This is a genomic window from Serratia sp. JSRIV006, from assembly GCF_019968685.1.
GTDB classification, from domain to species: domain Bacteria; phylum Pseudomonadota; class Gammaproteobacteria; order Enterobacterales; family Enterobacteriaceae; genus Chania; species Chania fonticola_B.
In genome coordinates this window covers 1-115343 of sequence record NZ_CP074137.1, presented here as the reverse complement: position 1 = coordinate 115343, position 115343 = coordinate 1, and the positions used below count along the sequence as shown (strand labels likewise).

98 protein-coding genes, 1 tRNA gene and 2 pseudogenes (1 of these 101 running past the window's edge) are annotated in these 115343 nt (G+C 53.3%); 55 read left to right on the top strand and 46 right to left on the bottom strand.

Translation table 11 applies throughout. The features are described from left to right. On the top strand, positions 1 to 1552 hold the 3' portion of the coding sequence (locus KGP16_RS00510; RefSeq protein WP_223500617.1) for an ATP-binding protein. Its footprint begins 296 nt before the window's first position; only the last 1552 of its 1848 coding nucleotides appear in the window; the start codon falls outside the window, past its left edge; the stop codon is at positions 1550 to 1552. A 636-nt stretch (positions 1553 to 2188) separates the two neighbouring features. Beyond that, a complete protein-coding gene (locus tag KGP16_RS00500; RefSeq protein WP_223500616.1) occupies positions 2189 to 3358 on the top strand; it encodes a hypothetical protein in 1170 nt (389 codons plus the stop codon). A 1007-nt stretch (positions 3359 to 4365) separates the two neighbouring features. On the opposite strand, the gene KGP16_RS00495 is transcribed toward KGP16_RS00500, so the two are convergent. Next, positions 4366 to 4935, bottom strand: a complete 570-nt coding sequence (locus KGP16_RS00495) for a hypothetical protein (protein WP_223500615.1) — start codon at positions 4933 to 4935, stop codon at positions 4366 to 4368. An 846-nt stretch (positions 4936 to 5781) separates the two neighbouring features. Continuing rightward, positions 5782 to 5991, bottom strand: a pseudogene (locus KGP16_RS00490) (DUF4942 domain-containing protein); the annotation flags it as partial. Between the two features lie 65 nt (positions 5992 to 6056). Between KGP16_RS00490 and KGP16_RS00485 the strand changes: the two are divergent. The 3 genes and pseudogenes from KGP16_RS00485 to KGP16_RS00475 all read left to right on the top strand — a co-directional run bounded on the left by KGP16_RS00485 (position 6057) and on the right by KGP16_RS00475 (position 8173). After that, positions 6057 to 7204 (top strand): IS3 family transposase gene (locus KGP16_RS00485; protein WP_223500153.1). Its coding sequence is split into 2 segments (ribosomal slippage): positions 6057 to 6294 and positions 6294 to 7204, totalling 1149 coding nucleotides; the frame shifts between segments, so codons are not numbered across the junction. An 18-nt stretch (positions 7205 to 7222) separates the two neighbouring features. Continuing rightward, positions 7223 to 7549 (top strand): annotated as a pseudogene (locus KGP16_RS00480) (type II restriction endonuclease); the annotation flags it as partial. A 321-nt stretch (positions 7550 to 7870) separates the two neighbouring features. Continuing rightward, positions 7871 to 8173, top strand: a complete 303-nt coding sequence (locus tag KGP16_RS00475; protein ID WP_218520036.1) for a contact-dependent growth inhibition system immunity protein — start codon at positions 7871 to 7873, stop codon at positions 8171 to 8173. A 143-nt stretch (positions 8174 to 8316) separates the two neighbouring features. On the opposite strand, the gene KGP16_RS00470 is transcribed toward KGP16_RS00475, so the two are convergent. The 6 genes from KGP16_RS00470 to KGP16_RS00445 form a co-directional block, all read right to left on the bottom strand. Beyond that, the gene (locus KGP16_RS00470; RefSeq protein WP_218520037.1) at positions 8317 to 8877 is read right to left on the bottom strand and encodes a hypothetical protein; all 561 of its coding nucleotides are present in this window, start codon (positions 8875 to 8877) and stop codon (positions 8317 to 8319) included. 404 nt (positions 8878 to 9281) lie between these two features. After that, complete coding sequence (locus tag KGP16_RS00465) at positions 9282 to 10382, bottom strand: hypothetical protein (protein WP_223500614.1); 1101 nt, start codon at positions 10380 to 10382, stop codon at positions 9282 to 9284. A 2-nt stretch (positions 10383 to 10384) separates the two neighbouring features. Then, positions 10385 to 11965: an AAA family ATPase gene (locus KGP16_RS00460; protein ID WP_223500612.1), complete on the bottom strand. Its 1581-nt coding sequence runs from the start codon at positions 11963 to 11965 to the stop codon at positions 10385 to 10387. Between the two features lie 353 nt (positions 11966 to 12318). Then, positions 12319 to 13533: an integrase arm-type DNA-binding domain-containing protein gene (locus KGP16_RS00455; RefSeq protein WP_223500610.1), complete on the bottom strand. Its 1215-nt coding sequence runs from the start codon at positions 13531 to 13533 to the stop codon at positions 12319 to 12321. Next, the gene (locus KGP16_RS00450) at positions 13520 to 13972 is read right to left on the bottom strand and encodes an Arm DNA-binding domain-containing protein (RefSeq protein WP_051346228.1); all 453 of its coding nucleotides are present in this window, start codon (positions 13970 to 13972) and stop codon (positions 13520 to 13522) included. The genes KGP16_RS00455 and KGP16_RS00450 overlap by 14 nt, the downstream gene beginning before the upstream one ends. 156 nt (positions 13973 to 14128) lie before the next feature. After that, a tRNA-Sec gene (locus KGP16_RS00445) sits at positions 14129 to 14223 on the bottom strand. A 174-nt stretch (positions 14224 to 14397) separates the two neighbouring features. Here KGP16_RS00445 and KGP16_RS00440 point away from each other — a divergent pair. The 3 genes from KGP16_RS00440 (at position 14398) to KGP16_RS00430 (ending at position 16608) form a co-directional block, all read left to right on the top strand. Further along, on the top strand, positions 14398 to 14982 hold the full coding sequence (locus KGP16_RS00440; RefSeq protein WP_223500608.1) for a DJ-1/PfpI family protein: 585 nt from the start codon (positions 14398 to 14400) through the stop codon (positions 14980 to 14982). Positions 14983 to 15488: 506 nt separating this feature from the next. Beyond that, positions 15489 to 15653 (top strand): hypothetical protein, encoded by a 165-nt coding sequence (locus tag KGP16_RS00435; RefSeq protein WP_155621689.1) that lies wholly within the window; start codon positions 15489 to 15491, stop codon positions 15651 to 15653. Positions 15654 to 15663: 10 nt separating this feature from the next. Beyond that, complete coding sequence (locus KGP16_RS00430; protein ID WP_223500607.1) at positions 15664 to 16608, top strand: Rpn family recombination-promoting nuclease/putative transposase; 945 nt, start codon at positions 15664 to 15666, stop codon at positions 16606 to 16608. A gap of 369 nt (positions 16609 to 16977) precedes the next feature. Here the strand turns inward: KGP16_RS00430 and KGP16_RS00425 are convergent, their stop codons facing one another. From KGP16_RS00425 to xylF, 8 genes are all read right to left on the bottom strand, one after another. Beyond that, the gene (locus KGP16_RS00425) at positions 16978 to 18330 is read right to left on the bottom strand and encodes an amino acid permease (protein ID WP_115160115.1); all 1353 of its coding nucleotides are present in this window, start codon (positions 18328 to 18330) and stop codon (positions 16978 to 16980) included. 80 nt (positions 18331 to 18410) lie between these two features. Continuing rightward, positions 18411 to 20729 (bottom strand): Orn/Lys/Arg decarboxylase N-terminal domain-containing protein, encoded by a 2319-nt coding sequence (locus KGP16_RS00420; RefSeq protein WP_223500606.1) that lies wholly within the window; start codon positions 20727 to 20729, stop codon positions 18411 to 18413. A 123-nt stretch (positions 20730 to 20852) separates the two neighbouring features. Next, on the bottom strand, positions 20853 to 21542 hold the full coding sequence (locus tag KGP16_RS00415; protein WP_179248595.1) for a helix-turn-helix transcriptional regulator: 690 nt from the start codon (positions 21540 to 21542) through the stop codon (positions 20853 to 20855). Between the two features lie 260 nt (positions 21543 to 21802). Then, positions 21803 to 23149, bottom strand: coding sequence for an esterase-like activity of phytase family protein (locus KGP16_RS00410; protein ID WP_223500605.1), 1347 nt, complete (start codon positions 23147 to 23149; stop codon positions 21803 to 21805). A 115-nt stretch (positions 23150 to 23264) separates the two neighbouring features. Next, a complete protein-coding gene (gene xylR / locus KGP16_RS00405; protein ID WP_223500604.1) occupies positions 23265 to 24443 on the bottom strand; it encodes a D-xylose utilization transcriptional activator XylR in 1179 nt (392 codons plus the stop codon). Between the two features lie 51 nt (positions 24444 to 24494). Further along, positions 24495 to 25679, bottom strand: a complete 1185-nt coding sequence (gene xylH, locus KGP16_RS00400) for a xylose ABC transporter permease XylH (RefSeq protein WP_021807306.1) — start codon at positions 25677 to 25679, stop codon at positions 24495 to 24497. Next, a complete protein-coding gene (locus KGP16_RS00395; protein WP_115160111.1) occupies positions 25657 to 27198 on the bottom strand; it encodes a xylose ABC transporter ATP-binding protein in 1542 nt (513 codons plus the stop codon). Before KGP16_RS00395 ends, xylH begins: the two co-directional genes overlap by 23 nt. 28 nt (positions 27199 to 27226) lie before the next feature. Further along, positions 27227 to 28222 (bottom strand): D-xylose ABC transporter substrate-binding protein, encoded by a 996-nt coding sequence (gene xylF, locus KGP16_RS00390; protein ID WP_021807304.1) that lies wholly within the window; start codon positions 28220 to 28222, stop codon positions 27227 to 27229. A gap of 375 nt (positions 28223 to 28597) precedes the next feature. Here xylF and xylA point away from each other — a divergent pair, with 375 nt between their 5' ends. Both xylA and xylB read left to right on the top strand, forming a co-directional pair. Then, positions 28598 to 29917, top strand: a complete 1320-nt coding sequence (gene xylA / locus KGP16_RS00385) for a xylose isomerase (RefSeq protein WP_024483256.1) — start codon at positions 28598 to 28600, stop codon at positions 29915 to 29917. A gap of 51 nt (positions 29918 to 29968) precedes the next feature. Then, complete coding sequence (gene xylB / locus KGP16_RS00380) at positions 29969 to 31420, top strand: xylulokinase (RefSeq protein ID WP_223500603.1); 1452 nt, start codon at positions 29969 to 29971, stop codon at positions 31418 to 31420. Between the two features lie 99 nt (positions 31421 to 31519). Here xylB and KGP16_RS00375 read toward each other — a convergent pair whose 3' ends face one another. Further along, positions 31520 to 32062, bottom strand: coding sequence for a CS1 type fimbrial major subunit (locus tag KGP16_RS00375; RefSeq protein WP_223498669.1), 543 nt, complete (start codon positions 32060 to 32062; stop codon positions 31520 to 31522). 333 nt (positions 32063 to 32395) lie between these two features. Here KGP16_RS00375 and KGP16_RS00370 point away from each other — a divergent pair, with 333 nt between their 5' ends. Beyond that, positions 32396 to 32947, top strand: a complete 552-nt coding sequence (locus tag KGP16_RS00370; protein ID WP_115160108.1) for a cysteine hydrolase family protein — start codon at positions 32396 to 32398, stop codon at positions 32945 to 32947. Positions 32948 to 32949: 2 nt separating this feature from the next. Then, positions 32950 to 33867, top strand: a complete 918-nt coding sequence (locus tag KGP16_RS00365; protein WP_223500602.1) for a GlxA family transcriptional regulator — start codon at positions 32950 to 32952, stop codon at positions 33865 to 33867. Here KGP16_RS00365 and KGP16_RS00360 read toward each other — a convergent pair. Beyond that, complete coding sequence (locus KGP16_RS00360) at positions 33864 to 34856, bottom strand: acyltransferase (protein ID WP_223500600.1); 993 nt, start codon at positions 34854 to 34856, stop codon at positions 33864 to 33866. The genes KGP16_RS00365 and KGP16_RS00360 overlap by 4 nt on opposite strands. A 229-nt stretch (positions 34857 to 35085) precedes the next feature. On the opposite strand from KGP16_RS00360, the gene KGP16_RS00355 reads away from it, so the two are divergent. After that, positions 35086 to 36330 (top strand): MFS transporter, encoded by a 1245-nt coding sequence (locus KGP16_RS00355; RefSeq protein WP_223500599.1) that lies wholly within the window; start codon positions 35086 to 35088, stop codon positions 36328 to 36330. Between the two features lie 45 nt (positions 36331 to 36375). Here the strand turns inward: KGP16_RS00355 and KGP16_RS00350 are convergent, their stop codons facing one another. The 4 genes from KGP16_RS00350 to KGP16_RS00335 form a co-directional block, all read right to left on the bottom strand. Further along, on the bottom strand, positions 36376 to 37914 hold the full coding sequence (locus tag KGP16_RS00350) for an aldehyde dehydrogenase family protein (RefSeq protein WP_021807296.1): 1539 nt from the start codon (positions 37912 to 37914) through the stop codon (positions 36376 to 36378). 219 nt (positions 37915 to 38133) lie between these two features. Beyond that, positions 38134 to 39978 carry a selenocysteine-specific translation elongation factor gene (selB, locus tag KGP16_RS00345; protein WP_223500597.1) on the bottom strand — a complete coding sequence of 615 codons (1845 nt, stop codon included), beginning with the start codon at positions 39976 to 39978 and terminating at the stop codon, positions 38134 to 38136. Continuing rightward, complete coding sequence (selA, locus tag KGP16_RS00340) at positions 39975 to 41366, bottom strand: L-seryl-tRNA(Sec) selenium transferase (RefSeq protein ID WP_223500595.1); 1392 nt, start codon at positions 41364 to 41366, stop codon at positions 39975 to 39977. Before selA ends, selB begins: the two co-directional genes overlap by 4 nt. Positions 41367 to 41436: 70 nt before the next feature. Next, the gene (locus KGP16_RS00335; RefSeq protein WP_223501585.1) at positions 41437 to 42087 is read right to left on the bottom strand and encodes a DcrB-related protein; all 651 of its coding nucleotides are present in this window, start codon (positions 42085 to 42087) and stop codon (positions 41437 to 41439) included. A gap of 239 nt (positions 42088 to 42326) precedes the next feature. Here KGP16_RS00335 and KGP16_RS00330 point away from each other — a divergent pair, with 239 nt between their 5' ends. The 19 genes from KGP16_RS00330 to KGP16_RS00240 all read left to right on the top strand — a co-directional run bounded on the left by KGP16_RS00330 (position 42327) and on the right by KGP16_RS00240 (position 56755). After that, entirely contained in the window at positions 42327 to 43067 is a 741-nt protein-coding gene (locus KGP16_RS00330) for a helix-turn-helix transcriptional regulator (protein WP_223500593.1), read from the top strand. A gap of 449 nt (positions 43068 to 43516) precedes the next feature. Then, positions 43517 to 44059, top strand: coding sequence for a hypothetical protein (locus KGP16_RS00325; protein WP_223500591.1), 543 nt, complete (start codon positions 43517 to 43519; stop codon positions 44057 to 44059). Between the two features lie 3 nt (positions 44060 to 44062). Further along, complete coding sequence (locus KGP16_RS00320; protein WP_223500589.1) at positions 44063 to 45643, top strand: DUF3383 domain-containing protein; 1581 nt, start codon at positions 44063 to 44065, stop codon at positions 45641 to 45643. A 9-nt stretch (positions 45644 to 45652) separates the two neighbouring features. After that, positions 45653 to 46093, top strand: a complete 441-nt coding sequence (locus KGP16_RS00315; protein WP_094982507.1) for a DUF3277 family protein — start codon at positions 45653 to 45655, stop codon at positions 46091 to 46093. 2 nt (positions 46094 to 46095) lie between these two features. Beyond that, entirely contained in the window at positions 46096 to 46503 is a 408-nt protein-coding gene (locus KGP16_RS00310; protein ID WP_094982506.1) for a phage tail assembly chaperone, read from the top strand. 11 nt (positions 46504 to 46514) lie between these two features. Then, positions 46515 to 46691, top strand: a complete 177-nt coding sequence (locus KGP16_RS00305) for an NTP pyrophosphohydrolase (protein WP_094982505.1) — start codon at positions 46515 to 46517, stop codon at positions 46689 to 46691. Beyond that, positions 46681 to 48456: a hypothetical protein gene (locus KGP16_RS00300; protein WP_223500588.1), complete on the top strand. Its 1776-nt coding sequence runs from the start codon at positions 46681 to 46683 to the stop codon at positions 48454 to 48456. The genes KGP16_RS00305 and KGP16_RS00300 overlap by 11 nt, the downstream gene beginning before the upstream one ends. Beyond that, on the top strand, positions 48456 to 49064 hold the full coding sequence (locus KGP16_RS00295) for a phage baseplate protein (RefSeq protein WP_223500586.1): 609 nt from the start codon (positions 48456 to 48458) through the stop codon (positions 49062 to 49064). The genes KGP16_RS00300 and KGP16_RS00295 overlap by 1 nt, the downstream gene beginning before the upstream one ends. Beyond that, positions 49061 to 49372 carry a hypothetical protein gene (locus tag KGP16_RS00290; protein ID WP_161713249.1) on the top strand — a complete coding sequence of 104 codons (312 nt, stop codon included), beginning with the start codon at positions 49061 to 49063 and terminating at the stop codon, positions 49370 to 49372. The genes KGP16_RS00295 and KGP16_RS00290 overlap by 4 nt, the downstream gene beginning before the upstream one ends. Then, positions 49369 to 50457 carry a hypothetical protein gene (locus KGP16_RS00285; protein WP_223500585.1) on the top strand — a complete coding sequence of 363 codons (1089 nt, stop codon included), beginning with the start codon at positions 49369 to 49371 and terminating at the stop codon, positions 50455 to 50457. The genes KGP16_RS00290 and KGP16_RS00285 overlap by 4 nt, the downstream gene beginning before the upstream one ends. Then, positions 50457 to 50804, top strand: a complete 348-nt coding sequence (locus KGP16_RS00280) for a hypothetical protein (RefSeq protein WP_094982500.1) — start codon at positions 50457 to 50459, stop codon at positions 50802 to 50804. Before KGP16_RS00285 ends, KGP16_RS00280 begins: the two co-directional genes overlap by 1 nt. Before the next feature lie 132 nt (positions 50805 to 50936). After that, complete coding sequence (locus tag KGP16_RS00275) at positions 50937 to 51287, top strand: hypothetical protein (protein ID WP_094982499.1); 351 nt, start codon at positions 50937 to 50939, stop codon at positions 51285 to 51287. Positions 51288 to 51355: 68 nt separating this feature from the next. Then, entirely contained in the window at positions 51356 to 51718 is a 363-nt protein-coding gene (locus tag KGP16_RS00270) for a hypothetical protein (RefSeq protein WP_371822654.1), read from the top strand. Between the two features lie 100 nt (positions 51719 to 51818). After that, positions 51819 to 52433 (top strand): Gp138 family membrane-puncturing spike protein, encoded by a 615-nt coding sequence (locus KGP16_RS00265; RefSeq protein WP_223501577.1) that lies wholly within the window; start codon positions 51819 to 51821, stop codon positions 52431 to 52433. Then, positions 52430 to 52783 carry a hypothetical protein gene (locus KGP16_RS00260; protein WP_223500584.1) on the top strand — a complete coding sequence of 118 codons (354 nt, stop codon included), beginning with the start codon at positions 52430 to 52432 and terminating at the stop codon, positions 52781 to 52783. Before KGP16_RS00265 ends, KGP16_RS00260 begins: the two co-directional genes overlap by 4 nt. Continuing rightward, positions 52780 to 53973, top strand: coding sequence for a baseplate J/gp47 family protein (locus KGP16_RS00255; RefSeq protein WP_223501575.1), 1194 nt, complete (start codon positions 52780 to 52782; stop codon positions 53971 to 53973). Before KGP16_RS00260 ends, KGP16_RS00255 begins: the two co-directional genes overlap by 4 nt. Next, positions 53970 to 54572 (top strand): DUF2612 domain-containing protein, encoded by a 603-nt coding sequence (locus KGP16_RS00250; protein WP_094982494.1) that lies wholly within the window; start codon positions 53970 to 53972, stop codon positions 54570 to 54572. Before KGP16_RS00255 ends, KGP16_RS00250 begins: the two co-directional genes overlap by 4 nt. A gap of 1 nt (position 54573) precedes the next feature. Continuing rightward, positions 54574 to 55668: a hypothetical protein gene (locus KGP16_RS00245; protein WP_094982493.1), complete on the top strand. Its 1095-nt coding sequence runs from the start codon at positions 54574 to 54576 to the stop codon at positions 55666 to 55668. Between the two features lie 106 nt (positions 55669 to 55774). After that, positions 55775 to 56755, top strand: coding sequence for a hypothetical protein (locus KGP16_RS00240; protein WP_216359522.1), 981 nt, complete (start codon positions 55775 to 55777; stop codon positions 56753 to 56755). A 61-nt stretch (positions 56756 to 56816) separates the two neighbouring features. On the opposite strand, the gene fdhE is transcribed toward KGP16_RS00240, so the two are convergent. From fdhE to fdnG, 4 genes are read right to left on the bottom strand one after another with little or no spacing between them, the layout of a single operon-like run. Beyond that, positions 56817 to 57746, bottom strand: a complete 930-nt coding sequence (gene fdhE, locus KGP16_RS00235) for a formate dehydrogenase accessory protein FdhE (RefSeq protein WP_174333189.1) — start codon at positions 57744 to 57746, stop codon at positions 56817 to 56819. Beyond that, positions 57743 to 58381, bottom strand: coding sequence for a formate dehydrogenase cytochrome b556 subunit (gene fdoI, locus KGP16_RS00230; protein ID WP_021181336.1), 639 nt, complete (start codon positions 58379 to 58381; stop codon positions 57743 to 57745). Before fdoI ends, fdhE begins: the two co-directional genes overlap by 4 nt. Then, positions 58378 to 59289: a formate dehydrogenase subunit beta gene (gene fdxH, locus KGP16_RS00225; protein WP_024483267.1), complete on the bottom strand. Its 912-nt coding sequence runs from the start codon at positions 59287 to 59289 to the stop codon at positions 58378 to 58380. The genes fdoI and fdxH overlap by 4 nt, the downstream gene beginning before the upstream one ends. 12 nt (positions 59290 to 59301) lie before the next feature. Further along, positions 59302 to 62349 (bottom strand): formate dehydrogenase-N subunit alpha, encoded by a 3048-nt coding sequence (gene fdnG / locus KGP16_RS00220; protein WP_080661084.1) that lies wholly within the window; start codon positions 62347 to 62349, stop codon positions 59302 to 59304. A 173-nt stretch (positions 62350 to 62522) separates the two neighbouring features. Between fdnG and fdhD the strand changes: the two genes are divergently transcribed. The 5 genes from fdhD (at position 62523) to KGP16_RS00195 (ending at position 67747) form a co-directional block, all read left to right on the top strand. Then, positions 62523 to 63350: a formate dehydrogenase accessory sulfurtransferase FdhD gene (gene fdhD / locus KGP16_RS00215; RefSeq protein WP_039996103.1), complete on the top strand. Its 828-nt coding sequence runs from the start codon at positions 62523 to 62525 to the stop codon at positions 63348 to 63350. Between the two features lie 128 nt (positions 63351 to 63478). After that, entirely contained in the window at positions 63479 to 64102 is a 624-nt protein-coding gene (gene sodA / locus KGP16_RS00210; protein ID WP_024483271.1) for a superoxide dismutase [Mn], read from the top strand. A gap of 121 nt (positions 64103 to 64223) precedes the next feature. Then, on the top strand, positions 64224 to 66146 hold the full coding sequence (locus KGP16_RS00205) for a methyl-accepting chemotaxis protein (protein WP_223500583.1): 1923 nt from the start codon (positions 64224 to 64226) through the stop codon (positions 66144 to 66146). A 100-nt stretch (positions 66147 to 66246) separates the two neighbouring features. Beyond that, positions 66247 to 66918 (top strand): 6-hydroxyaminopurine reductase, encoded by a 672-nt coding sequence (yiiM, locus tag KGP16_RS00200; RefSeq protein WP_218520061.1) that lies wholly within the window; start codon positions 66247 to 66249, stop codon positions 66916 to 66918. Between the two features lie 49 nt (positions 66919 to 66967). Then, complete coding sequence (locus tag KGP16_RS00195) at positions 66968 to 67747, top strand: class I SAM-dependent methyltransferase (protein WP_223500582.1); 780 nt, start codon at positions 66968 to 66970, stop codon at positions 67745 to 67747. Between the two features lie 86 nt (positions 67748 to 67833). On the opposite strand, the gene KGP16_RS00190 is transcribed toward KGP16_RS00195, so the two are convergent. Then, positions 67834 to 68196, bottom strand: a complete 363-nt coding sequence (locus KGP16_RS00190) for a YibL family ribosome-associated protein (protein WP_021181343.1) — start codon at positions 68194 to 68196, stop codon at positions 67834 to 67836. Positions 68197 to 68263: 67 nt separating this feature from the next. After that, on the bottom strand, positions 68264 to 69733 hold the full coding sequence (locus KGP16_RS00185) for a PLP-dependent aminotransferase family protein (RefSeq protein ID WP_115160317.1): 1470 nt from the start codon (positions 69731 to 69733) through the stop codon (positions 68264 to 68266). A 136-nt stretch (positions 69734 to 69869) separates the two neighbouring features. On the opposite strand from KGP16_RS00185, the gene KGP16_RS00180 reads away from it, so the two are divergent. Further along, positions 69870 to 70478 carry a LysE family translocator gene (locus KGP16_RS00180; RefSeq protein ID WP_021181345.1) on the top strand — a complete coding sequence of 203 codons (609 nt, stop codon included), beginning with the start codon at positions 69870 to 69872 and terminating at the stop codon, positions 70476 to 70478. Here KGP16_RS00180 and KGP16_RS00175 read toward each other — a convergent pair. The 8 genes from KGP16_RS00175 to KGP16_RS00140 form a co-directional block, all read right to left on the bottom strand. Next, the gene (locus tag KGP16_RS00175) at positions 70475 to 71032 is read right to left on the bottom strand and encodes an MltR family transcriptional regulator (RefSeq protein WP_021181346.1); all 558 of its coding nucleotides are present in this window, start codon (positions 71030 to 71032) and stop codon (positions 70475 to 70477) included. The genes KGP16_RS00180 and KGP16_RS00175 overlap by 4 nt on opposite strands. Before the next feature lie 164 nt (positions 71033 to 71196). Beyond that, a complete protein-coding gene (locus KGP16_RS00170) occupies positions 71197 to 72345 on the bottom strand; it encodes a mannitol-1-phosphate 5-dehydrogenase (protein ID WP_179252561.1) in 1149 nt (382 codons plus the stop codon). Between the two features lie 62 nt (positions 72346 to 72407). Beyond that, positions 72408 to 74324: a PTS mannitol transporter subunit IICBA gene (locus KGP16_RS00165; protein WP_065683438.1), complete on the bottom strand. Its 1917-nt coding sequence runs from the start codon at positions 74322 to 74324 to the stop codon at positions 72408 to 72410. A 547-nt stretch (positions 74325 to 74871) separates the two neighbouring features. Beyond that, positions 74872 to 75591: a DUF3053 domain-containing protein gene (locus tag KGP16_RS00160; protein ID WP_059199242.1), complete on the bottom strand. Its 720-nt coding sequence runs from the start codon at positions 75589 to 75591 to the stop codon at positions 74872 to 74874. Positions 75592 to 75789: 198 nt separating this feature from the next. Then, positions 75790 to 77859: a glycine--tRNA ligase subunit beta gene (glyS, locus tag KGP16_RS00155; RefSeq protein WP_059199243.1), complete on the bottom strand. Its 2070-nt coding sequence runs from the start codon at positions 77857 to 77859 to the stop codon at positions 75790 to 75792. Between the two features lie 8 nt (positions 77860 to 77867). After that, entirely contained in the window at positions 77868 to 78776 is a 909-nt protein-coding gene (gene glyQ / locus KGP16_RS00150; protein ID WP_021181351.1) for a glycine--tRNA ligase subunit alpha, read from the bottom strand. Positions 78777 to 79058: 282 nt separating this feature from the next. Continuing rightward, on the bottom strand, positions 79059 to 79802 hold the full coding sequence (locus KGP16_RS00145) for a LuxR family transcriptional regulator (protein ID WP_094982482.1): 744 nt from the start codon (positions 79800 to 79802) through the stop codon (positions 79059 to 79061). A gap of 791 nt (positions 79803 to 80593) precedes the next feature. Next, entirely contained in the window at positions 80594 to 82582 is a 1989-nt protein-coding gene (locus tag KGP16_RS00140) for an autotransporter outer membrane beta-barrel domain-containing protein (protein WP_223500581.1), read from the bottom strand. 193 nt (positions 82583 to 82775) lie between these two features. Here KGP16_RS00140 and KGP16_RS00135 point away from each other — a divergent pair, with 193 nt between their 5' ends. The 16 genes from KGP16_RS00135 (at position 82776) to KGP16_RS00060 (ending at position 102471) form a co-directional block, all read left to right on the top strand. After that, positions 82776 to 83348, top strand: a complete 573-nt coding sequence (locus KGP16_RS00135) for a DNA-3-methyladenine glycosylase I (RefSeq protein WP_223500580.1) — start codon at positions 82776 to 82778, stop codon at positions 83346 to 83348. Further along, positions 83345 to 83791, top strand: a complete 447-nt coding sequence (locus KGP16_RS00130; RefSeq protein ID WP_094982479.1) for an N-acetyltransferase — start codon at positions 83345 to 83347, stop codon at positions 83789 to 83791. Before KGP16_RS00135 ends, KGP16_RS00130 begins: the two co-directional genes overlap by 4 nt. A 76-nt stretch (positions 83792 to 83867) precedes the next feature. After that, a complete protein-coding gene (locus tag KGP16_RS00125; RefSeq protein ID WP_223500579.1) occupies positions 83868 to 84599 on the top strand; it encodes a MurR/RpiR family transcriptional regulator in 732 nt (243 codons plus the stop codon). Between the two features lie 176 nt (positions 84600 to 84775). Then, positions 84776 to 86284 carry a PTS transporter subunit EIIC gene (locus KGP16_RS00120; protein ID WP_115160324.1) on the top strand — a complete coding sequence of 503 codons (1509 nt, stop codon included), beginning with the start codon at positions 84776 to 84778 and terminating at the stop codon, positions 86282 to 86284. A gap of 26 nt (positions 86285 to 86310) precedes the next feature. Then, positions 86311 to 87747, top strand: a complete 1437-nt coding sequence (locus KGP16_RS00115) for a 6-phospho-beta-glucosidase (RefSeq protein ID WP_223500578.1) — start codon at positions 86311 to 86313, stop codon at positions 87745 to 87747. 279 nt (positions 87748 to 88026) lie between these two features. Further along, complete coding sequence (locus KGP16_RS00110; RefSeq protein ID WP_223500576.1) at positions 88027 to 88686, top strand: OmpA family lipoprotein; 660 nt, start codon at positions 88027 to 88029, stop codon at positions 88684 to 88686. Between the two features lie 118 nt (positions 88687 to 88804). After that, the gene (locus tag KGP16_RS00105; protein ID WP_059199253.1) at positions 88805 to 89812 is read left to right on the top strand and encodes a LacI family DNA-binding transcriptional regulator; all 1008 of its coding nucleotides are present in this window, start codon (positions 88805 to 88807) and stop codon (positions 89810 to 89812) included. A 129-nt stretch (positions 89813 to 89941) separates the two neighbouring features. Beyond that, a complete protein-coding gene (locus KGP16_RS00100; RefSeq protein WP_223498655.1) occupies positions 89942 to 92068 on the top strand; it encodes an alpha-galactosidase in 2127 nt (708 codons plus the stop codon). A gap of 82 nt (positions 92069 to 92150) precedes the next feature. Beyond that, on the top strand, positions 92151 to 93422 hold the full coding sequence (locus tag KGP16_RS00095; RefSeq protein WP_223498654.1) for an MFS transporter: 1272 nt from the start codon (positions 92151 to 92153) through the stop codon (positions 93420 to 93422). Positions 93423 to 93492: 70 nt separating this feature from the next. Beyond that, a complete protein-coding gene (locus KGP16_RS00090) occupies positions 93493 to 94527 on the top strand; it encodes a LacI family DNA-binding transcriptional regulator (protein WP_179248620.1) in 1035 nt (344 codons plus the stop codon). A gap of 156 nt (positions 94528 to 94683) precedes the next feature. Then, positions 94684 to 95442, top strand: a complete 759-nt coding sequence (locus KGP16_RS00085; protein ID WP_179248621.1) for a sugar phosphate isomerase/epimerase — start codon at positions 94684 to 94686, stop codon at positions 95440 to 95442. Further along, positions 95439 to 96386 carry a sugar kinase gene (locus KGP16_RS00080; RefSeq protein WP_172413971.1) on the top strand — a complete coding sequence of 316 codons (948 nt, stop codon included), beginning with the start codon at positions 95439 to 95441 and terminating at the stop codon, positions 96384 to 96386. The genes KGP16_RS00085 and KGP16_RS00080 overlap by 4 nt, the downstream gene beginning before the upstream one ends. A gap of 122 nt (positions 96387 to 96508) precedes the next feature. Further along, positions 96509 to 97777 carry an MFS transporter gene (locus KGP16_RS00075; RefSeq protein ID WP_024483300.1) on the top strand — a complete coding sequence of 423 codons (1269 nt, stop codon included), beginning with the start codon at positions 96509 to 96511 and terminating at the stop codon, positions 97775 to 97777. An 81-nt stretch (positions 97778 to 97858) separates the two neighbouring features. Continuing rightward, the gene (gene ghrB / locus KGP16_RS00070; RefSeq protein ID WP_223500575.1) at positions 97859 to 98833 is read left to right on the top strand and encodes a glyoxylate/hydroxypyruvate reductase GhrB; all 975 of its coding nucleotides are present in this window, start codon (positions 97859 to 97861) and stop codon (positions 98831 to 98833) included. A gap of 186 nt (positions 98834 to 99019) precedes the next feature. After that, on the top strand, positions 99020 to 101086 hold the full coding sequence (locus KGP16_RS00065) for an alpha-amylase (protein ID WP_223500574.1): 2067 nt from the start codon (positions 99020 to 99022) through the stop codon (positions 101084 to 101086). A gap of 134 nt (positions 101087 to 101220) precedes the next feature. After that, a complete protein-coding gene (locus KGP16_RS00060) occupies positions 101221 to 102471 on the top strand; it encodes a valine--pyruvate transaminase (RefSeq protein WP_059199262.1) in 1251 nt (416 codons plus the stop codon). Positions 102472 to 102531: 60 nt separating this feature from the next. Here the strand turns inward: KGP16_RS00060 and KGP16_RS00055 are convergent, their stop codons facing one another. From KGP16_RS00055 to ibpA, 3 genes are all read right to left on the bottom strand, one after another. Then, a complete protein-coding gene (locus KGP16_RS00055) occupies positions 102532 to 104190 on the bottom strand; it encodes a putative transporter (protein ID WP_071682676.1) in 1659 nt (552 codons plus the stop codon). A gap of 167 nt (positions 104191 to 104357) precedes the next feature. Continuing rightward, positions 104358 to 104786 (bottom strand): small heat shock chaperone IbpB, encoded by a 429-nt coding sequence (gene ibpB, locus KGP16_RS00050; protein ID WP_021181373.1) that lies wholly within the window; start codon positions 104784 to 104786, stop codon positions 104358 to 104360. Between the two features lie 70 nt (positions 104787 to 104856). Continuing rightward, complete coding sequence (ibpA, locus tag KGP16_RS00045; RefSeq protein WP_021181374.1) at positions 104857 to 105270, bottom strand: small heat shock chaperone IbpA; 414 nt, start codon at positions 105268 to 105270, stop codon at positions 104857 to 104859. Between the two features lie 304 nt (positions 105271 to 105574). Between ibpA and KGP16_RS00040 the strand changes: the two genes are divergently transcribed. Then, a complete protein-coding gene (locus KGP16_RS00040; RefSeq protein ID WP_021181375.1) occupies positions 105575 to 105934 on the top strand; it encodes a YceK/YidQ family lipoprotein in 360 nt (119 codons plus the stop codon). Here KGP16_RS00040 and KGP16_RS00035 read toward each other — a convergent pair whose 3' ends face one another. The 7 genes from KGP16_RS00035 to dnaA all read right to left on the bottom strand — a co-directional run bounded on the left by KGP16_RS00035 (position 105935) and on the right by dnaA (position 115343). Further along, positions 105935 to 107215, bottom strand: a complete 1281-nt coding sequence (locus tag KGP16_RS00035; RefSeq protein ID WP_094982470.1) for a DUF3748 domain-containing protein — start codon at positions 107213 to 107215, stop codon at positions 105935 to 105937. A gap of 75 nt (positions 107216 to 107290) precedes the next feature. Next, positions 107291 to 108031 (bottom strand): phosphatase PAP2 family protein, encoded by a 741-nt coding sequence (locus KGP16_RS00030; RefSeq protein WP_223500573.1) that lies wholly within the window; start codon positions 108029 to 108031, stop codon positions 107291 to 107293. Positions 108032 to 108350: 319 nt separating this feature from the next. After that, on the bottom strand, positions 108351 to 109166 hold the full coding sequence (yidA, locus tag KGP16_RS00025; protein ID WP_179248626.1) for a sugar-phosphatase: 816 nt from the start codon (positions 109164 to 109166) through the stop codon (positions 108351 to 108353). A 125-nt stretch (positions 109167 to 109291) separates the two neighbouring features. After that, on the bottom strand, positions 109292 to 111706 hold the full coding sequence (gene gyrB, locus KGP16_RS00020) for a DNA topoisomerase (ATP-hydrolyzing) subunit B (protein ID WP_059199267.1): 2415 nt from the start codon (positions 111704 to 111706) through the stop codon (positions 109292 to 109294). An 18-nt stretch (positions 111707 to 111724) separates the two neighbouring features. Next, the gene (gene recF, locus KGP16_RS00015) at positions 111725 to 112810 is read right to left on the bottom strand and encodes a DNA replication/repair protein RecF (RefSeq protein ID WP_021181392.1); all 1086 of its coding nucleotides are present in this window, start codon (positions 112808 to 112810) and stop codon (positions 111725 to 111727) included. Positions 112811 to 112842: 32 nt separating this feature from the next. After that, positions 112843 to 113943: a DNA polymerase III subunit beta gene (dnaN, locus tag KGP16_RS00010; RefSeq protein WP_021181393.1), complete on the bottom strand. Its 1101-nt coding sequence runs from the start codon at positions 113941 to 113943 to the stop codon at positions 112843 to 112845. A gap of 5 nt (positions 113944 to 113948) precedes the next feature. Continuing rightward, on the bottom strand, positions 113949 to 115343 hold the full coding sequence (gene dnaA, locus KGP16_RS00005) for a chromosomal replication initiator protein DnaA (RefSeq protein ID WP_021181394.1): 1395 nt from the start codon (positions 115341 to 115343) through the stop codon (positions 113949 to 113951).

Below are 115343 nucleotides of genomic sequence, written 5' to 3'. Positions count from 1 at the left end.
TATTGATCGCACAGGGTGCTTCATTGGTGGCTCACGTGAACTGCCCCTCATTGGTAACGAAGCTTTCGTGGTGACTGAAGAGATGATACAAACGGTTCATCAAATAGCTGATGCAGGCGAAACAGTAATGAGGTTTACCCGTACAGATCTTGAAAATATCGAAATTGCACTGCCGGTTAATGGCCTCATTAATTCGCATATTGCCATTTTTGGCAATACTGGTAGTGGGAAGTCAAACACCCTGGCCGCGCTATACAAAGCAGGTACTGCCCAAGTAAAACGCATGCTCGGCGAGCATTTCAGAGAAAGATGCAAATTTATTCTATTCGACTTTAACGGGGAATATACCGGCCCACACTGCATTACTGATGAGAAGACGGTTTATAACCTCAACACGCATCATACAAATGGCGATAAACTTCCTCTACCCAGAGAGGTTCTGCTTGAGCATGACATGCTCTCCGTTTTGACCGATGCAACAGACAAAACACAGAAACCATTTCTGAAACGAGTACTTGAGTTTCGCATGAGAGTGATGGCTGTTGACGATCCTCTTGAGTTTATGCGTAATATCCTAAAGAAAAAAGTCAGGCAAAATTTGTTTAGTGGTGATAAGCCTAAATGTGATGCTGTTAATCAGCTTTTTAGTCCGATTTTTAAAGATGACCCGGAGCTGATATCTGATCTTGAGTTCCATTCAGTTGCATACAAATGGAAGCTGAGAACGGGTAATGTTTTCAATGCTGAGGCTGATACTGAGCGTTCCTATCTCTTCAGTCTCGCAAGTAATTTTGTTTTTAAAGCAGATATGATTGAAGAACTGTTAGATTTCATGTATCTACAGTTAATTCAGGAATATTTATCTAACAAGTCCAATCCTGAACATATCTCACCAGTTATAAACAGAATGAATGCTAATCGTAAAGATATTTCCAAAATTTTTGATACTTCTGGACAACTGGATTTCTGGGGTGAATATAACTTCACAGTAGTAAATCTTAACATGGTTAATATAACCATGAAAAAGACACTTCCTCTTCTGATAGCCAAGTGGGCTTACAACATGAAGAAGATATCTACCGAGCCATCAACACTGCATATAATCATAGATGAAGCTCACAATATTTTGTCTAATACTTCTTTTCGGGAGACAGAAAGCTGGAAGGATTATCGTTTGGAAACCTTTGAGGAAATTATAAAGGAGGGAAGAAAGTTTGGCGTTTTTATCACTATTTCCAGCCAACGCCCTAATGATATATCTTCAACAATCATATCCCAGGCACACAATTATTTTATTCATCGCCTGATTAATCAAAATGATCTTTACGTAATCGAAAAATCGGTATCATATATAGATCGACTGACGGAAGAGTCTATTCCGACTTTATCTATAGGAACCTGTATATTTAGTGGTGTTGTTAGTCCCATACCGTTAAAATTAAGGGTGACTGAACTCTCATTGGGAGAAAAACCCAAAAGTAATACTATTTCCTTCAGCGATTTAATATCTGAGAAGCAGGGAGATGATGACCAGAGCGACTTCGTTTTTTAATTGCTAACAACCAGTCCCCCGCTAATTAAACTTGGCAACGACCGATTCTGCTACTTAACGGGCAAGCACGAAGGTTTGAAATGAGCGAGAAGCGGATATGCTGATTTTACTAAAAAGCTTTGAAACGCCACGGATCGCAATATATATGCTCTTAGAAATAATTAAAGGGGACAGCTAATGGACATTACAATTACAAATATTACCTCTGATGGCTTAGGATTTCAGAGTTTGAAATCGGAGAGTATATCAATGTTATTAAACATGCTGCACAGACTGGAAGAAAACTGGCTGAACGAGCAAAATCGTTTGATAAGTCGGGCGAAAAACTGTTAGGGGCTTATACTGATAACCTGCTCAATTTAATTCTGAAATGGTCAAGTCATTGGTTTTATTTGATTTACACAAATGCGCCACTATCGGCATTCACATTTTATAAACAGGCTGGTTTTACTCCGTTATCAGATATCGATAATGTTACCTACCGTCTATATCTGAAAAGCATATTGAGTTAATATTCTCTTTTGCTGAGCGGAACGTCTAGTCCACTTTAGTAATGTTTTACTTTGTACATCTCATCAATGAAAAGAGTTATACTAAGTAATGTTAATTCATGACAGAGTTTCAACAGGATATATTATGGCAGTTAAAACTAAAACAATTAAGATGATATGGGGTAAAGCAGCAGCACGATGTTCGATATGCAAGCAGATACTTATTGAAGAAAAAGATAAAAATAGTAGCCATCTCATTCCAATTGGCGAAGTTGCTCATATTGTTGCTGAAAAAAATGATGGGCCTAGAGGAAAAAGTAATTTAACCACTGTGGAAAGGGATGATATTGAAAATCTGCTCTTACTTTGCCAAAAACACCATACCATAGTAGATAATGATACTAATTTATATACTGTTGATAAATTAAAGGAAATTAAAAAGCTTCATGAGCAATGGGTTGAAAATAAATTAAACACTAGCCCATCCTGGGAAGTGAAAATAGAACAAGCTTATTATTTAAACATCCCAAGACTATCAATGTTATCATCTGATTTAAATGAAGAAGCCAATAAATATGACCTTGAAAAAATAGATACACTCTTTGATTTTGGTATGAATCTTTTTTATATTATGGAAAACTTTAAGAGTACAATTAATAAAATTGACTTAAAATCAATTCCATTAAATGAAGCCATATCATACCCTGATGATATTATTGGGTGTTATGTGAGCTTTACCGATAGATTTAGAACAAAAGATATAATAATTCCGGGCTCGTATGGAATAAAAACCACACCTCAAGAAAAATTAAATCCTCACATCTATACTAATATAGGTGGTTACAAAATAGTTTTATCAATTAATTACAAATGGATAACAACTTCAACAGCTTACGGTTTCTTTAGACCAAGCGGTGGTCATAGCAAATTTTCAGGATTTGGCATAGTAAATGATATTAATACTACTGCTAAAGTTATTTATATAACCCCATACATTATTGGTTTAAAGAAAAATACACCACATCCAATTTTATTAAAAAGAGCTCATGATGATGAAAAAAAATTAGAGATATCAATAAGTAACCATAATAAGAATCAAGAACTTTTAGATATGTATTGGAATGGAGATATCGATGAATGTAATTTTTGCAACTTTGATTTTTCATGTTTGAATTATATGGTGGATGCAATAGTAAATGGTTGTGGTTATAATATATGCGCCACCTGTTTTTTAAAAGAACACAAAAAACTTGGCATAGGCTATGGACAAGCATATATAAAAGAAGGGAACAAGTGGAGATACATTGCCGGTTGAGACTGTCCTAATTTTAGTGTAAGTACCCTTTTTATCGGGAGCAACTCCAATAAGATTGCCCCCTATTACGATACCAACTTGGTGGTGACTCTGGTTTTCCTAGATACTTTAACCCTTTTTTTTCTTATGATATTTCACAAATAACATACCATCCATATTTATTTTTTAATTCAAAAAGTTATTGTTAACCCACATTTAGACCCATCTAGAGTTAAAATATCTTAAATCAAAAGATTAAACTAAAATTACTTTGAAAACATTACCAATGTCTGCTCTTGGCACCAAACTACCGTAGGTAAGGCCCAAGGGGCAGCTACGAGCGAATTGCGGACTTAACACCGTGCTCTATCGATAGCAGCCCCTTGTTATGAGATTTCTAGCTTTCTGCTCGATTTTAGAAAAATACCAGCTTTATATGTAAAACCAGTTCCTAACTACCGCCCACATTAATGCACACAGTGAAAGACCGTGAACCGAGCCACATTTTCAAAACGATACAAAATCAAAAATATTCATCTGGCTAATGAGACTCATAACGCTTTGCTCACCGGTAAATTGCGAGCGCAGCGAGTAATTTATCCGCGTGCAGCAACTTGTTAGAAACCGTTAGCTTAGCTGCTTTCTCAATGACCATAATTTCCAAACCAACACCCACATGTAGCTGGCAAGCAATATAGATAATATAGTTACGAAGCAATACGCTGTTCGGACGGCATCATACCTATAGAGATCATAATCACTCGAAGAATAAATCAAGAATGATTCTTTGGTGATTTTAATAGCGTCCGGCAGAAAGATAAGCGCCACTGAAAGTGCCATTATTGCCACCGGTAAGGCTTTACTGAAAATCGTGGTAGTTACTGATTGTTTGGCCGCTACGTTATCCACACTATGGCTCTTAGGAGATATTTCGAGGGACTTCGAAATATCTCCATACCAAAGACTAAATAGAATTGCCGAAATGGCCATGAGTAAGCTTGATGCTGAAAGTAAATCGCTCATAGGAATCAGGGATTAGGCTGGACGTTAAACTTGGTACAAAGGTTATTATAGGAAGAAGGTGATATTTCATATGTAGATACGCTCCCCCTCTTCTTTCCAACAGGCGCAAGGCTTCCATCAATATCAGCAAGAGCCTTATTCAATTCATCGACTACGTTTTGGCTATTAATAACTACAGTATAATCTTGAGTGTTGTTCTGTCGGTTAGCCGCCATTAGTGATGAGCTGAGAGTTCTTTCGATGTGCGACTTCAATTGATACTGATATTTTGAAATCACCGATCGAATAAGCGATCTACTTTCTGTCAATGTTGTTTGAAACAGGCTGCTGACTGTACGCTCGTCGGGGATTGCGCCATTGAATGCTGTTTCGATGAGCAGCAACAGCCGATACTCAAGCAAATCGCTCCCACGTTTAAATACCTTCTGCCCACGAAACATGGCCAAGTACTCTTGGATAGAGGCAGCAAGGCACGAATTAAGACGAGTATTTAGATCGGGAACGTCACAACCTAATATCGCAGATATTTCGGCTTCCTCTGCAGCTGTAAGAGTGAGTGTAGTGGTTATTTGCATATTTTTCTCCCTGTGGTTTCTAACATTTAATTCATGCGTGTGCGCGTTTATCATGTTAGTCCAGTGAAAATACACATAGTTACCCATATGTATGCAAAGAACTTATCAGCTTTCTATCAAATACACAATATGGAAAAACGCGCATGCGTGTTTTCCAAACCTATTAACTAAAAGTCAGCTACTATAGTCACCTGATTTTATAGAGTTTTTTGATTGCCGATGGAGTTAATTCGCACTGCTATTGTCTTAAAATCATCCCAAAATATCTAAATTTAAATACGACTGTATGCCCATACATTGTTAGTCGCTTTACGGTAGGGCCAAGCATAGGCAAATAGATGAGAATTTATATGGCAACAGGAGTGGGAGCTAACGAGCCAAAACACGGAATGGGGCAATAATGAGCTGGCAGAGCCTTCAGGCAATGACCGCTTTTGGCACAGGCTGTGTGAAAACTCTGACGAAAAAACTTAAGTGCACAATGCTATGCAAAATCTGAAATCGATCGGCTGGTTAGCAGAGTCAAATTTTACGTAGGGACGCGGTTTTCAGCTCTGTTTTTGGCAGCTTATGCGATCAAAAACGTTTTCACACAGCCTGGGCACTGAGCGGGCGGTCTCCCCCAGCAAAGCGCAGATACCGTCGCCCACTTAAAGTCGTTAGTCTTCGTTCAACAGTCCATATAGTGCTCAGTCAGCTTGAACGCAATCAACAAGCCCCTTAAAATCAATCACGAATGAAAGTGTAACGTCTTAAACATATAAGCTTGGAATGAATGCGGGCTTTCATGTCATGCCATTTCTCCTTTAGCTATGCTTTCACCGTAGCAAACATACTACACTCAACCTATTTTTCGGCTAACATTCCTAGGTAATGCTTAGCGACAATATCATTCATCCTATCAATCAATTCGGGCTTTCTGAATACGATATGCGCCGATCCTTTCATAAAGTACCGAATGCTCAGGTAATCATCTTGGTAATCCTTAGCCACCAGCCTATTTGCGCAGATATGTTCATATAACCGACTGGTGATATCCCCTCGATTATCAGGCAACGTGAATCGCCACGGGTTTAACAGACACCTCAGAGTCATTTAAAATGGCCTAAAGAGAGGTGCACATGAGCAGTAAGCGTTATCCTGAAGAGTTTAAAATTGAAGCGGTCAAACAGGTTGTTGATCGTGGCCATTCTGTTTCCAGCGTTGCAACACGTCTCGACATCACCACCCACAGCCTTTACGCCTGGATAAAGAAGTACGGGCCTGACTCTTCCACCAACAAAGAACAGTCAGATGCTCAGGCCGAGATCCGCCGACTCCAAAAAGAGCTGAAACGAGTTACTGACGAACGGGACATATTAAAAAAAGCCGCGGCGTACTTCGCAAAGCTGTCCGACTGAGGTACGCCTTTATCCGTGATAACACCTGTTGTTGGCCTGTTCGTCTGCTCTGTCGGGTGCTGGATGTTCATCCAAGTGGGTTTTACACCTGGCTTCAGCAGCCACATTCACCACGGCATCAGACAGATATGAGGCTGACAGGACAAATCAAACAGTTCTGGTTGGAGTCCGGTTGCGTTTATGGCTATCGTAAGATCCATCTCGACCTGCGAGATAGCGGGCAACAGTGCGGGATTAACCGGGTCTGGCGGCTGATGAAGCGTGCCGGGATAAAGGCTCAGGTCGGATACCGAAGCCCAAGAGCTCGTAAAGGGGAGGCCAGTATCGTGACACCCAACAGGCTCCAGCGGCAGTTCAACTCGGAAGCACCGGATGAACGTTGGGTAACGGACATAACTTACATCCGAACCCACGAGGGCTGGCTGTATCTGGCCGTGGTTGTTGACCTGTTTTCGCGCAAAGTTATCGGCTGGTCAATGCAACCCCGGATGACAAAAGATATTGTCCTGAATGCGCTTCTGATGGCCGTGTGGCGGCGTAATCCTCAAAAACAGGTGCTGGTTCATTCTGATCAAGGTAGTCAGTATACAAGCCATGAATGGCAGTCATTCCTGAAATCACATGGACTGGAGGGCAGTATGAGCCGTCGTGGTAACTGTCACGATAACGCAGTTGCAGAAAGTTTTTTCCAGCTACTGAAGCGTGAACGGATAAAGAAAAAGATCTACGGAACGCGGGAAGAAGCCCGCAGTGATATTTTTGATTACATCGAAATGTTTTATAACAGTAAGCGTCGGCATGGTTCGAGTGATCAGATGTCACCGACGGAATATGAAAATCAATATTATCAACGGCTCAGAAGTGTCTAGATTATCCGTGGCGATTCAGGGAATAAAAAACCTGATTTCCTGTTTCCTTCTGCACAAGCCTATCATGATGAAACGTGGCCCCAAAATAGGCTTCGCATGCTGGCAGTGAAAACAACATGTAAAGACCGCTGGCGCCAGATATTAAATGAGGCAGATAGAGTCGAAGATATTTATCTGTTTACATTGCAGGAAGGGGTTTCTGTAGCTCAGTTTCAGGAAATGCAACAGGAAAGAGTCAAGCTAGTTGTACCACTTGTACTTCATGATAAATATCCAAAAGTTATTCGTGAGCACCTCATGTCGTTAGAAACGTTTATCAATGATACTAAGAACTTAACCCAATAGCAGTTTTAAAAAGGGTATTGCCGCTATTTTTGAAGCCAGTTATTACAACTGGGAAGTGAAATATGGCGGCATGTTTATTTCGTCAAAATTCACAAAAAATAAGCTGTATCAGCTCAGACTTAAGCTGACAGGTTTCGTAGATAGAACACAATGTCTGCCTTGAGCGAAGTGCGGACGTTCAAAGTTTTGTGCACGCTTACATCACGATGTACCTGTCAACTGGTAGAATGTCAGCTGCTATAAGTTTCGCATGGCGTTCAAATTTGAATACTGAAACCATAAACCTTATCTCATCCTTGTTGCCTACCCGATGGCCTTACTATGAAAGATATCAACGTATCCGAGCTGGACAGCTTGATCGCAATTTATTTTGGCCAAGATTATGATCTGTTTGGTTCCGGTGAAAGCGTGGAAGCTCAAATTGATGCATGGATTGCTGATACATCACCTTCTTTACGGCAAAGCTTAATAGGCGAAATTGAGGAATTTACCCAAGAATGCGACGACCTTGAAAATGATTTTGAAAGCCGCTATGGCGCGGAGTTCTCAATAGAATTATGGGGTATGACCTCAGCAGATTTTCTCCGTTTGTTGAGGACAAAGGTTTTCGACTCACTTTCTTAATGTACATGCCAAGGCAAAATAACGCCCAACAACATATCCACTTTAGCCAAGGTATTGTCAATTCCGTTGGGCCGCTGAGTTGGCCCGGCTGTAACTTTTGAAGGTCTATTTCTGGCAATTACTGTGAGGATAACCCCTCTTCTTCAAATCGGGATACCCGTTTTGAGATCGAGCTTAAAAGGTTCCCAGCCTCCTGGCGGATCCCACTCTCCAAGGCCAAGCACCGTATCATTCTCTATTGATGTAATGATCACGCCATCAATGGCGCACTGACTGGATTTCCAGAGAATGCCAGCTAGAATATCAATCAGAAAAACGTGGCAGTAAGTGGTGACCATAACCCGATCATGTAGCCTGTCAGAATGGATTTCAGGAATTGAATAAATATGGGCAACATAATCACCTAATGGATGACTTCTGAACGAGTGTGTGGCCATGTCAAAAACATGAAAGTGGTCGCCACAAATGATTGCAACGTGGGATTCATTCAGGAGAAAATCAGAAAAGGCGCTGGAAATCAGCCAGCCATCCTCATCTGCACGTACATACAACTGTAAAATCAGAATGGGTTCAGCGTCCTTACTGATTAGCAGTAGCCGATCCTTTTCCCCATTTGGGCCAAAAGGATTGATGTCGATGATCGAAACACCTTCCATTTCATCACCGGGCGTAGGCTTTTCAAGATAGGCCGCTTGTAATGTCATTGAGTATCCAAGTTTGACAGAAGAAGAACTCATACTACTCTACAAGCTGATGTCATTACAGCAGCGTATGTTGCCATATTGCGCTGACCAGCCCCCGCAGATTAGCAACTTCCGCTGGCACAAAGCTGTCCGTTGGAAAAACCTCGGGCAGCTATGAGCGATAAGCGGAAGTACGAAATGGTTCTGACTACCGTGGACCTCTTTCAAAAATCGCCGTTTGTCAAGCAATAGGGAGCAGATCTTAGCCTGGCTCTGCTTTCAGGGGGACGGTCAGTCATATGAAACAAAACCTTTAAAAAACATTTTTCGAGTGAGAGAAACCAAAAAAAGTCACCTAGTAATTTAACCGATAAATGCCAACAGAGCGAAAAACCATATTGGCACCGAAATTTTCAATTTTTTAACTAAGATGTTCTTGCTTGCTTATTTGAAGCGCAACCCCAACTAAATATTTCCTTACCTATGGTAAACCAATCATCATATAGGTCATCTTCGATGAAACTACGCAATTTACGTGGGGAAGTTTCTTCTAATTCTTCAATAATATGAGATAATAGCCTATCGCCAAATCCTTCTACAACTTTACACGGCTCTCGACACTCACACTCTAACCGAGTTACGCATCTATTCTTGGGGATTCCATTAACTCTTGGAATTATATTTTTCCAGTATTCTATTCTTAGTTTTTCATCAATCTCTGTTGCTGCATTTACCTCCAATCCCTTTTTATGATCCAAATATTTTTTCGCAGTTGCATCAACATCAAATACTCTTAAAAATGAATCATAGACAGCCACATGAGCTCTGTTAATTTTACCACTTTCCAGAGCCTGATTTATTAATTCCATAGGGATGAGCGATTCAGCCTCATGCATTTCTAAAACGAAATGATGTGAGAAGTTTTTATCAGCAACACCATTGAATGCTAAACTTGTATCTCCTTTTGCTCCATATGGATGTTTTTTATCACTATCTAAAATGCATAAGCACATTTTATTGTTACGAATCAGTTCATCATAATTTCTTTTAGTGCCAGAACCACCGCCATTTCTGAATTCTAAATTTATCACCAAGCCATTAGCATCAACTTCATTTTTGTAAAAATCACCTATAAATTTATAGAAATTACAGTCCATTAAATCTTCACATAGAAAATTGGCTCTCTGTACCGATTCACTATCTATAAAAAAACCATAGCCTAATCTACGAGGCCTACCTTCCTGTTTGTTCAAGTCAGTCTGTTGTAAATTCAGATCGATCTCTATATAAGTACTAAGTTTTTCCGGAATTGTACGCAACTCTCGGTAATTAGTTAATAAATATTCAGCCAGATTCCTGACCCTTCTGGAAAATACATTCGAAGATACAACAGCCTGAAACAACTCTTTACTCGCCAAAATTATATGCTTTTTCTCTAAATGTGAATTAAAGAGATTGGTAAGAGCTATTTCTAGGTGCTCGTTATCTTCTAAATCATCCTGGAAATCTATTAATTTTAATAACATGATTATTTCCCTGAGAAAAAGCCTATTGGCCAATTGATGAAGTAACCCTCTTCATCAAATTCCGCTGTTTTGACTGTGGTTCCGTCAGATCCATTTTTCTCAAAGAAAACAATATTTACATCATCCTTACTAATTTCCCCACTTTCAATATAGTCACCAAAAGCGTCTATCATTGCTTGGCTATGTGTCTCGAAAATAATCTGTATATTATTGTTAGTTTTAGACGCTAACTTAATAGTATTTGCAAATAGATATGCCAATTGTGTCTGATATGCTGGATGAAGATGTAACTCAGGTTGCTCAATTACAAAAATAGAGGCTTTACCTTTGGATGAGCTATTATCCTTTGTCTCCAACCAGATAGACATTACAATTGGTAAAACCTGCGAAAAACCGAATCCCATATCACTGATATTATGTTCTTTGTCATCATTATCTGTTTTGATCTTGATGGCATAATGAGAGCCCACTTCTTGAACATAAACGATAAAGCCCAAATTTTCGTGAGTCCATTTCTGGAATAATCGTAACTCAGATTCACCAAATGAATTGAGTATCATTGCTACATTCGAACCTGTGTGGTCCATTTCCTCAACTTGCAGATCCTGAAAACGATAGTAACGTTCGGTAGTTGCTCTGATTGGGTAAAGATATTTAACAGATAGAAAGCTTTCTGCAAGATTACTATTTAGCATAACAGCTATTTCGTTGTAGCCTTTCAACAAAATAAATGGAAGGATTTCATCTAATATTTCTTCGCGTTTGTTTTCAAGGTTATTAATAAAAACAGAGTGCCCAGAGAAAGAATCTAGTAATGTATAATATAGTCTATCTTTAGCATAAGACTTAATATCCAACAAGCCTTTGATTATGTTTTTTTTGCTTGCTCTTGCACTAAAATACCCTCTAATAACATCTGCGGCTTTTTCACAAACACGCTGATTTAATTCTATTTCTGACTTATATCCAACTGATCTACTATACATTCTGCCGCTATTTTCTAAAAAATAGTAAGACGGCCAGCGTTCATTTATGTCCTTACGCTTCTTATCTACGCCTTCAAAATATACAGTTGGGAAGAACTTATCTTCTGAACTATAGATTGACAGGGGGATTTCATAAGAGATATTTTTAGATGTTAACTTCAAAACAACATTATCTTGCTCAGTGGGTAAAATAGAAACTTTAATCTCCCCAACAGAAAAACTTACCTCCCGCATAACAGTTTTTCTATCGACTGAATCAAGTTTCAAATCAACGACAAAATTTAGCATGGGAAAGTCTGGCAAGTGACTTTGCTTTCTATAATATAAATCTAGTGACAAACCGAAGCTTAGCTCAATATTGCCATCGACTTCATTCGTCAAAGCCTCATGATAGTCACCATAATCTGCATACTTCCCGTACCACAAAATTGGTCCTGTTGTATCTTCTTGAAATGACTGTCTTAGCAGAGGAAACAAACGAATCATCGAACTTTTACCGCTACTATTTCTTCCTAACAGCACTGTGATAGGTTTTAAGTCAATGGATGTTTTGTTTTTTATGCTTTTTAGATTCTTAACGCCGATCGAAGTTAGCATGCAAGTCCTTTAGCTCAAGAAATTTGGGTTAAATTTTCATAAAGGTTTTATTATAATAATATTAACTGATATATATTCAACAACTTTTTTGGCTTCTTCTCTTGAAGACTATTTCCTGAAAGGTAGGTCTGAAAATCTTGCAGTGTATACTTGACCTGCTCCCATTTGCTTCACACAGACTGCAGTTCGTTACTTAAGCTTTTGGCACAGAGCTGCCTGTCAGATTAGGTTTGGCTCTGTGCCATAAATGTGTCAGGTCACATCTGAGCCAATACAAATAAGCAGCAGAAAAAACCGGTAGCACCAGCATCACTGCTGGCGCTACCGGTCCCCTTCAGAAAAATCACCTCACCCTAAGCACGACGCCCAAACTCCCCATGCACCACATTCCCATCACGCTCCAGGTTATCCATATAGTCGGCATACCACTGCAACATCTCACGCCGTCCATCCAGATACTTCGCATGGTTGTAGGTGCCACGGATGCTGTTCTTATCCACATGAGCTAGCTGTGTCTCGATCCAGGCCGAGTTATAGCCTTGCTCATGCAGGATGGTACTCATAGTGTGGCGGAAGCCGTGGCCAGTCAGTCGCCCCTTGTAACCCAACAGCTCGATGACCTGATTGATGCTTTCCTTGCTGATTGGTTTACGCTGATCATTTCGGCCAATAAACACCAGGGGATAGCCGCCAGTAATCGGCTTGAGAGAGCTGAACAGTTCGATAACCTGAGTTGATAATGGAACGACATGCGGTCGCTTCATTTTCATCACTTCAGGCGGAATGCTCCATACGCCCTTATCTAAGTCTATATCCTGCCAACGCGCGAATCTCAGCTCCTGGGTTCTTACACCCGTCAGCATGATGATCTTGGTTGCGGTTTTAGTAATGACACTGCCAGTGTAACCAGATAGGTCTTTGAGAAAATATGGCAGTTCCTGAGCCGTCAGGAAGGGGAAGTGCTCCTTCTTCGGCGTCGCCAAAGCACTAGCGAGATCGGGAGCAGGGTTGTAGTTAGCTCTACCGGTGATAATGGCAAAACGAAACACTTCTCCGCAGCGTTGGCGAACCTTACGCATTTTCTCCAGCGCCCCGCGCTTCTCCATTTTGCGCAGCGCTTCCAGCAGCTCCATCGGCTTGAGATCGGCAATAGGCCGCTTGCCGATATAAGGGAAGATGTCTTTCTCGAAGGTATCAATGATTTCATCACGGTAGCGCAGCGACCAGCGATCGGCCTTAGTCTGATGCCACTCTCGGGCGATAGCCTCAAAGGTGTTTTCCGCATTCAGCTTCTGAGCAAGCTTCTCGGCCTTTTTGGTTTCACTAGGGTCACCGCCTGCCGCCAGGAGCTTTTTGGCCGCATCGCGCTTTTCACGAGCATCTGCCAGTGAGACATCGGGGTAAACGCCAAAGGCAAGACGCTTCTCTTTACCAGCAACGCGGTACTTCATACGCCAGTAACGCGATCCATTCGTAGCCACTTCAACGTATAGCCCTCCGGCATCACCTAAGCGGTACGGCTTATCTCTGGGCTTTAATGCCCGAACTTTTGCATCAGTTAATGGCATCGTTGTTTCCTCCTGAAAGCAAGAATGCTTTGACGGCCTGAGTTTGCTCTGGCGTAAGCGATAGGGTTTGTTTAGTTGTTTTGATAATCAGCCCACCAGGTTCGGTGAGCGAAAGCTGGAAAGCTTGTTTGGTGCGTTCCTGACGGCGTTGTTCTCTCTCTAGGGTTTTATCAATCGCGGGATCGTAACCATCTTTGATCTTCGCTCTGGCTTCTTCCCTTAGCATGATGGCTTCGCTAATCGTGACAGCAGGGTATGTCCCGAATGCCAAGCTCTTCTCCTTTCCGTCTATGCGGTACTTCAAACGCCAGTATTTTGAGCCTGTAGGCACTACCAGCAGATAGAGCCCCCTACCGATAGAAAACTTATAGGGTTTGCTACGGGTATCAAGTGACGCTATTGTTTGATTATTAATGGTTTTTATCTGTTTTGGTGGCATGTGATTTTACCCACAGTGGTCGGTTTGCCCAATAGTGCCCCCAGGGGCATATTGATACCAGTAGACTCCTGTTGACTTCGGAATACAAGGAAGGCTTGATACAAAAGGGTTTAACGGGGGTTTAGTTGACGTTGGGAGAGTTCAGTTGAGGTCGAATGGCGGAAGATCACAGGAGTCGAACCTGCCCAGGACCGCTGGCGGCCCCAACTGGATTTGAAGTCCAGCCGCCCCACCGGGGACGAGGATCTTCCTCTAGAGCTAGGAAGCAAGTCGCAGATTATAGCGCGAATCCCCCTAGCTGCTAAGAGGGAATTCAAGTTTCCGCGATCCCCTTCGTACACTTGCTCTCCCGCACAAAACTCCCGCCTTTTATCTGCTACCCTAGCCGAGCCCGGGTTATTAACCCGTACATTGCTGGAGATGCTATGACCAAGAAAGTTGCCGTCCTGCTGAGCGAAGGATTTGAAGAGGCCGAGGCGGTTATCGTGATCGACGTGTTACGTCGTATGGAGATAGAGGTAGAGCTGCTGTCCTGCCAGGATAGGCTGGAGCTGCGCAGCTATCACCAGATACGTATGTTTGCCGATGCTCTGTTGGAACGCCGCATGGACCAACTGTACGATGCCGTGGTGATCCCCGGTGGGCCGCAGGCTACTGCCGCAATGGCGGAAAACGAGCTGGTCGTGGAGTTTATCCGCCGCCACGATCGTGCCGCCAAGCTGATCTGCCCGCTGTGTTCTGCCGCCGCTCGCGTACTGGCTGCCAACAAACTGCTGCAAGGCCGCCGTTATGTCTGTTCTGGCGATCTGCATCAGGAGATCGAAGATGGTACCTACGTGGCTGAAAGGGTTGTGGAAGATGGCAATCTGATCAGTGGCCAAGGGTTGGGGGCCGCGTTTGATTTTGCCTTGACCGTGGCCTACCGCCTGACCGGCGATCGCACTACCACGCAAGAGCAAGCCGTACATATCTATCACGAAAACTGGCAAGCCCCACAGGCAGTGCATTAATCGCTACTGCTGCTAACTAGGCGCGGCACAGTTTACGTTTTCCGGCTCCGATGCCGAAAGCGAAAATTGTTACCGCGCTTTCTGTTTTTTACGGCTACTCCTCGCTATCCAGGTACAACGTTTTGATCCCGCTTTTGCTACGTTTAGCGGCAACCAACGCATAACAATGACCTGTAACTGTTTTGCCAGATTAGGCGAAGCCGTGGTCAGTAATACCACGGTCATTAGCACGCCAGTAACCCCCCCCTAACCGGCCCATCATTTTTGTTAACCACACAATAGAAGTGCGGGAATAAGCTGCACCTTTGGCAAAAATTATTCATATTGATAACAACGTGGCTATTCTTCTGAATTTTTCGGGGCAAATATATTCGACCGTAGGAGCATAGTTGGTTGAAATAACCGTGACATCACTAATACTTGTTCCCCTGTAGTGGTGGGTAGTCCATAATTACACCTTGCAATGCCTTCACGGGATCTATGCTAAAAAATAGAGGGAATTCTTTATGGGTATGCCACAAACAAAATCTGAATTAATTTCATATCTTAATAAAAACCTCGGTGAATTAATAAATATCCTGAATATAGGTTCGCCGGAGCTTGCCTCAGATAAATCAATGGAGGGATATGCGAAAAATAATAACGTCAGCTTAAAATCAGTATCGGAGTGAAATGATTATAATGAAAAAGAAAAACAACACGCCAACGCCCCACGATGCCACATTCAGACAGTTCCTGACCCAGCCAGAGGTTGCCCGTGATTTCATGGAACTACACCTCCCGGCAGAGCTGCGTGCCATCTGCGACCTTGACACCCTGAAACTGGAATCAGGCTCCTTTGTGGAAGATAACCTCCGCCAGTACTTCAGCGACGTGCTCTACAGCCTGAAAACCACTGCTGGGGATGACGGTTATGTCCACGTGCTCATCGAACACCAGTCCACCCCGGATCAGCACATGGCTTTCAGGCTCATCAGGTACGCAGTAGCGGCCATGCAGCGCCATCTGGAGGCGGGCCACAAAAAGCTGCCTTTGGTAATACCGATGCTATTCTATACCGGTAAGCGCAGCCCATACCCCTATTCCACCCGGTGGCTGGATGAGTTTGCTAACCCAGAGCTGGCCGGTAAACTTTACAGCGCTGCTTTTCCGCTTGTCGATGTCACCGTCATCCCTGATGACGAAATCGCAGGCCATCGCAGCATGGCGGCTCTGACACTACTGCAGAAGCACATTCATCATCGGGATCTGGCGGAACTGGTGGATAGGCTCGCTCCCATCCTACTGGCCGGATATCTCTCTTCATCACAGGTAGTATCGCTGGTACACTATATTGTACAGGCGGGCGAAACGTCAGACGCCGAAGCCTTTGTACGCCAACTGGCACAGCGAGTGCCGCAACATGGGGACACACTGATGACCATCGCACAACAGCTTGAACAGAAGGGCATTGAGAAGGGTATCGAGAAGGGCATTCAGCTTGGTCGGCAGGAAGGGCATTCAGAAGGCGAGCGCGATGCTACGCTGAAAATTGCCCGTACCATGCTGCAGAACGGTCTCGATCGCAACACCGTCATGAAAATGACCGGTCTGACTGAAGACGAGCTGGCACAGATCCGCCATTAATCTTATTAGAACAATGTTCTAGCCTTACTGTCGGACCTTGCCAGTAGTCTGAATAGTCGCAAAGGGACTATTTTAGGGTGGGACTATTACCTGATGATATAGCAAGGTTTGGCAAATAACGGCGAAATGTAGAATTGCCGTGTAGTCTCACCGCCAGGATATTACACAAAATTGAACGTAACGCGTTTAATTAAAATGAACAACTAATACTGGCAGGGTCTTATATCTCTCCGAAAAGGGGTGATTCGCTGTATTTTATTTTTCACCATCATAAAAAGCCTCCCCACCAAGGAGAAGGCTTTGAGATAAAAGAGCCATTCACTGTTGCAGTAACGCCTTCATTGTTACTGCGCTTTCTGTTTTTTACGGCTACTCCTCGCTATCCAGGTACAGTGTTTTGATCCCGCTTTTACTGCGCTTTGCGGCAACCAGTGCATATAGCGGGATGGTGAGCATCATCATCAATACCCCCCAGAACATGGCATTGCCTCCCGATCCGAACAGGGCAAACAGACTGTAGAGAATGCCAATCACCGCCAACGTGCAGTAGAAAATGAAGCCCCCGCCCTTATTCAAGGATTTGGCCACCATGATGATCGGTAGCGCGACCAGCGCATAGATATAGGGCAGTAAAGAGGCAAACACCGACATCAGCACAATCACCTGAAACTGTTTTGCCAGATTAGGCGAAGCCGTGGTCAGTAATACCACGGTCATCAGTACGCCGGTAAAAATCAGCCCCTTCATCGGTACATCGTTTTTGTTCACCACGGCAAAGAATTTCGGGAAGAGCCCCTGCTTCGCGCCAGCTTTTGGGGCTTCAGACTGCAAGATCAGCCAGCCAGAGATCGAACCGAAACAGGCGATAATGCTGAGGGCGGAAACCACTTCCCCGGCGAATTCACCAAACATATAACGGGCAGCATCGGCAAAGGGGGCGGCGGAATTCACCAGTTCGCTATGCGGTACTAACCCCATGATCACCGAACAGCTGGTGACATAGCACACGGCGGCAATCAGCAACCCCAATACCGTCGCCTTGGGCACCGTGGATTCGGGGTTTTCCACCTGTCCGCTGGACACCACTGCGGATTCCACTCCCAAAAAGCCCCATAAAGCCAAAGACGCGGCGGAGAGGATTGCCGAAACGTCACTACCCTTGGTGCCATTATAAACTTCGGTGAATAACGCGGGTTTGAACCAGAACCAGCCAATAAAACCGATCCCCAGCACTACAACCAGCATGCAGCAGGCGGTGAATGATTGGGAGCGCCCGGCCACCCTTGCCCCCAAAGAAGCCAGAGCGATAAATGCCCAGAGGATAACAATGGCGGTGATAGAGCTGACCAGCGGATCTTTGAGAATAGGGAAGAAATAACTCAGGTAACCCACACCCGCCACCAGCAGCGCCACGTTACCCACCCAAGCGCTGATCCAGTAACAGATGGTGGTCTGAAAGCCAATAAATGGCCCAAACGCGTCGCTGGCATAGGCAATAATGCCGCCATCACGCGGTGTCACCATGCTGTTTTTGGCAAACACCAGCGCCAGGGCAATCACACCCACAATGGTAATCACCCAGCCAAATAAAGAGATAGACCCGATGCCTGCCAGATTGGTTGGCAGCATAAAGACCCCGGATCCCATCATGTTAGAGGCGGTCACCAACGTCAGGGCGACCAACCCCATTTTTTTCACGGAGGCAGTATTAACAGAAGCCATGATATTTCCCATCATTATTGCATTGATACAAATCTTGAAGAGGGTGCGGATCGCACCCGTGGGGATAAAGCGCAGGCCGATTAACGTATGGAAGCGCTGGCAGGCGTTTCTTTTATGCACCGCACCCAATAAGTGCCGTTCTCATCCACTTCCACACCCTGCAGTTCATGTTCAAAGCCGGGGAAGCGCTGGCCGAAGGTCTGCAAGGCCACCAGGTAATCGACGATGGCCCGTGATTCTGACGTCACCTTTTCACCCGGCATGATGAGCGGAATGCCCGGTGGGTAAGGGGTTATCATCACGCCCAGCGTGCGGTTGCTTATGTCGGCAGCCTTGACCTGCTCGGTTTGGTCGGAGATCAGGCATTGGTAGGCCTGGGAGGGGGTAAGAACAGGGATGGCCTCTGCAGAACAGGCCAGCTCCAAAAGCTCGGCAATTTTCAGTTCGATATTGGCCTGATGGATCGACCGGCATAAATCGCCGATGCCCATGTTGCGATAGGCGGGGGAACTGGCCGCAACCTGCGGAAGCACCGAGGTCAGCGGGGTATTCTCGTCATAGTGATGTTTAAATATCATCAGCATGTCGATCAGGGTATTCCATTTACCCTGGGTAGAACCCAATGCAAATAACACCAGAATGGTGTAGTCGCCGTTGCGGGCCGGGATAATACGCTGGGTATCCAGGAATTTTGCCACTACCGGCGCGGGGATGCCGAAAACATTCATCTTTCCTTGCGCGTTCAGCCCAGGGCAGGTAATGGTGACCTTGATGGGATCCAACATCGCATAACCCTCCGGCAAGTCGCCGAAGCCGTGCCATGCCTCTCCGGCTCGCAACTGCCAGCAGGTGGGATCGTTGGCTAGCACCTCGTCGGCCACCTGGGTGAAAGGAACCTTTTTGCCCTCCTGCAGCAACGTGCTCGGCTGCCAGACATCGAAGAACCATCCCTTGTCACTTTTTTCCGCTTTGAGCTTGTCTGCGACGGTCACCAGCGTCTTGCGGAAGCTGATAGCATCGTGAATAGCTTCATCGACCAATGTCTTACCGGCTTGCCCCTCCATCATGGCGGTCGCCACATCCATTGAGGCAATGATCGGATAGAACGGTGACGTGGTGCCGTGCATCATAAAAGCCTGATTGAAAATGTCGTAATCCACCGGGGCACGTTTGGAATTGCGGATATGTATCATCGAGGACGAAGAAAAGGCCGCCAACATCTTGTGTGTCGATTGCACGGCATACAGCGTTGGGCCGTTGTCTTTATCTTCGGGCACATCCATGGCGAACCGCCCCTGATACAGGGGGTGGAATTTCGCATAGGCATACCAGGCTTCATCAAATTTGATCCGGGGTACCGACTTGGCCAGCTTTTGGGTGACGGCGGTGACGTCATAAATCAGACCGTCGTAAGTGCAGTTAGTGATGATGGCATAAGCGGGGCTGCGGTCTTCTGCCTGATAAGCCAGCACGCTGTCATCGATTTTTTGCTGGATCGCGCTGGCCTCAAACTGATCGGGAGAGATCAAGCCAATAATGCCGAGCCCATTACGCGCAGGCTGGAAATAGACGGGTTTAGCCTGGGTGATGGTCAGCTCATGGTTGACGGACTTGTGGCAATTGCGGTCTACCAGGATGATTTTATCTTTTAAATCAATTGAGTGGCCCACTATCTGGTTAGACTGGGAAGATCCGCCTGTCACATAGAAGGTTTTGTCCGCGCCAAAGAGTTTGGCGGCTCGCGTTTCCGATTCTCCCGGCGCTCCCTTATGTTCAAGCCAGTCCCCCATTTCCGGCGTAGAGATGCCGATGTCTGCCCGCATCAGGTTTTCGCCAAAATAATTGATAAACTCACGGCCTACCGGGTGCTTAAGGTAGGCAACGCCCCCTTGATGCCCCGGGCAATCCCAATAGTAAGGGCTGTCTAACGCGTAACTTTTTAGCGCGGCGAAGTAAGGCGGCAGCAGGTTCTCAATATACTGGCGTATCGCCAGATGAATGCGGCCAGCAATAAACTTGGGCGTATCTTCGCTGATGTTGATGTACTCATGGATCTCTTGAATCACCTCCGTCGATAAACGCCCTAACAAAGGTACACTTGACGAAAAGAAGATGGGCACCCGGCTGTTTTTAGCGCGGACCACGCGAATAATCTCCTTGATAATGGGAGAAGCCCCGCCCAAGTTAGCACCCTCGCACTCATTAATAATGATGCAGCCGATGCCCGCTTCTTTTCTGGCCATCGCCAGCGCCGTTTCATTGCTTTCCGCGTGGATAAAATGGTAGTTATTTAATGCCAGCACCTCCTTAATCGCATGATAGCCATCATCGACCTGTATTTTATTATCGCGTACAGAAACAATTAATATTGGAAAATCAAGATTGCTTGCGTAACTCATTGTATGACCTCTTCTCATCCATGTCATTGAGATATCAACTGGGATGCCAGATGATGAAAGTGAGCATACTCTTGAAGTACAAACAATAAACTGTACCAAAGGTACAGTTTTGTAGTGAGGTGATTAGCGGATGATATAACAGGGTTTAGAAAATAATGGTGGAATATAAAATTGCCATTGCTGCTTTCTGGCAAAAAATATAAATTCCCGGGTGGTTTCACAATGGACCTTCGCCAGAATATTACTTTTATGGAACTTTATCGTTCTCAACGTTCTGTTGAGAATACCGGCAATTTCTTTCTCCGCCATACCTTGTAACAGCAGAAAAGCCACGACCCACTCCTTAGCGGATAAAATCTCGGAGGGACAAGCAACGGTTAATTTACCGATATCATCACCAGAGACAAAAAAACGTGCGGTGATGGAGTGCAGCGGTTTGATATGGCTGATAATACCAGAGCAATGAGCCTGTTTGTCGTAGTAGGGCATGCGTTCACAATAAAACACGCTGAATATGCGTTTGCTATCGATAGGGAGGATCCCTACTGCCTCAATCTTCCTCATCTCATCAATAACGCGTTGGTCATGGATGGAGATAAAGGGCTTAAAAGGGGCTAGTGCAGAAGGCCTCCCATTTTCTTCCGGCTTCAGCAATAGGCCATATCTGGCATTGGCATACACGGGCTTTTTATGCACGTCCTTTAAACACCAGGCCTCATCACTTGACTCCCACGCAATCAGGATCTCCAAAGGAATAGCAATAGCTAACGAATTTAATTTCGCAATAATACTTTCGGTACTGACACGAGACATTTTCCCACCTTCAATCCTTGGTGCCATTATTCGCAATACAAATGGCGACATAGTGTAAAACGCCCAGAGCAGACTACCAGAAAGCCAACCTGAAGCGGCAAGATTGAAAGTAACGTTTTATTAATATACTTACCTGAAAGTGACCGTGCCCTATATCTACGATGCGCCCCCAAAAACGGGGTCACTTAACGTATTTCTTCATCAGCGGAATAAGAAAGCCTTCCCCCAATCAGGAGAAGGCTTGGCGATAAAGGAGAGTTTTACGGCTGTAGCAGGGCTTTCACATCCAGCAAAATAAACTCGTTATCATCTGCCACGTTGGGTTCGCGGCTGGAAGAGAACGGGAAATTATTGTCGTTCCCCACGATGATATGGTTGCCATCCACCACGTCGACATTCTCGATAGTAAAGAACGGGAAGGTCAGCACGCCGTTATTCAGCGGTTTACGCGCCAGCTTCTGTGGGTCCTGAATGTTCAGCAAATCGATATACGCCCGTTTTTCCACCGGTTTGCCGACGTTGGCGTCGGAAAACGCTATTTTGTACACCCGTTTGAATTTGGCGATCTGGCTGAAGCAGTTATCCATTGGCGCGCCTGCCGCACAGGCTTTATCGGCAGTACCTTCACCATTATCACGTTCGATCACCAGCCCGTGGGTGGCGTCGATCATATTGAAATCACCGATGGCATTCTGATTGTCTTCCAACACGTACTGCCAGCTGCGGCCAGTCCATACCTGCTGTTTGACGTCAAACTCCAGCACCCGCAGGTAGCGTTTGCCCGCCACGTTCTCAAACTGTTCGCCGTCCCACAGCGCCCCTTCCAGCAGGGGATACAGCTTGCCGCCATCCGGTGATACAGCCATTCCTTCAAAGCCCTTGGAGCGCGCGACCTGGAAGTTCTGCTTGCCGTCCGGCGCACCCGGCAGCGTCAGCGTCGGGTTATCCGGTGATTTCACTACTTTGCCGTCAACCTGGGTATCAAACACCGCCAGCACCTTGCCGTTCAGATCCGCTTTAATCAGGTAAGGGCCAAATTCATCGCCGATCCATAGGGCATCGTCGGCAAACTGGAAGCTTTCCGGGTCGAAATCGCTGCCGGTCAGGTAACGTTTGTCGGTGCTTTCATTGACGATATGGAACGGGACTTTTTTATCGGGATCGTGCAGGAACAGCGTTTTTAGCGGCGTTACCGTGCCTTCCTTGAAATCGATACGGTAATGGTTGAGATACAGCATGGCGTCCGGCGAGTTGGCTTTACTGCCAAATCCGTTATCGGTCAGCACCCAGTAGGTGCCATCCGGCATGTGTTTGATACCGGAATGCCCCTGCAACGGCTGACCATTGATGGGTAGCCCGATGCCGGTCAGCCGATCCGCAGATTTCCCCGCTACGCTACCCAGTTCGGTGATGCGTTTGCCGCTGGTGTATTTACCGCTCTGTTGCAGATCGGTTGGTGCATCCTGGGGGGCCGTGACGCTGGACTTCACCGGTAATACGGCGTGCCCGGCCAGCACGGCGGGGACTTCCTGAGCCTGCGCCCATAGCGTGGTGCTGAATGCCAAGCAACTGGCCAGCAGTGCCAGGCGGGAGGGTAATTTATGCATATAATGAATTCCCTGGTTATGGTTTTGCCCAAAGGTAAAAAGCAACGCCACTATAGGGAGCCGTAATGACAGAAATATTATCTGCCACGTAACAAACAATGCCCACGCTGCGGTTTCAATAGCCAGCCTCCCCAAAACGGTCGCGGCACTCTTTGGGCGTCATGTCATAGCCCTTCTTGAACACCGAATAGAAGTACTGCAACGATGGATAGCCACACATCTGGGAAATTTCGTTGATGGGTAACGAGGTCGCGGTGAGTAAGTTGCGGGCGCGATCGAGCTTCTCTTGGTGGATGGCGTTATGGATCGTCTGGCCGGTTTCATCCTTGAAGCGCTTTTCCAGATTGGAACGGGACATGCCCACCGCATCCAGTACCTGCTCCACCTTGATCCCCTTGCAGGCATGGTAACGGATATAGTGCATGGCCTGGATCACCGCCGGGTCACGCAGTGAACGGAAATCGGTAGACCGCCGTTCAATCACCTTCACCGGTGGCACCAGAATGCGCTGTAGCGGCAGCTCGCGCTGATCAAGCAGTTGATGCAACAGCTTGGCGGCACGATAGCCCATCTGGCGTGTCCCCTGCACCACCGACGACAACGCCACGCGCGACAGATAGCGCGTCAGCTCTTCGTTATCGATGCCAATCACACAGAGTTTTTCCGGCACAGGAATATCCAGGTGCTCGCACACTTGTAACAAGTGGCGCGCCCGCGCATCAGTAACGGCTATGATCCCGGTCTGCTGGGGCAAGGTCTGCACCCAGTCCGCCAGGCGATTCTGGGCGTATTGCCAGTTCTCCGGCGCGGTTTCCATCCCCTGATACACCACCCCCTGATACTGTTCCGCAGCCACCAACTGGCGGAAATCCTGTTCACGCTCCTGCGCCCAGCGCTTACCCCCCTCCACCGGCAGGCCATAGAATGCAAAGCGGTTCAGCCCTTTTTCTTTCAGGTGCATAAACGCCGCTTCCACCAGCGCATGGTTGTCGGTAGCGATGTAATGCACCGGCGGGTAATCCGCCTCCCGATGGTAAGAGCCCCCGACGCCAACCAGCGGCACCTGGACGTTACGCAACAGCTGCTCAATATTCCGGTCGTCGAAATCGGCGATCACGCCGTCCCCCAGCCAGTCCTTGATATTATCGATGCGGCAACGGAAATCCTCTTCGATAAAGATATCCCAATCGCTTTGCGACGCCTGTAAATACTCGCCAACGCCCTCCACCACCTGGCGGTCGTACACTTTATTGGCGTTGAACAGCAGCGTAATACGGTAGCGCTTCTTAAACATGGGGGCTCCCCAGCAATAAATACGGCTACAGCTACAAGTGTGAAGCCACGCCTACACCCGGCGTTTGGTCGCGGAATCCATCCACACCGCCAGCAGCAGGATCGCGCCTTTGACGATATATTGCCAGAACGTCGGCACGTCCAACATGCTCATGCCGTTATCCAATGAGGCCATGATAAACGCCCCCATCACCGCTCCCGCCACGCTACCGATCCCCCCGGCCAGGCTGGTGCCACCGATCACGCAGGCGGCGATAGCATCCAGCTCGGCAATGTTACCGGCAGAGGGCGAACCGGCCCCCAGGCGCGAACTAAGGATCAGCCCGGCAATCGCCACCATCAGGCCGTTGATGGCAAACACTGCCAGCTTGGTACGTTCAACGTTAACCCCGGAAAGCCGTGCGGCATCAATATTACCGCCGATGGCATAAATACGGCGGCCAAAGGCGGTACGCGACGCCATAAAGATCCCAGCCAGCATCAATGCGGTCAGGATCAGCACCGGCGTTGGCACCCCGCGATAGTCGTTCAGCAGGTAAATCGCCCCTAATACCAGGATGGCCATGATGCTCTGCCGGGTGATATCACCGCTCGCTGCCGCTACCGGCAAGCCCAGTTGTGTACGTCTACTGCGCCGCCGCCACTGCCAGGCCACAAACAGCATCAGGCCGACCGCGCCAATGCCAAAACCCACTCCGTTAGGCAGGTAGCTCTGGCCAATCTGCGACATGGCATTGCTGGTGGGTGACACGGTGGTGCCATTGGTAATGCCGATTAGAATGCCGCGAAACGCCAACATCCCCGCCAGGGTGACGATAAACGAAGGAACTTTACGATAGGCGACCCACCAGCCATTCCAGGCCCCCAGCAATAGCCCCGCCAACAGCGTGACCACGATGGTCAACGGCAACGGCCAGCCGAACCAGACGTCAAATATCGCCGCCGCGCCCCCCAATAGCCCCATCATTGAACCAACGGAAAGGTCGATCTCCGCCGAAATAATCACGAACACCATGCCCACCGCCAGAATGCCGGTGATCGCCGTCTGGCGCAGCAGGTTGGAGATGTTACGGGCGCTGAGATAGGCCCCTTCGGTGGTAAAGGTAAAGAACAGCATGATGACGGCGATCGCCGCCAACATCACGAACACCTGCAAGTTGACGGTTTTCAGCCCGAACAGCGGCTTTTTTGCCCCCACTGGCGGCAGGCTGGCTTCAGATTGCGTGCTTTTCAACATGTGTTTCACTCCTCAAGGCCGCTTCCATTACCTGTTCCTGGGTCAGATCGCGGTTCACCAGATCGGCTTTAATCTGCCCCTGGTGCATCACCAATACCCGATCGCTTAACCCCAGCACCTCCGGCAATTCGGAGGACACCACAATCACCGCGAGCCCCCGCTGTGCCAATTGATTGATTAACTTGTAAATCTCTTGCTTGGCACCGATATCAATGCCGCGCGTTGGCTCATCCAGAATGAGGATTTGCGGGTTCAGCAACAGGCACTTCGCCAGGATGGCTTTCTGCTGGTTACCCCCGCTGAGACGGGCAATAGCCAGCTCCGCAGAAGACGTTTTTACCCGTAGCCGTGCCAGCGATTGTTGGATAGTTGCCTGCTCCTGTGCATCATCCAGCACCGTCAATGCGCCACTGAAATCCCCCAGCGCCGCCAACGTCATATTGGCCCCCACGCCCATTACCGGCACGATGCCATCGCGCTTGCGGTCTTCTGGCACCATGGCGATGCCATATCGCATTGCCTCGCGGCAGTTGGTGATGGTGGCGGCCTGCCCTGCGATGGTGATCTTGCCCTGCCAACGCCCCGCATAGGCGCCAAACAGGCACTGCATGGTTTCGGTACGCCCGGAGCCAACCAGCCCGGCCACGCCGAGGATCTCCCCACGCCGTAGGGTAAAAGACACATTATCGGCCCGGCGGATATGGCGGTTGACCGGGTGCCAGGCAGTGAGGTTTTCCACCTGCAGGACCACCTCACCGATGGTATGGGGTTCCTGCGGATACAGCTCGGTCAGCTCACGGCCAACCATCATGGCGATGATATCGTCCTCGCTCATCTCCGCCGCAGGCCGGGTGCCAATGTGCTTGCCATCGCGGATCACACAGATAAAGTCCGAGATCGCTTTCACCTCGTTGAGCTTGTGCGAAATATAGATACAGGCGATCCCGTGATCGCGCAGATCCGCAATGATCGCCAGCAACGTGGCGGTTTCACTTTCGGTCAATGAGGCGGTGGGTTCATCGAGTACCAGCAGGCGCACCTGTTTGTTCAAGGCCTTGGCAATCTCCACCAACTGCTGTTGGCCCAACCCCAGTTCACCCACGCGGGTATTAGGGTCAACCTCCAGCTTGACCTGCGCCAGCATGCGCTGGCAGCGCAGGTACATGTTGTCGTAATCCATCACCCCATAGCGGCCCCACTCGTTGCCGAGAAACAGGTTCTCCAGCACCGTCATCTGCTTCACCAGGGCCAATTCCTGGTGAATGATGGCGATGCCTTTCTGCTCGGTATCGCGAATGGTTTTCGCCGTAACAATCTCACCCGAAAAATAAATATCGCCCTGATAACTGCCGTGCGGATATATTCCGCACAGCACTTTCATCAAGGTGGATTTTCCTGAGCCATTTTCACCGCACAAGGATAATACCTGCCCCGCTTCCAAGTGCAGGCTGACATTATCCACGGCTTTCACTGCGCCGAATTGTTTAGTGATATTTCGCATTTCTAACAGGCAGGGCATTATTCACTCCCCCCAGATGGCATTGCCATTAATTAAGATCGGATTGCTTATGGAAACCATCGGCAATAACCGTACTGTCGATATTCGTTTTATCCACCTGTACCGGGGTTAATAACCAGGCCGAAACCTCTTTACTGCCATTATTTAATTTGGCATTGGACTTGGGTTGTTCCCCTTTGCCCAGTTGCACGGCGATATCCGCCGCTTCGTCGGCCAGCTTGCTGATCGGTTTATAGACCGTCATAGTTTGGGTGCCCGCCACGATGCGTTTTACCGCCGCCAGATCGGCGTCCTGACCAGAGATCGCCACCTTCCCCGCCAGCCCTTGTGCAGCCAGTGCCTGAATGGCTCCACCGGCGGTGGCATCGTTGGAGGCCACGACCGCGTCGATATGGTTATTGTTGGCCGTCAGGGCGTTTTCCATGATCTTCAGCGCGTTTTCCGGCAGCCAGCCGTCGGCCCACTGATCGCCCACCACCTTGATCTTGCCGCTGTCGATCAGCGGTTGCAGCACGGTCATCTGCCCCTTGCGGAACAGCTTGGCGTTATTATCCACCGGCGAGCCGCCCATCAGGAAGTAGTTGCCCTGTGGCACGCGCTGCACCAGGCTTTCCGCCTGCATTTCACCCACTTTCTCATTATCAAACGAGATGTAGAAATCGATATCGGCATTGTTGATCATGCGGTCATAGGCCAGAACCTTGATACCTTCACGCTTCGCCTCGCTGATCACGTTGCTCAGCACCTGGCCGTTATAAGGGATGATCACCAGAACATCGACGCCGCGGTTGATCATATTCTCGATCTGCGCCATTTGGGTTTCTTCATTGCCGTTGGCCGACTGAACAAACACATCGGCCCCCAGGGCGTTGGCTTTCTTGACAAAAATATCGCGGTCTTTTTGCCAACGTTCCAGACGCAGGTCGTCGATAGCCATACCGATTTTAATCTGTTGGCTGTAGCCCGGTTGGCTGGCCAGTAGCAGCAGTGCGCAAGCTGAAAGCAAGAGTGGTTTGAATTTCATTTTATAACCCTTGAGTTGTGTAGGGAAATAGTTATCCGAGGCTTTCAAACGGCAAAATTGAAAGGTAACGAGATAAAACACGAAACTTCCAGTGGATTGTTGTCGCTTATGCGGTGTTCAGCAATTACAGATTTTCACCAGTGAATTACGGTTTTTGGTTTAATGTTGATTTTATGATGGCGGTCATGTTTTAAACCTGTGAAATAACCCGCGGCCAGTAAAACCGGCCCTTCGTTGAATTATGAGATCCCGCGCACATTTAATAATTCTGTGAATTTAAGTGTGAAATAACGTAATTGAGCATTCCGCCGCTTACTCCGAAGATGAGCGCATCCCGCATCCCTTACGCCGGGCACCGTTACCAAGGAGTCACTCATGCAATCCTATTTTGATCAGCTAGAACAGGTTCGTTACGAAGGCACCAGCAGCAATAACCCGTTGGCTTTCCGCCACTACAACCCCGATGAAATCATCCTCGGCAAACGTATGGCCGACCATCTGCGCTTCGCCGCCTGCTACTGGCACACCTTCTGCTGGAACGGGGCAGACATGTTCGGCATCGGGGCCTTCGATCGCCCTTGGCAACAGCCGGGCGAAGCGCTGGAGCTGGCCAAACGCAAGGCCGATGTGGCGTTCGAGTTTTTCCATAAGCTGAACGTGCCTTACTACTGCTTCCACGATATTGACGTGTCACCGGAAGGGGCCACGTTAAAAGAGTATCTGAACAATTTTGCGATCATGACCGATGTGCTGGCTGAGAAACAGCAAAGCAGCGGCGTGAAGCTGCTGTGGGGCACCGCCAACTGCTTCACCCATCCGCGTTACGGTGCCGGGGCGGCGACCAATCCGGATCCGGAAGTCTTCAGCTGGGCAGCCACTCAGGTGTTCACGGCCATGAATGCTACCCACAAACTGGGTGGTGAAAACTATGTGCTGTGGGGCGGGCGCGAAGGCTATGAAACCCTGCTCAATACCGATCTGCGCCAGGAGCGTGAACAGATTGGCCGCTTTATGCAGATGGTGGTTGAGCACAAACATAAGATCGGCTTCCAGGGAACGCTGCTGATCGAGCCCAAACCCCAGGAGCCGACCAAGCATCAGTACGATTACGACGTCGCCACCGTGTACGGTTTCCTTAAACAGTTCGGCCTGGAAAAAGAGATCAAGGTGAACATCGAGGCCAACCACGCCACGCTGGCCGGGCATTCGTTCCACCACGAGATCGCCACCGCCATCGCGCTGGGGATTTTCGGTTCGGTCGATGCCAACCGGGGCGATCCACAGCTAGGTTGGGATACCGATCAGTTCCCGAACAGCGTGGAAGAAAACGCGCTGGTGATGTTCGAAATCCTCAAGGCCGGCGGCTTCACTACCGGCGGGCTGAACTTTGACTCGAAGGTACGCCGCCAAAGTACCGACAAATATGATCTGTTCTACGGCCATATCGGCGCGATGGACACCATGGCGCTGGCGCTGAAAGTGGCCGCCCGCATGATCGAAGATGGTCAGCTACATCAGCAGGTTGCCAAACGCTATGCCGGTTGGAACGGTGAATTGGGCCAACAGATCCTGCAAGGGAAACTGTCGCTCGAAGCGCTGGCACAGCACGCCGAGCAACAGGTGCTGGCCCCACAACATGCCAGCGGGCATCAGGAAAAGCTGGAGAACCTGGTCAACCGCTACCTGTTCGGCTAACTCTCTACGGCGCGGTGGGTCCGCTCACCGCGCTTCAAAGGATCCGTGCTCATGTACATTGGAATCGATCTCGGTACTTCCGGCGTGAAAGTCATCCTGCTAGGCGAGCAAGGCCAACTGCTGGCCAGCCAGAGTGAACCACTGCCCATCTCACGCCCCCATCCCCTATGGTCTGAACAAGACCCGCAAGATTGGTGGCAGGCCACCGACCGCGCCATGTTGGCATTGGCTAAACAGCATAGCCTGCAACAGGTCAAAGCCATTGGCCTGACCGGCCAGATGCATGGCGCAACCTTACTGGATAAACAGCAGCGGGTATTACGCCCGGCCATCCTGTGGAACGATGGCCGCAGCTTTGCGCAATGCCAGGCACTAGAACAAACCGTACCCAACTCACGGGAAATCACCGGCAACCTGATGATGCCCGGCTTCACCGCCCCCAAGCTACTGTGGGTCAAGGAGCACGAGCCACAGATTTTCCAGCAGATCGATAGGGTGTTATTGCCGAAGGATTACCTGCGCTGGTGCATCACCGGCGAGTTTGCCAGCGATATGTCCGATGCCGCAGGGACAATGTGGCTGAACGTCGCCAAACGTGACTGGAGCGACGCCATGCTTGATGCCTGCGAGCTGACGCGTGAGCAGATGCCTGCGCTGTTTGAGGGTAACCAGATCACCGGGCAAGTGCATAGCGAACTGGCCCAACGTTGGGGGATGGCGCCGGTGCCGGTGGTAGCTGGCGGGGGTGACAATGCCGCCGGGGCGATCGGCGTTGGGCTGTATCAGGCCGGGCAGGCGATGCTGTCACTGGGTACCTCTGGCGTCTACTTCGCCGTCAGCGACGGTTTCCTCAGTAACCCGACCAGCGCGGTGCACAGCTTCTGCCATGCGCTGCCGCAGACCTGGCACCTGATGTCGGTGATGCTCAGCGCGGCGTCCTGCCTGGACTGGGCCTGCCAGTTAACCCATGTCGACAGCGTTGCCACCTTGCTGCGTAACGTTGAGCAGGCCGCTCCTGCTGAAACGCCGTTATGGTTCTTGCCCTATCTTTCCGGCGAGCGTACGCCACACAACAACCCGAACGCCAAAGGCGCCTTCTGGGGCTTCACTCATCAACATGGGCCGAACGATCTCGCACGGGCAGTGCTGGAAGGCGTGGGTTTTGCACTGGCGGATGGCATGGGCGTGCTGCATGCCAGCGGCCTGCAACCCACGGCTATCACCTTGATTGGCGGCGGCGCACGTAGCCCGTTCTGGCGCCAGATGCTGGCGGATATCAGCGGCCAACGGCTGGAATACCGCACCGGTGGTGACGTTGGCCCGGCATTAGGTGCCGCGCGTCTGGCACAGATTGCGCTGAACCCTGGGGTATCTTTGAGCACCCTACTGCCTGAATTGCCGTTAGAGCAGGTGCATGAGCCGGATGCTGAACGGCATCAATATTATGCAGCTCAACGCCGCACCTTCCGCGAGCTTTACCGCTGCTTGCAGCCGCTGATGTAATTCACCAACGCCTCTGCCAGGTACATACATATCCAACACCTATGTATGTACTTGGCTGCTCCCGTTGGCATTAGGCTTTAAATCGCTCAGTATTAAGGGCTAAATCGAGCCGGCCGCGATCTCAAACAGCATCACCATTTCCCCGGTATACAAACCTTGGGTGTCGGCATTGCCGTTGCTCTTAGGCGCATTAGCGTTCACCTTCAACTGATAAACGCTTTGATAGCCATTGCCCACCTGAACTTTCTGATCGAAGGTTTGCGCCGCGCCACTAGCACCAAGATCTTTGCCATTGCTGCCTTCACCGGCAAACTTAACCTTCACCCCATCCATTTTATAAGCCGAATCGGTGCGGGCGATCTCAAGTGGATGAACCAGCGACACGTTGAACTGCGGCGTAGTGCTCCAAACCTGTACCGGTATACTGCTGGCGAAAGATTGCTGTGTGCCATCGGTGGCCGCTAAATCCACCGTCTGATACCAATCCCCACCCTGCGGGCGAGAAACAAAAATACTGTCTCCGATAGTGGCGGTGATAGTGATGGTTTTGGTGACCGAAGCGTTGTGTTCTTGTGCCTGACTCATCCCTGAAAAAAACAGCAGTCCACCCGCGATAATTACTGCCAACTGACGTTTTTTCATGTTCGGTTGCCCATTCAGATAAGTTAATCGTTACCGATATGGCTGCCAACAATTCGGTTTCTTATTCCTTTGCTATTGCCCTCCAAAATCGACGATAAATGAAACCTGCACATCATTTGCAGACCAGCGGTTGGGGTCATTACCCTCCTCGTTCCAGTCAAAGGACGGTCAATCAATTATAGTAATCAATACCGCGTTCACCGGGATTATTATCGGTAACCGCCCGCAAACCTCATCCCGTCCGTTGTTGTCATCATGATGGCCGTTTTTGACCTTCTTTCTAGCCTACCGCAAGCGCAGTATGGTCTTACACCAAACTGAGGAGGGCCGAAAATGTCACGTAGCGCACTATTGATCATCGATGTTCAACAATCCTTTCAGCATCGTCCGTTCTGGCAGGAAGACGATCTGCCTGCGTTTCAACAGGCGCTGACACGCCTGATTGCGGGTTGTCAGCAGCAAGGGGTGCCGCTGGTCGACGTATTCCATGTCTCACCTGAGGGACCGTTCTCCTTGGCATCTGGCTACGTGAAACGCCTGCCGTTCCTGAACCATCAGGCTGACGTTACGGTGCAAAAGCGAGTACACAATGCGCTGACTGAATCTGGCCTGGATGCCTGGCTGCGTGAACGCCAGATCAACCATCTGATCATCAGCGGTATCCGCACCGAGCAATGCTGTGAAACCACCACCCGCGTCGCCTCCGATCTGGGTTATAAAGTGACGTTTGTGACCGAAGCCACGCTCACTTTCCCAATGCATCACCCGGACGGCAGCCTCTTTACCCCCGAGCAGTTAAAGCGGCATACTGAAACCGTGCTGGTCGACCGCTTTGCCACTATTGCCAGCGTCGATCAAGCATTGGCGCAACTTTCGCAGGAATAATCATGCCCAAGGCCGTTTACTTTCTGATGCTCCCCAACGTGCTGTTACTGGATGTCAGCGGCCCGGCAGAGGTATTGCGGCTAACCGGGCAGTTCCAGCTGCACTATGTCAGCCCGGTGCCGCAAATTTCCTGCTCCATCGGCATGACCATCGGCCAGCTAGCCCCCTTGCCACAGCGGTGGAACGAAGGGGATATTCTGGTGATACCGGGGGTGGCAGACTCAACGCATTACTTTGCTAGCGAGGAAGCGGCTCTGGCACGCAATTGGCTCCAGGCATTGCGCCCGGCTTTGGCCCAGCGGCAGATAGATCTGGTATGTGTCTGTTCCGGTGCGCTGTTGGCCGCCCAGGCCGGATTGCTCGACGGCTATCATTGCACCACTCACCACGCCGTGATCGAGCGCTTGCGCCAGCAGGCACCGGCAGCACAGGTGAAGGAAAACCGTATTTTTGTTGAGGATCGCGGCGTGTTTACCAGCGCAGGCATCACCGCCGGTATCGATTTGGCCCTGCACCTGGTCAATCAGCACTGTGGGGCTGACCGCGCGCTAGAGATTGCCCGTGAGATGGTGGTGTATTTCCGCCGCTCCGGCGGCGATCCGCAGCTCTCCCCGTGGTTACGCTATCGCAATCATCTGCATCCAGCCGTGCACCGGGCGCAGGATGTGATGGCCGCCGAGCCGGAGGCCGAGTGGTCGGTCCCTCAGGTAGCGGAGAAAGCCCACGTCAGCAGCCGCCATCTGGCCCGGCTGTTCCGTCTGCATATCGGCCTCAGCGTTCGGGAATATCATGAACAGCTGCGGCTGGCGGTCGCACAGCAGCGGCTGCAGCAGGGCTACGGCCTGGAAAAAGCCGCGCTAACCGCAGGCTTCTCCTCTGGGCGCCAACTGCGGCGGGCACAGCAGCGCTGGCAGGCTTAAGACACCAGCCGCCGGGTATCCACTTTCTGTAACCCCATCGACAACAGCAGGCTCACGCCAAGCGCCATGCCAAACACCCAGAAGATATCCAGCAGCGGGTAGGCCGGAAACTCCCAGTGGCGATTACGCATCACGTTAACGATCAGGGCATGAAAGCCGTAGATCGCCAGCGAGTGGCGGGAGATCACGCCTAGCCAGCCGATTGGATTCGGCAGGCAGTTTTTGCACCACACCAGCAGCGAGACCGCCGCCACAAATACCAAGGGGCCGGTGTACATATAAAACGTATCGGCAAAGCTGCCGTTGATAAACATCTGGCTTTTGGTGCCACGGATAATCAGGACCACGCTAGCAACAAAGCACAGCACCGCCAACAGGCTCATACCGCGCCGTTGGGTAGCCATCATGCCGATCGCTCGCCCTGCCAAGGCATACAGCAGGTAATAGAAGGTATCGCCAAAGATGTACAGGTTCACCGGTAGTAGCTGGACATTATCCAGGGTCAGCTTGCTGGTATTAGGGTTGGCGATAATCGCCAGAATGACGATCACCCCGGCCAGATAGCGGCCAGAAACCGGTTTGACGCTGATCAGCGGCGAAAGCAGGTAGACCACCGCAATGGCATAAAAGAACCACAGGTGATAAAACACCGGCTTTTGCAGGATAGCGTGCAACGAGGGCCAAAAGCCGATGCGGGTAAAGCAGGCAATATAAATCAGGGCAATGGCGCTGTAGAACAAAATACAGCAGGTAATGCGGATAAAGTGTTTTTGGTTGGCACTGCGCTCACCAAAAAACAGAAAGCCGGAAATCATAAAGAACAGCGGCACCGAAGCCCGTGAAAGCGAGTTCAATACGTTAGCCATATCCCAGTTATGTTCACCCACAGCCACACCGTTGGCGACGTAGTAGGTGGTCGCGTGGATCATCACCACCATCATGCACGCCAGCGCACGCAAGTTATCTATCCAACCAATTTTATTGCTCATTGCTGCCCGTCAGTTGCCTATAATTCTGTCATAACGAAATGTTAATCAGAGGTTATAGCTCAGGGGGGCGCAGCACAACGCTTAAACGCGCTATTAAGAATGAGCCTAAAATCACCTTATGATTGCCAAGGTGAACAATTGGCGGCAAAATAGCCGCCACAACTCGCTCAGTTTGCGCTCTCCCGCCCTGGCAGTTCCTTATTTCTTCTTTACTATCAGTAAAATAAAAATGAAAACATCATTACCCCCTGCGGCACTTCTGGGCCGACAGGCGCTTTTATTCCCACTTTGTCTGGTGCTGTTCGAATTCGCGACCTATATCGCCAACGATATGATCCAGCCCGGTATGCTGGCGGTCGTGGCCGATTTCAACGCCGGTGTGGAATGGGTGCCCACCTCAATGACCGCCTATCTGGCTGGCGGTATTTTCCTGCAGTGGCTACTTGGCCCGCTGTCAGATCGCCGTGGCCGCCGCCCGGTGATGCTGGCCGGGGTGCTGTTCTTTATCGTCACCTGCCTGGCCATTCTGCTGGTCACCAATATCGAACAGTTTATCGTGATGCGCTTCCTGCAAGGGATCGGCCTGTGCTTTATCGGTGCGGTGGGCTATGCCACCATTCAGGAGTCGTTTGAAGAGGCGACATGTATCAAAATCACCGCGCTGATGGCTAACGTGGCGTTGATCGCCCCGCTGCTGGGGCCGTTGGCCGGGGCTGCCTGGGTTCACGTCGCCTCCTGGCAGAGCATGTTTGTACTGTTTGCCGCCCTGGCCGCGATTGCCTTTGTTGGCCTGTGGAAAGCCATGCCTGAAACCGCCACGCTGCGGGGGGAAGCCTTCTCGGCGGCCAATCTGTGGCGGGACTATCGTCAGGTGCTGGCCAATCGGCGCTTTATCTGTGGTTCATTGGCTATCGGCTTCGCCAGCCTGCCGTTGTTGGCCTGGATTGCCCAGTCTCCGGTGATCCTGATTAAGGGTGAGTCACTCTCAGCGCTGGACTATGGCCTGTTGCAAATCCCGGTGTTTGGCGCGCTGATCCTCGGCAACCTGACGCTGGCTCGCATCACCGGCAAACTCAGTATTGAACGCCCGATCAAGCTGGGCGCATGGCCGATGCTGCTGGGCCTGCTGCTCGCCGCGCTGGCCACGGTATTTTCCGCCCATGCCTACCTGTGGATGACCGCCGGGCTGAGCCTTTACGCTTACGGCATTGGTTTGGCGAACGCCGGTCTGTATCGCCTGACGCTATTTTCCAGCAACGTGAGCAAAGGTGCCGTTTCGGCCGTGATGGGGATGCTGAGCATGTCGGTGTTCACCATCGGGATCGAGTTGGCCAAGGTGGCCTATGTCTGGGGCGGTAACGGATTATTCATCCTGTTCAATCTGGTCAGTGGCCTGTGTTGGCTGATGTTGACGGCGCTGTTCCTCAGCAAACACCGTGGTGGCGCCACTCCCGCACCGAATGTCACAGTGTAATGGTTAACCAGTCCTCTCCCAAAGGGAGAGGACTGGTGTGAGGGTTTAGAACAGCCCCATCGGTTTTTCGGAGTAGCTCACCAGTAGGCACTTGGTCTGCTGATAGTGCTCCAACATCATCTTATGGGTTTCCCGCCCGATCCCCGACTGTTTGTAGCCGCCGAACGCCGCATGTGCAGGGTAAGCATGGTAGCAGTTGGTCCAGACGCGGCCCGCCTGAATGTTGCGCCCCATCTGGTAGGCAATGTTGCCGTTGCGGCTCCACACCCCGGCCCCCAGGCCAAAATCGGTATCATTGGCCAGCGCCAGTGCTTCATCCATATCCTTGAAAGTGGTCACCGCCAGCACCGGGCCAAAAATCTCTTCCTGGAATACCCGCATGCTGTTCTTACCGAACAGAATGGTAGGTTCCATGTAGTACCCTTGCGCCAACCCGCCATCCAGTGCCTTACGTCGGCCACCGGTCAGCACCTTGGCTCCTTCCTGCTTGCCGATCTCGATGTAGTTAAGAATGGTCTTCATCTGCCCTTCGGAAACCTGCGCCCCCATTTGGGTGTTGGCGTCCAGCGGGTTGCCGCTACGGATGCTCTCCACCCGTTTGATCGCCCGCTCCATAAAGCGCTCGTAGATCGATTCCTGCACCAGCGCCCGGCTCGGACAGGTACAGACTTCCCCCTGGTTAAAGGCAAACAGCGCAAAGCCTTCCAGCGCCTTGTCGAAGAACGAGTCCTCTTTGTCCATCACGTCGGCAAAGAAGATGTTGGGTGACTTGCCGCCCAGTTCCAGCGTCACCGGAATGATGTTCTGGGTGGCGTAGCCCATGATTTGGCGGCCCACTTCGGTCGAACCGGTAAAGGCCACTTTAGCGATGCGCTTGGAGGTGGCCAGATATTCCCCGATTTCACCACCTGCGCCGTTGACCACGTTGATCACCCCTGGCGGCAGGATGTCCTGGATCAGTTCCATCAGCACCAGCACCGATAGCGGCGTCAGCTTGGCCGGTTTCAGCACGATGCAGTTACCCGCCGCCAGAGCCGGAGCCATCTTCCAACAGGCCATCAGCAGCGGGAAGTTCCACGGAATGATTTGTGCCACCACACCCAGCGGTTCGTGGAAGTGATAGGCCACCGTCTCTGAGTCGATCTCACTAATCCCGCCCTCTTGCGCTCGTACGCAGGCAGCAAAGTAGCGGAAATGGTCGATAGCTAACGGAACGTCGGCATTGACGGTTTCGCGGATCGGTTTGCCGTTATCCCAGGTTTCTGCCGCCGCCAGCAGATCGATATTCTGCTCCATGCGATCGGCGACCCGGTTGAGCAAATTGGCGCGCGCCTGCACCGACATTTTCCCCCATGCCCCTTTGGCATCGTGGGCCGCATCCAGCGCCAACTCGATATCCTGGGAGGAGGAGCTGGCCACTTCGCACAGCGTCTGGCCGGTGATCGGCGTCAGGTTGGTGTAATACTCGCCCTGTACCGGCGCCACCCAGGCACCACCGATAAAGTTGTCATAACGTTTTTTCAGCTTGAGAGGAAACCCGGTGTTTTCAGGCGTGAGGTGACTTGCCGTAGTGGTATTCGCCATTTGTATCTCCTTCTAACGTGGCTGCAACCTTACCGCCCGGAGACGGTAAGCAGGTTCACGGCCACATGGCCGCAGATCCGGTGATCAAACTTAAGAAGCGGTGAACGATCTCTAGCCGGAATGATAGGGGTTTATGAGGAGAAATGGCGAAACAATGCTCAAACGCATGAGGGGTGTCACAATCTTTTAAACTGGGTGCAACAATATGCACCCATAATTTCAACCGCCAAACAGCCCGCGATCCCGCAGCAGGTGCTGGTTCCCCTTACGCCGGGTAAAGCCGCTGCGATCGAAGAATTCCAGCACCTGGATCGCCAGCTTGCGGCCAACCCCCAGCCGATCGCGGAAATCACCAGCATTGGTGCTGCCTTGCGTGGCGTCCAGCTCGCGGATCATTGCGGCAAACTGTTCGATACGCTGGCTGAGGTAGTAGCGATCGACCACCACGGCGGTGACGTAACCAAGCTGTGCCGCCTTGCGCAACGCGGCGCGAACGCTGTTTTCCTCTTCGCCCAACGAGGCGGCCAGATCGCGCACCCACCAGGGATCGTCACTAAACAGCGGCTCAATGCGGCTCCACAGCGCCTGTTGCTCGCTGCTGAATGCCAAACCGTGGTCCGGCAGGTGCAGCCAGCCGCGCGTATTGCGCAGCAACCCCGCCGCCAGCAGCCGATCGATCATCATAAATACCAGCGGCTCATGCAGCGCCGGTAACGCCATTCGGCGCAGACGAGCCCGCCCCAGGCCTAGCTGATCGGCATGTTGCTGATGGTATTCGGCCAACACCTGCAACAGGCGTTGCTCATGCGCTTGCACGTTGGTTGGGGCTAGCGCCATGTCGCCGGAGATCATCAGGGCATAGCCCGCCAGCAGTTCCTGCAGACCGTCATCCGTCAGTTGTCGCGCCCAGGCAAACGCGGCCAAATCCAGTGCGCCACCCGGCAAGCGCAAATCCAGCACCTGCCCATCGCTGGATGCCTGAGCCAGCGCGGCCAGCCAGGCCAGATATTCCGGCTGACGCTTGCCCCGTTTCGGCGAGGAAAGCCCCAGCACGCGTGCAGCCCCCAACGTTTGGCGTGCGCTGATATCCCGCAGTACCAACCGATCGTTTTCCACCAGCCACAGCGGACGATCGAGGATCAGCTCCGCCAGGTTATCGGCCAGCAGCGCAATGCGCCCGGTAATATGGCTGGCGGCATGGTGAATATGTAGCGACTGCCAGTGTTGGATCGGCGCATCGGCCTCTATCGCTACCAGAATACGTTCTGCCGCCGCTGGCGGTTGTTGCGCCAACAGCCAGTCGCCCCGCGTTAGCTGGTCTTTGCTGACGTCACCGCTGATATTCAGCGCAATGCGCTGCCCGGCAACCGCTTGATCTGTCGCCTGATTCTGCGCATGCAAGCCGCGCACCCGCACTGGCACGTCCGCACCGGTCAGCCACAGCGTATCGCCTACCGCTACGCTGCCGCCCAGTGCCGTCCCTGTCACCACCAGCCCGGCACCCTTGACGCTGAAGGCGCGATCCACCGCCAGGCGAAAACGGCGTGATAGTAGTAAGTGCTCACCGGGTTGCAACGCCAACAGATGCTGGCGCAGCTCATCAATACCTTCCCCCAGGGCAGCCGCGGTAACAAACACCGGCACATCATGCCAGCCCTGCTGCGCCAATTCGGCCAATACCTGGGTTTGCACTTCGGCGATTCGTGCAGGATCTACACGGTCAGCTTTGGTTAACGCCACCGTCAACTGCGCTCTGCCGCTCAGGCGCAGGATCGCCAGGTGCTCGCGGGTTTGCGCCATTACGCCATCGTCGCAGGCCACCACCAGCAGCGCATGGTCGATGCCGCCAATGCCCGCCAGCATGTTAGCGAGGAATTTTTCATGGCCGGGAACGTCGATAAACCCCAGCACGCGGCCATCTGGCTGCGGCCAATAGGCATAACCAAGATCGATGGTCATGCCACGGCGTTGCTCCTCCGGCAGGCGATCGGCATTGATGCCGGTGATCGCCTGTAGCAGGGTGGTTTTGCCGTGGTCGACATGGCCAGCGGTGGCGATAATCATGCGCTCAGCGCCTCAACCAGTGCGCCCTCCTGTTCCAGGCAACGCAGATCGAGCCACAGTTTGCCGTCGTTGATGCGGCCAATGACCGGCTGCGGCAAGCTACGCCACTGCTGGGCCAAGCCTTCTAACGTTGCGCCTCGCCCATCAAGTGGAGCAAAGGTCAACGCGTAGCTCGGCAGGCGATCTACTGGCAACGAACCGCTGCCAATCTGTGACCAGCACGGCTCGCTGCGCAACTCGAAGCGACCAGCAAACCGCGGAGCCAACTGGCTCTGCAAACGCTCGGCTGTTTCCTGCATCTGTTGCTGTGGACGGGTCAGTAAGCGCAAGGTAGGTAAATGTTCTGCCAGTAACTCCGGCTGTTGATACAACCGCAGCGTGGCTTCCAGCGCCGCCAGCGTGATTTTGCCGACGCGCAGGGCGCGCTTGAGTGGATGCTGTTGCAAACGGGCGATGAGATCTTTTTTGCCGACGATAATCCCGGCCTGCGGCCCGCCCAGCAGTTTATCACCGGAGAAGGTCACCAGATCGACACCGGCGGCAATCAGGCGTTGCGGCATCGGTTCGGCTGGCAAGCCGTATTGCGCCATGTCGATCAGCGAGCCACTGCCCAAATCGGTCGCCACAGGAATGCCGTGTTCATGGCCCAACACCGCCAGTTCGCTTTCATCGACCGCAGCGGTAAACCCTTGAATGCTGTAATTACTGGTGTGCACCTTCATCAACAGGCCGGTTTGCTCGTTGATGGCGGCACGATAATCTTTCAGATGTGTACGGTTGGTGGTGCCAACTTCCACCAGTTGACAGCCCGCCTGGCGCATGACGTCCGGGATGCGGAACGCGCCGCCAATCTCCACCAGCTCGCCACGTGATACCACCACCTGCTGGCCCGGTGCCACTGCCGCCAACATCAATAGCACCGCCGCCGCGTTATTGTTGACGATGCAGGCATCTTCCGCCCCGGAGAGCTGGCAGAGCAAGTCCGCGATGGCCCGATCGCGATGTCCACGGCCTGCGCCATCCAAATCGTATTCCAGCGTCACGGCACTGCTCATGGCACTGACCACCGCATCCACTGCCGGTTGCGCCAACAGCGCTCGCCCCAGATTAGTGTGCAACACAGTGCCGCTGAGGTTAAACACCGGTTGCAACGCCGGGCGCTGCTGTTGTTCCAGGCGAGCCTGTAGCGCCTGTGGCCAGTCCTGACACCAGGCGGGCAGCTGTTGCTGCGTCTTGATGGCTTCACGCGCCTGCGCCTGCATCTGGCGCAGTAGTTCGCTGATAAGCGTCTGGCCGTGTTTGGCGACGGCGGGCTCAACCGCAGGATCGCGCAGCAGGCGGTCGATGGCAGGTAACTGGCTGTATAGGTGCTGGGATTCAGTGCTCATGGTCACTCGGTTTTCAATGTCCGGTTATCGGCAAACTGGCTTGTTGGCGTGCCGAGCTAAACCAGTCAGGTTATTTAACCTGCATGGTATCAATAATTCGCTGTACCAGGGCATGATGTAGATCCGGTGTTTTTGCTGGCGTTAACAGCTGCAACGTCACGACCCGTTTATTGAACACCGTCAACACGATGGTGGAAACCAGTTTTTGCCCGTTGACCGTCTGTTCAGTATCCAAACGATGGAACTTCTGCTTACCGACGGTGAAATTCTCTTCTTTGGTTTTCTTGATGTTCTGATAGCGGTCAGACAGCTCGGTAATAATGCTTTGCGTCAGCTCTTTGAGCATCGCATCGCTGGTATTGATCTTCATGTCTGCTGGCGGGATCACTTCCGAAGCGACGGTGCGCTGGCGCGATTTGCTGTCGAGAAACAGCTGAATGGTCGACTTGTCGTCGTTGATGATGCCGCTCAGCTTGGTCTGATCGCTGAAACCCGGCGGGAGTTCAAAGGTGATTTGGCCTTTTTGCAGCGAGACGTTCAGGCCAGGGGCGGGTTTGGGTTCTTCCACCGGCGGCACTGGGGCTGGCGTTACGGGCTGTGTCACAACCGGTTTTGGCGCGGGGGCGGGGACTTCCGGCTTTTTGCTGTCCTGGTTATCGCAGGCAACCAGCCCGGTAAGCAACACGGCTAGCGCCGCGCCTTTGGCAAGGGTCTTCAACATCATGTCTTCCTTTCGCGTTACGCGTCTTGACGTAACGGTAGCAACTCGCTTGCCGGTTTGCCAGATGTCTATTCTGATATTGGCGGTAATCCATGGGCAGGTTCAGCAGAGGGAATAAGCTGCTCTTCATACCGGTTAGTGCTCATTTGGCCCTAACAATCCGCTTGATTACGCATAACGCATCATTAATGTGCGCAATCCACCTTGCGTATCACGCACATTAATGAAAAAATCACCGGATGGAAACCGAAAAGAAACTCCCCAAAGAAATCGATCCCACCGTGGGTCGTAACATCAGACACCTTCGTCTCAAGAAGGGGCTAAACATTGCCGATCTCGCTAACGCGGTGAGCAGTGATGTGGGCAATATTTCACGCCTTGAAAGAGCGAAGCAGGGCTATAGCGATGAAATGATCAGAAAGATTGCTGATTTCTTTGGCTGCCCGGTTGCCGACCTGTTTAAGGCCGATCTCCCCTTCGGGCACGCATCAATAGAATCTGATGTGCAGCCCACCAGGCTAAAAGCGACGGTATGGGAAGATGGGGAACAAGACAACGAAGAGTTTGTAGAAATACCGCTGATCGATGTTCATTTCTCTGCTGGCAGCGGATGTATGGAGCTGACTGAAGAAGAAGAGTTTGCCCTGATTTTTCGCCGCTACTACCTACACAAGCTGGGCATTTCAACCACAGCAGCCAAACTCGTTCGCGTGATCGGCAATAGCATGGAACCGCGCCTGGCCGATGGCGACGTTGTAGGAATAAACACCGACGATACCAGGATCAGGGATGGCAAAGCCTACGGCATACGCCATGGTGATTTATTGCGCGTTAAATACCTGATAGAACAGCCTGATGGCGGTGTGGTGATCCGTTCGATGAACCGCGAAGAATTTGCTGACGAACAACTCTCCTATCAGCAAAGAAAAGAGCAGTTGGTGATCCTTGGCCGCGTTTTCTGGTCATCTTCCACCTGGTAACCCCTTTTTAGCCCCCCATAAACCTACTCACTTAACCCAGCAAGGTCTCTTGCTGGGTTTCGTCCGTTATACGACACCAAGTATAGACCCTACGTCCAATCAAAAATCCACGCATAAAACCACGCAAAAATAGTTCATCAAACATTTCAATACGTTAGATAAATGCGCATCAAACCCCGCAAATATGCATTTGACGCATTTGCGTGTAATGCATATACTGTATGCATAAACAGTGCTTTGGTAGGAAACCACACAGGCTGACGCATCGGGTGAGCGACGTAATCACCCACCGACCCCGAACAGGGACCGATCGGTAAGCTCTTTATGGAAAAACTGTTTTAAGCAGCCATCGTCGATACGAGGTGGCAAAGACGTGCAGATGGGTCAGCAACCCCTTTGCACCCTCTGCATTTAGTGTCAATTGCTGCCCTTCGGCGGAGGGAAAATGAATGAATAACAGCTCTGAACCCGGCTATTTGACTCCGCGGCAGTCACTCCAACCGGACGATCTGGCGTTGGAGCAATTACTGAGCCGATGGGTTTGCGGCGTTTCAGGGTTACCGCCCGAGTCGGTACTTTTACGTTGGCAACCTGATCATCCCCCCCAGCCTCCCTCCTATGTGGATTGGTGCGATCTGGGGGTGATGACGCTGACTACCGATAACGCCCCAGCCTTGGTTAATCAGTCCGATGACAGCATCGAACTATGGCGGCACGACGGCGTTGAAGTGGAGATCAGCTTTTATGGCCCCAATGGTCAGCGCTTTGCACGTCTGTTCCGCGACGGCCTGGCCCTCCCGCAAAACAATGTCGAACTGAATGCTGCGGGGCTGTCATGTGAGTCCTACGGCGCTGTGGTGTCAGCCCCCCAGTTGGTCAATGGCCATTGGGTACGCCGCTACGACCTGCAAGTCCAGTTGAACCGCAAAGAAATCCGCGAATACGGCGTTAAATCGCTGGTGGCCGCGCCTGTTAAATTTTTTGGAGAATAAAACATGTCACTACAGGGATTACCCGTATCCAATATTGTCAATGCGACAATCAATATGAGCACCCGTGCCGCGCAGTCGCGTAACTTTGGGGCGTTGTTGGTGGTCGGTTCCTCGCCGGTGATCGATGCTGGTGAACGGATCCGCGCCTACAGCGATATTTCGGCGGTAGCCGCCGACTTCGGCATGAACACGCCGGAGTATGCCGCCGCCAACTTGTACTATCAGCAATCGCCACGTCCGGTCACGCTCTATATTGCGCGCTGGTTGGGGTCTGACACAGCTGCCGTGTTACGCGGGGCTCTGTTAACTACGGAACAAAAAGCCCTCAGCCGTTTTACCGCGGTAAAAAATGGGGCGATGAAAATCACCATTGACGGCACCGCCAAGACGCTGAGCTCACTCGACTTTTCGGCAGAAACCAACCTTAACGGGGTCGCAGCCAAACTGAGTACCGCGCTGGCTACGGCGACGGTGACCTGGAACGGCAACCGGTTTATGGTCGCATCCAAGACCAATACCGCCGCATCCGCCGTCACCTTTGCTTCCCCAGGCACTGCGGGAACCGATTTATCCGAGTTACTGGGGCTGACGCAAGAGACCGGGGCACGTTTGATCCCCCGCCAGGAGAAAGAAACTATTCAGGCCTGTATCGCTGAACTGGCAAACATTTCTACCGCCTGGTACGGCCTGGTTATCGCGGATACCGACCTGAGTGATGATGATGTGCTGGCCGTGGCCGCATTTATCGAGGCTGACGGCGTTTCACGCATTTATGGCCATACTCTGCTGGATCCCGCAGGGCTGGAAGCCTATCTGCTCACCGAACGCAGCCTGGTTATCCAGGCAGAAGATGAAAATGGTCTGTTGGTAGAACCTACCGGCACGGGCACCCCGGCCAATCTCTCAGCCTTTAGCGCCGGCTCTGACATTGCCAGCAAACTGAAAGCGGCCAAGTTTTCACGCACCTTGGTGCAATATTCCAGCACCACCCCTTATGCTGCCGCTTCGCTGTTTGGCCGCGCCTTCAGCGTCAACTTTAACGGCAACAACACCACCATCACCCTGAAGTTTAAGCAGCAGCCGGGCATCACCGCCGAGACGTTAACCCAAACGCAGGCGAACGCACTGACCGCAAAAAACTGCAACGTCTTTGTCAACTACAACAATGACACAGCCATTATCCAGCCAGGGGTGATGTGTAACGGTGACTTTATCGATGAGCGCCACGGGCTGGACTGGTTGCAGAACTTTGTCCAGAACAACCTGTTCAACCTGTTGTATACCAGCACCAGCAAGATCCCACAGACCGATGCCGGCGTAACCCGTTTGCTGACCAACGTAGAGGCCTCACTGGCGCAGGCCGCCAATAACGGTTTGGTGGCACCAGGCGTCTGGAATGGTGGCGCGGTGGGTATTGTGCAACCTGGGGATACCCTGACCAAAGGTTACTACACCTACGCAACCCCAATCGCCGAGCAGGCACAAGCCGATCGTGAAAAACGTCTCGCCCCAGTGATCCAATGTGCGATCAAGCTGGCTGGCGCAGTGCATTTTGCCGACGTGATCATCAACGTAAATCGCTAAGGAGCGAACATGTCCACTTACAGCTTTATTGACGTATCGGCCAGCCTGGTTGGCCCAACAGGCGTTATCGACCTCGGTTATGGTTCAGCCACCTCGGATGAGGGGATCACCATTTCGATGGCGGAGGCCAAAAATACCATGACCTCCGGTGCTGACGGCGAGGTTATGCACAGCCTACATGCGGGTAAGAGTGGCACACTCACGGTCACCTTACTCAAAACCTCCCCCACCAATAAAAAGCTCTCTTTGGCCTATAACGCACAAAGTCAGTCGTCGGCATTATGGGGCAATAACGTGATCACGGTACGCAACAGCGCCTCTGGTGATACCACGGTAGCCCGCAGTGTCGCCTTCCAGAAACAGCCCGATCACGCTAATGCCAAGTTGGGTAGTACCGTTGCCTGGGTCTTCGACTGCGGCAAGATTGATCAACTGCTTGGGGAGTTTTAACGGTGGAATTTGAACTGAAAGAGCAGCACTACCGGGTAGCGAAAATGGACGTTTTCACCCAGTTCCGCTTATCCCGCAAGCTCCTTCCCATGTTGATGGGCGTGGTGGGGGATCCGCAGGGCACAAAAAGCGGCAGCACCAGCATGGAGAGCCTACTGCCAAAAATGGCCGAGGTGATTTCAAGCATGAGCGACGAGGACTGTAACGCCGTGATTTATCCTTGCCTGTCTGTCGTCTCACGCCAGAACGGCAAAACATGGTCGCCGGTGTTCTCACAGGACGTGTTGATGTTTGACGATATCGACATGATGGACATGTTGCAAATTGTCGGCCGCGTCGTGGGGGATGCGCTGGGGAGTTTTTTGCCTACAACCCGCGCCAACGAGATGGACATCCTGCCAGTGGGTTAACCCTGGATGTCTTGACCGGTGGTGAAGACTGGATCCTACGCCCGGTTGATGCCGGGCTTATCCCCTATACCGCCCTCAAAGACGGTGCCGTTGATCTGGGCGATATCGCCCTGATGAACGACTACCTCGATCTCAAAGCCGATAACGCGGCACGAATTGATAAATGGAGAAACGATCATGGATCCTGATGCGATGCGGGGTTTGTTAATCGGCTTTGATGAAACGACGAGCACCCGCGTGACACAAAGGCTGGAAGATATGACCCAGCAAGTCAGGCAGTTGGAAACGATCATGAGTGCTTATGATATGCATGATTTTTTCCTTAACCCTGACTTTGCTGTGGATCAGACGGGGGCAACCCGCCTGATCCAAACGGTGCAAGACATCACGGATAAAGCCGTGAAAATGGGGGCTGCGGTACAAACCATAGCCCTTGAGGTGGTAGCTTTCACGGTCAAAATAGCCAGCAATCTGGATCACCTCTATTTCGCCGCCCAACGTACCGGCGGCAAGGTAGAGGGGATTGAGGGCATCAATTATGCCGCCTCACAGGTTGGCGCATCCGCGCCAGCCGCACAGGATTCACTGGCAAATTTCACGCGTTTTTTGCAGCACTCACCCGATGCGGAAGGCTATCTGCAACGCCTCGGGGTACAAACGCGTGATGCGCAACAGCTCCCACTCAGCCCGGAAAATGTGTTCATCAGGTTAGCCAATCGTCTGAGTCAGATGCCCGTGGACAGCGCCAATCAGCATGCTCAGGAAACCGGTATCAATGAAGATACTATGCTGGCCATGCGTAATGGTTTGGGGCAATACAGTACTAGGTACAACGAGATGGCAAAAGCCATCGGCTATAACGCCGAGCACTCCGCGCACCAAGCCAACCAGTTTATGACCGCAATACGCGATTTGACCACGCAGTACGGCATGGCGCAAAACAAAATCGGGGGTGAACTTGCCGGTGGCCTGGCTGTGGAGGTTGAGCGGTTCCGGCGCGGTATTATTGATCACTGGCCACAGATTGAAAAAATCCTTGATAGGCTAACCAAAGGCATACTGTGGCTGGCCCATAACATCAGGATCCTGGTCATGCATGCCATTGATGGCATTAGCTCACTGATAGATTGGTGGGAAAAGCTGGATGATGGCACCCAAAAGATGCTTGCCGGTGCTGGCGCACTGCTGGTGGCCTGGCGGTTGTTGAACGTCGCGTTTATGACCACGCCTTTGGGGATGATCCTGGCACTCGCTGCTGGATTGCTGGTGCTGGTACAGGATTTCCAAGCTTGGCAAAAAGGTAGCGAAAGCCTGATTGATTGGGGAAGATGGGAACCCCAAATTAATTACGCCAAGAAGGGCCTGAAAGAGATCGGCGAGAGTTTTATCCCCGTAGCGGATAATGCCGGTGAATTGATGAAGGCGGTAGGCGATCTGGTGGTAAAACTTGGTGAGATGGCAGGGATCGACCTGAGTAAAATTTCGCTAAGATCGATTTCTGACGGGATTATTGAAAGCATCAAAACGGCCAACGCGCTGCTTGCAGCCTTACTACACTCGCTCACGTTACTGGTAAAAGGGGATTTTGAGGGAGCCTTCAAGTCGCTGAAAGATATTGCGTTCAGGGAAGATAATCCTTTTAATTTCACGTCTAGCGGAAAAATGGGTAAGTTTCTTGATAAGGAAATTTTTGACAAATTGTCCTTACCCTCTTGGCTCTCACCGGAATCACTAAAAGAAAAATTTAATTGGGTTGGGGAAAATATAACCCCTTACAATAACGGCCTGATGTATGGCGCTGCGAGGTGGAATACCGGCCCTGCTGTTAATCAAAATACGTATATCACCGTTAACGGTTCCAGCAGCCCGCAGGAAACGGCTTTTGTCATCGCCGATCGGCAGGTTGATGTCAATGCCCGGCTGACGCATCAAATGCAAAGGGAGATAAGCTAATGGATATGCTATCGGTTCTATTTTCGCAGCAAAAACGGCGCATTGGTACCATCGTGCCAAGCGTCGTCATTTCTGAACGTCACTCCGATGTGCTGGAAATCACCGAGCATCCCGTGGAACAAGGGGCGCCGATTAACGATCACGCCTTTAAACGGCCGGCTGAAATCACCATGGCACTGGGCTTTGCCGGTGGCGGATCGCTGCTGGACCTGGCAGACACCACCAGAATGTTTGATATGAACACTGGGCTATCGATGGGGACCTCCCCACGTGACATCTATCAGCAACTGCTCGAGCTGCAAAATAACCGCCTACCTTTCGATGTAACAACCGGCAAGCGGCACTATAAAAATATGCTGCTGCGCTCTCTTGATGTCACCACGGATAATCACAGCGAAAACGTGCTGATGTGCGTATTAACCCTGCGGGAAGTGATTATCTCACAAACGTACGCCATTGCGGTTGCCCACAAAGAGAATATGGCGGCAGGGGTTAGCACGTCCCCAGTACACAACACGGGGATGAAAGCACCTATTCCGGCAAATAAAGCCTTGGTTCGCGATGCCATCAATAAAAATCAGGGTGCGTTACAAAGGGGAGCCAGATGAATATACAGGAAATTCCGCTCACCCCGATCAACCAGCAATTTAGCATCTCGCTGGGTGGGCAACTAGTGAATATGCGAATTAACTGGCGTGATGACGCCGGGTGGATATTGACCTTGATAGGTAGCACCGGGGAAACGCTGGCTAATGGTATCCCCTTGGTTCCAGAAGTTGATCTGCTGGAGCAGTATGCGCACCTGGGCATTAACGGTTCCTTGTGGGTGGTTAACGACATCGCCGCAGGCGAATACCCGACAAAAACCGATCTTGGCATCACTAGCCATTTATATTTTGTGCAGGGGGAACCATGAGACAAAACTGGATACGCCACTTCGAGCTACAGTTGCTGAATAATAATGGCGTGGGCGTTAATCTGTCTGACTTCAAGGTTACCTTCAAGATTGAATGGCATGATATCAATCAGCCCCGCATCGCGACCTATATTAAGATCTATAACCTATCGTCGGATACCACCAACAATATTATCGGCCAGGAGTATTCGAAGATCCGCATTATCGCAGGCTATAGCGGTATTGCACCGGAGGTTGAAGCTAGTCAGGTGGGGGTTATTCGGCCAGTGGACCCAACGCAGAGCGGGCAGCGGGACGGACAAAACTTCGGGATGATATTCAGCGGTGACATTCGTTTTGCCATTACCGGCAGGGATAACCCGACAGATACCTTCGTGCTAATCCAGGCGATCGATGGGCATAACGCCTTTATCAACTCAACCATCAGCCTAACGCTGGCCGCAGGCTACACGCTGGAGGATGAGTACAATATTCTGGTAAACAATCTCGCCCCGTTCGGCATTGTGTCCGGCTTCAGGCCCGTTTTTCCTCTGTCACGCTCGCCACGTGGCCGGGTATTCTACGGCATGACGCGGGACTACCTGGATAATATTGCCTACCAGTGCAAGGCAAGCTGGCAGTTTGTCGATGGCCGCCTGGATATGGTGCCGAAAGATCAGGCTGTCCATCCGGCCATTGTGCTGAATAGCCAAAATGGCCTGATAGGCATGCCGCAACAGACCATGGGGACAGGAGTAAACGTGCGTTGCCTGATTAACCCTAATATCCGGCTTAACGGGTTAATTCAGCTCAATCAGGCCTCGATCTATCGCATCGAACTGCCTGAAGATGCGATCCGAGCCGTCAAGAACAAGATCGGCTCCGTCGAAACGAACGGTATTATCACCACAGAGATCCCAACCACAAACTCGGACTCAAACTCGGAAAATCGCCCCGCTAGCCTTGCCACCGATGGGGTCTATATAGTACGGTCTATCACCATAACAGGGGACACGCGCGGCCAGGCGTGGTATATGGATATGATGTGTGAGGCGCGTGGAGTCTCTGAGTCTTATTCCGCAGAAGGGATACAAAGGAACGCTTAATGAATTTACGTGTGATTATCATTTCGTCACTGCTACTGGGGTTCAATTTACCTGCGTTTGGTGCCCTACAATGTGGCGGGTTCAAACTTGACATAAGCGCTGATGGATGGACTTCAGTTAACGGTGAAAGGGTAACATCGCAAAAGATAACGTTTTTAGATAAAAAAGGTGATTGGGATAACATTCAAACAGATATGGGTCTTATGCCTGCTCGTGATGGAAATATGTATGGTTTCCAATATATTAATCGGGATGGAAAAAAGTGGCTCAACGTTCAGCTACTTCGCGCCAACATGAACGCTCCGCGAATTATCGGAACGTTCGACTGTATAAAAATTAAAGACTGATGCTAATATAAGCTGGTTATCTCCTAACTCAGCAGACATACGCGGCCAGGACTGGTATATGGATATGATGTGTCAGGCGCGTGGAGTTACTACCCAGCCATCGAAGCCTTACTTCGACAAAACGGAGTGACAATGCAGAATTCGAGTCGACTTTTATTTATAATCATTTTTTCCATTTTTGGATTCAATGCACATGCAGCTTTTCAATGTGCAGGCTGGAAACTGACAGGAAATGATGATGGCTGGGTTCGGATAAATGGTGAAAAAGTCACATCGCAGAAAGTAACAGAACTGGGAGCCAAAGGTGATGGGGCTAATACTAAATGGAGCATGGGTCTCATGCCATCCCGTGATGGCAATATGTATGGCTTTGAATTTATCAAACGTGATGGCATAGTCTGGCTCAACGTTGAGCTACTCCGCGCCAGCATGAATGCTCCGCGAATTATCGGAACGTTCGACTGTATAAAAATTAAAGACTAGATGTATACGGCACGTGGCTCGACGGATTCACTAAATAACAGCACGCGTGATAGATACGCACCGGATTGATGATGAATAAGATAACTCTCATGTTTTTATGCCTGTGGTTGGTCCCCTCGCATTTTATTTCAGCGGCAGTTACCAAGTGCGGGGACTTCACGCTTATTCCTGATGATGACGGATGGATGCGTATCAATGGAGCCAAACCCGAAAGCCAGAAAATAACTTTCCTAAAGCAGAAAGAAGATTATAGGAATATCAAGATTGAATGGTTCATGGCAACCACTGAGCCAGGGCTATGGATTGGTATGGAATATATAAAACGTGATGGTAAGGCAATTCTGAACACTCAGCAACTCCGCGCCAGCATGGATGCCCCCAAAATTTTTGGAACATACGACTGCGTAAGAATTAAAGACTCAGCGAGATAACCCGTTTGGTTTAACTCTCGGCGCTGAAAAAATAATGCTGACCCGGCCATTGTGCCGGGTTTTTTTATGGAAATTTGTGATGACAATATCCACTGAATCAATGACCGGTCAGCTTTCTGAAACGCTCAGAGCTGCCACTAACGGGCTATCTGCCCAACTGCGCGTCTGCCTCCCCGGCATCATACAATCCTTTAATCCTCAGGATGTTACCTGCGTCGTGCAGTTGGCGATCAATGGGCAGGACGGCGATACCTCCATTATGTTGCCGCTGATACCCGACCTACCGGTGGTTTTCCCCCGCGGCGGCGGCGTCACTCTCACTTTCCCCATTGCTGCTGGCGATGATTGCATGGTGGTGTTCTGCGATCGCCGCATCGATTTCTGGTGGCAGAACGGCGGCGTCCAAGAGGCCGTAGCCACACGCCAGCACGATCTCTCCGATGCTTTTGTGATCGTTGGCCCGCAGTCCCAGGCGCAGAAAATCAGCGATATCAGCACTACGGCGGCTCAGCTGCGCAGTGATGATGGCAAGACGGTGATCGGCATCAACCCCACCAGCGGGGCCATCTCAGGGACCGCGCCAGGGGGATTCGATCTTAACGGTTTAAAAATCCTGCCGGATGGCCGCCTGCAACTGGTAGGGGGCGTCATAGTCGATAGCCACGTACACGGTGGTGTCGAATCCGGCGGCAACAGCACCAAGGGGCCACAATGAGATACCGACGCGAAGATTCAGACGGCGATTACGTTTTTGGCAGTGGGGATAACAACTTCCTCACCAATTCTGCCGAAGCGATCGCACAAGCGGTAAAAACCCGCTTTGAGATGTGGCAAGGGGAATGGTTTCTCGATGACCGCGAGGGAACCCCCTACAAGCAGGAGATACTCGGCAAACATCAATCTCCCATCTATCAGCTGGCGATATGCGAGCGCATCCTCACGACGCAGGGAGTCACCGAGATCGAAACCCTCAAGATCCAATTCGATACCGGCTCACGCCGGATCGCCTTTACCGCCACCATCAACACACTCTACGGAAAAATCACCGTTAACAGCGAGGCATAATGCTAAATCTCAATACGCTTGGGCTGGCGGCCACCATTGATGCCAGCGGGATCGGTGCGCCCGATTATCAAACCATCCTCAGTACGCTGACAGGATATTTCCGCCAGATATACGGCGAGGATGCCTATTTAGACCCAGACAGCAAAGACGGACAGATGCTGAGTATTTTCGCCCTGGCTATGCATGACGCCAATAATTCGGCGATTGCGGTGTATAACAGCTTTAGCCCGGCAACGGCGCAGGGGCGAGCGCTGGAATCCAACGTCAAGATTAACGGCATCAAGAAAAGTGCAGCATCCCGCTCTACCGTTGATGTGCGCGTTACTGGTCAGGTGGGCACCATCATCGCCAATGGTATCGTACGCGACAGTTCGGGGAATAGTTGGAGCCTGCCACCCACGGTGGTTATCGGGCTTAATGGTGAGGTCATTGCAACGGCCACCAGCCGGGTCGATGGCGCAATTATTGCCCTGCCTGGGGAAGTGAACGCTATCGGCACACCTACCCGCGGCTGGCAATCGGTCACTAACCCGGCGGCCGCCACCCCAGGCCGGGCAGTCGAAACAGACGCAGACTTGCGCATCAGGCAATCCCAGTCGGTCGCACTCCCCTCACGTACCGTGCTGGATGGGATCTTGGGCGCCATTACTTCTCTGCCAGGCGTGAAACGCGCACGGCCTTACGAGAATGACAGCAACCAGCCCGATGAACACGGTATTCCTGGGCACTCGATAGCTATCGTTGTCGATGGTGGCGATGCAAAAGCGATCGCCAGCACGATAGCCCTGAAAAAAACGCCAGGTGCCGGGACTTATGGCACCACGTCGATCGCGGTCAAAGACAAAAACGGCATGACGCAGAACGTCAACTTTTTCCGTAAAGCCGATGTGGCGGTTTATGCACAGGTCGAATTAAAACCGCTGATGGGTTACACCTCTGATATTGGCGAAGAGATAAAGGCTGCGATTGCCGATTATATTAACAATATCGATATCGGCGAACCGGTCAGAATACATCGGCTGTATCTACCAGCTAACTTGAATGGGGCTGAAAACCGTGCAACCTTTGACCTGGTGGGGTTAACCATCGGTACCTCGCCTGGGGCCTTATCGGGCGATAACGTAGATGTCGCCTTTAACGCAGCAGCTATTAGCCATAATGACAATATCATCATCAAGGTGACGATATGAGTGAGACTAAATATCAGCGTCTCATTACCTCCTATCACAAAAGTAAACCCCGGTTTTATGATCATATCAGCCTGATAACCCATCCGCTAATTAACCTCCAACGCGTGACCAACGGCCTGCTTGGAGATTTTGATCTTGATGCGGCCGTGGGTAACCAGCTTGACGTGCTGGGGCTGTGGATCGGCATTAACCGTGAGGTTGTTACACCGAGGGTGGGCAACGGTATTGAGTCAACAGAAGGCTCACTACGTTTGGATGATCAGACCTACCGCACCGTGCTACGAGCAAAAATACAGGCCAATCACTGGGATGGAACCCTGGAAACCCTTGATGCGATTTATCAAAGCATCTTTAGCGATGGGCAAGTGAAGGTTCTGGCCATTGATAACTTTGATATGACCATGACCATCTATTTCTTTGGTGGTGATATCTCTCCGGTACTGAGAGCGGTGATCAAGTCCGGCTATCTGGATGTGAAACCCGAAGGGGTAGGCGTCAAATATGTGATTGCTGACGCGCCTTTATTTGGTTTCGATTTGAACAATGAATTTACTTCCGGCTTCGATTCTGGAGCATGGGGAATATTGCTAGGGGCGTAAAATGGCTAAGAATGAAATATTGTCTTTCGGGGCAGCAGCAGGCGCAAACGTATTAACACCTAAGGATTACGAGACGCTGTCCTCGCGTTTAACGGGCTTTTCGGCGGGGATTGCGGAGTCAAAACAGCTGAATACGGTATGGCGACAATCCTCGATTATCGCCAACCTGATGGCACAGTTTATTGCGGACAAAAGCGGTAAGGATGTACTGGATAACGGCGATATGGTCACGCTACGCGCTAACCTGGAAGCCGCGCTGAAAGCGTTTATTACCGCTAATATCGACAAAAACGAGTTCTTACTCAAAGCCAATAATCTGTCGGATATTGTGGATAAAGCGGTTGGCCGCGCCAATCTGGAGCTTGCCGGTATCAAAATCACGGGCAGTACTGCAGGCTCGAATGCGGGTGTCGGTACCCCCGTTGCCTCAGGTAAAGCCTCCGCCGCAATAGGCGAGAGAAGCTCAGCCAGCGCAGAGAACGCAACAGCGGTAGGCAGTGGGGCCAGTGCCTCAGCAACCAACGCCACGGCCATTGGCCCGTCGGCATTGGCCTCGTCAACCAACAGTACCGCGATTGGTTATGGTTCAACCACTACCAGAACCAATGAGGTCTCATTTGGGGCAGCCGATAAAAAACGCGTTCTGGCAAACGTTGCCCCTGGTACCCAAGACAGTGATGTAGTGATCCTGGGGCAGCTTGCGCAACTGATGACAAAAATCTGCCCGCATTCCGTCGGCGATGTGATCTTCAGAGCGACCGCAACCAGCCCGCAGACGGATTACCCTGGCACCACCTGGGTGAAGTTACCTGCCGATGTCATGATCCGTACCGCGAACATGGCCGCATCCAATATTCTGCAAACCGGCGGACGAGACAGTGTGACCCTCTCTATCAATGAGATGCCAGCACATAGCCACGATCTGCAGGCATACCCATCAAATACCGCGCTAGATGGGGGTACCTCAAACCGTCGCAGTGTAGACGTTGGTAACTCACAGCTTGATAGCCAAGTGATTAAATCGGCCGGTGGCGGTCAGGCATTTTCTATTCTGAACAGCCATATCTCCGTGGTCGGCTGGCGGCGTACGGCTTAAGCAGGCAACTCATAACAATCCCCCTATTTTTGGCATACAGCACCGCCAGCCTATCGCTGCGTCATATAACCCCCGTTGCCAGTTGCAACAGATGGAGAATTTGTAAATGTCTGAAGGTATCAAGATATCTGATTTAGAGCGCGCCAATGCGCTGACGGGCAATGAACTGCTGGTTCTTTGCCAGAAAAATAACCAGGGAGAGTGGGAGTCCAAAAATCTCCCGCTGGAAAGCGTCAGGGATATTATCCCCGCAGGTATGCCTGGCGAGCCAGGCAAACAGGGCACCACAGGGGCAAAAGGAGAACCTGGCCCCATAGGACCAAAGGGCGAACCAGGCCCTGCGGGAGAGGATGGTGAAGGTGCGATTACCGATGTTGAGCCGACAACCAATCTCAATACGTTAATCATCGGGGGGGTTTATCGGTTACCCGGTGGTGGCAGCGCCCAGGCATCGTATAACTTAAATTACCCGTTCGGTGTCGAGCCTGGTTCAGAAACCATGATGTACGTCTCGTCAACCAGTGCCTTCGGGGGATCGTATATCACACAGGTTTTTTACGGTACGCAGTTTGCTTCAAACCCTGGGCCTTATGTTAGAACCAGAGCGTCTAACGGAGCATGGGCCGCCTGGAGCCGGGTTATTGATGAGGGCACGTTTAAAAAGCAAAGCGTACAGCAACTCAATATGTCGCAGAACAACCTGCAGGTACATAAACCTGTCGGTACCGTCAGTTCTGCGTGGTATTACCAAACCCCCGACGATACGACGAGCACCCCAAATCCGAAAACCACGCCAAGCAGTAATGAAGGGGTGATGTTAAACCTTACCAATCCCTTTGCGAGACCCATGCAGGGTGTCTTTAGCGGCATAGCTTTGGCGGTAGATTCAAACGGCAGGGCATTTACCAACGTTGATCGGCAGAATATTGGCACAGCCGAAGCTCCTGCCGATTTGAACTGGCGTGAACTGGTATCCGTACCGATCAAAAATCTGGTGGAAATTCCGGACGCCACCGCCACAACTCAGGTTGAAACACTGAACAAGATCTTGGCAGTGATGCGGACTGCTGGAATGATAAAAAAATAGCCTTGATTGGCCGGGGGAAATCCCGGCCTGACTTTTCTTTCTGGCCAGATTAGCGCCTATCTCATTCCCCAGGGAACAGGAACGGGTTGATACTGCTGCGCGCAAAGCCTTCCTCTTCCATCTTGGCATCGAGGATAAGCGAAGCCAGATCGTCGGCCACCGCCTCGACCTTCGGGTCCTTCTCCTGATAGAGGATCTTCAGGTAGGTGCCGCAATCGCCACAGCTTTCCGCTTTCACCGCCGCCTGCTCACTTTCCAGTGACCAGTAGTTGAGATCGCCGGTTTGCTCGCAGTTGCTGCATTTCACCCGCACCACGTGCCATTCGCTCTCGCACAGGTTGCAGTGCAGATAGCGCAGGCCGTTCACGGTACCAAGATGCACCACGCTGGAAACCGGGATACTGCCGCAAACCGGGCAGAACTGGCGATGCTCGCCGTACTCGGCCCGGGCCTTGCCAGGGATCTGGCTGGCCATCTGCGCCCAGTACAACGACAGCGCTGCCCAAAGGAACGGGGCTTTGTCGCTGCCTACTTTGGCAAACTCGCCTTTCAGCAGGGCGCTGGCCAACAGCTCCAGCTCATGGGACGAGGATTTCTCCAGGTTATCCAACACCGCCAGCACGTGTTCCGGTGCCTGCGGGCGCAGTTCTGCGATCAGCGATGCCAGCAGCTTGTGCCAATGTTCGCTGCGCGGATAAACGCTGATGTCCAACGGCGGCTTGCCGCTGGCGGCACTCTGGGTCAGCGTTTCACCGAGATCCAGCTCCAGCGGATTATCGTGGCAGGCGTTGTGCTGCGCCTGTGCAATGCTGGCAGCAAAATTGAGGTAATCACCCAGCGGATGGTCTGCGGCCAGTTGCTGCAGACGTTCGGCTCGGCGGGTATAAAGGCTCTTCAAGTTGGCGAAAAGTAACGGCGGAATAGTTTCCGCCGTTGAAGACTTTTCACGCTGTGCCCCTAACTGCTCTTTAGGAACGATGCGGATACTCATCTGGGTTTGTCTTCCTGTTGTTTCTCGCGGACCTCACGGTACCAGCGCGGGTGATGCTTCTTGGCCCAGGCAGCCGGCACCCAACCTTCCACCATCGCGGTAATGGTGCCTTTTACCCACAACGCGGCGTAAATGTGCACCATAATCACGATGATCAACCCCACCGCTGCCAACGAATGCACCACCAACGCGATGCGGATCAGCGGAATGGAGAAGGAGGGGGCAAAGTATGGCCGCCAGATAACGATACCACTGGCCAGCAACAGCACCAGACTGATAATCGCCGCCCAGAATACGCACTTCTGACCGAAATTATAACGCCCAGTGTCACCCACTTCCTCATTCATGGCGATTTTGTGGATGTTTTTCGCCCAGACGATATCTTCCCGGTTGATCAGGTTGTGCTTCCAGTAGCGCAGGAACATCAGCAGGAACGCAACGAACATCAACACCCCGGTGAAGGGGTGAAGGATGCGTGCCAGCTGTGGCGTACCAAAGATATTCATCAGCCAGTTAAAGGACGGGAACAGGAACCCCAGCCCGCTGATGGCGGCAAAAATAAAGCAGAACGCCACAATCCAGTGGTTAATCCGCTCCGGCGCGCTGTAGCGCTGAATTGGCTTTTCCTTCCTCATTTGCGCGTCTCCTCATCATGATGCTCGTCCTTCGGATCCTGCTCTTCCTCTTCTTCAACGCGGTTTGGCCCCACGCCAACGTAGTGGAAGATACTGGCCGCGAAGGTGGCAGCAAACCCGATGGCAGCCAACGGTTTCCAGACCCCTTTCCAGAAGGTCACCGCAGGGCTGATGGTCGGGTTATCCGGTAAACCGTGATACAGCTGCGGTTTATCGGCGTGATGCAGTACGTACATCACGTGGGTGCCGCCCACGCCTGCCGGATCGTACAGACCGGCATTCTGGTAGCCACGGGTTTTCAGTTCATCGACACGTTCCGCCGCGACGTTTTTCATCGCTTCTTTGGTGCCGAAGTGGATCGCCCCGGTCGGACAGGTTTTCACACAGGCCGGTTCCTGGCCAACGCCAACACGATCGACGCACAGGGTACATTTGTACACCCGGTTGTCTTCCGCATTCATGCGTGGCACGTCGAACGGGCAACCGGCGATGCAGTAGCCGCAGCCGATGCAGTGTTCAGACTGGAAGTCGACGATGCCGTTGGCGTACTGGATGATGGCTCCTTCCGCCGGGCACGCCTTCAGGCAGCCCGGATCGGCGCAGTGCATGCAGCCATCCTTGCGGATCAGCCACTCCAGCTTGCCGTGCTCCTCAACTTCCGAGAAGCGCATCACCGTCCACGATTTGGCGGTCAGATCGGCGGGGTTATCGTAAACCCCGACGTTGTGCCCCACTTCATCGCGGATATCATTCCATTCAGAACAGGCTACCTGGCAGGCTTTGCAGCCGATACAGGTAGTGACATCGATCAGCTTGGCCACTTCTTCCTGGTGATCGCGCGCGCGCGGTGCCGGGGTGAAGCCATTGGTGGCGGATTTACGAATGATGTCTTGAGATTGCATTGCCATAATTCGTCTCCGTTACACCTTTTCCACGTTAACCAGGAACGCCTTGAACTCTGGCGTTTGCGTATTGGCGTCGCCGACAAACGGCGTCAGCGTGTTGGCGATAAAGCCTTTCTTCGCCACCCCTTCGTAACCCCAGTGGATCGGGATGCCGATGGTGTCCACGTCCTGGCCATTTACCTGCAGAGTCCGAATACGTTTGGTCACCACCGCCTTGGCCTTGATATAGCCACGGTTGGAGCTGACTTTGACCGTATCGCCCTGCTTGATGCCTTTTTTCTCAGCCAGTTTTTCACCTATCTCGACAAACTGCTCCGGCTGGAGGATCGCATTGAGCAACGCATGTTTGGTCCAGTAGTGGAAATGCTCGGTCAGACGATAGGTCGTGCCGACATACGGGAACTTGTCGGATTTGCCCATCGCAGCCAGATCGTCTTTGAACACGCGTGCCGCCGGGTTGGACACCACGTTCGGGTGCAACGGGTTGGTGCCGAGCGGCGTTTCAAACGGCTCGTAGTGTTCAGGGAACGGTCCTTCCGCCATTTTGTCGATGGCAAACAGGCGGCCCATGCCTTCCGGCTGCATGATAAACGGCCCAACGTCACTGCCCGGTGCGGCGGCGCTGTAGTCCGGGATATCCACCCCGCCCCACTTGGCACCATCCCATTCCAGCAACTGGCGTTTGGCATCCCATGGTTTACCCGCTGGATCCGCAGACGCACGGTTATACAGGATGCGGCGGTTCAACGGCCATGCCCAGGCCCAGCCCAGCGTGTTGCCAAGGCCAGAAGGATCGGCGTTATCACGGCGCGCCATCTGGTTGCCCGCTGGCGTCCAACTGCCTGCGAAGATCCAACAGCCACTTGCCGTGGTGCCGTCATCACGCAGGTGCGCGAAGGTACTGAGCAGTTCGCCTTTCTTCACCAACACTTTGCCGTCTGGATCGAGAACATCCGCCAGCGCCCGGCCATTGCTCTCCATCGCCACTTCTTCTGGCTTCGGATTTTCCGGTGTCAGGTAATCCCAGGACATGTTCAGCAACGGCTCAGGGACCGCACCGCCGTCACGGGTGTACATTTCGCGCAGGCGCATCAGCAGCCCCGCCAGAATTTCACCGTCGTTCAGCGCTTCCCCTGGGGCATCGGCCCCTTTCCAGTGCCATTGCAGCCAGCGGCCAGAGTTAACGATCGAGCCGTTCTCTTCGGCAAAGCAGGTGGATGGCAGGCGGAACACTTCGGTCTGGATTTTCGATGGATCAACGTCGTTAAACTCATCGTGGTTCTGCCAGAAGTTGGAAGTTTCGGTGTTCAGCGGATCGATGGTCACCAGGAACTTCAGCTTGGCCAGTGAGGCCACCACTTTGTTCTTGTTCGGGAACGACGCAACCGGGTTAAAGCCCTGGCAGATATAGCCATTCACTTTCCCCTGCGACATCATCTCGAAATACTGCAGCACGTCGTAGCCTTTGTCCCACTTCGGCAACCAGTCAAAGCCCCAGCTGTTATCTTTCTGCGCTTTGTCGCCGTAGAAGCTCTTCATCATGCTGACGAAGAATTTCGGGTAGTTGCTCCAGTAGTTGACCTGGCCCGGCAGCAGCGCCTTCGGCGTGTTGGCTTTCAGGTAGGTTTCCAGATCGGCCTGCTTCTCGGAAGGTAGCGTCATGTAGCCCGGCAGGCTTTGTGACAGCAGACCCAAATCGGTCAGACCCTGGATATTGGAGTGACCACGCAGGGCGTTCACGCCACCACCTGCCATGCCCATATTGCCAAGCAGCAGTTGGATCATCGCCATGGTGCGGATGTTCTGCGCACCGACCGAGTGCTGTGTCCAGCCCAGGGCGTAGAGGAACGAGGCCGTCTTGTCGTTGGCGCTGGTTTCAGCGATATATTCGCACACCTTGATGAAATCTTCGGTTGGCGTGCCGCAGATGTTGGTTACCACCTCTGGCGTATAACGGCTGATGTGTTTTTTCAGCAGGTTCCACACGCAGTTCGGATCCTGTAGCGTTGTATCACGCTTGGCGAAGCCGTTCTCGTCGAGCTGGTAGTTCCAGGTGGTTTTATCGTATTTGCGATTTTCCGCGTCGTAGCCGCTGAACAGGCCGTCGTCGAAAGTGAAGTCTTCCCGCACCAGCAGGCTGGCGTTGGTGTAGGCGTCCACGTATTCGCGGTTAATCTTGTTATTGGTGATCAGGTACAGCAAGACGCCCGACAGGAAAGCAATGTCGGTACCTGAACGGATAGGCGTGTAGAAATCCGCCACGGATGCAGTACGGGTAAAGCGCGGATCGATGACGATCAGCTTGGCTTTATTATGAATTTTGGCTTCCATCGCCCAGCGGAATCCCACTGGATGCGCTTCTGCCGCATTCCCACCCATGACAATAATTAAGTCGGCGTTCTTGATATCAACCCAGTGGTTGGTCATCGCACCGCGACCAAATGTTGGAGCAAGACTTGCTACCGTTGGTCCGTGTCAGACACGCGCCTGGTTGTCTACGGCAAGCATGCCGAGAGCGCGACTAAATTTTTGGGTCAGCATACCGGTTTCGTTGCTGGAGGCCGAAGCACACAGCATCCCGGTGGAGAGCCAACGGTTTACCGTTACGCCAGCGGCGTTGGTGGCTTCGAAGTTGGCATCGCGGTCTTCTTTCATCAGTTTGGCGATGCGGGTGAAGGCGTCGTCCCAGCTGATGCGTTGCCACTTGTCTGAGCCTGGAGCGCGATATTCAGGGTATTGGAGACGGCTTTCGCTGTGGATGAAATCCACCAGACCTGCCCCTTTCGGGCACAGTGCACCACGGTTTACCGGATGGTCTGGATCCCCTTCGATATGGAAGATGCTCTCTTTGGCGTTTTTGGCGCCATCACCAAGGCTGTACATCAACAGCCCACAGCCGACGGAACAATACGTGCAGGTATTACGGGTTTCACGGGCGCGCAGCAACTTGTACTGCCGGGTTTCCGCCAACGCCACCGCCGGGCTAAAGCCCAGTGCAGCTACCGTGGTTCCTGCCATACCGCCAGCGCAGATCTTAAAGAACTGCCTTCTGCTGACCTGCATGGGGGGTCTCCTTTCTCTCTCGTGTTGTCACATTGTTTCAAATGACGCTTTCCCCCTCAAAGCGGGAAGCGCTAAAATCACTATTCTTATGTGGGTATTGGCCAAATGGGCCGCAACGGCGCCGCAATAATACCATAGCAGGCGTAGGGTTGTTACAAACAGGTGCCAGGAAAGTGAACAAAATTAACCAAGAGCAGCCCACAAATGTGAACGCGCTCACGGGCCTGATCCAGGCTCCGGTGTACCAGCGCGGACAACTGACCACCAAAGAGCAAGATTGGCTCGCCGAAGAGGTGCCGGTCGCGCTGGTGTATAACGGTATTTCTCACGTGGTAATGATGTGTACGCCAAAGGATCTGGAGGCGTTCGCCCTCGGTTTTTCCCTTTCGGAAGGGATTATCGACTCACCACGGGATATCTTCAGTATAGAGGTTAATCCCACCTGCAACGGCATGGAAGTACAAATCGAGCTTTCCAGCCGCCGCTTTGCCGGGCTGAAGGAGCGCCGCCGGGCGATGGCGGGCCGCACAGGGTGCGGCGTTTGTGGCATCGAACAGTTGGCGGATATCTTCCGGCCGGTCACACCGCTGCCCTTTACCCAAACCTTCTCATTGGCCAATCTCGATCGCGCCCTTGACCAGCTACGTCAGGTGCAGAACGTCGGCCAGTTGACGGGTTGTACCCATGCCGCAGGTTGGATCTCACCGCAGGGTGAACTGCTGGGCGGCTGCGAAGACGTTGGCCGCCATGTGGCGCTGGACAAAATGATCGGCATACGCGCCAAACAGGGCTGGCAGCAAGGGGCGATCCTGGTTTCCAGCCGGGCCAGCTATGAGATGGTGCAAAAATCCGCCATGTGCGGTGCCGAGATCCTGTTTGTGGTCTCTGCCGCCACCTCGCTGGCGGTGGAAATCGCCGAGCGCAGCAACCTGACATTGGTTGGTTTTAGCAAGCCAGGCCGGGCAACGGTGTTTACTCATCCGCAGCGTATTACCGATTAATCCCTAAACCATACAGTCTGTAGGGCATTGATAATCATTTTCAATATCATTTAATTAATTATAATGCATCATACTGCTTACGCGGTGCTCACATTTTGCGCCGCCCTACACTACTGGAGATGATGATCATGAGTTATTCACTGCCATCCCTACCTTATGCTTACGACGCACTAGAACCGCATTTCGACAAGCAGACGATGGAAATCCATCACACCAAACACCACCAGACCTACGTCAACAACGCCAACACCGTGCTGGAAGCTTACCCTGAGCTGGCTTCGCTGAGCGTAGAAGAGCTGATCCAGGATCTGGATAAAGTCCCTGCAGACAAGCGCACCTTTATGCGCAACAACGCAGGCGGCCACGCTAACCACAGCCTGTTCTGGAAAGGCCTGAAAACCGGCACCACGCTGGGTGGCGATCTGAAAGCCGCTATCGAGCGCGATTTCGGCAGCGTAGAGAAATTCCAGGAAGAGTTCGAGAAAGCCGCCGCCACCCGTTTCGGTTCTGGCTGGGCTTGGCTGGTGCTGAAAGGCGACAAGCTGGCCGTAGTCTCTACCGCTAACCAGGACAGCCCGCTGATGGGCGAAGCCGTCTCCGGCGCTTCAGGCTTGCCAATCGTTGGCCTGGACGTGTGGGAACACGCTTACTACCTGAAATTCCAGAACCGTCGCCCTGACTACATCAAGGCATTCTGGAACGTAGTGAACTGGGACGAAGCGGCCAAACGCTTCGCCGAAGCCAAGAAATAATTTGGCTTATCTCCGATGATGCCCGCTGATGCGGGCATTTTTTTGCCCATTTCCCGCTAAAGTTTAACCGCCCCTTGCCGATGCTTTGTTCAATTGACCAACGCCTAAAGAGGGATAAATCATGGCGGCATTGCAAGCTTTGGCAGGAAAAATCGTTCATCTCACCGTAGGTAAAAAGCTCGGACTCGGGTTCTCTCTAATGTTGATACTGGCGATCGTTATCGCTGGCACCGGGATAACCTACCTCAATCTTATCGAATCACGCAGCGACCGCATCGATTTCAGCTATCAGTTAACGGGCGAAATCAGTCAGGCTAAATACACCCGTGCCATGTTTAGCCAAAATTACAACATCGACTACCTTGAACGTAACCGCAAACATATCGAGAACGCGTTGCAACTGGCCAGCCACGCGCAAAACCTGAATTGGGATGCGCAAAGCCGCAAGGATCTGGAGCTGTTGGTGGTGTTGCTGGGTAACTATGAGCAACAACAGAAAATGTTTGCCAAAGCCGTGGTGGATAAAGACGCGGTACGAGCCAGCTGGAACATGTCCGAAGTTCAGGACAGCCTGAGCCAGGTTGAACGTCAGTTGGGGGCTACCGATCTGCAACTGGCGTTTATCCAGTTGAACCAGAAGCTGACCCAGATCCGCTACTATGCCCGTGGCCTGGTGCTGCAACCCAACCGCGACTCCGAAATCCCATTGCTCAGCGCCATCGACGACGCCCGCAGCGCCGCCAACACGCTCAGCCAACGCCTGAACGAGTCACAGCGCCCGTTGCTCCAACCTCTGTTGACCGTGCTTGACGAGTATAAAGGCCACATCGCGGCCTACCTGCCCGCCGTTGAGAATGAGATCAAGATCAGTAAACAGCTCGGCGGTTACGCTGACGAGATCGGTACGCTGGTCAATAATTTCATGAAGGATGAGCTGACGCAGACCCATAACAATATCAATACCGCGCAATGGCAGATGGGGATCACCACGGCGATCGCCATTCTTGCTGGCCTGCTGATATCATGGCGTATCACATTGCAGATCACTCGCCCACTCAACAGCACCCTGGAACTGGCAGAACGCATTGCCAAGGGTGATCTACGCCAGGCACAAACCAGCACTCGCCGTGATGAACTGGGCCAGTTGCTTAACGCCGTCGCCGCCATGAGCCAGAACCTGCGCGATATGATTGAGAAAATCCAGATGGGGGTCAGCCAGGTCTCCACCGCCGCCGGAGAAATCGCTGCGGGCAATACCGACCTCTCTTCACGCACCGAACAACAGGCCGCCGCGGTGGAAGAAACCGCCGCCAGCATGGAGCAGCTCACCGCCACGGTGAAGCAAAATGCCGACAATGCCCATCACGCCAACCAGCTGGCGACCGATGCCTCACAAACCGCACAGCAGGGCGGCAAACTGGTTAACAACGTCGTCAGCACCATGCGGGATATTTCCAACAGTTCGCAGCGGATCGCCGAAATTACCACCCTGATCAACGGCATTGCCTTCCAGACTAACATCCTGGCCCTGAACGCCGCCGTAGAGGCCGCCCGTGCGGGTGAGCAAGGGCGCGGTTTCTCGGTTGTCGCCAGCGAAGTCCGTAATCTGGCCCAGCGCAGCGCCCAGGCAGCGAAAGAAATCGAAGGGTTGATTACCGAGTCGGTCAACCGGGTACAGAGCGGTACCGCACTGGTGGAAGACACCGGCAACACCATGGAGCAAATCGTCCGTTCGGTCACCCACGTGCGCGATATCATGGCTGAAATAGCCGCCGCCTCCGATGAACAGACCAGAGGCATCGCGCAGATCGGCCAGGCCATCGTGGAAATGGATCACACCACGCAGCAAAACGCCGCGCTGGTGGAAGAGTCTGCCGCCGCCGCCGATTCACTGGAAGAGCAGGCTGAGATGCTGCTGCAAAGCGTCTCGGTCTTCCGTCTGGCGGACAAGGCTGCGCCAGTGGAAACCAAAACCACCCAGCTCAAATCACCGCCTATGGCTAAACCGAGCACCAGCGCCGAAGATAACTGGACAACCTTCTAACCCCTCCACCCGCCCGGTGATTTCCGGGCGGGTTATTCTGTTCCTCCCCCTCGACTCAGGCTATGCTAGACGGCATTAACGAGCGTGAATGGAGGCTAGCATGCACCACCCAGACGTCTATCTCGGTTCGATTCAACCTTATGAAGGTGGCCGCCCCAGCGCTATCGCCAAACACCTGGTGGAGGGTACGCTGAAGCTCACCCCCTTGGGTCTGGCAGGCGATGAGCAGGCAGAAAAAAGCTACCACGGCGGGCCTGACCGCGCCCTTTGCCACTACCCGCGCGAGCATTACGACCACTGGCGTGAACAGTTCCCCGCTCAGGCAGAACAGTTCTGCGCACCCGCCTTTGGTGAGAATATTTCGACTCTCGGCCTGACCGAGCATAACGTGTTTATGGGGGATATTTTCCGCTGGGGAGAAGCGCTGATCCAGGTAACCCAACCGCGTTCTCCGTGTTTCAAACTCAATTACCATTTCGCTATCGGCGATATTTCGGTGCTGATGCAGCAAACCGGCCGCTGCGGCTGGCTGTACCGCGTGGTGTCGGCCGGATCGGTCAGTGGCGACCAACCACTGGAACTGGTGACCCGCAATAGCGATGTTTCCGTCGCACAAGCGATCGGCATCGCCTGGCACATGCCGTTCGATGAAGAGCAATACCGCCGTTTACTGTCGGTCGCTGGGCTGTCGACCAGTTGGAGCAAAACCATGCTGACGCGCATCACCAGCGGCAAAATCGAAGACCTCAACCGCCGTCTGCTTGGCCGTTAACCGGCGCCAGGCAAAAGACACCCATCGAGCTGGATTAGGGAGTTGCGTTATGACTACATCACCTCATTCTATTCATCACGCGGCTGCGGCGGGCTATCAGGCCAATGCGGATCGCTACGTTTTAGGCCGCCCGGATTATCCGGCGGAGATCGCCGATTGGCTGCGTGAAGTACTCGAGCTACAGCCCGGTAAGACCGTCATCGATCTGGGCGCAGGCACCGGCAAGTTCACTCCGCGCCTGCTGGAGACCGGTGCCAACGTCATCGCCGTTGAGCCGGTGGCGCCGATGCTGGGAAAGCTGGCGGCAGCGTTCCCTCAGGTGAAAACGCTGGCAGGTACCGCCGAATCACTCCCGCTGCCGGATGAGTCGGTGGATGCCGTGGTGTGCGCGCAATCCTTTCACTGGTTTGCCACACGTCAGGCGCTGGCGGAAATTCAGCGCGTGCTGAAACCCGGCGGTAAGCTTGGCCTGGTGTGGAATATGCGCGATGCGCGGGTTGGCTGGGTACGTAAGCTCAACCAGATAGTCGATCGCCACGAAGGGGATGCGCCGCGTTTTTATACCGGTGAATGGCGCAGGCTGTTCCCTTACCCGGGTTTTGCCCAGCTACAGGAGCAGGTGTTTATGCTGGGGCATTGTGGGGCGCCGGAAGATGTGATTTATAACCGTGTGCGATCCACCAGCTTTATCGCCGCGTTGCCGCAACAGCAGCAGGAACAGGTGATCGAACAGATCCGCCAACTGGTGGCAGAGGAAGAGGAACTCCGGGGAAAAGAAACGCTCACGGTGCCTTACCAGACCTGCGCGTTCTTTACGACCAAGGCCTGAGCATGCCCCTCACCCTAACCCTTATGTCTTGATCTTCTCCGCTAAGGCGGAGAAGATCAAGACATAAGGGTTGGGGTGAGGGGTAATCAGAACGCTTTTTTGGCGTAGCCGGTAACCACTTTCAGGCCCATCTCACGGCCAAGTGCGGTCATTGGGTGTACCACGATCAGGCCACGAACGCTTTTCTTCAGCGTACCCATATCCGCCTGCTCTTTCTTGGTGATCTCGCGGCTGAACGGCAGCTGGCTCAACTTCTGCGCTTCCGCACTCAGTTTTTCCACGCGCACGTTTTTCAGGCGCTCAATCTCGGTCTTTAGCTTCTCTTTTTCTTTGAGATGTTGCGCAATCAGGTCGGTGTTACCCTGCTGGATCACCACGGTGTCTTTGTGGTTCAGTGCGTCCAGCAAATCGCTCAGGCGCTTAATCTCGGCTTTTTCTTTCTCTTTCATCGTCTCTGGCCTGTTTTGTTCTATGGCGTAAAAAATATTTCGCTAGTGTAGCAAAATGCACGGCAGGTTACTCCTCACCTTGCGCAATTCCCGCAGGCAGGCCGCTCATCTCGCAGGCTTTTGCCCCCACCCGCGCCAGCGCCTGGGTATAACGGGCGTTAAAGGGATAGCAGCAGGAGAGCCGCAGCCCATTATGATAACGCCCACTGGGAGAATATAGCGTACCGGGCGTCAGGCAGATCTGCTCATCCAGCAACTGATGGAATAGCGCCACCGTGTCCACCCCTGCTGGGAACTCCACCCAGAACACAAACCCACCGGCAGGCTGAGTCGCTCTTGTCCCGCGCGGGAAATGGCGGGCAATCAGCGCTCTAGCCTCTTCCACCTGCGCCGCATAGCGTTTGCGCAAATTACGCAGATGATGATCGTATCCCCCCGCCTCCAGGAACATGGCCAGCGTTTCCGACAGCAAGTGCGACTCCGACATCGAAGACACCGCCTTCAGCTTACGCAGCGCATCACTGAACCGGCCACCAACCACCCAACCGATGCGGAAATCCGGTGCCAGCGTTTTGGTAAAGCTGGAGCAAAACAGCACCCAGCCGTCGCTATCGAACGCCTTCACCGCCGGGCTGAGCGCACTGCCAAATTGTAGCTCAGCATACAGCCCATCTTCGATCAGTGGCACTTGATGATCGTTCATCAGGCGTGCCAGCCGTTTTTTCGACGCCAGCGGCATGGTACAGCCCAGTGGATTCTGTATCGTCGGCATAGCGATGACCGCATTCAGCCGTTTCTCCTGCAACAGCAACTCCAGCGCATCCAGCGACAGGCCATGCTGCGGGTCGGTGGGAATTTCCAACGCTTTCAGCCCCAGGCTGGCGAGCAACGGCAACAGGTAAAAATAGGTCGGCGACTCCAACCCCACGCAGTCGCCGGGCTTGGTGGTCACCCTGAGCGCCAGCTGCAAGGCTTCCATACAACCGTGCGTTAGCGTGATGTCACTCGGCTCCAGCAACATGCCCAACGTCATCGAACGCCGGGCGATCTGCTGGCGCAACCGCAGGCTGCCCGGCGGCAAAGCGTATTGGCCAATCAGATTCGGCTGGCGGCGTAACTGTGATGACAACATCCTCCCCAGCTTGCCACCGGGGTAAAAATCCACGGTTTGCGGACAGGCGAGCGACAAATTGGTGAAGGCCGGGTTCTGTTGGGCGGCAAAAACCGTATCGATCAGGGCCAGCACATCATCCGCTGGCTGTTCAACCCGGTTGCTGGGTGCCGACGCCGTTTTCAACGCAGGCAAGGTCGCCCGCACGTAAAACCCAGACTGTGGCCGCGCCTCGATCAGCCCCCGGTCTTCCAACTGGCGATAGGCTGCCACCACGGTATTGATGCTGACGCTGTGGCTCTGTGCGCAACGGCGCACCGAAGGCAGGCGGCTACCGGGCGGTAAAGTGCCACGATGGATAGCCGCCGCCAATGTCTCCGCCAGTTGCAGGTAGCGGGTTTCGGGGATTTCGTCGAGCAGGGTCACAATTCCTCTCCGGTTAATGGGTACAGTTAAAAATTATCGTAACTGTAACCATGACAATAGCTGATTTCTGGTTCTGTCACCATCACCCCACAGCCCTTATGCTGGTGATCACTCCCAATCATGTATGGAAAACCTTATGCTGGACTCTGCTTTTATCAGTTACGTGACCGTGATGTCGATTACCCCTGGCCCCAATAACCTGCTGCTGGCTTCGTCCGGCGTCAATTTCGGCCTGCGGCGTACCTTACCGATGATGTTTGGTATCAGTCTGGGCTGTGCGACACAGTTAGCCCTCACCACGCTATTGCTGGCGTTGATCCTTAACTGGGCCGATACCATCCGCTTTCCGCTGGCGGTAATGGGCTGTGCGTACCTGTTGTGGCTATCGTGGAAACTGTATAAGGCGGCTTCGCCGGATGCTAAACAGCAGGCGCGGCCAATGCGCTTTATCGGCGGAGCCTTGTTCCAGGCGGTGAACCCGAAAGCCTGGCTGATGGCCATCAACGTGGCGATCCTGTTCACTCCCCATGAAGGGGCGACGCTGCATCAAACGCTGTTAACCATCGCAGGCTTCACCGCGGTGAATGTTCCCTGCATCTTGATCTGGGCGTTGATGGGCGATCGGCTGCGCCACGCTCTGCGTGTGACCTGGAAACTGCGGTTATTTAACGGCGTGATGGCGGGCTTGATGGCAACAACCGCATTATGGCTGCTGTTTGACGAGTGGCGTGCGCTGATGGCTTAAGGCTTTTGAGCACCGAGCGGGGAGAGCCGGGAGGGCTGCTTGGCGCCAATTTTCGCCAGCAGCTCGGTGATCGACAGCACCATGGTGGAACGCACCATCTGCTGGTAACGCTGGTGTTGCATGGCGATCAGCGATTCATCCGCCTCGCCGGGCTGTAGAAACGTGGGGACCGGCGGCAACGCGCTGACGCAATGGAGCTCACCGAAGGGGCCGAGTATCTCATCATCAATAAAGCGATATTCCGAACCGTCGTGGTTCAGCTCTTCACGCATCGCCATCAGCAGTTCGGCATCTTCGTATTCATGGCGGGAAATCACCCCCAGCCCGTACATCAGCTTCAGACGAACCGAAAGTTCACCGAGCGGCCCGGCACCGGACAACAGAGGTTCTACGGCATATTTCACCGCGTAGTCATCTTTACGGAAAACCTGTACCACCAGGACGTTAAGCGCTTCTGCCAACAGCTCGACCGCTGCGATCAGAAAACTGCGCACCGTCTTGCCAGCGTTCAGCTTTTCCAGAACCTTGTTTTCGAATGCCTGTGTCTCGATCATCTTCGCTTTTCGAATCGCATGGGTGGTGTGGTCATTCGAGCCCCTCCCATTAACCACAGGAAGTGAGCCCGAATGGGGGGCAAAGACGCCTTGCCCCCTCACCCTACCCCTTATCCGTGGGGAAAGGGAATGAGTTTGCTTACACTGGTTTGATATCACAGCGTTTACTGCAAGGCGTTATACACAGCAACCGCCTCTTCCACAACCTTGCTGTCGGCCGGTAAACCGGAAATTTGCGCCAGCGCGGCTTTTGGACCCAATTTTGTCAGCAAGTCTACCAGTTCTTGTGCCTGTGGGTCCTGCTCGCTGCGGTAGCTCATGGCGGCGGCAATCCCCTTGATCAGGTTGGCGTGCGGCAAGCCGTATTCCAACGTGCCCAACAGCGGCTTGATCAGGCGATCGCCTGCGCTCAGTTTGCGCAACGGCTGACGGCCTACGCGCTCAACGTCATCGTGCAGATACGGATTTTCGAAGCGGGACAGGATTTTGTTGATATAGGCGGCATGCTTGTCAGCGTCAAAACCGTAGCGCTTGATCAGCACCGCACCGCTCTCTTCCATCGCCCCTTTGACCACCTGGCGGATGACCGGATCGAGGATTGCATCACGAATAGTCAACAGCTTGGCGCGTTGGCCCAGGTAGGCAGTGATCGCATGGCCGGTATTGAGGGTAAACAGCTTACGCTCCACAAACGCCATCAGGTTGTCAGTCAGTTCCATACCGGCGATGGCTGGCGGTTGCCCTTTGAATTGGGTCTGATCGACAATCCACTCGCTAAAGGTTTCCACCGTCACTTCCAGCGGATCGTTGCTGCCCGCTTCTGCTGGGGGCACGATACGGTCTACGGCGGAATCGACAAAGCCGATATGCTGCTCAACCCAGGCCTGTTCATCCTGCGGCAGTGCGTCGAACACGTGCTGTTTGAGCTGGCTGGTGCCGCGTACCATGTTTTCACAGGCGATGATATTCAGCGGTTGATTATTGCCTTGCTGATGGCGCAGGATCAGGCCTTTGGCGATAGTCCCGGCAATTCTGGCGAGGATCTGCGGGCCAACGGCGGTCGTGACAATATCGGCCTGGGCTATCAAGGCCACCGCCTCTTCGCTACCGCTGTTAACGGCACTGACGTTGTTCACCTCTTCAACGCGCGCCTGCTCACCCACCACATGTACCTGGTAGCTTTTGCGTTGGTTCAACGCGTCCAGCACCGTCTGGTTAACGTCAGCAAAAGTCAGTTCGGCGTGCGCGTCGGCAAGCAGTTTGCCAATAAAGCCACGGCCAATATTGCCGGCTCCGAAGTGTAATGCTTTCATATTCCACCCTTTCTTAATGTAGAAAGGTGCAGCAAGCTGCACCCTTTAAAATAATTCTGTTATCAGGCCTTCTTGCCGCCCAGCAAATCCAACACTTCCTGGACGCTGGTGGTATTCGCCAGCCGCTCGATGACGGTTTCATCATCCAACGCATTGGTCAGGCTGGTGATCACCTGGATATGCTCGTTATTACGTGCCGCGATACCGATAACCAGGCGCGCCACCTCATCCTCTTCGTCACCGAAACGTACGCCCTGCGGATACTGGCAGAACACCACGCCGGTACGCAGCACGCGGTCTTTGGCTTCGATGGTGCCATGCGGCACGGCAATGGATTCGCCCAGATAGGTAGAGGTCAGCTTTTCACGCTCCAACATGGCTGGAACATATTCTGGCTCGACGTAGCCTCCCTTCACCAGTTGCTCACCAGCAAAACGAATCGCCTGCTCTTTATCAATGGCCTGCAAGCCGAGGAACACGTTGCTTTCACCCAGTTTGAACAGGTTCTGTTCGCTGGCGTCAAAGCTGTCATCCAGGGTAGAGATAACCTTCTGCTCGGTTTCGCTGGTCTTGTTAGCAGCCACCAGGCGAGCGGTCAAATCACTGTACAGATGGCTGTCCAGGAAGTTGGTCAGCGAGATGTGCTGAGCCTGCGGCGCATGGCGCATCGCACGCTCGGTCAAATCGCGGTGAGTGATCACCAGATCCACATCTTCCGGCAGGCTGTTGATCGCACTATTGGTTACCGAGATATTCTTCAGCCCCGCGTCCGCCACTTTCTTGCGCAGCACGCCAGCACCCATGGCGCTGGAACCCATACCCGCATCGCAAGCCACGATGATTTTACGCACGGTGCTCAGATCGCCGTCTACCGCTGCGTTTACCGCGGCACCGCCTTTAGACTGGGCTTTCATGTCCTGAATACGGCGGGTCGCCTCTTCCAGATCGTCTTCCTCTTTCACTTTTGAGGTTTTCAACAGGAAAGATGAGACCACGAAGGAGACCAGGAACGCCGCAAATACCGCCGCCAGGTTAGCGAAGTAGGCGCCTTTTGGCGTCATCGCCAACACCGCCAGGATAGAGCCTGGGGAGGCAGGGGATACCAGGCCACCGTTCAGCAGGGTCAGGGTGAATACGCCGGTCATACCGCCCAGAATAACCGCCAGGATCAGGCGTGGATTCATCAGCACGTATGGGAAGTAAATTTCGTGGATACCCCCCAGGAAGTGGATGATCGCCGCACCGCCAGCAGACTGCTTGGCACTACCACGGCCGAAGAACATATAGGCCATCAGCACACCCAAACCTGGGCCTGGGTTGGCTTCGATCAGGAAGAAGATTGATTTACCGGTTTCCGTCGCCTGCTGGATACCCAGCGGTGAGAAGATGCCGTGGTTGATGGCGTTGTTCAGGAACAGGATTTTCGCCGGTTCAACGAAGATCGAGGTCAATGGCAGCAGGTTGTTGACCACCATGATATGCACGCCAGCCGCCAACACTTTAGACAGCGCTTCGACCAATGGCCCGATACCCATAAAGGCCAGGATCGCCAACAGCATACCAATGATGCCAGCGGAGAAGTTGTTGACCAACATCTCGAAGCCGCTCTTGATCTTGCCGTCGACCCAACGGTCAAAATGCTTGATCGCCCAGCCGCCCAGCGGCCCAACAATCATGGCGCCGAGGAACATCGGCATATCTGCACCGACGATCACACCCATGGTGGTGATGGCACCGACCACGCCGCCACGCTCGCCGCCCACCAGTTTACCGCCGGTATAACCGATCAGCAGTGGCAGCAGATAGGTGATCATTGGCCCAACCAGCTTGGCTAACGTCTCGTTTGGCAGCCAGCCGGTAGGAATGAATAGCGCAGTGATGATACCCCAGGCGATGAATGCGCCAATGTTGGGCATCACCATGTTACTCAGGAAACGGCCAAAGTTTTGCACTTTAACCTTGATGTCTGGTGAAAACATAAACACACCCCTATTGTTACGCGCTGACAATAAGAGCGCGCGATAATTGTTGTAACGTTCTAGCCCTGTTGATGCTGTTTGCGAAACGGACTCTACCACGCTCTTTTTACTACGCGAACTTCACGGAATTTTTGTGATCACCATCACTAACATTGCCCCTATACCCCGGTGTATTTAGTGATTTTCGTCACATTTATCCGGTGTAAAAAAAATACAACGAGAAGATATACCGGCTAAACGCACCAAAAACGTGACTTTAATCACACTTTAAACCTTGATGTTTGTTTTTAAAATGTGACAAGAATCACAATTTATTTTACATCCGACCACCGGGCCGTGACCTGAAATGACATCTTCCCTGTGAGCATCCACACCGTCGGGAAATAACCATGGCGTGGATGAAAGAAAACTACATTAAGAGATGTGATGAATAAGTGAAGTGTAGTACAGAAAATACGTGGGGGAGGGAGGGGTAAGGAGTTGGAAAAAAGCGGAATAATGTATGTGGTACCAAACGCTGGCCCACATACATTGTTTAGAACGAAGGTTATTGCATTACCGCCAGCACGGTTTTCTGTGCGTTCAGCAAGTCCTGCTGCTTGGCCACCAGATTGGACATCATGGTGTTGTACTGCGTCGCCTGCTGCTGGGTGCGGAACTGCACGCCACCGTTGTTGAAGCTGACCTGATTGCCCTGGGCCTGTAGGAAATCCCCTACCTGTACCAGGTCTTGGACAAAACCGGCGGTGGTTGGGATCGCTGGCATCAGCGCATTGGCCGGTGCGGTAACGATCTTGTCATACGCCTGGTTGTACACCGCTTTCAGGTCGTCCGGCTGTTTCAGCGCCGCACGAGCGGTATCCGCCTGCGCCTTGGCAGTCTGGATCTGCTGGCCCAGCAGGTTTAACGCGCCGATCGACTGTTGCAAGCTATCGCGCTTGCTCATGTAGTCCTGCGCGGTGCGGATCTGATTAACCTGCTCCAGCGCCGGGGTCAGGCTGGCGTCCACCGACTTGGTCAACTGCTGGGAAAAGCCCACCAGAATGGCGTAATCGCTGGTATAAGCACCGAATTTCTGTTTCTGATCTTCGCTCAACGTCGGGATATGTACGCCACTGCGCATGACCGTATTCTGTAAGTAATCAACGAATGCCTTGCGCTGCTCCGGCTCTTTATCGCCGCAGGCGGTCAGTTGCATAACCACCAACAATGCCAACACCGGTGCCAGCCAACGCGCGAAACTTCTGCTCTGGATCCCTACAGCCATGTGACATAACTCCTGTTATAAACGTGTCTTTTATCGGATTCCATGCCGTCTGCCGCCCTCCGTGCGTCTACAAGAATAGATCAACTGCCAGCGATACGAAATGTGATTGTGCGAGGCTCGCAGAATAACTCACCGTTGCGCGGCCGCCATCAGAGAAGAAAAAGCGCCCGCAGGCGCTTTTTCTTGGGCTTTACACCATTATTGCAGTACGGAGATATCCGCGACCTGCAAGAACAACTCACGCAGCTTGCTCAGCAGAGTCAGGCGGTTCACGCGCACCGCTTCATCTTCTGCCATCACCATCACGCCGTCGAAGAACGCATCCACGGTTTCACGGAGTGCGGCCAGTTCTACCAGTGCTTCCTGGTAGCGGCCTTCGGCGAAGAACGGTTGCAGCTTATCGCGCAGCACCACCAAGTGGGTTGCCAACTTCAGTTCGGCCGGTTCTTTCAATACCGATGCGTGGACCTGGTCCAGCAGCGTATCGTTGGATTTAGCCAGGATATTGGAAACGCGCTTGTTGGCAGCCGCCAATGCCGCTGCTGCTTCCAGCGTACGGAAATGCGTCACCGCTTTTACCCGCGCATCGAAGTCTGCTGGCTTGGTTGGGCGACGAGCCAACACGGCCTGGATGGTATCCACCGCGTGACCTTCTTCCTGATACCAGGCGCGGAAACGGCCCAGCATAAAGTCGACAACCTCATCTACGACCTTGGCGTTGGTCAGCTTGTCACCATACAGGCGGACAGCCTCTTCGGTCAGGGTTTGCAGATCCAGCGGCAGGTTTTTCTCAACGATAATACGCAGTACGCCCAGCGCAGCACGGCGCAGTGCGAACGGGTCTTTATCGCCTTTTGGATGTTGCCCGATGCCGAAGATCCCGGCCAGGGTGTCCATTTTGTCGGCAATAGCCAACGAGCAGGCCACCAACGATTGCGGCAGCTCATCACCGGCAAAGCGTGGTTGATACTGTTCGTTCAACGCTACCGCCACGTCTTCGGCTTCACCGTCATGGCGCGCATAGTGCATGCCCATGACGCCTTGGGTGTCGGTGAATTCGAACACCATGTTGGTCATCAGATCGCACTTCGACAGCAGCCCCGCACGCGTGGCGTGGTTGACGTCAGCCCCGATCTGGCCAGCGATCCAGCCAGCCATGGCCTGAATACGGTCGGTCTTGGCGCGCAGGGTGCCCAGTTGCTGTTGGAACAGCACGGTTTCCAGACGCGGCAGGTTGTCTTCCAGGCGTTGCTTGCGGTCGGTATTGAAGAAGAATTCGGCATCCGCCAGACGTGGGCGCACCACTTTCTCGTTACCAGAGATAATTTGCTGCGGATCTTTCGATTCGATATTGGCGACGAAGATAAAGTTCGGCAGCAGTTTGCCCGCGGCGTCATACACCGGGAAATACTTCTGATCGCCCTTCATGGTGTACACCAACGCTTCCGCCGGCACCGCCAGGAATTTCTCTTCGAACTTGGCGGTCAGCACCACTGGCCATTCGACCAACGAGGTGACTTCTTCCAGCAGGCTCTCGCTCAGATCGGCTTTACCACCAATCTGCTGTGCAGCCAACTCGGCATCACGCTTGATCAAGGATTTACGGGTTTGATAATCCGCCACCACTTTGCCGCGCTCCAACAGGATCTGCGGGTATTGATCGGCATTATCGATGGTGAATTCGGCTTCACCCATAAAGCGGTGGCCGCGAATAGTGCGGGCAGAGTCGATACCCAGCACGGTGCCAGGGATCAGTTCTGCACCCAGCAGCAGGGTCACGGTATGCACAGGGCGGACGAACTGGGTTTCTTTATCACCCCAGCGCATCAGTTTCGGGATTGGCAGCTTGGACAGCGCGGTGCTCACCATACCGGCCAGCAGTTGCTGGGCAGATTGGCCAGGCACATGGGCGCGATACAGCAGCCATTCGCCTTTATCGGTCACCAGGCGCTCGGCCTGATCGACGGTAATACCGCAGCCACGCGCCCAACCTTCGGCCGCTTTGCTCGGTTTGCCTTCGGCATCGAACGCCTGGGCAATGGCTGGACCGCGTTTTTCAACTTCACGATCGGCCTGCGCAGCACTCAGATCCGCCACTTTCAACGCCAGGCGGCGCGGAGCGGCAAACCACTTCACTTCGCCATGTTCCAGGCCAGCGTTGTCCAGTTCAGCGGTAAAGTTGGCGGCAAAGGCTTCTGCCAGTGAGCGAAGAGCCTTCGGCGGCAGCTCTTCCGTGCCGATTTCCACCAGGAAAGTCTGTTGTGTCATAGCTGCCTCTACTTCTTGTTACACATTGGGAAGCCCAGCGCTTCGCGGGAAGCGTAGTAGGCCTCGGCAACGGCTTTGGTCAGCGTGCGAATACGCAGAATATAGCGCTGACGCTCGGTAACCGAGATCGCCTTGCGTGCATCCAACAGGTTGAAGGTATGAGCAGCCTTGAGGATACGTTCATAAGCCGGCAGCGGCAGCGGTTTCTCCAATGCCAGCAGCGTTTGTGCTTCCTTCTCGTACTGCTCGAAGCAGGAGAACAGGAAATCGACATCGGCGTATTCGAAGTTATAGGTGGACTGCTCCACTTCGTTCTGATGGAACACGTCGCCGTAGGTGGTAACGCCCAATGGGCCATTGCTCCACACCAGATCGTAGACGCTGTCCACGCCCTGGATGTACATCGCCAAGCGTTCCAGACCGTAGGTAATCTCACCGGTGACCGGTTTGCACTCCAGACCACCAACCTGCTGGAAATAGGTAAACTGCGTGACTTCCATGCCGTTTAACCACACTTCCCAACCCAGACCCCAGGCACCGAGCGTCGGGTTTTCCCAGTTGTCTTCCACAAAGCGGATATCGTGGATGGTCGGATCCAGACCCAGTTCCTTCAAGGAACCCAGGTAGAGTTCCTGAATGTTTTCTGGCGATGGCTTAATCACCACCTGGAATTGGTAGTAATGCTGCAGGCGGTTCGGGTTTTCCCCGTAACGGCCGTCGGTTGGGCGACGAGACGGTTGCACATAGGCGGTGGCCATTGGCTCCGGGCCCAGTGCACGCAGGCAGGTCATCGGGTGGGATGTCCCCGCGCCAACTTCCATGTCCAGCGGTTGCACGATGGTGCAGCCCTGGCGCGCCCAATAGTCCTGTAGTGTCAGGATCAGACCCTGAAAGGTCTTGGTATCAAACTTTTGCATGTTGATTTCGCACGCGATACAAGTGGATTTAACAGAATGGGCCAGTATACCCGTTGACCGTAAGATATACAGCCAGAATCCCGCAGCAAGTGTCAATCTTCGTGAAAAAATCGCGCTGCGCGGCCAGTTAGGAAGGGATCGAGTCGATAGCTGTTGCCTGAACGAGATTGAGCCAGGCGATAAGCCTCAATGAATAGGGGCGGCCTAAGCAACCGCTACACCATCCGACATTGATCATCGATACGTTCAAGCCGGAAGGCAACGTTGAGCGCTTGGCCACTCTCATTCCCGCTCGTAAAGCACCGGCCTGATGAGCTTCAGTTCGACGCCAAGCCTGATGGCATGTTTGGCATTGGTAACGCCTAATTTTTTGACCACGTTGCCGATATGATATTTTACGGTGGTGAGCTTGATCCCCAAAATCAGCGCGATTTCCTGATAGGACTTTCCCATGCTTGCCCAGTAAATCACCTCATTCTCGCGCTTGGAGAACAGCTCTTTTTGGTTGATTTGGTCATCATCGCTGGTGTTATTCAGTTCGTGATAAAGTGCGGTTAATTTATCATGCACGGTGATCAACAGCATTTGCAGTTTATGTTGATTCTCTTTGATAATCTCTTCTATATTTTCGTCACAGGCGTCATCCATAAAAAGAGACAGCACCACCAGATTATTATTATGATCGTGCAACACAAACGTATAGCCATTGATGATGTTATAATTCTTGGCCATCTCAAAAATATTGGGGTGTTTTAACCCAGAGCCGTTCTTAATATTTTCATCCCAGACGAAGGGAGTCACTCGCCGGGATGTCGTAATCAATACCGGATCGATAAACTGGTAGTTATTTGCGGTGTAAAACTCAAACCATTCTGTTTTGTTAGAAATGATGGCGAAATCGGCAGGGTTTATTTTGCTCATGATCGCATAAGCGTACTTTATGCTGTTATACTCTTGTAAGTTTTCCTCCAAATAACTCTTTATGACTGAGTTAATAAATTCATTATTAAAGAATAAACTCGACACGCAAAGTCTCCTTATTGAAATTCCCGTTACAAATTTCAGAGGACAGCATAGAGGTAATATTTTATCATAAAAAAAAACAGAAAATTCATAGTGAGTAAAAAAATTCCGTGATGATTTTAATGCTTGATATATTTAATGAAAGAACTGTGTTTTTTAACCACGTTCACCCCAAGATATCAAAGCCTGATTTTTTCACTGCGCTAATAACGGGTTTACGACAGTCTGCGTGATAAATTTTTTAGTTGCTGAAGTGTTTTTCATTGGGTGTTTTTTTGCCAAAAATGTTAACATTCGGCAAAAAACACCACGTCATATCTGATAATAGCTCACTTTCTGATTGTTAATAACAGGTTAAAGCTAAAAAACTAATGATAGGGGCTGAGATTGATACGTTTTTTATATATTTCAGGCACGCAAAAGCGCTCCCACTCGTTGATTGGCGAGCGAGAGAACAATTGACAGACAACCTGTTATTTATAATAATGACAACAAAATTTCCCTGGTGTTGGCCGAATTGGCTCCTGATCCTTTAAACGGGATCAGTTTTTTTTATTTAAATCTTTTGCTCTTATGCCGTAACGATAAAGTCTTTTAGGAGCAAATGATAGTTATACTAAAGTACAGTCAGACACTGTACTTTTTCGGTGAAGGGCTTGGGCAAGGCGATGGCTAACAGGGCTGACAGCCCCTGATGTCAGGCACTGTCCCGTAATAATGGTAAGCACAACTCCCTCCTATTCTTCCCGGCACCAAACCGTCTGGCACCGGGCAATTAAGTTTAAAGCCATTCTTCAAAAACGCGCACTGACCCCCACATTGTACATAAATTGCTCACCACTGCTCAAGCCGCTGGTTTGCGAAACCGTCGCAAAGGCCGCCACCCGATCGCTCAATGGCATATTCGCCCCCAAGGTGATATCCATCCAGTTTTTATCCTGGCTGGCGCTGTCGCGGGTGAATGAGGTCTGGGTCGATTTCAATCCACCGCCTGCCCGGTAAACGCCATCACCGAACTGATGCTGATAGCTCACCTCCGCGTAGGGATTAACTACCCCAAGTTGGCTATCCAATCGCCATCCTACAGCGCCGATCTGCGAATGATAGGTCTGATCGTTGAAACGCATGGCCGTACTGTCGTCGCCATTCTCGCTATAACCGGAGACGTTGCTGTAATCCCAGGCAAACTGGGCCATCGGCCCAGTGGTGAGGTACGAAGCGATTGGGAAGTCATACCCCGCAGTAACGCGTGCGCCCCACTGCTTACCATCGGTATCGCCGGTTTCTGTGCGAGTCAGCGAACCCAGCTGCATACTGCGGTTAATATCGTCGTAATTCACGCTGGCATAGTGCAAATCGGCATTGACCCATCCCTGCTCAAACAGCGTTACTGAGCTGAAGGCCGACAGCAGCACGCCACGCGCCTTATAATCGTAACGGCTGGAAGGTTGCTGATTGTCGTTGGAACCTGAGATCAACGCACCTATCAGCCACTTATCCGTCAGTTGATAATCTACGCCCAGCGTTAGGTTATGCGTGGTGGCGTCGCCATCCCCGGAAACCGTATTGGCAGAATAATCGTAACGTTGCCCGGCATAGCCGCCGAACACGCCAAATGACCCCTGCGGATTGCTGCTGGTGCGTAACTGCTGAAAACGGCTGTCCAGGGTAGCACGGCTATCACGCGCGAAGGCGGCGGTTGCCTGGTTGAGTGCCACTGCCTGCGCCGGGCCATCCAATACCGCCTGAATATAATCGGCGATCAGTTGGTGAGCCTGTGGGCTAGGGTGGAAATGATCGGCAAACAGATAAGCCTGCTCGCTGTTAAAGCCTGGCATGGACGAACTGCATACCGCCGAAGAAACTCCCGCTGGGCAGGCCATACCGGCGGTGTTGGTAAAACCAAACTGGCCCGGATTGGCGATCGCCTCGCTGAACAGTTTGTTGACATCTACGCGCACGATATTACCGCCGCCCTGAGCCAACAGGCGATCTTCGCTCTGGTTATAAAAATCGGTAAGCTGGGCCGCCTGGGCGCTGAAACTGTCAAAAGCCGCGCTCAGTTGGGCAGCGATGGCCTGTTGCACCATAGGATTGCTGCTGGCCTGCTGTGCCGCGGCACCTAAAGCCTGATGGATCGCCTGCTGGCGCGAAGCGTTATCCGGCGTGGCGAGAGTATTAAGCTTGCCGTACGCCGCCAGTATGGCCGCGCCCTGCACTGGCCCCAGCGCCTGCTGGATAATCAGTTCCATCAACTGCGGGGTTGAGCCGATATTGGGTACCGTTGGCACTATCACCGTCCCGGCACCGGCGTTCAATAAAGCGTGCACCTGAGTCGCCGCAGCCAAGGCGCTGGTATAGGCCACCTCCGGTGCGGTTGCCACATTCATCGCCGCGGCGGCCAGATCGTTACCGCCAATCCAGTGAATATACAGACCGTCGCCGTCGGCCCTGCCGTTAACCCGCGCAAGGTAGCTTTGTAGCTGATCCTCGGTATTGTCCGCCGGGTTTAGCGCCGGTACGGCCACGCCACCACCGGCAGCATAGTTGTAGCCACCGCTATCGGACGCCACCAGCGCGGCACCGATGCGCTGGCCCAGTATTTCGTCATACAGCCGATGTTGGTTACTGTCATAAGTGAAGCGGCCGTTATTGCCGGTATCACTCAGGCTGTCACCAAACACGTACAGTTGATCGTAAGCCTGTGCCGTAGCACTGAGGCAAAAAGCTAACGTCACGGCAAGCACCGTTGGGGTGTGCTTACCCTGTCTTTTCAGAGGCATAAATAGACTCCTAGTCATAAATAGAGGAAATCCTGTTCTTATCGTTGGCAGTTATCGCTATAGCCGTGTAGTAAATATTGCGGGGATTCACATAACGTCAAGTTAACTGACGATAAATCGTGCGAAGGGTTGCCAAGCAGGCAACTTACGGCGATGATTACCTGTAAATAAATACAGCAAAAGGAATCCTCGTATGGCCATCGAACGTTGCGGTTGGGTTACCGCCGATCCGCTATATCTTGAGTATCATGACCAGGAATGGGGCGTACCCACCACCGACGCACGCGAGCTGTTCGAAATGCTGTGCCTGGAAGGCCAGCAGGCCGGTCTTTCCTGGATCACCGTGCTGAAAAAACGTGAAAACTACCGCCGTGCCTTCCACAATTTCGATCCGCAGCACATTGCAGCCATGACCGAGCAAGACGTGGCAACGCTGATGCAAGACAGCGGCATCATCCGCCATCGCGGCAAGATTGAGGCGATTATCAACAATGCCAAGGCCTATCTGGCGATGGAAGCCGCCGGAGAGGATTTTGTCACCTTTATCTGGCAATTCGTCACCGGCAAGCCGATGATCAATCACTGGCAGGCACTTGGCGAAGTCCCCGCCAAAACCGAACAGTCCGATGCCCTATCCAAGGCGTTGAAAAAGCGCGGCTTTAAATTTATCGGCTCAACCACCTGCTATGCCTTTATGCAGGCCAGCGGCCTGGTGAACGATCATATTACCGGGTGCTTTTGCCACCCAAAGCAGCGCCAGGCATGATCCGCACCGCCGTCCCGGCAGATATCGAGCCGCTTATGACGCTGTGGCAGGCAAGTACCACCCAAGCCCATCCGTTTATCGCGGCCGATTATTGGCAGCAAACCGCCCAGTTGGTGCGTGAAAGCTATCTGCCGCGCGCCAAAACCTGGGTTTATCTGCACCACCAGCAGATCGCCGGTTTTATCAGCGTGCTGGATGAACGCTTTGTGGGTGCGCTGTTTGTCGATGAAAGCTTCCACGGCCAAGGCGTCGGAGCAGCGCTGATGGAGCATGTGCAGCAACAGCACGGCTGGCTGAGCCTGGAGGTATACGAGCAGAATCTGCGGGCCTGCGCCTTTTACCGCAAGCATGGGTTCAGTGAAGTACAACGCCAGTTCAACCAGGAGACCCAGGCCCATACGCTGATCATGAACTGGGCCGCAACCGAACTGCGCTACCCCTGAAGAAGCGGCGGGCGGGCTTTGTCATCCCTGCCCGCTTCTGGTACTTTGGCAGCCAACCTTGTCAACGAGATCCCGCATGTTTACCCATATCGCCTTATCCAAGCTCAACGGTCTTGAATTGATGGTGTACAACTACGTCATCAAAAATAAGGACAAGGTCATGTATATGACCATTCGCGAGCTGGCGGACGGTGCCAAGGTCTCCACCACCACGGTATTACGCTTTTGTAAGAAAATGAATTTCAGCGGCTATTCGGAATTCCGCATTCGTTTTAAACTCTATCTGGAGCAGGAAGACAAGCTGCTGCTAACCTCCGGCGTCAGTGAAATTGTCAGCTTCTTCAAGAGTATTAACAATGAAGAGTTTGAACAGTTAATTACGGATGCGGCAGCGCACATTGCCAACGCGGAACGGATCATCTTTGTTGGAGCAGGAACATCCGGCACCTTAGGTAAGTACGGCGCCCGTTTTTTCTCTAACGTCGGTAAATTCAGTAATTATATCGATGATCCTTATTATCCCATCAGCAGCGATATGTATAAAAACGCGGTAGCCATTATTTTATCGGTTTCTGGAGAAACGCCGGAAATTCTTAAACTGGCCAGCCAGTTTAGCCTGCATAACTGTAAGATCGTCAGCATTACTAATAGCGAAACCTCTTCACTGGCGCGCATGGCGGACTTTAATCTCTCTTATCACATGCCGCAAATCCGCATTGCCAGCGAATACGATATCACTACCCAGGTACCGGTGATGTATATGTTGGAGGCGATAGGGAAAAAGCTGGCTAAAAACCTCGGCCATTAATTTCATTAGCTAAAGCACGTTAAATAACACCCTGTTTTTTGCATGTGACAAATCACTATTTTGCCATTTTGTTATATCGTGACATTCTCTTGCCGTTTGCTACTATCCATTTAGAAATCACCTTCGACCTACAATAAAGCCCGATATTTCTGTACCCCACAGATGGAGTTACGTTGATGGCAATTAATTATGCTGACTCGGCAAAAGAGATCGTGCGCCTGATTGGTGGCGATAATAATGTGATTAATGTCACACATTGCGCCACCCGTTTACGATTTATTCTAAAAGACGGTAGCCAGGCCGATAAAGACACACTGAAACGCGTCAAAGGCGTTATTACCGTTATCGAATCCAGCGGCCAATTGCAGGTGGTGATCGGCAACCACGTCGGCGATGCCTATCGGGAAGTGCTGAAGCTGGTCAATATGGATGAAAACGTGGCGGTCAGCGCGCCGAACGTCGGCATCGTCAGCCGCCTGATGGACATTATCTCCAGCATCTTCGCCCCCTTCCTGTATCCGCTGGCAGCCTGCGGGGTGTTGCAGGGGCTCATCTCGCTGTTTGCTGCCTTGGGCTGGATGGATCCGGCCAGCGGCACCTATCGTATCCTGAACTTCGTTTCCTGGACCGGCTTCACCTTCCTGCCGGTGATGGTGGCCTTCACCGCCGCGAAAAAATTCAACGTCAACCCGTTCACCGCAGTGATCGCGGCCTGTGCGCTGGTCTCTCCAGACTATATGAACATGCTCACCGCCAATAAAATCCTGTTGGTGAACTCTGCCGATCCGGCCATGCAGGCTTTGATGCAGGAAGCCGTCAATAACCCACAGATTGCCAGGGTGCTGGCCGAGGTGGCCGGTATCCCGATTAACGCCGATCCCCTCACCTTCCTGGGCATGCCGGTGCAGTATCTCAGCTACACCGCCTCGGTGATCCCGATCATATTGATGGTCTGGATCATGTCTTATGTGCAGCGTTTCTTTGAACGCATCCTGCCGCTGGTGATCCGCAACCTGTTCACGCCGATGTTCTGTATCGCGATCATGGTGCCGCTGACGCTGCTGGCCTTTGGCCCGATCGGCAACATGATTGGCGGTGCCATCGGTGGCGTCTATAACACGCTGTATCACCTCAGCCCTTCCATTGCCGGAGCGGTGGTAGGCGCACTGTGGATGCCGTTGGTCACGCTGGGCGTACACTGGGGGATCACGCCGGTCACCGTGGGGAACTATGCCACACTGGGTTATGACACCTTTACCGGCCTGCAAGCCTCGCCGGTGTTTGCCATGGCAGGTGCCGTGCTGGGCGTCTATTTGAAATCCAAAGACCCGGAGATGAAGCGCGTTTCGCTGTCTGCGGGCATGACCGCCCTGTTTGGCATCACGGAGCCCGCCATCTACGGCGTGGCGTTGCGTCTGAAACGCCCAATGATTTGCGGCTGTGTCGCCGGTGCGGTCGGCGGTTCCATTGCCGGAGCCTTCAACGCGGTGTCATGGAGCTATTGCCTGCCGGGGATTGCCGTGCTGCCGGTGTTCTTTAAAGAAGGCCATATGCCGCAGTTCCTTGGCTTCCTGTTGTCCATCTGCGTGGCATTTGTGCTTGGTGCGGTACTAACCTATATCGTCGGCTTCAAAGAAGAACAGCCTGCGCCAGCGGCACCGCTCAACAAGCCTGAAATGGCCTAAATTCATCTACCAAGAGAAACAACGTTATGAAAAAACAGTTACCGGATAATTTCCTGTGGGGTGGCGCAGTAGCGGCGCATCAGGTTGAAGGCGGCTGGGATCAGGGCGGTAAAGGCCCAAGCATCGTCGATGTGCTGTCCAGCGGTGCCCACGGCGTCGATCGCGTGATCACCGACGGCATTGAACCAGGCTACCTCTACGCCAACCACGAGGCGGTGGACTTCTATCACCGTTATCAAGGCGATATCGCGCTGTTTGCCGAAATGGGCTTCAAGTGCTTCCGCACCTCTATTGCCTGGTCGCGCATCTTCCCGCTGGGGGACGAGCTGGAACCGAACGAAGAAGGGTTACAGTTCTACGACAACCTGTTTGACGAGTTGCTGAAATACGGCATTGAGCCGGTGATCACTCTTTCCCACTTTGAGATGCCATGGCATCTGGTGAAAGCATATGGCGGCTGGAAAAACCGCAAGGTAGTCGATTTCTTTGTGCGCTTTAGCGAAGTGGTCATCTCCCGTTACCAGCACAAAGTGAAGTACTGGATGACCTTCAACGAGATCAACAACCAGCGCAACTGGAAGACTCCGCTGTTCGGCTACTGCTGTTCAGGGGTGATTTTCACCCAGGAACCGAACCCGGAAGAGTGCATGTACCAGGTGCTGCACCATCAGTTTGTCGCCAGCGCACAGGTGGTCAAACTGGGACATGCCATCAACCCGGAACTGCAGATTGGCTGCATGATCGCCATGGTGCCGCTGTATCCGTTCTCCTGCAATCCGGACGACGTGATGTACGCCCAAGAGGCGATGCGTGAACGCTTCCTGTTTGGCGATGTGCATATGCGCGGCTATTACCCGTCCTACATCCTGCACGAATGGGAGCGCAAGGGTTACCACATCCAGATGCAACCGGAGGATGAGCAGATCCTGCGTGAAGGTTGTGCAGACTATATCGGCCTGAGCTACTACATGAGTAACGCGGTGCAGGCGGACTCCATCGGCACGGGCACGGCGCTGGCCGGTTTTGAAGGCAGCGTGCCGAACCCTTATGTGAAAGCGTCCGACTGGGGCTGGCAGATCGATCCGGTGGGGCTGCGCTATACGCTCAATATCCTCTATGAACGCTACCAGAAGCCGCTGTTTATCGTCGAGAACGGCTTCGGTGCGCTGGATAAGCCCGAGGCCGATGGCCAGATCCACGACGATTACCGCATCGCCTATCTGCGTTCGCACATCGAGCAGATGAAAAAAGCGGTGATCGACGACGGCGTTGAGGTCATGGGCTTCACCCCCTGGGGCTGTATCGACTGCGTATCCTTCACCACCGGGCAATACAGTAAGCGCTACGGTTTTATCTACGTGGATAAGCACGACGACGGCAGCGGCAGCTTTGCCCGCTCGAAGAAACAGAGCTTCGACTGGTATCGCCGCGTGATCGCCAGCAATGGCGAAACGTTAGCCTAATCGCATCTCATCGGGGCGAAATTCTTCGCCCCTTTGTCCGAAAGATCAACCACTCCCACATCAATTCAGTTTGTTCTGGTTCCCAAGCGGCGATTTGGCGGCTACCTTCCTGCCTGGCTTACAGGTTTATAATTTGTCACGATTTTTATCGGAACTGCTGGCCAAAAGGTACGTCATAGTTGCGCGGCCCGTTTGGGGCTGGCGGCTGAATGCCGACGATTTAGCGCCTCCAGTTTGGAGTAGCGCACGCAGATATCCCTGCTTTTAAAGGAACTAACAATGAAAAAACGCATTGCGATAATTGCTGGTGCGGTAGCCGTTGCCATGACGCTATCGGCTTGTACCACCAACCCTTACACCGGGGAGTCAGAAGCCGGCAAGTCCGGTATTGGCGCTGGCGTTGGCGCAGCCCTGGGTGCCGGTATCGGCATGATCTCTTCATCGAAAAAAGACCGTGGCAAAGGCGCGCTGATCGGCGCCGCAGCCGGTGCAGCATTAGGCGGTGGCGCCGGATACTACATGGACGTGCAGGAAGCCAAACTGCGCGACAAAATGAAAGGCACCGGCGTTAGCGTTACCCGTCTGGGCGATAATATCGTGCTGAATATGCCGAACAACGTGACCTTCGATACCGACAGCAGCACGCTGAAACCGGCGGGCGCCAACACCCTGACCGGCGTGGCGATGGTGCTGAAAGAGTATGAGAAAACCGCCGTCAACGTGGTGGGTTACACCGACAGCACCGGGGCCCGTGCGCATAATATGACGCTGTCCCAGCAACGTGCAGACGGTGTGGCCAGCGCGCTAATCACCCAAGGGGTCGCCGCCAACCGCATCCGCTCAACCGGTGCTGGCCCGGATAACCCGATCGCCTCCAATAGCACCACCGCAGGCAAGGCGCAGAACCGCCGCGTCGAGATCACTCTCAGCCCGCTGTAAGCCCACAGTGCGGGGCCTTTGCCCCGCCAGTTCGCATTTCCTGCCCTCACCTCTCCCGCCGGTTCCTCTGCCTGTGTTACTCTCGCCCGGCATCCCAACACCTTCTGTAGAGTGAAATATGTCCCTGAAAGCGATTGCCAAAGCATTGGATCTCTCCGTTACCACCGTGAGTCGTGCCCTGAATGGCTACGGCGACGTGGCCCAAGATACGCGCCAACGGGTAGAGGCTGAGGCAGAGCGTTTGGGGTATCGCCCCAATACCCTGGCACGCCGCTTAAAAATGGGCAAAATCGACGCCGTTGGTCTGGTTTTTCCCTTCAATAACTACACGTTAAGTAACTCTACCTTGATGGAGATGATCGGTTGTATCAGCAATGAGTTGGTACGCCACGAGATCGATCTGCTGCTGGTAGCAGATGATGCGCCCCATCAGGCCTTTACTCGTCTGATTGCCAGCAAACGTGTTGATGCGTTGATTGTTGCCCATACGCTAGACAACGATCCGCGTCTGCATGAATTACAGCGGCTTAACTTCCCGTTTCTGGCGCTCGGCCGCAGCCAACTGGTGAAAGATTACGCCTGGTTTGATTTTGATAATCGCGCTGGCAGCCTGATGGCCGTGGACTATCTGGTGGCGCTCGGCCACCGGAAAATTGCCTATCTGGGCGAAAATAACCAGCAGTCATTTATCAGCCAGCGCCGCCAAGGTTATCTGGATGGATTGGCCAACCATCAACTGCAACAACGTGACGATTATCTGTGCAGTATCACGCCAAGCCGTCGCGCGGGTTATCTGACCACCCAAGCGTTATTGGCGTTAGCCGATCCACCGACGGCAATCATTACCGACTGCAACGGTCACGGCGAGGGGGCAGCAATGGCGCTTCGTGATGCCGATAAACTCGGCCCCGGTGGAGTTTCTCTGGTGGTGTATGACGGATTACCAGCGGAAAGCCTGCTCGATCTTCCTGTAGCCTCCATCGTCCAAGCCACCCGCGCGGAAGTCGGCCAACAAATCGCACAAATGACTCTTGGCCTGATCCGTGGTGAACCCCTGCAACAATTACAGGTACTGTGGCAACCGGTGCTAAAACCCAACCCTGACGAGCTCCCCCTTACCTCCTGATCGTTTAAAACAACGACGTTTTTTGCCCGACCAGATCACAGATCCGAAACGTTTAGGTTTTAATCCGAAACGTTTCGGATCAATGATGAGGCCACTGAGTTGAGCCAAAGATCGTAAAGGAGTCAAAACATGGAACCCACCATTGTGCGGTTAACCAGCCCCATGACCGACGTCATTGTTCGTTGCCAGCCGTTTGCCGAAATTCTCTATTGGGGCCCTCATTTAAGCGGGTTTATGCCGGAAGATGTCCTGACGCTGAGCCGGGCGGTGCCCAACGGCAGGCTGGATGTCGATGCGCCACTGACGCTGGCGGCAGAATCTGGACGCGGTCTGTTTGGCTCACCGGGAGTGGAAGGCCATCGTGACGGCTACGATTGGTCACCCGTATTCACCACCAGCGAAATCACGCATCAAGACAATCAGTTACTGATCCTGGCAGAAGACCCACAGGCTGGGCTGCAACTACGCAGCGAACTGCAATTGGACAGCGCCAGCGGCGTGCTAAAGATGCGCCATACGTTGATCAATCATCATGCTGCTCGTTACTGGGTTAACCGATTGGCGTTAACACTGCCCTTGCCTGAGCGTGCTGGTGAAGTGATGGCGTTTCATGGCCGCTGGATCCGCGAGTTCCAACCGCACCGCGTCACCCTGGAGCATGGTGGATACCTGCAGGAAAACCGCCGAGGGCGCAGCTCTCATGAATACTTCCCCGGCATGATGGTAGGTAGCCGTGGCTTCAGCGAGCAACAAGGGGAAGTCTGGGGCATTCATCTCGGTTGGAGCGGCAACCATCGCCTGCGCGCCGATGTGAAAACCGATGGCCGCCGCCTGTTGCAGGCAGAGGCCCTGTATCTGCCAGGCGAGCAGGAGCTGGAAGGCGGAGCCAGCCTAAGCACGCCCTGGCTGTATGCCGCCAGCTCTCGCACGGGTCTGAATGCGCTCAGCCAGCAGTTTCACCGTTATGTCCGCCAGAATATCCTGCACTTCCCTGAACACAAGCCACGTCCCGTGCATCTCAATACCTGGGAGGGCATCTATTTCGACCACCAGCCCGAGTACATCATGCAAATGGCCACCAAATCGGCCGAACTTGGCGTAGAACGCTTTATCATTGATGACGGCTGGTTCCGTGGGCGCAACCACGATCGCGCCGCACTTGGCGACTGGTATCTGGACGAGAAAAAATACCCGAACGGGCTGGCACCGGTGATCGAGCATGTTAAACGGCTAGGCATGGAATTCGGTATCTGGGTGGAGCCAGAGATGATCAATCCAGATTCCGATCTGTTCCGGGCTCACCCCGACTGGGTGCTAGGTTTACCGGGTTATCAGCAACCTACCGGGCGTTTTCAGTACGTGCTCGATCTGTGCAACCCACAGGTCTTCGAATACCTGCTGGAGCGCATGAACTGGCTACTGAGCAATCATGATATCGACTACATCAAGTGGGACATGAACCGCGAGATCGTGCAACCCGCTCACCTTGGCCGCGCCTCGCTGACAGCCCAGACCGAGCAATTCTATCGCCTGTTGGATAGTTTGAGGGAACGCTTCCCGCAGGTGGAATTCGAATCCTGCGCCTCCGGTGGGGGCCGTATCGATTATGAGGTCCTGCAACGCTGCCACCGCTTCTGGGCCTCCGACAACAACGACGCGCTGGAACGCCAAACTATTCAGCGCGGCATGAGCTATTTCTTCCCCCCGGAAGTGATGGGCTCACACATCGGCAACCGACGTTGTCACGCCACCGAACGTCAGCACAGCATCGGTTTTCGCGGCCTGACGGCGCTGTTCGGTCACATGGGTATCGAACTCGACCCGGTCAAAGAAGGTGACGCCGAACAGCTTGGCTTCGTCCGCTATGTGGCGTTGCACAAATCTCTCCGGCCGCTGCTACATAGCGGCGATGTTATCCGTATCGATCATCACGACCCAAGCACCCAGATTAATGGCGTGGTTGCCCCAGGACAGGAGCGAGCAGTCATTCTGGTCAGCCAGTTGGCGATGCCGGATCACCAGTTGCCGGGTAATTTGCGCATTCCAGGGTTGAGGCCGGATGCACGTTATCGGATCACCCTGCTGGATACCCCGCCGCTGATTCACCAACAGCAGGGCGGCCATACCATGCGCCAGTTACCCGCCTGGATGAAACAGCCCTGCGACGTGAGCGGGGAATGGCTGGCACAGGTCGGCCTGGCGTTACCGGTACTGGATCCGGAAAGCGCCATGCTGATCGGCCTGGAACAGCTCTGAGTTATCCCATAGATTTGCAGGTGCAGCGCTCACCACGGCGGGCCGCTGCACACCCAAAGCTCGTCGTGGAAGGACAATCACCATGAACGCCACCGTCTGTACCTATAAAAATAACCGTAACTTCTGGATATTTGGCGCTTTCTTTTTCCTCTACTTTTTCATTATGGCCACCTGCTTTCCGTTTCTGCCGATCTGGCTGTCTGAAGTCATCGGGTTGAATAAAACCGAAACTGGCCTGGTATTTTCCTGTCTGTCTCTGTTTGCCATTCTCTTCCAACCCATTTTCGGCATTATTTCCGATAAGCTCGGGCTGAAAAAACATCTGCTTTGGGTGATTACCCTGTTGCTGTTTTTCTTTGCCCCCTTCTTCCTCTACGTCTTTGCACCGTTGTTGAAAATCAACGTCTTGCTCGGAGCCATGGTGGGCGGGGCCTATATCGGATTTGCTTTTTCAGGGGGCGCGGGAGCCGTTGAGGCTTATATCGAGCGAGTCAGCCGCAAAAGTGCCTTCGAATACGGCAAGGCACGGATGTTTGGCTGTTTCGGCTGGGGGATCTGTGCGTCTACCGCCGGGGTGTTATTCAACATCAATCCGGATATCGTCTTTTGGATGGGTTCTGGAGCCGCAGTGCTACTGATGCTACTCCTGATCCTGGCCAACCCGCGCGAAAATCCTAACGCCATGGTCATGGGCAAACTGGGTGCCAACCAGAGCCAGTTCAACCTGAGGATGGTGGTAGCGCTGTTCAGGATGCCGAAGATGTGGATGTTCATCCTGTATGTGGTCGGCGTAGCCTGCGTCTATGACGTGTTCGATCAACAGTTTGCCAACTTCTTCAAAACCTTCTTCAGCTCGCCCCAGCGCGGTACCGAAGTCTTCGGTTATGCGACCACCGCCGGAGAATTGGCCAATGCGCTGATCATGTTCTGCTCGCCGTGGATTATTAACCGCATCGGGGCGAAAAATACGCTGCTGCTGGCCGGTACCATCATGTCCATACGCATTATTGGCTCCGCCTTTGCCACAACGGCATTGGAAGTCATCATGCTGAAAATGCTGCACGCGCTGGAAGTGCCTTTCCTGCTGGTCGGCTCCTTCAAGTACATCACCGCCAACTTTGATACCCGCCTTTCCGCCACGATCTATCTGATTGGTTTCCAGTTTGCCAAACAGGGGGCCGCCATCTTCCTCTCTGCCTTTGCAGGTAGCCTGTATGACCGTATGGGGTTCGCCGACACTTACCTGATCCTTGGCTGCCTTGCCTTGGGTGTCACGCTGATTTCTGTCTTCACCCTCAGCAGCCCCGGCAAGAAAATCCAGACGCAGGCTAAAGCGCAGGAGGCCACCTCCTGACAAGGGTCATTCCCGGCTTTGGGCTTGGTGTGTTAGTCTCCTTGGCATTGAACCGCAGGGGAGATTGGCTGTGAGCAGTGATAAAGCAACGCGTGCCTCAGGGCGCGCCACCATCAGTGATGTGGCAAAACACGCCCAAACCGGCAAAACCAGCGTGTCGCGCTATCTCAATGGTGAACAGCACCTGCTCTCCGACGCCCTCAAGCAACGTATCGACATCGCGATCCAGCAGCTCGACTATCGCCCAAGCCAGATGGCACGCAGCCTGAAAGGCGGACAAACGCGGCTGATCGGCCTGATCATCGCCGATATCACCAATCCCTATTCCGTCGACGTGATGCGCGGTATCGAAGCCGCCTGCCGTCAACATGGCTTTACCCTGCTGGTCTGTAACACCAATAACGAGATCAATCAGGAACAGCACTATCTACAGTTGCTGAGCAGCTACCGGGTGGAAGGGATTGTGGTGAACGCCGTAGGGATGCGAGAAGACGCGCTCTCCATGCTGCAACAGTCGATGCTGCCAATGGTGCTGATCGACCGTAAAATTCCCGATTTCGCCTGCGATGTGGTGGGCCTGAATAACCACGAGGCCACCGCCATCGCAACGGAGCATTTGTTACAGCAGGGGTTTGAGGCGATCCTGTTCCTCAGTGAGCCGATTGGCACCGTGAATACCCGGCTTGAACGTCTGCACGCCTTTCGCCAGACCATGGCCAAACATCCCGATTTATCCGCCGAGCAGGCTGAAACCCCGCTCAACGACGCCGAAAAGCTGGCAACGGTATTACAGACCTTCAACACCCGCCATCGCGGCATGCGCAAAGCGGTGATCTCAGCCAACGGTGCCCTAACGCTGCAAGTTGCGCGCGCTATGCGCCACCTGGGCATGCAGTGGGGCAACGATATTGGCCTGCTGGGGTTTGACGAACTGGATTGGGCCGAACTGGCCGGGGTGGGGATCACCACCCTGAAACAGCCCACCTACCAGATAGGACATGCCGCGTTGGAGTTGCTGGTGCAGCGTATCCAGGGCCTCGATGATCCCGTTAGCGAGCAGCTATTCTCCGGTGAGCTGATCGTTCGTGGCTCCACCCAGCGTTAAGCCACACTCGAATCACCAGTCCTCAAACGACTATTTTTCAGCCAACTCCGTGATTGCGATCATAATTCTGCATGCTGCTGCTTTTCAATGGAACCGGTTCCATTTACCGTGACAATAACAGTCGCGGTGGTGATAGGTCACCTCAGGAGCCAAAAGATGAAGCAACAGATTATTGTAGTAACCAGCGCCTACGGCAACGACAAGGTACAGCAGCTAGGGGGGCAGGCGGCGTTATTACCCCTGATCGCTCAGGCAGGCGCAGACGGCGTGGAAATCCGCCGTGAACTGCTTTCCCCGCAGGAACTGGACGCTTTACCCACTCTGGCAAAAGCCCTGCAGCAACACCAATTGGCCGCCGTGTATTCCGCTCCTGAGTCACTGTTTACCCCACAGCACACCCTGAACCCGAATCTGCCCGCCTTTTTGGCAGAGGCGAAGATCCTGCAAGCCAGTAGGCTCAAACTCGCTTTAGGCCACTACCGGCCAGGCTTTGACTTTACCGAGTTAAAAATCGCGCTGGGGCAATCCGCAGTCCAACTGGTGGTCGAGAACGATCAAACGCCAGACTGCGGCATCCTGTCGTTGATGAACGCCTTTTTCCTTGCGGTGGAAGAGAGCCAGTTGCCGGTCGGGATGACGTTCGACATGGCCAACTGGCATTGGGTGGGGCAAGACGCCCTGGCCGCCGCCAATCTGCTGGCCGCACACGTCGGCTATATCCATGTTAAAGCCGCCACCCTTGGCCCACGCGGCTGGCGCGCCATCGCCCTGGATGATACCGACGGTAGCTGGCGTGAAGTGCTGGCCCGCTTGCCGCAGGACGTACCACGCGGCATCGAGTTCCCGCTACAGGGCAGCGATCTGGAGGCGGTAACCCGCCATTACGTGGATATGTTACGTGGGGAGCAGGCATGATGAGCACGCAAAATTCTTTAGATGTCGTCACGCTGGGTGAAGCCATGGCGATGTTTGTCGCAGCGCAAACTGGCGATCTGGCCGAGGTTGAAAGCTTTACCAAACGCATCGCCGGTGCCGAGCTGAACGTAGCGATCGGACTGGCCCGCCTGGGTCTGAACGTCGGCTGGGTCAGCCGGGTAGGTAATGACTCGTTTGGACGCTTTACCCTGCAACAGCTGGCGAAAGAAGGGGTTAATGCCCAGCGGGTCACCGTTGATGGCCGCTACCCAACCGGTTTTCAGCTGAAATCTAAAAATACCGATGGAACCGATCCCAGCGTGGAGTATTTCCGCAAAGGCTCCGCCGCCAGCCATCTTTCCACCGCCGACTTCGATCGTGACTACTTCGCCGGGGCGCGCCATCTGCACCTGAGCGGAGTAGCCGCCGCGCTGTCTGCCGAGTCGCTGGAGCTGTGCCATTTCGCCGCCGCCGAGATGCGCGCCCTGGGCAAAACCATCTCCTTCGACCCCAACCTGCGCCCAGTGCTGTGGTCTAGCCGGGAGCTGATGATCGAACAGCTCAACAAGCTGGCCTGCGCGGCCGACTGGGTGCTGCCAGGGTTAAAAGAGGGCCAGATCCTGACCGGACAATCCACCGCGGAAGGCATCGCCGATTTCTATCTGGAGCGCGGCGTACAGGCCGTGATCATCAAAACCGGGCCAGAGGGTGCCTGGTTTAAAACCGCCGCCGGCGACCAGGCTGCGGTACCCGCGGTCAAAGTCACCAACGTGGTTGATACCGTCGGTGCCGGAGACGGCTTCGCGGTTGGGACGCTAAGCGCCCTGCTGGAAGGCAAAACGCTGATCCAGGCGGTACAACGCGGCAACAAGATCGGTTCGCTGGCCATCCAGGCCATCGGCGACAGCGAAGGGCTGCCAACCCGTGCCGCACTGGCGGAATAATCATTTGCTCCAATGAGCGCCCACCTCTGTCCCTACAACCGAGGCACGCCGGGAGAGCACAAGCCCCAGCGGATGGCTGCAAGCCACCGCTGGTGAGAAGACTCCACTGAAGGGTTCTGCACATGACTAAAGCAACTATTGCGGCCAAACGCTGGTGGTACATCATGCCCATCGTGTTTATCACCTACAGCCTGGCCTATCTGGACCGCGCCAACTTTAGCTTTGCCTCTGCCGCCGGGATTAATGACGATCTTGGCATCACCAAAGGGATGTCATCCCTGCTGGGTGCCCTGTTTTTCCTCGGCTATTTCTTCTTCCAAATCCCCGGCGCCATCTACGCCGAACGCCGTAGCGTCAAGAAGCTGATTTTCTGGTGTTTGATCCTGTGGGGCGGCTGCGCCTCGCTGACCGGCATGGTCAGCAATATCCCGATGCTGGCAGCGATCCGCTTTATCCTCGGCGTGGTGGAGGCGGCGGTGATGCCCGCAATGCTGATTTACATCAGCAACTGGTTTACCAAGTCTGAACGCTCTCGCGCCAACACCTTCCTGATCCTCGGCAATCCGGTCACGGTGTTGTGGATGTCGGTGGTTTCTGGCTACCTGATCCACGCCTTTGGCTGGCGTGAAATGTTTATCATCGAAGGGGTTCCTGCGGTGATCTGGGCATTCTGTTGGTGGGTGCTGGTCAAAGACAAACCGTCACAGGTCGGCTGGCTGAGCGATCAGGAAAAGCTGGCGTTGCAACAGCAACTGGCCGAGGAGCAGAAAGGTATCAAGGCGGTACGCAACTACGGCGAAGCCTTCCGCTCGCGCAACGTGATCCTGCTGTGCATGCAATATTTTGCCTGGAGCATCGGCGTGTATGGCTTTGTGCTGTGGCTGCCTTCGATCCTGCGCAGCGGTATGCAGATGGGGATGGTTGAAGCGGGCTGGTTGTCGTCGGTACCTTATCTGGCCGCCACCATTGCGATGATCGTGGTTTCCTGGGCATCTGACAAGATGCAGAACCGTAAGCTGTTTGTTTGGCCGCTGTTGTTGATTGGCGCGCTGGCCTTCTTCGCTTCCTACGCCATTGGCCCGAACCACTTCTGGATCTCCTATGGTCTGCTGGTGGTCGCCGGTGCGGCCATGTATGCGCCTTACGGTCCGTTTTTCGCCATCATTCCGGAGATGCTGCCAAGAAACGTCGCCGGGGGTGCCATGGCGCTGATTAACAGCATGGGCGCGCTGGGCTCCTTCTTCGGCTCCTGGTTTGTCGGTTACCTCAACGGGGCAACCGGCAGCCCGGCGGCCTCCTATATGTTTATGGCTATCGCGCTGCTGGCCTCAGTGGGGCTGACGCTGATCGTCAAGCCAGCACGTAATGAAGCTCAGCCCCAGGTGGCCTGATCTTGCGAGTGAGGGGCTCAGCCCTTCACTCTCCTGCAATATGTTATGTTGAACATCTCGTTCGCCAGATGGAGTTATTTGATGAAGCCTGCAATCGTGTTGTACAAACGTATTCCTGCCGACCTGCGTGCCAAGCTGGACCAGCACTTTACCGTTCATACCTTTGACGGTCTGCAACTGGACAACGCCGCCTTCGATCAGGCGCTACAACAGGCCGAAGGCATCCTCGGTTCCGGCGGCAAGATTGACGAAGCCTTTTTGCAACGCGCCCCCAAACTGCGTGCGGCGTCCACCGTCTCCGTCGGTTATGACAACTTTGACGTTGCAGCGCTCAACGCCCACCGGGTGCTGTTGATGCATACCCCAACCGTCCTGACCGAAACCGTGGCCGATACCATCATGAGCCTGGTGTTGGCCACCGCACGCCGGGTGGTCGAGGTGGCTGAGCGGGTCAAGGCAGGGGAATGGCAGGGCAGCATCGGGCCTGACTGGTACGGCGTTGACGTGCATCATAAAACCATCGGCATCCTCGGTATGGGCCGCATCGGCCTGGCGCTGGCGCAGCGCGCGCATTTTGGCTTTGGCATGCCGGTGCTGTACAACGCACGCCGTACACATGAAGAAGCAGAGCAACGCTTCAATGCCCGCCGTTGCGATCTCGATACGCTGCTGGCCGAGTCGGACTTCCTGTGCATTACGCTGCCGCTCACTGAGCAAACCTTCCATCTGATTGGCCGCGAACAGCTGGCGAAGATGAAGCAGAGCGGAATTTTGATTAACGCGGGGCGTGGCCCGGTGGTAGATGAGCAAGCGCTGATTGAAGCCTTACAAGACGGTACCATTCATGCCGCTGGATTGGATGTGTTCGAGCAAGAGCCGGTCGCGGTCGATTCGCCGCTGCTGAAAATGGCCAACGTGGTCGCTTTGCCGCATATCGGTTCCGCTACCCATGAGACTCGCTACGGCATGGCCGAGTGCGCCGTGGATAACCTGATTGCCGCCTTGACCGGTACGGTCACAGAAAACTGCGTTAACCCGCAGTTGCTGAAGAAATAAGTTTGACTGAATGAGACTGCTCCGGCTCGCTATGTAGCTACATTTTGAACCTGTGGAGTGAGCAGCAGTCTCCCCCTTCCCCCTCCGCCCCCAAATTCTTACCCAGGGATGAGGCGATTTTTTCTCCATCCAGCACACTAGGTTACCCTACGATAAAAACGCTTCCTGCCACGAGTAAGGAGAGCCATGAAACGCCTGACCCTTCCCCTGCTGATGCTGCTTTCACCCGCAGCGCTGGCCAACTGGACGCTGCAAAGCTTCCCGGCCTTCAGCGAATCCGCCAGCGGTTTATTTACCAGCCAGGCTACCCTAGCCAAAGGCCAACTGCCGCTGCGGCTGTATCAGAACCAACAGTGCTGGCAGCCCAGTGACGCGGTTAAGCTGAACCAGACATTGTCGCTGCAACCCTGTAGCGATAGCGAGCCGGTCAACTGGCGGCTATTTCGCGATGGTGATTATCAGGTACGTATCGACACCCGCAGTGGCACGCCCACCTTGCAGCTCAGCCTGAAGGCAGAACCGGAAAAAACCGTCGCCGCCGTAGCTCGCACCTGCCAACGCTGGGATGGCCAGCCGATCACGATCGCGGTGAAGGACACCTTTGCCGAAGGCGAAACGGTGCGCGATTTTTATTCCGGCCAGACCGCCACGGTAGTTCAAGGCCTGGTCACCCTGCAACCGGCGGCCAACAGCGGGGGTCTGCTATTGCTAGAGTCAGCCAATACGCCGCCACAGGCGGCTTTCAACTGGCACAACGCCACGGTCTATTTCGTGCTGACCGATCGCTTTGAAAACGGCAACCCAGCCAACGATCACAGCTATGGCCGCCACGGCGACGGCATGCAAGAGATCGGCACCTTCCACGGCGGCGACCTCGCCGGGTTGACGAAAAAACTGGATTATCTGCAACAGCTGGGGGTCAACGCCCTGTGGATCAGTTCCCCGTTGGAACAGATCCACGGCTGGGTCGGCGGCGGAACCAAAGGGGATTTCCCGCATTATGCCTATCACGGCTACTACCATCAGGACTGGACCAAGCTTGATGCCAATATGGGCAATGAGCAGGATCTGCGTAATCTGGTGGAGCAAGCACATCAGCGCGGGATCCGCATCTTGTTTGACGTGGTGGTGAATCACGTCGGCTATGCCACACTGGCCGATATGCAGCAGTTCCAGTTTGGCTCGCTGTACCTGAAGAGTGACGAAGCCGCAAAAATCCTCGGCAAAAACTGGGGCGATTGGCAACCGGGGCCTGGCCAGAGCTGGCACAGCTTTAACGACTACATTAACTTCAGCGATAAAGCAGGCTGGAGCCAATGGTGGGGGAAAAACTGGATCCGCACCGATATCGGCGATTACGACTCACCGGGCTTCGACGACCTGACCATGTCACTGGCTTTCCTTCCGGACATCAAAACTGAAGCGCCAGGAGCCAGCGGCCTACCGCTGTTCTTCCGCCATAAATCTGATACCGCCGCGCGCGAAATCCCAGGGGCCACCACCCGCGATTATCTGACGGCCTGGCTCAGCCAATGGGTGCGCGACTACGGCATTGACGGTTTCCGCGTTGATACCGCCAAGCACGTCGATAAACCCACGCTGGACCTGCTAAAGCAGCGTGCCACCGAGGCGCTGGCAGAGTGGAAAGCGGCTAATCCCAAGCAGGCACTGGATAACGCGCCGTTCTGGATGACCGGTGAAGCCTGGGGCCACGGGGTGATGAAAAGCGACTATTACCAGCACGGCTTCGATGCGATGATCAACTTCGATTTTCAGGATCAGGCCTCGCAGGCGCTGGGCTGCTTCTCCAATATCGATGCCACCTATCAGCAAATGGCGGACAAGCTGCTGGGCTTCAACGTGCTGAGCTATATTTCCTCGCACGACACTCGCCTGTTCTTCGCCAGCGATGCCAAAGGTTCGTTGCCTTTGCAGCAACGAGCAGCAGACCTGCTGTTATTGGCTCCGGGCGCGGTACAGATTTATTACGGTGATGAGAGTGGCCGGCCGTTTGGCCCTACCGGTTCCGATCCTTTACAAGGCACGCGCTCGGATATGAACTGGGGTGAACTGCAAGGAGCCAAAGCGCCGTTGTTGGCACATTGGCAGCAACTAGGCCAGTTCCGCGAGCGCCACCCGGCAGTCGGTGCCGGTACGCAGCAATCCCAGCAAACGCCTCATTACTATGCCTTTAGTCGCCAACATGGGGGTGATAAGGTGATGGTGGTGTGGGCTGGCGATCGGTCACAATAATTCAGCGCGTTATGCTGTAAAAAGCCCGCCGAGCGACATCTATGCCCGGCGGGTAAGATATCAGCCGCATTGCACCCGCTTTTATCTGGCGGTATGGTGGGCGTCTACCCGCTTACAACCATATTGCAGCAGCTATGAATTTTTCACTTTTCGGCGACAAATTTACCCGTTACGCGGGCATCACCCGCTTGATGGACGATCTGAACGAAGGCCTGCGCACGCCAGGTGCCATCATGCTTGGCGGCGGTAACCCGGCGCAGATCCCAGAGATGGCCAGCTACTTCAAACAGCTGTGCCAGGAGATGCTCGATCAGGGCAAGCTGACCGAGGCACTGTGCAACTACGACGGCCCGCAAGGCAAAGACGCCCTGCTGAAAGCGCTGGCCACTATGCTGCAGGAAGAGCTTGGCTGGCAGATCGAGCCACAGAATATTGCACTGACAAATGGCAGCCAGAGCGCGTTTTTCTACTTGTTTAACCTGTTCGCTGGCCGTTACGCCGACGGCACTCGCCGCCGCGTGCTGTTCCCGCTGGCGCCAGAATATATTGGCTATGCCGATTCCGGACTGGATGAAGGGCTGTTTGTCTCTGCCAAACCCAATATCGAGCTGCTGCCAGACGGCCAGTTCAAGTATCACGTCGATTTTGAGCATCTGAACATCGGTGACGACATCGGCATGATCTGCGTATCGCGCCCCACCAACCCGACCGGTAACGTGATCACCGACGAAGAGCTGATGAAGCTCGATCTCTTGGCGCAACAGCGTGATATCCCACTGGTGATCGATAACGCTTACGGCGTGCCGTTCCCCGGCATTATCTTCAGCGAAGCCACGCCGCTGTGGAACCCGAACATCATCCTGTGCATGAGCTTGTCCAAGTTGGGTCTGCCTGGCTCACGCTGTGGCATCGTGATTGCCGACGAGAAGGTCATTACCGCGCTGACCAATATGAACGGCATTATCAGCCTGTCCCCAGGCAGCATTGGCCCGGCGCTGGCCACGGAGATGATTGAGCGCGGCGACCTGCTGCGTTTATCCAACGAGGTGATCCGCCCGTTCTACAAGCAGCGGGTCGAGCAGACCATCGGCATTATTCGCCGTTACCTGTCGCCGGAGCGCTGCCTGATCCATAAACCGGAAGGGGCTATCTTCCTCTGGCTGTGGTTCAAGGATCTGCCCATCACCACCGAACTGCTGTATCAACGGCTGAAAAAGCGTGGCGTATTGATGGTGCCTGGCCACTACTTCTTCCCGGGATTGGAGCATGAATGGCCGCATACGCATCAATGTATGCGCATGAACTATGTGCCTAATCCGGAAGATATTGAGCGTGGCGTGATGATCCTGGCCGAAGAGGTTGAGCGCGCCCACCAGGAAGCGTAGCCGGTTGAGATTTTGTCAGCAGTATCTTGGGGCTCCGCAAGCGGAGCCCCTTTTTGCAGGCTACATTGCCCAGAACAGCACCGCCAACAGCTGCGGTGACATGATGCGCAGGAACATTGCCAACGGGTAGACCGTGGCATAAGAGAGCGCTGCAGCGCCGCTGGTAGGGTGCAGGCCGTTGGCAAAGGCCAGCGCCGGTGGATCGGTCATTGAGCCCGCCAGCATGCCGGAGAGCGTCAGGTAGTTCATCTTACCCACTACCCGAGCCAGAATACCTACGCTGATCAGTGGTATGAAGGTGATGAGTGCCCCGTAACCGACCCACGCCAGCCCATCGCCATGCAGCAGGGTATCGACAAAGTTGCCACCCGACTTCAGGCCAACCACAGCCAGGAACAGCACGATACCCAGTTCACGCAGCGCCAGGTTGGCACTTGGCGGCATAAACCAGTACAGCTTACCGATGCTACCAATACGCCCCAGGATCAGCGCCACCACCAGCGGACCACCGGCTAACCCCAACCGCAATGCTGCCGGGAAGCCGGGAATAAACAGCGGGATAGAACCCAACAGCACCCCAAGGCCAATGCCGATAAATACCGGCAGCATCTGCACCTGTTGCAGCTTCTGCTGGGCGTTGCCGACAATCGCGGCCACCGCCTCAATGGATTCTGGCCGCCCCACCAGGTTGAGGATATCCCCGAACTGCAGCGTAACATTGCTGCCCGCCACCAGCTCGACCCCGGCACGGTTGAGGCGAGAGACCACCACCTCATATTTTTGCTTCAGCTCCAGATCGCGGATTTTTTTACCCAACACCTTTTCGTTGGTCACTACCGCACGAACCACTTGCAGTGAAGTCCCCCGGGTGGAGAGCGATACGTCGACTTCCTCGCCAATCACCAGCCGGGCATTTTCCAGCTTTTCGCGCTTGCCGACCAGGTGCAGGAAATCCCCCAGTTCCAGCGTCTCATGCGGGGCGGGCACCATCAGCAAATCACCGCGCTTGAGGCGCGAACAAATGATCTCATCACTGTTGAGCAACGGTACGTTCTTGATGGCCATGCCTTGCAGATTGGGGTTACGCACCGCCACGTTCATGGTCTGCAACAGTTCGCGATTGCTCCCCAGACTGTCTTCAAATTCCTGCGCTTCCTTATCGATATTGATGCGGAAAAACAGCCGGATCAGCCACATCACCAGCAGAATGCCGCAGATACCGAACGGATAGGCCATCGCATAGCCCATCCCCATGCGGTTAACCAGCGCCGGATCGGAACCCAGATCGGTGAGTATCTGCTGCCCGGCACCGAGCGCCGGAGTGTTGGTAACCGCGCCGGAGAACACGCCGAGAATGATCGGTAACGGCACGGCAAACAGCTTATGGACAATCGCCGCCACCACGCCGCCCACCAGCACCAACAGAATGGCAAAGCCATTGAGCTTGAGGCCGGAAACGCGCAGGGACGAGAAGAAACCAGGGCCAACCTGAATACCGATGGTGTAAACAAACAGGATCAGACCGAACTCCTGAATAAAGTGCAGCATGTCGCCGTTGAGAGTGATCTGGTAAGTCTGTGCAAAGTGTCCGACGATGATGCCGCCGAACAAGACGCCGCCTATCCCTAAACCCACGCCATACACTTTCCAGTTGCCAATCCATAACCCGAGAATAGCCACCAACGCCAACATGCTGACGGTCAGGGCGATATCACTCATACGTCACATCCTTACCATAAGTTTAACAATCGGTATGCGATTAAATGCCTGCAATTATTAGGGATTCTGACATAAGGCGTTGGGGGGTAATGTGGGGTATGCCACAGAATGCGACGGGGGAGGCCCGAATGGACCTCCCCCGCAAGTTTTTGTGTTTTTTCAGCCGGTTATTTGGCTTCCAGCTCCGGAGTGCTACCGATGCTGATGCGTTGTGGCTGCAAGGCTTCCGGCACGTGGCGTACCAGATCGATGTGCAGCAGGCCGTTTTCAAATTTGGCTTCGGACACCTGCAGGTGCTCTGCCAGGGTAAAGGTCAGGCTGAACTCTTTGCACACCAGCCCCTGATGCAGATACTCCACCTGTTTTTCCGGCGGTGTGGGGTTGCCACGCACGGTCAGGCGCGGGCCTTCCACTTCAATATCCAGTTCGCTTTGTTTGAACCCGGCTAACGCCAGGGAAATGCGATAGTGGTTATCGTCGCTTTTCTCAATGTTATAGGGCGGGAACCCTTGTGGCTCCTGGCCTCCCATTGAGCTGGCCAGCTTGTCAAAACCGATCCATTGACGCAGAAGTGGGGATAAATCGTAGTTACGCATAATACTCTCCTTCCAAGAAGCGAGGTTTAAAGTTTGCCCCCTAACGGCAGGCACGGTGATACAACAACAATTACTTAATTTCGATCCGACGCGGCTTTAACGTTTCCGGCACGATACGTTCCAGATCGATATACAGCAGGCCGTTTTCCAGTTTGGCGCCTCTAATTTGAATATGCTCGGCCAGCTGGAATTTGCGTTCAAAGTTACGCTCGGCAATGCCTTGATATAAATAGGTTCTCTCAGCAGGTTCGTTGGTGTGAGCCCCGCGCACAATCAACAGATTGTCTTGCGTGGTGATCTCCAGTTCCTGCTCGGCAAACCCGGCCACCGCGATGGCAATGCGGTAATGATTTTCATCAACCAGCTCAACGTTATACGGCGGATAGCCACCGTTACCCTGGCTTTGGCCAGCCTCAAGGGCGTTGAACAGACGATCAAAACCGATCGCGGAACGGTACAGCGGGGAAAGATCAAAGTTGCGCATAAAACAGCCTCCTAAGGCACTTCAGCGAGGTTGATAATGAAGCCTTCCATCATGGACAGGCTATAAGGCTTGAATTCCCTTACGGCAAATTCTTAATTTGGCCTTGTAAAGAAGATGGGGTTTGCTTTCCACATTTCAACTGGTGATGATTAAATAATTGCCAATGGAAACGGCGAAAATTTGTTTATCACATACACTCAAAGTGAGATAGCCGCCACAGTGCGGAATGTTGCATCTTTCAATGCTTTGGCTGGATGTTATAAATCAGCAAATTTCAGGGGATGTCTCCCCTCAGGATGGACGAATGAAACCAATAAAAAAAATGATAGCGACCGGTTGCCTGCTGCTGACCACTAACGGTTGCTCCAGCGTAGCCAGCCACACCGGGGCCGACCAGGGTTATTACTCCGGTACGCGCGCCAATGTCGATATGATGAAGAGCGAAGATACCAGTTGGGCCATGATGCCCCTGCTGGCGATCGACCTGCCCCTGTCGGCGGCGATGGACACCATTTTGCTGCCTTACGACTACCTGCGTTCTGGCAGCGATAAAGCGGCAGCCTCACCCAAAGCCCGTATCCAGCATGATGAAGAACGAAATCTGGCTGTCAGCGGCAATCCAGGCCAGGGCATGGCAACCTCGCCAGCACCGGCCGGGTTGTAGTTAAACCGCCACCACAAAAATCTGGTTAAATCCGGCGACTTCACGCATAAAGGCCACCTGTTTGCCATCTGGTGAGAACACCACGGCGTCCCCCAGTGGTGGTTGCGTAGTCCGTTTGGTCAGGCGCTGCATATTGCCGTTGGCGATATCGCACAGCATCACGCTGTTATCACACACCAGCGCAATCTTGCCCCCCTGCGGATGCCAACTGAAGGCCGACTGGATGCCGTGATCCGCTTGTGTCACCTGATTCGCCTCCCCGCCATTGGGGGAAACAGTCCACAGTTGCACTATGCCCCGATCGTCTTGCATCAGGAAGGCGATGGCCCTGCCGTCTGGCGAACTCCGCAACCAATGACGTGGCGTGGTGGCAACCCCAGGATAGTTGCGTTGGCCGGTATAGGTTAACCGCCGTTGTCGAACGCCTAACGGTGGCGCAGGTAAGGTCGTTGCCGTTCCCTGCAAGGGAGCCTCCCCGGCTTTGGCATAGTCGGCATCGTTTTCAGGTAAATCCACCACAAACACTTCCGGCAACTTTTCCCCCTGCGGCGAGAGGGTATCGCCGATAAACGCCAACGCCCAACGCTGGCGGCTGCCATCGGGTTTGCTATAACCTTGCAGGCCAATCCAACCTTCTTCATAAGCCCGATTGATTTGATCGCTGCCCGGTTGCGGGGTTGGCGTGGTTGCGCTGACCAGTACGCAATAATGGCTTCCGTCGTATTCACGTGGGTGCTGCTTGGGGGGATTTACCCCTTGCAACGGCACCGCTACGCCAACGTTACGCAAATCCAGTGCGGGATCGAGTTCATGCATCACATGGTCGTTATAGGTGAAGCTCAGACGGCTACCCTCTGGGCTGAAGACATGCACGTGGGTGCCGCCACGCAGCGCACCTGGGGTATAGGGGGCTGTAATGTCCAATGCGTCCAGGGTGATCGCCAATTCACGATCCGGCTCGCTGACGATCACGCCACGGCGATGGTGGAAGTCATAATGCCAGAAGCTGTCTGGGTGTTCCGGCCCATGGATAAATGCGTAGCGCGCTGGCGCATCCGGGCTCACCGTCACCACGCCGACATGGGCTCCATGCTGCGCCCGATAAACCACCTCCACCTGACCGCTGGCAACGTTCACCCGTTCAATACTCAGCCCGGTAAAGGATGCACCGCTTGGCCGTACATCATATGCCAGCCATTGGCCGCACGGCGTCCAGACATTAATATTGGTGAGTTGATGACCTCGCGGATCAAAAGTCAACTGTCGTTCCTGATGGCTCATGGCGGCTCCTGCATACCGGCTGGCATAGAACCGCCATAGTACCCGATCGGCCTGGCTGTTTCACACCACCCAGGTTTAAGGCGCTTTTGCTAATCGCAGGTATTCAGCCTTGGCTTTTTGTAACTGGTCAACAAACGTTGGCTCGGCGTGTAAACGTGCCACGATAGCCGCCCCAACCAGGCGCCCGGCGGTGACGTCACTCTGCCAATGATAGCCACAAATCACGCGACTTTGCCCCATCTCATAACCCCGCTTGAGGATCTCCCCTTGGCGAGCAGGATTGATCTCCGCCAGCACGAGTGCAGTAGCCCAACCGATACTCGTATGGCCAGAAGGATAGGAACCGTTGGTTGATAGCACACTTTCTTCTTCCGGGCGGCAGGTCGCCTGATGATAAAAAGCAAAAGGCCGGGTCCGCATATAATGCTCCTTGGCGCTGCGGGTCGCCAAATCACCGGTATCCTCACGCATTTTAGTTACCAGGCGATATAACTCTGGCGTTTTCTTGCGTGTTATTTCCATGCCGAAGGCGTTGAAAAATGCCAGTGGTATGCCATCGCCGTAAATCTGCGCATCGTTATAAGCTTGCTTGCCTCTTGGCGTATTCCTCAGCAACTTACCGGCGTCATACTGAGCTTTGTCATTGAGGAAGTCGATGCTGTCAACGGCCGGTGGCGGGGGCAATAAGGAGAGGCTATTAATAGACTGCGCTTCCTTAAGATAGTAGAAATCCGGTGTCGTCGTCACGTCTCTGGCGGCAAAGGATATTTGCGTCAAGGCAACATAAGTCAATGATGATATTATAATTTTTTTCATATTATCTCCTAACGAACTTTATTAGTTGTTTTGCAATATAGTGAGTAAGCTAAAATGAAAGATGATGTGATAAATAGCTATTTCGTCATTTAAAATACAATAAAAAATACAGATCGCAAAAATAATTTTTATTTATACCATTTAAATTAATGCAATTAATTAACGCGAACATTTATATTAATAAAACATGAACTCACTACAAATATTATTTTAGGAGCGACTTAATTATTTCAGTAAAGAAATAACACCAGCAGGCCATCAGCCATACCTGATTTACGTGGAAGCATCTTAAGCCCCCAGGGAAGGGGGCTGGCAGACATTAAACGTTCAGCACAAACTTCTCAATGGCCAGTGCGACGCCGTCTTCGGTATTGGTGCCGGTCACGTGCTGGGCAATTTCCTTTAATTCTGCAATAGCATTGCCCATCGCCACGCCCAGCCCGGCATACTCGATCATCGCAATATCATTAGCCTGATCGCCTAACGCCATCACGTTTTCCTGCTTGACGCCCAAATGCTCGGCCAGCATTCTGACGCCCGCGCCCTTATCAACATTCTTGTGCAGGATCTCCAGGAAGTAAGGGGCGCTTTTCATAATGGTGTAGCGATCCCAGGCCTCTGCGGGCAAGCGGGCTATCGCGCTATCCAGCAACTCTGGCTCATCAATCATCATCACCTTCGGGAAGCGCATGGTGCGATCCATCTCTTCCACGCTGCGGTATTTCAGCGGGATACCGGTCATTTGCGATTCATGGACGGTATATTTGCCAATGTCTTTATTTGGCGTGTAGAGGGTATCGAAATCAAAGGCGTGGAAATGTACGCCAAACTCCCGCGCCAACTGCTCAAAATAGAGGTAATCGTCAAAGCCGAGCGTTTCTTGCAGCACGCAGGCCCCGTCCGTCGCCTTCAGCACCAGAGCACCGTTATAAGTGATGCAGAAATCGCCCTCCCCCTGAATATCCAACTGACGCAGATAGTCCTGCACGCCGACATATGGCCGCCCGGTAGCCAGTACCACATGCACGCCTTTAGCGCGCGCGGCGGTCAGAGCCTGCTTTACCGCGGGCGTAATCTGGTGCTGCGGATTGAGCAGCGTACCGTCCATATCAATTGCAATCAGTTCAATAGCCATTCGAGCGTCTCCCAGTGGTTTTTTCTCATGCTAACGCGTTTCAGCTTGCCTTGTTAGTGCTAAAAACGGCATAAAAAAATCCGCGCGGGCGAACCGGCGCGGATTGTTAATAGCCAAATAAGGCGTTAGATATCGATATTCGCCGCTTTCAGGGCGTTTTCTTCGATAAAGGCACGGCGTGGTTCAACCGCATCGCCCATCAGGGTGGTGAACAGCTGATCGGCCGCAATAGCGTCTTTCACCGCTACGCGCAGCATACGCCGCTGATCGGGATCCATGGTGGTTTCCCACAGCTGGTCCGGGTTCATTTCGCCCAGCCCTTTATAGCGCTGGACCGACAGGCCACGGCGCGACTCTTTCACCAGCCACTCCAACGCCTGTTCGAAGCTGTCTACCGGCTGGCGACGTTCGCCACGTTCGATATAGGCATCTTCTTCCAGCAGGCCGCGCAGTTTTTCGCCCAACGCACAGATCCTGCGGTATTCACCACCGCGGATAAATTCAAAGTCCAGCGGGTAGTCTGTATCAACACCATGGGTACGGATACGCAGCACCGGTTCGAACATCTGGCGTTCACGGTTTTCAACCAGCACAGAACTGTAGCTGCTACCGTGCTGCTCGTTATCGTTGAGCAATTTCACCAGCGATTCGATCCAGCTTTCCACCTTGGCACGGTCGCTCAGATCGTCTTCGTTCAAGGTTGGCTGATAGATCAGGTTGTTCAGTAACGCACGCGGGTAACGGCGTTCCATCCGGCCAATCTGCTTCTGCACGGCGTAATGTTCAGCCACCAGCTTCTCTAACGGCTCACCCGCCAAGGCTGGTGCAGAACCGTTGGTGTGCAGGGTCGCGCCGTCGAGGGCGATGGAGATCTGATACTGATCCATCGCTTCGTCGTCTTTGATGTACTGCTCCTGCTTGCCTTTTTTCACCTTGTACAACGGCGGCTGGGCAATATACACATGGCCACGCTCGATGATTTCCGGCATCTGACGATAGAAGAAGGTCAACAGCAGCGTACGGATGTGCGAGCCGTCGACGTCGGCATCGGTCATGATAATGATGCTGTGATAACGCAGTTTGTCCGGGTTGTATTCGTCACGGCCAATGCCGCAGCCCAGCGCGGTGATCAGCGTGGCAACCTCCTGTGAGGATAGCATCTTGTCAAAACGGGCTTTCTCAACGTTGAGGATTTTCCCTTTCAGCGGCAAGATCGCCTGGTTCTTACGGTTACGGCCCTGCTTGGCTGAGCCGCCCGCGGAGTCCCCTTCCACCAGGTAGAGTTCGGACAACGCCGGGTCACGTTCCTGACAGTCCGCCAGTTTGCCTGGCAAGCCAGCCAAATCCAACGCGCCTTTACGGCGGGTCATTTCACGCGCTTTACGCGCCGCTTCACGAGCACGGGCCGCATCGATGATTTTACCCACCACGATCTTGGCGTCCGCTGGGTTTTCCATCAGGTAATCCACCAGCTTCTCGTTCATCAGCGATTCAACCGCCGTTTTCACTTCCGAAGACACCAGCTTGTCTTTGGTCTGGGAAGAGAATTTAGGATCGGGCACTTTCACCGAAACCACGGCAATCAGACCTTCACGCGCATCGTCACCGGTGGCGCTGATTTTGGACTTCTTGCTGTAGCCTTCTTTATCCATGTAGGTATTCAGGGTACGGGTCATCGCGGCACGGAAGCCGGCCAGGTGAGTCCCCCCATCACGCTGCGGGATGTTGTTGGTGAAGCAGTAGATGTTTTCCTGGAAACCATCGTTCCACTGCAGCGCCACTTCCACACCTATATCGTCTTTCACGGTTGAGAAGTAGAACACCGTTGGGTGGATCGGCGTCTTGTTCTTGTTCAGGTATTCCACAAACGCACGGATACCCCCTTCGTAATGGAAGTGGTCTTCTCTGTCGTTGCGCTTGTCTTTCAGGCGAATAGAGACGCCCGAGTTGAGGAACGACAGTTCACGCAGGCGCTTGGCCAGGATGTCGTACTCAAACTCGATGTTATTGGTAAAGGTCTGGAAGCTCGGCCAGAAGCGCAGGGTAGTACCTGTCTGGTCGGTTTCACCGACGACTTTCAGCGGGGCCTGTGGTTCGCCATGCTTGTAAGTTTGCTCATGGACCTTGCCTTCGCGGCGGATCACCAGTTCCAGCTTTTCTGACAGGGCGTTAACAACAGAAACGCCCACGCCGTGCAGACCGCCGGAAACCTTATAGGAGTTGTCGTCAAACTTACCGCCGGCGTGCAGTACGGTCATGATGACCTGTGCCGCAGACACCCCTTCCTCTTCGTGGATACCGGTTGGGATACCACGGCCATCATCCTGCACCGAGACGGAGTTGTCGGCGTGGATCGTCACCTGAATGTCGCTACAGTGGCCAGCGAGTGCTTCGTCGATAGCGTTGTCCACGACCTCGAATACCATGTGGTGCAGACCGGTGCCGTCATCAGTATCACCGATATACATGCCCGGACGCTTACGTACCGCATCCAGCCCTTTTAATACCTTGATACTTGAGGAGTCATAAGAATTCGACATCAACGTTTCTCGCTCATTTTAGTCCTGTGGTTGAACCTCTATTTTACCTTGTTCCACGCGGAACATCTTGCCCTTTTCACCCATCATGTCGGTTACTTGTTCAGCGCTTACCGCACTGACAAAAACCTGTGCCTGGGTGGCTTTCAGGCGATCGGCCAGCAACCGGCGACGGCCGGTGTCCAGCTCGGAGGCAAAATCATCAATCAGATACAGGCAACGCCGCCCGCTCTGGCGGGTGAGAAACTCACCCTGCGCCAAGCGCAATGCGCACATCAGCAGTTTAAGCTGACCGCGCGATAACAAATCCTCTACCGGCGTACCTTCGGCACGAATGCGGAAGTCCGCTTTATGCGGCCCCACCGCGGTATAGGTTAACGCCCTGTCGCGCTCAAACTGGCGCTCCAGCAGCTCTCCGTAGTCGCTCTCTTTGTCCCAGCCGCGCTGGAAAGAGAAACTCAGGGCAAATTCGGGCAAAAACTGCGCGCAGGTCGCGGTGATATCCGCGGCAATTGCATCGCTGTAAGCTGCCCGCCACTCGCTGATACGCTCGGCCAACGGGATCAGTTCCTGATCCCAGGCGCGGATTTGCGCATAGCGATTGACCTGGCGCAGCGCGGCATTGCGCTGCTTCAGTAACCTTTTCAGGTTGCTCCAGGCGGTGAAAAAACCGGGTTCATTATGAAAACAACCCCAGTCCAGGAAGGCACGCCGATACTTCGGCCCGCCATTAAGCAGGGTAAAACCTTCGGGGGTGATCAACTGCATGGGCAATAGCTGTGCCAGCTCTGCCACCTTATGGCCATCGCTGCCATCGATGCGCACTTTGCTGTCACCCTGACGGCTTTTACTCAGTCCTACCGATAATTCGCGCCCGCTGCCTTCGATCCGGCCATGCAACACAAACTCCGGCTGATCGTGGCGGATCACTCGCCCGGCCTGCAGGCTGCGAAACGCGCGCCCATGACCAAGGGTATAAACCGCCTCCAGCACGCTGGTCTTGCCGCTGCCGTTGGCCCCCACCAGGAAGTTAAACCCCGGTGCAGGCGCCAGATCGGCAGCTTCGATATTGCGGAAATCTTTAATCAGTAAACGCGTTAATGCCATGCCATCTCTTTACCGAAACGGTATTTATAAAATTACAACCGCATTGGCATAACCACGTAGGCGGCGGACTTGCTGGCACCGTCCTCAATCTGCACGCTGGAGACGGAATCGGTCAGCAGCAGGCGCACATCTTCACACTTGAGCGCGTTCAGCACGTCCAGCACATAGCTGACGTTGAAACCAATTTCCATCTCGGTGCCATCATAGCTGACATCGAGGATCTCTTCCGCCTCTTCCTGTTCCGGGTTGTTGGCGGTGATCTTGAGCTGGTTCTGGCTGACGTACAGGCGCACGCCGCGGAACTTTTCGTTCGACAGAATGGCCGCACGAGCAAACGCCTGCTTGAGCAGGTCACAGCCCGCTTCCAGCGTTTTGTCCGGGTTCTTCGGCAATACGCGGCGATAATCAGGGAAACGGCCATCAACCAGCTTGGAAGTGAAGATAAAGTCACCGACGTGGGCGCGGATGTTGTTGCTACCAATCTGCACCCGTAGCGGCGTATCGCCACCGTCAAGCAAGCGGACCAGCTCCATCACCCCTTTACGCGGCACGATCACCGAATGGGTAGGCAACTGTTGGCCAATCGGCATTGAACACACCGCCAGGCGGTGGCCATCGGTGGCGACGGTGCGCAGTTCTTCCCCTTCGGTTTCAAACAGCATACCGTTCAGGTAATAGCGCACATCCTGATGAGCCATCGAAAACTGGGTGGCTTCAATCAGGCGCTTTAGCGTCGCCTGCGGCAAGGTGAACTCCACCTCGCTCTGCCAATCATCCAGATTCGGGAAGTCTATCGCCGGCAGCGTGGACAGCGAGAAGCGGCTGCGGCCAGAACGCACCAGCATACGGTCGCCTTCGAGGATCACCGTAATCTCCGCCCCTTCCGGCAGGCCACGGCAGATATCAAAGAATTTACGCGCGGGGACGGTCGTCGCGCCCGCTTCATGGGGCTGAGACAGGGCAACGCGGGCCACCATCTCCATCTCCAGATCGGTCCCTGTCAGTAACAGGGAACCTTCCGTCACCTGCAGCAGCAGGTTACCCAGAATTGGCAGCGTCGGGCGGCCACCCAGTGGGCTGCTCACCTGTTGCAGCGGTTTTAGCAGATGCTCACGTTCAACGATAAATTTCATATGGGCTATGACGACAATGTTCTGATTAAATTGGAGAAATCTTCTTTGATGTCGTGACTTTCCTCACGCAGCTGCTCGATCTTCCGGCAGGCGTGCAACACCGTAGTATGGTCGCGGCCACCAAACGCATCGCCGATTTCTGGCAGGCTGTGGTTGGTGAGCTCTTTTGCCAATGCCATCGCCATCTGGCGCGGGCGGGCAACCGAGCGCGAACGCCGTTTAGACAGCAGGTCCGCGATTTTGATTTTGTAGTACTCGGCCACCGTCTTCTGGATATTGTCGATGGTGACCAGCTTTTCCTGCAACGCCAGCAGATCCCGCAGCGCTTCACGCACGAAATCGATAGTGATGGCGCGGCCAGTAAAGTTGGCGTTGGCGATCACCCGGTTCAGCGCCCCTTCGAGCTCACGCACGTTGGAACGCAGGCGTTTGGCGATAAAGAACGCCACCTCGCCCGGCAGACGGATATCGTTCTCGTCGGCCTTTTTCATCAGGATCGCCACGCGGGTTTCCAGCTCCGGCGGCTCGATCGCCACCGTCAGGCCCCAGCCGAAGCGGGATTTCAAACGATCTTCCACCCCATTGATCTCTTTTGGATAGCGATCCGAGGTCAGGATGATCTGTTGATTACCTTCCAACAGGGCGTTAAAGGTGTGGAAGAACTCTTCCTGTGAACGCTCTTTGTTGGCAAAGAATTGAATATCATCGATCAGCAATGCATCCACCGAGCGGTAGTAGCGTTTGAATTCTTCAATGGCGTTATTTTGCAGCGCCTTGACCATGTCCTGCACAAAGCGTTCCGAGTGCATATAGACCACTTTGGCATTGGCCTTACGCGCCATGATGCCGTTGCCTACCGCATGCAACAGGTGCGTTTTACCCAGGCCGGTACCGCCATACAGGAACAGGGGGTTATAAGCGCCCCCCGGATTGTCTGCCACCTGCCGCGCCGCAGCACGAGCCAGCTGGTTAGACTTACCCTCAACGAAGTTATCGAAGGTGTGCTTGGGGTTGACGTTGGAACGATAGGACAGCTCAGGCGGCGGTGCCGCGTTGTCCCAGCTTGGGCGGGACGGTGCAGCCGTGCGCACCACCGGGGCTACCGGAGCGCTGTTGACGCTGGCCATTACGGGCTGGCTGAGGGTTTGTGTCAGTGGCTTGCTGCCCACCTCAAAACGCAACAGCGGCGCATCCGTACCGCAGAAATCATTCAACAGGCCATTGATATTGTTTAAGTACTTATCGCGAACCCAATCCAGCACAAAGCGATTGGGCGCATACAGCGCCAGGGTATTGTCACTCAGTTCCGCCTGCAATGGGCGTATCCACATACTAAATTCTGTGGCAGGTAACTCATCCTGCAATCGGGCAAGACACTGCTGCCAAAGCGAAAGTGACAC

Coding starts and splice junctions, on each gene's coding strand:
- KGP16_RS00500 (WP_223500616.1), top strand. CDS start 2,189: ATGGCAGTTAAAACTAAAACAATTAAGATGATATGGGGTAAAGCAGCA.
- KGP16_RS00495 (WP_223500615.1), bottom strand. CDS start 4,935: ATGCAAATAACCACTACACTCACTCTTACAGCTGCAGAGGAAGCCGAA.
- KGP16_RS00475 (WP_218520036.1), top strand. CDS start 7,871: ATGAAAGATATCAACGTATCCGAGCTGGACAGCTTGATCGCAATTTAT.
- KGP16_RS00470 (WP_218520037.1), bottom strand. CDS start 8,877: ATGACATTACAAGCGGCCTATCTTGAAAAGCCTACGCCCGGTGATGAA.
- KGP16_RS00465 (WP_223500614.1), bottom strand. CDS start 10,382: ATGTTATTAAAATTAATAGATTTCCAGGATGATTTAGAAGATAACGAG.
- KGP16_RS00460 (WP_223500612.1), bottom strand. CDS start 11,965: ATGCTAACTTCGATCGGCGTTAAGAATCTAAAAAGCATAAAAAACAAA.
- KGP16_RS00455 (WP_223500610.1), bottom strand. CDS start 13,533: ATGCCATTAACTGATGCAAAAGTTCGGGCATTAAAGCCCAGAGATAAG.
- KGP16_RS00450 (WP_051346228.1), bottom strand. CDS start 13,972: ATGCCACCAAAACAGATAAAAACCATTAATAATCAAACAATAGCGTCA.
- KGP16_RS00440 (WP_223500608.1), top strand. CDS start 14,398: ATGACCAAGAAAGTTGCCGTCCTGCTGAGCGAAGGATTTGAAGAGGCC.
- KGP16_RS00435 (WP_155621689.1), top strand. CDS start 15,489: ATGGGTATGCCACAAACAAAATCTGAATTAATTTCATATCTTAATAAA.
- KGP16_RS00430 (WP_223500607.1), top strand. CDS start 15,664: ATGAAAAAGAAAAACAACACGCCAACGCCCCACGATGCCACATTCAGA.
- KGP16_RS00425 (WP_115160115.1), bottom strand. CDS start 18,330: ATGGCTTCTGTTAATACTGCCTCCGTGAAAAAAATGGGGTTGGTCGCC.
- KGP16_RS00420 (WP_223500606.1), bottom strand. CDS start 20,729: ATGAGTTACGCAAGCAATCTTGATTTTCCAATATTAATTGTTTCTGTA.
- KGP16_RS00415 (WP_179248595.1), bottom strand. CDS start 21,542: ATGTCTCGTGTCAGTACCGAAAGTATTATTGCGAAATTAAATTCGTTA.
- KGP16_RS00410 (WP_223500605.1), bottom strand. CDS start 23,149: ATGCATAAATTACCCTCCCGCCTGGCACTGCTGGCCAGTTGCTTGGCA.
- xylR (WP_223500604.1), bottom strand. CDS start 24,443: ATGTTTAAGAAGCGCTACCGTATTACGCTGCTGTTCAACGCCAATAAA.
- xylH (WP_021807306.1), bottom strand. CDS start 25,679: ATGTTGAAAAGCACGCAATCTGAAGCCAGCCTGCCGCCAGTGGGGGCA.
- KGP16_RS00395 (WP_115160111.1), bottom strand. CDS start 27,198: ATGCCCTGCCTGTTAGAAATGCGAAATATCACTAAACAATTCGGCGCA.
- xylF (WP_021807304.1), bottom strand. CDS start 28,222: ATGAAATTCAAACCACTCTTGCTTTCAGCTTGCGCACTGCTGCTACTG.
- xylA (WP_024483256.1), top strand. CDS start 28,598: ATGCAATCCTATTTTGATCAGCTAGAACAGGTTCGTTACGAAGGCACC.
- xylB (WP_223500603.1), top strand. CDS start 29,969: ATGTACATTGGAATCGATCTCGGTACTTCCGGCGTGAAAGTCATCCTG.
- KGP16_RS00375 (WP_223498669.1), bottom strand. CDS start 32,062: ATGAAAAAACGTCAGTTGGCAGTAATTATCGCGGGTGGACTGCTGTTT.
- KGP16_RS00370 (WP_115160108.1), top strand. CDS start 32,396: ATGTCACGTAGCGCACTATTGATCATCGATGTTCAACAATCCTTTCAG.
- KGP16_RS00365 (WP_223500602.1), top strand. CDS start 32,950: ATGCCCAAGGCCGTTTACTTTCTGATGCTCCCCAACGTGCTGTTACTG.
- KGP16_RS00360 (WP_223500600.1), bottom strand. CDS start 34,856: ATGAGCAATAAAATTGGTTGGATAGATAACTTGCGTGCGCTGGCGTGC.
- KGP16_RS00355 (WP_223500599.1), top strand. CDS start 35,086: ATGAAAACATCATTACCCCCTGCGGCACTTCTGGGCCGACAGGCGCTT.
- KGP16_RS00350 (WP_021807296.1), bottom strand. CDS start 37,914: ATGGCGAATACCACTACGGCAAGTCACCTCACGCCTGAAAACACCGGG.
- selB (WP_223500597.1), bottom strand. CDS start 39,978: ATGATTATCGCCACCGCTGGCCATGTCGACCACGGCAAAACCACCCTG.
- selA (WP_223500595.1), bottom strand. CDS start 41,366: ATGAGCACTGAATCCCAGCACCTATACAGCCAGTTACCTGCCATCGAC.
- KGP16_RS00335 (WP_223501585.1), bottom strand. CDS start 42,087: ATGTTGAAGACCCTTGCCAAAGGCGCGGCGCTAGCCGTGTTGCTTACC.
- KGP16_RS00330 (WP_223500593.1), top strand. CDS start 42,327: ATGGAAACCGAAAAGAAACTCCCCAAAGAAATCGATCCCACCGTGGGT.
- KGP16_RS00325 (WP_223500591.1), top strand. CDS start 43,517: ATGAATAACAGCTCTGAACCCGGCTATTTGACTCCGCGGCAGTCACTC.
- KGP16_RS00320 (WP_223500589.1), top strand. CDS start 44,063: ATGTCACTACAGGGATTACCCGTATCCAATATTGTCAATGCGACAATC.
- KGP16_RS00315 (WP_094982507.1), top strand. CDS start 45,653: ATGTCCACTTACAGCTTTATTGACGTATCGGCCAGCCTGGTTGGCCCA.
- KGP16_RS00300 (WP_223500588.1), top strand. CDS start 46,681: ATGGATCCTGATGCGATGCGGGGTTTGTTAATCGGCTTTGATGAAACG.
- KGP16_RS00295 (WP_223500586.1), top strand. CDS start 48,456: ATGGATATGCTATCGGTTCTATTTTCGCAGCAAAAACGGCGCATTGGT.
- KGP16_RS00290 (WP_161713249.1), top strand. CDS start 49,061: ATGAATATACAGGAAATTCCGCTCACCCCGATCAACCAGCAATTTAGC.
- KGP16_RS00285 (WP_223500585.1), top strand. CDS start 49,369: ATGAGACAAAACTGGATACGCCACTTCGAGCTACAGTTGCTGAATAAT.
- KGP16_RS00280 (WP_094982500.1), top strand. CDS start 50,457: ATGAATTTACGTGTGATTATCATTTCGTCACTGCTACTGGGGTTCAAT.
- KGP16_RS00275 (WP_094982499.1), top strand. CDS start 50,937: ATGCAGAATTCGAGTCGACTTTTATTTATAATCATTTTTTCCATTTTT.
- KGP16_RS00270 (WP_371822654.1), top strand. CDS start 51,356: ATGATGAATAAGATAACTCTCATGTTTTTATGCCTGTGGTTGGTCCCC.
- KGP16_RS00265 (WP_223501577.1), top strand. CDS start 51,819: ATGACCGGTCAGCTTTCTGAAACGCTCAGAGCTGCCACTAACGGGCTA.
- KGP16_RS00260 (WP_223500584.1), top strand. CDS start 52,430: ATGAGATACCGACGCGAAGATTCAGACGGCGATTACGTTTTTGGCAGT.
- KGP16_RS00250 (WP_094982494.1), top strand. CDS start 53,970: ATGAGTGAGACTAAATATCAGCGTCTCATTACCTCCTATCACAAAAGT.
- KGP16_RS00245 (WP_094982493.1), top strand. CDS start 54,574: ATGGCTAAGAATGAAATATTGTCTTTCGGGGCAGCAGCAGGCGCAAAC.
- KGP16_RS00240 (WP_216359522.1), top strand. CDS start 55,775: ATGTCTGAAGGTATCAAGATATCTGATTTAGAGCGCGCCAATGCGCTG.
- fdhE (WP_174333189.1), bottom strand. CDS start 57,746: ATGAGTATCCGCATCGTTCCTAAAGAGCAGTTAGGGGCACAGCGTGAA.
- fdoI (WP_021181336.1), bottom strand. CDS start 58,381: ATGAGGAAGGAAAAGCCAATTCAGCGCTACAGCGCGCCGGAGCGGATT.
- fdxH (WP_024483267.1), bottom strand. CDS start 59,289: ATGGCAATGCAATCTCAAGACATCATTCGTAAATCCGCCACCAATGGC.
- sodA (WP_024483271.1), top strand. CDS start 63,479: ATGAGTTATTCACTGCCATCCCTACCTTATGCTTACGACGCACTAGAA.
- KGP16_RS00205 (WP_223500583.1), top strand. CDS start 64,224: ATGGCGGCATTGCAAGCTTTGGCAGGAAAAATCGTTCATCTCACCGTA.
- yiiM (WP_218520061.1), top strand. CDS start 66,247: ATGCACCACCCAGACGTCTATCTCGGTTCGATTCAACCTTATGAAGGT.
- KGP16_RS00195 (WP_223500582.1), top strand. CDS start 66,968: ATGACTACATCACCTCATTCTATTCATCACGCGGCTGCGGCGGGCTAT.
- KGP16_RS00190 (WP_021181343.1), bottom strand. CDS start 68,196: ATGAAAGAGAAAGAAAAAGCCGAGATTAAGCGCCTGAGCGATTTGCTG.
- KGP16_RS00180 (WP_021181345.1), top strand. CDS start 69,870: ATGCTGGACTCTGCTTTTATCAGTTACGTGACCGTGATGTCGATTACC.
- KGP16_RS00175 (WP_021181346.1), bottom strand. CDS start 71,032: ATGATCGAGACACAGGCATTCGAAAACAAGGTTCTGGAAAAGCTGAAC.
- KGP16_RS00170 (WP_179252561.1), bottom strand. CDS start 72,345: ATGAAAGCATTACACTTCGGAGCCGGCAATATTGGCCGTGGCTTTATT.
- KGP16_RS00165 (WP_065683438.1), bottom strand. CDS start 74,324: ATGTTTTCACCAGACATCAAGGTTAAAGTGCAAAACTTTGGCCGTTTC.
- KGP16_RS00160 (WP_059199242.1), bottom strand. CDS start 75,591: ATGGCTGTAGGGATCCAGAGCAGAAGTTTCGCGCGTTGGCTGGCACCG.
- glyS (WP_059199243.1), bottom strand. CDS start 77,859: ATGACACAACAGACTTTCCTGGTGGAAATCGGCACGGAAGAGCTGCCG.
- glyQ (WP_021181351.1), bottom strand. CDS start 78,776: ATGCAAAAGTTTGATACCAAGACCTTTCAGGGTCTGATCCTGACACTA.
- KGP16_RS00140 (WP_223500581.1), bottom strand. CDS start 82,582: ATGCCTCTGAAAAGACAGGGTAAGCACACCCCAACGGTGCTTGCCGTG.
- KGP16_RS00135 (WP_223500580.1), top strand. CDS start 82,776: ATGGCCATCGAACGTTGCGGTTGGGTTACCGCCGATCCGCTATATCTT.
- KGP16_RS00130 (WP_094982479.1), top strand. CDS start 83,345: ATGATCCGCACCGCCGTCCCGGCAGATATCGAGCCGCTTATGACGCTG.
- KGP16_RS00125 (WP_223500579.1), top strand. CDS start 83,868: ATGTTTACCCATATCGCCTTATCCAAGCTCAACGGTCTTGAATTGATG.
- KGP16_RS00120 (WP_115160324.1), top strand. CDS start 84,776: ATGGCAATTAATTATGCTGACTCGGCAAAAGAGATCGTGCGCCTGATT.
- KGP16_RS00115 (WP_223500578.1), top strand. CDS start 86,311: ATGAAAAAACAGTTACCGGATAATTTCCTGTGGGGTGGCGCAGTAGCG.
- KGP16_RS00110 (WP_223500576.1), top strand. CDS start 88,027: ATGAAAAAACGCATTGCGATAATTGCTGGTGCGGTAGCCGTTGCCATG.
- KGP16_RS00105 (WP_059199253.1), top strand. CDS start 88,805: ATGTCCCTGAAAGCGATTGCCAAAGCATTGGATCTCTCCGTTACCACC.
- KGP16_RS00100 (WP_223498655.1), top strand. CDS start 89,942: ATGGAACCCACCATTGTGCGGTTAACCAGCCCCATGACCGACGTCATT.
- KGP16_RS00095 (WP_223498654.1), top strand. CDS start 92,151: ATGAACGCCACCGTCTGTACCTATAAAAATAACCGTAACTTCTGGATA.
- KGP16_RS00085 (WP_179248621.1), top strand. CDS start 94,684: ATGAAGCAACAGATTATTGTAGTAACCAGCGCCTACGGCAACGACAAG.
- KGP16_RS00080 (WP_172413971.1), top strand. CDS start 95,439: ATGATGAGCACGCAAAATTCTTTAGATGTCGTCACGCTGGGTGAAGCC.
- KGP16_RS00075 (WP_024483300.1), top strand. CDS start 96,509: ATGACTAAAGCAACTATTGCGGCCAAACGCTGGTGGTACATCATGCCC.
- ghrB (WP_223500575.1), top strand. CDS start 97,859: ATGAAGCCTGCAATCGTGTTGTACAAACGTATTCCTGCCGACCTGCGT.
- KGP16_RS00065 (WP_223500574.1), top strand. CDS start 99,020: ATGAAACGCCTGACCCTTCCCCTGCTGATGCTGCTTTCACCCGCAGCG.
- KGP16_RS00060 (WP_059199262.1), top strand. CDS start 101,221: ATGAATTTTTCACTTTTCGGCGACAAATTTACCCGTTACGCGGGCATC.
- KGP16_RS00055 (WP_071682676.1), bottom strand. CDS start 104,190: ATGAGTGATATCGCCCTGACCGTCAGCATGTTGGCGTTGGTGGCTATT.
- ibpB (WP_021181373.1), bottom strand. CDS start 104,786: ATGCGTAACTACGATTTATCCCCACTTCTGCGTCAATGGATCGGTTTT.
- ibpA (WP_021181374.1), bottom strand. CDS start 105,270: ATGCGCAACTTTGATCTTTCCCCGCTGTACCGTTCCGCGATCGGTTTT.
- KGP16_RS00040 (WP_021181375.1), top strand. CDS start 105,575: ATGAAACCAATAAAAAAAATGATAGCGACCGGTTGCCTGCTGCTGACC.
- KGP16_RS00035 (WP_094982470.1), bottom strand. CDS start 107,215: ATGAGCCATCAGGAACGACAGTTGACTTTTGATCCGCGAGGTCATCAA.
- KGP16_RS00030 (WP_223500573.1), bottom strand. CDS start 108,031: ATGAAAAAAATTATAATATCATCATTGACTTATGTTGCCTTGACGCAA.
- yidA (WP_179248626.1), bottom strand. CDS start 109,166: ATGGCTATTGAACTGATTGCAATTGATATGGACGGTACGCTGCTCAAT.
- gyrB (WP_059199267.1), bottom strand. CDS start 111,706: ATGTCGAATTCTTATGACTCCTCAAGTATCAAGGTATTAAAAGGGCTG.
- recF (WP_021181392.1), bottom strand. CDS start 112,810: ATGGCATTAACGCGTTTACTGATTAAAGATTTCCGCAATATCGAAGCT.
- dnaN (WP_021181393.1), bottom strand. CDS start 113,943: ATGAAATTTATCGTTGAACGTGAGCATCTGCTAAAACCGCTGCAACAG.